General features: G+C 53.0%; 73 protein-coding genes, 1 pseudogene and 2 other annotated features. Of the genes and pseudogenes, 51 read left to right on the forward strand and 23 right to left on the reverse strand.

Features of this window, described 5'->3' with window-relative positions; all coding sequences use genetic code 11:
- Positions 1-421: 421 nt before the first annotated feature.
- Together J2Z70_RS26795 and J2Z70_RS26800 are read right to left on the reverse strand one after the other, a co-directional pair.
- Complete coding sequence (locus tag J2Z70_RS26795) at positions 422-2,038, reverse strand: helix-turn-helix domain-containing protein (protein ID WP_209878233.1); 1,617 nt, start codon at positions 2,036-2,038, stop codon at positions 422-424.
- Positions 2,025-3,830: a sensor histidine kinase gene (locus tag J2Z70_RS26800; RefSeq protein ID WP_209878235.1), complete on the reverse strand. Its 1,806-nt coding sequence runs from the start codon at positions 3,828-3,830 to the stop codon at positions 2,025-2,027. The genes J2Z70_RS26795 and J2Z70_RS26800 overlap by 14 nt, the downstream gene beginning before the upstream one ends.
- A 222-nt stretch (positions 3,831-4,052) precedes the next feature.
- Here J2Z70_RS26800 and J2Z70_RS26805 point away from each other — a divergent pair, with 222 nt between their 5' ends.
- The 4 genes from J2Z70_RS26805 (at position 4,053) to J2Z70_RS26820 (ending at position 9,758) form a co-directional block, all read left to right on the forward strand.
- Positions 4,053-5,624: an extracellular solute-binding protein gene (locus J2Z70_RS26805; RefSeq protein ID WP_209878237.1), complete on the forward strand. Its 1,572-nt coding sequence runs from the start codon at positions 4,053-4,055 to the stop codon at positions 5,622-5,624.
- 78 nt (positions 5,625-5,702) lie between these two features.
- On the forward strand, positions 5,703-6,611 hold the full coding sequence (locus J2Z70_RS26810) for an ABC transporter permease (protein ID WP_036723142.1): 909 nt from the start codon (positions 5,703-5,705) through the stop codon (positions 6,609-6,611).
- A 24-nt stretch (positions 6,612-6,635) separates the two neighbouring features.
- Positions 6,636-7,505, forward strand: a complete 870-nt coding sequence (locus J2Z70_RS26815; RefSeq protein ID WP_076081038.1) for a carbohydrate ABC transporter permease — start codon at positions 6,636-6,638, stop codon at positions 7,503-7,505.
- A 48-nt stretch (positions 7,506-7,553) separates the two neighbouring features.
- A complete protein-coding gene (locus J2Z70_RS26820) occupies positions 7,554-9,758 on the forward strand; it encodes an alginate lyase family protein (protein ID WP_209878238.1) in 2,205 nt (734 codons plus the stop codon).
- Positions 9,759-9,806: 48 nt separating this feature from the next.
- On the opposite strand, the gene J2Z70_RS26825 is transcribed toward J2Z70_RS26820, so the two are convergent.
- From J2Z70_RS26825 to J2Z70_RS26845, 5 genes are all read right to left on the reverse strand, one after another.
- A complete protein-coding gene (locus J2Z70_RS26825) occupies positions 9,807-10,598 on the reverse strand; it encodes a hypothetical protein (protein ID WP_209878239.1) in 792 nt (263 codons plus the stop codon).
- Complete coding sequence (locus J2Z70_RS26830) at positions 10,595-11,596, reverse strand: ABC transporter substrate-binding protein (RefSeq protein ID WP_209878240.1); 1,002 nt, start codon at positions 11,594-11,596, stop codon at positions 10,595-10,597. Before J2Z70_RS26830 ends, J2Z70_RS26825 begins: the two co-directional genes overlap by 4 nt.
- Positions 11,597-11,677: 81 nt before the next feature.
- Complete coding sequence (locus J2Z70_RS26835; RefSeq protein ID WP_209878241.1) at positions 11,678-13,315, reverse strand: AraC family transcriptional regulator; 1,638 nt, start codon at positions 13,313-13,315, stop codon at positions 11,678-11,680.
- Between the two features lie 124 nt (positions 13,316-13,439).
- The gene (locus tag J2Z70_RS26840; RefSeq protein ID WP_209878242.1) at positions 13,440-14,462 is read right to left on the reverse strand and encodes a substrate-binding domain-containing protein; all 1,023 of its coding nucleotides are present in this window, start codon (positions 14,460-14,462) and stop codon (positions 13,440-13,442) included.
- A 117-nt stretch (positions 14,463-14,579) separates the two neighbouring features.
- Positions 14,580-15,356 carry a polysaccharide deacetylase family protein gene (locus J2Z70_RS26845; protein WP_076081055.1) on the reverse strand — a complete coding sequence of 259 codons (777 nt, stop codon included), beginning with the start codon at positions 15,354-15,356 and terminating at the stop codon, positions 14,580-14,582.
- Between the two features lie 192 nt (positions 15,357-15,548).
- Between J2Z70_RS26845 and J2Z70_RS26850 the strand changes: the two genes are divergently transcribed.
- Positions 15,549-16,958, forward strand: coding sequence for a deoxyguanosinetriphosphate triphosphohydrolase family protein (locus J2Z70_RS26850; RefSeq protein WP_209878243.1), 1,410 nt, complete (start codon positions 15,549-15,551; stop codon positions 16,956-16,958).
- A 229-nt stretch (positions 16,959-17,187) separates the two neighbouring features.
- Positions 17,188-18,972: a methyl-accepting chemotaxis protein gene (locus tag J2Z70_RS26855; RefSeq protein WP_209878244.1), complete on the forward strand. Its 1,785-nt coding sequence runs from the start codon at positions 17,188-17,190 to the stop codon at positions 18,970-18,972.
- Between the two features lie 880 nt (positions 18,973-19,852).
- Here the strand turns inward: J2Z70_RS26855 and J2Z70_RS26860 are convergent.
- A complete protein-coding gene (locus J2Z70_RS26860; protein WP_209878245.1) occupies positions 19,853-20,809 on the reverse strand; it encodes a D-2-hydroxyacid dehydrogenase in 957 nt (318 codons plus the stop codon).
- A gap of 90 nt (positions 20,810-20,899) precedes the next feature.
- On the opposite strand from J2Z70_RS26860, the gene thpR reads away from it, so the two are divergent.
- Together thpR and J2Z70_RS26870 are read left to right on the forward strand one after the other, a co-directional pair.
- Positions 20,900-21,505 (forward strand): RNA 2',3'-cyclic phosphodiesterase, encoded by a 606-nt coding sequence (gene thpR / locus J2Z70_RS26865; RefSeq protein WP_209878246.1) that lies wholly within the window; start codon positions 20,900-20,902, stop codon positions 21,503-21,505.
- Positions 21,506-21,588: 83 nt separating this feature from the next.
- Positions 21,589-22,491: a cell wall hydrolase gene (locus J2Z70_RS26870; RefSeq protein WP_209878247.1), complete on the forward strand. Its 903-nt coding sequence runs from the start codon at positions 21,589-21,591 to the stop codon at positions 22,489-22,491.
- 224 nt (positions 22,492-22,715) lie between these two features.
- Here J2Z70_RS26870 and J2Z70_RS26875 read toward each other — a convergent pair whose 3' ends face one another.
- Positions 22,716-23,912: a UDP-N-acetylglucosamine--LPS N-acetylglucosamine transferase gene (locus J2Z70_RS26875; protein WP_036723158.1), complete on the reverse strand. Its 1,197-nt coding sequence runs from the start codon at positions 23,910-23,912 to the stop codon at positions 22,716-22,718.
- A 300-nt stretch (positions 23,913-24,212) separates the two neighbouring features.
- Here J2Z70_RS26875 and J2Z70_RS26880 point away from each other — a divergent pair, with 300 nt between their 5' ends.
- The 5 genes from J2Z70_RS26880 to J2Z70_RS26900 all read left to right on the forward strand — a co-directional run bounded on the left by J2Z70_RS26880 (position 24,213) and on the right by J2Z70_RS26900 (position 34,953).
- The gene (locus J2Z70_RS26880) at positions 24,213-24,788 is read left to right on the forward strand and encodes a TetR/AcrR family transcriptional regulator (RefSeq protein WP_076081070.1); all 576 of its coding nucleotides are present in this window, start codon (positions 24,213-24,215) and stop codon (positions 24,786-24,788) included.
- Positions 24,789-25,034: 246 nt separating this feature from the next.
- Positions 25,035-27,389, forward strand: coding sequence for a YhgE/Pip domain-containing protein (locus J2Z70_RS26885; RefSeq protein ID WP_209878248.1), 2,355 nt, complete (start codon positions 25,035-25,037; stop codon positions 27,387-27,389).
- A 375-nt stretch (positions 27,390-27,764) separates the two neighbouring features.
- Positions 27,765-32,360, forward strand: coding sequence for a glutamate synthase large subunit (gene gltB / locus J2Z70_RS26890; RefSeq protein WP_209878249.1), 4,596 nt, complete (start codon positions 27,765-27,767; stop codon positions 32,358-32,360).
- Positions 32,361-33,245: 885 nt separating this feature from the next.
- A complete protein-coding gene (locus J2Z70_RS26895) occupies positions 33,246-34,172 on the forward strand; it encodes an ABC transporter ATP-binding protein (RefSeq protein WP_036723164.1) in 927 nt (308 codons plus the stop codon).
- On the forward strand, positions 34,165-34,953 hold the full coding sequence (locus tag J2Z70_RS26900; RefSeq protein ID WP_209878251.1) for an ABC transporter permease: 789 nt from the start codon (positions 34,165-34,167) through the stop codon (positions 34,951-34,953). The genes J2Z70_RS26895 and J2Z70_RS26900 overlap by 8 nt, the downstream gene beginning before the upstream one ends.
- 51 nt (positions 34,954-35,004) lie before the next feature.
- Here J2Z70_RS26900 and J2Z70_RS26905 read toward each other — a convergent pair whose 3' ends face one another.
- Both J2Z70_RS26905 and J2Z70_RS26910 read right to left on the reverse strand, forming a co-directional pair.
- Positions 35,005-35,454: a bactofilin family protein gene (locus J2Z70_RS26905; RefSeq protein ID WP_209878253.1), complete on the reverse strand. Its 450-nt coding sequence runs from the start codon at positions 35,452-35,454 to the stop codon at positions 35,005-35,007.
- 28 nt (positions 35,455-35,482) lie between these two features.
- Positions 35,483-36,760, reverse strand: a complete 1,278-nt coding sequence (locus J2Z70_RS26910; protein WP_209878255.1) for a M23 family metallopeptidase — start codon at positions 36,758-36,760, stop codon at positions 35,483-35,485.
- A gap of 277 nt (positions 36,761-37,037) precedes the next feature.
- On the opposite strand from J2Z70_RS26910, the gene cls reads away from it, so the two are divergent.
- A complete protein-coding gene (cls, locus tag J2Z70_RS26915) occupies positions 37,038-38,468 on the forward strand; it encodes a cardiolipin synthase (RefSeq protein WP_209878257.1) in 1,431 nt (476 codons plus the stop codon).
- A 167-nt stretch (positions 38,469-38,635) separates the two neighbouring features.
- Positions 38,636-39,544, forward strand: a complete 909-nt coding sequence (locus J2Z70_RS26920) for a YitT family protein (RefSeq protein ID WP_076081086.1) — start codon at positions 38,636-38,638, stop codon at positions 39,542-39,544.
- Between the two features lie 175 nt (positions 39,545-39,719).
- On the opposite strand, the gene ligD is transcribed toward J2Z70_RS26920, so the two are convergent.
- The gene (gene ligD, locus J2Z70_RS26925) at positions 39,720-40,616 is read right to left on the reverse strand and encodes a non-homologous end-joining DNA ligase (protein WP_209878259.1); all 897 of its coding nucleotides are present in this window, start codon (positions 40,614-40,616) and stop codon (positions 39,720-39,722) included.
- A 186-nt stretch (positions 40,617-40,802) separates the two neighbouring features.
- Between ligD and J2Z70_RS26930 the strand changes: the two genes are divergently transcribed.
- On the forward strand, positions 40,803-41,378 hold the full coding sequence (locus tag J2Z70_RS26930; protein ID WP_209878327.1) for an RNA polymerase sigma factor: 576 nt from the start codon (positions 40,803-40,805) through the stop codon (positions 41,376-41,378).
- Positions 41,342-42,538: a hypothetical protein gene (locus J2Z70_RS26935; RefSeq protein WP_209878261.1), complete on the forward strand. Its 1,197-nt coding sequence runs from the start codon at positions 41,342-41,344 to the stop codon at positions 42,536-42,538. The genes J2Z70_RS26930 and J2Z70_RS26935 overlap by 37 nt, the downstream gene beginning before the upstream one ends.
- Positions 42,539-42,731: 193 nt before the next feature.
- Here J2Z70_RS26935 and J2Z70_RS26940 read toward each other — a convergent pair whose 3' ends face one another.
- Together J2Z70_RS26940 and ku are read right to left on the reverse strand one after the other, a co-directional pair.
- Complete coding sequence (locus tag J2Z70_RS26940) at positions 42,732-43,775, reverse strand: ATP-dependent DNA ligase (protein ID WP_342593065.1); 1,044 nt, start codon at positions 43,773-43,775, stop codon at positions 42,732-42,734.
- The gene (gene ku / locus J2Z70_RS26945) at positions 43,723-44,703 is read right to left on the reverse strand and encodes a non-homologous end joining protein Ku (RefSeq protein WP_209878263.1); all 981 of its coding nucleotides are present in this window, start codon (positions 44,701-44,703) and stop codon (positions 43,723-43,725) included. Before ku ends, J2Z70_RS26940 begins: the two co-directional genes overlap by 53 nt.
- Before the next feature lie 142 nt (positions 44,704-44,845).
- Between ku and J2Z70_RS26950 the strand changes: the two genes are divergently transcribed.
- From J2Z70_RS26950 to J2Z70_RS26985, 8 genes are all read left to right on the forward strand, one after another.
- Positions 44,846-45,025 (forward strand): hypothetical protein, encoded by a 180-nt coding sequence (locus J2Z70_RS26950; RefSeq protein WP_209878265.1) that lies wholly within the window; start codon positions 44,846-44,848, stop codon positions 45,023-45,025.
- 14 nt (positions 45,026-45,039) lie between these two features.
- Positions 45,040-45,225, forward strand: a complete 186-nt coding sequence (locus J2Z70_RS26955) for an H-type small acid-soluble spore protein (RefSeq protein ID WP_036723178.1) — start codon at positions 45,040-45,042, stop codon at positions 45,223-45,225.
- Positions 45,226-45,468: 243 nt separating this feature from the next.
- Complete coding sequence (locus J2Z70_RS26960; RefSeq protein WP_209878267.1) at positions 45,469-46,443, forward strand: DMT family transporter; 975 nt, start codon at positions 45,469-45,471, stop codon at positions 46,441-46,443.
- Positions 46,444-46,531: 88 nt separating this feature from the next.
- Positions 46,532-47,023 carry a tRNA (adenosine(37)-N6)-threonylcarbamoyltransferase complex ATPase subunit type 1 TsaE gene (gene tsaE, locus J2Z70_RS26965; RefSeq protein WP_209878269.1) on the forward strand — a complete coding sequence of 164 codons (492 nt, stop codon included), beginning with the start codon at positions 46,532-46,534 and terminating at the stop codon, positions 47,021-47,023.
- Entirely contained in the window at positions 47,020-47,847 is an 828-nt protein-coding gene (gene tsaB / locus J2Z70_RS26970) for a tRNA (adenosine(37)-N6)-threonylcarbamoyltransferase complex dimerization subunit type 1 TsaB (RefSeq protein WP_209878271.1), read from the forward strand. The genes tsaE and tsaB overlap by 4 nt, the downstream gene beginning before the upstream one ends.
- On the forward strand, positions 47,844-48,368 hold the full coding sequence (rimI, locus tag J2Z70_RS26975; RefSeq protein ID WP_209878273.1) for a ribosomal protein S18-alanine N-acetyltransferase: 525 nt from the start codon (positions 47,844-47,846) through the stop codon (positions 48,366-48,368). Before tsaB ends, rimI begins: the two co-directional genes overlap by 4 nt.
- On the forward strand, positions 48,365-49,414 hold the full coding sequence (gene tsaD, locus J2Z70_RS26980; RefSeq protein ID WP_209878275.1) for a tRNA (adenosine(37)-N6)-threonylcarbamoyltransferase complex transferase subunit TsaD: 1,050 nt from the start codon (positions 48,365-48,367) through the stop codon (positions 49,412-49,414). Before rimI ends, tsaD begins: the two co-directional genes overlap by 4 nt.
- Before the next feature lie 54 nt (positions 49,415-49,468).
- Positions 49,469-49,811 (forward strand) — a binding site (T-box leader).
- A gap of 51 nt (positions 49,812-49,862) precedes the next feature.
- Positions 49,863-50,152: a binding site (T-box leader), on the forward strand.
- A gap of 75 nt (positions 50,153-50,227) precedes the next feature.
- The gene (locus J2Z70_RS26985; RefSeq protein ID WP_209878277.1) at positions 50,228-51,790 is read left to right on the forward strand and encodes a 2-isopropylmalate synthase; all 1,563 of its coding nucleotides are present in this window, start codon (positions 50,228-50,230) and stop codon (positions 51,788-51,790) included.
- A gap of 928 nt (positions 51,791-52,718) precedes the next feature.
- Here the strand turns inward: J2Z70_RS26985 and J2Z70_RS26990 are convergent.
- Positions 52,719-54,674: an ABC-F family ATP-binding cassette domain-containing protein gene (locus J2Z70_RS26990; RefSeq protein WP_209878280.1), complete on the reverse strand. Its 1,956-nt coding sequence runs from the start codon at positions 54,672-54,674 to the stop codon at positions 52,719-52,721.
- Positions 54,675-54,890: 216 nt separating this feature from the next.
- Between J2Z70_RS26990 and J2Z70_RS26995 the strand changes: the two genes are divergently transcribed.
- The 7 genes from J2Z70_RS26995 to groL all read left to right on the forward strand — a co-directional run bounded on the left by J2Z70_RS26995 (position 54,891) and on the right by groL (position 60,147).
- Positions 54,891-55,553 carry a 5-formyltetrahydrofolate cyclo-ligase gene (locus tag J2Z70_RS26995; protein WP_209878282.1) on the forward strand — a complete coding sequence of 221 codons (663 nt, stop codon included), beginning with the start codon at positions 54,891-54,893 and terminating at the stop codon, positions 55,551-55,553.
- Complete coding sequence (moaC, locus tag J2Z70_RS27000; protein WP_036723188.1) at positions 55,544-56,020, forward strand: cyclic pyranopterin monophosphate synthase MoaC; 477 nt, start codon at positions 55,544-55,546, stop codon at positions 56,018-56,020. The genes J2Z70_RS26995 and moaC overlap by 10 nt, the downstream gene beginning before the upstream one ends.
- A 91-nt stretch (positions 56,021-56,111) precedes the next feature.
- A complete protein-coding gene (locus J2Z70_RS27005) occupies positions 56,112-56,597 on the forward strand; it encodes a MogA/MoaB family molybdenum cofactor biosynthesis protein (RefSeq protein WP_036693720.1) in 486 nt (161 codons plus the stop codon).
- A 131-nt stretch (positions 56,598-56,728) separates the two neighbouring features.
- Positions 56,729-56,971: a twin-arginine translocase TatA/TatE family subunit gene (gene tatA / locus J2Z70_RS27010; protein ID WP_036723189.1), complete on the forward strand. Its 243-nt coding sequence runs from the start codon at positions 56,729-56,731 to the stop codon at positions 56,969-56,971.
- A gap of 102 nt (positions 56,972-57,073) precedes the next feature.
- Positions 57,074-57,838 (forward strand): twin-arginine translocase subunit TatC, encoded by a 765-nt coding sequence (tatC, locus tag J2Z70_RS27015; RefSeq protein ID WP_209878331.1) that lies wholly within the window; start codon positions 57,074-57,076, stop codon positions 57,836-57,838.
- Between the two features lie 324 nt (positions 57,839-58,162).
- Positions 58,163-58,444: a co-chaperone GroES gene (gene groES, locus J2Z70_RS27020; RefSeq protein ID WP_036723192.1), complete on the forward strand. Its 282-nt coding sequence runs from the start codon at positions 58,163-58,165 to the stop codon at positions 58,442-58,444.
- A gap of 68 nt (positions 58,445-58,512) precedes the next feature.
- Positions 58,513-60,147: a chaperonin GroEL gene (gene groL / locus J2Z70_RS27025; RefSeq protein ID WP_036723193.1), complete on the forward strand. Its 1,635-nt coding sequence runs from the start codon at positions 58,513-58,515 to the stop codon at positions 60,145-60,147.
- Between the two features lie 143 nt (positions 60,148-60,290).
- Here groL and J2Z70_RS27030 read toward each other — a convergent pair whose 3' ends face one another.
- On the reverse strand, positions 60,291-61,268 hold the full coding sequence (locus tag J2Z70_RS27030; protein ID WP_036723195.1) for a tRNA dihydrouridine synthase: 978 nt from the start codon (positions 61,266-61,268) through the stop codon (positions 60,291-60,293).
- A 252-nt stretch (positions 61,269-61,520) separates the two neighbouring features.
- Between J2Z70_RS27030 and J2Z70_RS27035 the strand changes: the two genes are divergently transcribed.
- The 10 genes from J2Z70_RS27035 (at position 61,521) to J2Z70_RS27080 (ending at position 95,736) form a co-directional block, all read left to right on the forward strand.
- On the forward strand, positions 61,521-63,173 hold the full coding sequence (locus tag J2Z70_RS27035) for a clostripain-related cysteine peptidase (RefSeq protein ID WP_209878284.1): 1,653 nt from the start codon (positions 61,521-61,523) through the stop codon (positions 63,171-63,173).
- A 53-nt stretch (positions 63,174-63,226) separates the two neighbouring features.
- The gene (locus J2Z70_RS27040; RefSeq protein ID WP_209878286.1) at positions 63,227-70,045 is read left to right on the forward strand and encodes a hypothetical protein; all 6,819 of its coding nucleotides are present in this window, start codon (positions 63,227-63,229) and stop codon (positions 70,043-70,045) included.
- A gap of 3 nt (positions 70,046-70,048) precedes the next feature.
- The gene (locus tag J2Z70_RS27045; RefSeq protein WP_209878288.1) at positions 70,049-75,739 is read left to right on the forward strand and encodes a hypothetical protein; all 5,691 of its coding nucleotides are present in this window, start codon (positions 70,049-70,051) and stop codon (positions 75,737-75,739) included.
- Positions 75,736-77,349 (forward strand): S-layer homology domain-containing protein, encoded by a 1,614-nt coding sequence (locus J2Z70_RS27050; protein WP_209878290.1) that lies wholly within the window; start codon positions 75,736-75,738, stop codon positions 77,347-77,349. The genes J2Z70_RS27045 and J2Z70_RS27050 overlap by 4 nt, the downstream gene beginning before the upstream one ends.
- Positions 77,350-77,569: 220 nt before the next feature.
- Complete coding sequence (locus J2Z70_RS27055) at positions 77,570-91,651, forward strand: S-layer homology domain-containing protein (protein WP_209878292.1); 14,082 nt, start codon at positions 77,570-77,572, stop codon at positions 91,649-91,651.
- A gap of 142 nt (positions 91,652-91,793) precedes the next feature.
- Complete coding sequence (locus tag J2Z70_RS27060; RefSeq protein WP_209878294.1) at positions 91,794-93,569, forward strand: sensor histidine kinase; 1,776 nt, start codon at positions 91,794-91,796, stop codon at positions 93,567-93,569.
- 26 nt (positions 93,570-93,595) lie between these two features.
- Positions 93,596-94,753, forward strand: a complete 1,158-nt coding sequence (locus J2Z70_RS27065) for a response regulator (RefSeq protein ID WP_209878296.1) — start codon at positions 93,596-93,598, stop codon at positions 94,751-94,753.
- Positions 94,754-94,959: 206 nt separating this feature from the next.
- Positions 94,960-95,214 (forward strand): hypothetical protein, encoded by a 255-nt coding sequence (locus J2Z70_RS27070; RefSeq protein ID WP_036723207.1) that lies wholly within the window; start codon positions 94,960-94,962, stop codon positions 95,212-95,214.
- Positions 95,211-95,387, forward strand: a complete 177-nt coding sequence (locus J2Z70_RS27075; protein ID WP_155991288.1) for a hypothetical protein — start codon at positions 95,211-95,213, stop codon at positions 95,385-95,387. Before J2Z70_RS27070 ends, J2Z70_RS27075 begins: the two co-directional genes overlap by 4 nt.
- Positions 95,374-95,736, forward strand: a complete 363-nt coding sequence (locus J2Z70_RS27080) for a hypothetical protein (protein ID WP_209878298.1) — start codon at positions 95,374-95,376, stop codon at positions 95,734-95,736. The genes J2Z70_RS27075 and J2Z70_RS27080 overlap by 14 nt, the downstream gene beginning before the upstream one ends.
- 16 nt (positions 95,737-95,752) lie before the next feature.
- Here the strand turns inward: J2Z70_RS27080 and J2Z70_RS27085 are convergent, their stop codons facing one another.
- Both J2Z70_RS27085 and J2Z70_RS27090 read right to left on the reverse strand, forming a co-directional pair.
- A complete protein-coding gene (locus J2Z70_RS27085) occupies positions 95,753-97,069 on the reverse strand; it encodes an ATP-binding protein (RefSeq protein ID WP_209878299.1) in 1,317 nt (438 codons plus the stop codon).
- Positions 97,066-97,845 carry a LytR/AlgR family response regulator transcription factor gene (locus tag J2Z70_RS27090; protein WP_209878301.1) on the reverse strand — a complete coding sequence of 260 codons (780 nt, stop codon included), beginning with the start codon at positions 97,843-97,845 and terminating at the stop codon, positions 97,066-97,068. The genes J2Z70_RS27085 and J2Z70_RS27090 overlap by 4 nt, the downstream gene beginning before the upstream one ends.
- Before the next feature lie 111 nt (positions 97,846-97,956).
- Here J2Z70_RS27090 and J2Z70_RS27095 point away from each other — a divergent pair, with 111 nt between their 5' ends.
- From J2Z70_RS27095 to J2Z70_RS27115, 5 genes are all read left to right on the forward strand, one after another.
- Positions 97,957-98,880, forward strand: coding sequence for an ABC transporter ATP-binding protein (locus J2Z70_RS27095; RefSeq protein WP_209878303.1), 924 nt, complete (start codon positions 97,957-97,959; stop codon positions 98,878-98,880).
- A gap of 29 nt (positions 98,881-98,909) precedes the next feature.
- Positions 98,910-99,674 (forward strand): ABC transporter permease, encoded by a 765-nt coding sequence (locus tag J2Z70_RS27100; RefSeq protein WP_209878305.1) that lies wholly within the window; start codon positions 98,910-98,912, stop codon positions 99,672-99,674.
- A 31-nt stretch (positions 99,675-99,705) separates the two neighbouring features.
- Entirely contained in the window at positions 99,706-100,662 is a 957-nt protein-coding gene (msrA, locus tag J2Z70_RS27105) for a peptide-methionine (S)-S-oxide reductase MsrA (RefSeq protein WP_281068273.1), read from the forward strand.
- A 74-nt stretch (positions 100,663-100,736) separates the two neighbouring features.
- Complete coding sequence (locus J2Z70_RS27110) at positions 100,737-101,468, forward strand: ZIP family metal transporter (RefSeq protein ID WP_209878307.1); 732 nt, start codon at positions 100,737-100,739, stop codon at positions 101,466-101,468.
- Positions 101,469-101,562: 94 nt separating this feature from the next.
- Positions 101,563-101,862, forward strand: a complete 300-nt coding sequence (locus tag J2Z70_RS27115; protein WP_209878309.1) for a hypothetical protein — start codon at positions 101,563-101,565, stop codon at positions 101,860-101,862.
- Positions 101,863-102,182: 320 nt separating this feature from the next.
- On the opposite strand, the gene J2Z70_RS27120 is transcribed toward J2Z70_RS27115, so the two are convergent.
- The 4 genes from J2Z70_RS27120 to J2Z70_RS27135 form a co-directional block, all read right to left on the reverse strand.
- On the reverse strand, positions 102,183-103,091 hold the full coding sequence (locus J2Z70_RS27120; RefSeq protein WP_209878311.1) for an aldo/keto reductase: 909 nt from the start codon (positions 103,089-103,091) through the stop codon (positions 102,183-102,185).
- Between the two features lie 217 nt (positions 103,092-103,308).
- The gene (locus J2Z70_RS27125; protein WP_209878313.1) at positions 103,309-104,298 is read right to left on the reverse strand and encodes an aldo/keto reductase; all 990 of its coding nucleotides are present in this window, start codon (positions 104,296-104,298) and stop codon (positions 103,309-103,311) included.
- Positions 104,299-104,393: 95 nt separating this feature from the next.
- Positions 104,394-105,236 (reverse strand): AraC family transcriptional regulator, encoded by an 843-nt coding sequence (locus J2Z70_RS27130; protein ID WP_036723222.1) that lies wholly within the window; start codon positions 105,234-105,236, stop codon positions 104,394-104,396.
- A gap of 161 nt (positions 105,237-105,397) precedes the next feature.
- A complete protein-coding gene (locus tag J2Z70_RS27135; RefSeq protein WP_209878315.1) occupies positions 105,398-105,709 on the reverse strand; it encodes a (2Fe-2S) ferredoxin domain-containing protein in 312 nt (103 codons plus the stop codon).
- Between the two features lie 341 nt (positions 105,710-106,050).
- Here J2Z70_RS27135 and J2Z70_RS33485 point away from each other — a divergent pair.
- Positions 106,051-106,545 (forward strand): annotated as a pseudogene (locus J2Z70_RS33485) (general stress protein); the annotation flags it as partial.
- Positions 106,546-107,111: 566 nt separating this feature from the next.
- Positions 107,112-107,711, forward strand: coding sequence for a hypothetical protein (locus tag J2Z70_RS27145; protein WP_209878319.1), 600 nt, complete (start codon positions 107,112-107,114; stop codon positions 107,709-107,711).
- 96 nt (positions 107,712-107,807) lie between these two features.
- Here the strand turns inward: J2Z70_RS27145 and J2Z70_RS27150 are convergent, their stop codons facing one another.
- Positions 107,808-108,758, reverse strand: coding sequence for a DMT family transporter (locus J2Z70_RS27150; protein ID WP_209878321.1), 951 nt, complete (start codon positions 108,756-108,758; stop codon positions 107,808-107,810).
- Positions 108,759-109,019: 261 nt separating this feature from the next.
- Between J2Z70_RS27150 and J2Z70_RS27155 the strand changes: the two genes are divergently transcribed.
- The gene (locus J2Z70_RS27155) at positions 109,020-110,444 is read left to right on the forward strand and encodes an aminotransferase-like domain-containing protein (protein WP_209878323.1); all 1,425 of its coding nucleotides are present in this window, start codon (positions 109,020-109,022) and stop codon (positions 110,442-110,444) included.
- Between the two features lie 65 nt (positions 110,445-110,509).
- Positions 110,510-111,226 carry a hypothetical protein gene (locus J2Z70_RS27160; RefSeq protein ID WP_209878325.1) on the forward strand — a complete coding sequence of 239 codons (717 nt, stop codon included), beginning with the start codon at positions 110,510-110,512 and terminating at the stop codon, positions 111,224-111,226.
- Positions 111,227-111,357: the final 131 nt, after the last annotated feature.

Here is a 111,357-nt window from a genome sequence, read left to right on the forward strand (position 1 = left end):
ATCGAAAAACCGACCACATTCGGCGTTGCGCGGGCGCGTGGAGCAAATGTAATCGAAAAACCGACCATAATGTGCGTTGCGGAGGCACGTGGGCCAAATGTAATCGAAAAACCGACCACATTGGGCGTGACGGAGGCGCGTGGAGCAATGTAATCGAAAAACCGACCACATTCGGCGTTGCGCGGGCGCGTGGAGCAAATGTAATCGAAAAACCGACCATAATGTGCGTTGCGGAGGCACGTGGGCCCAATGTAATCGAAAAACCGACCACAATGGGACCGGGGGCGGCACGTAGGCTAAAAGTAATCGAAAAACCGACCACATTGGGCGTGACGGAGGCGCGTGGATCAAATGTAATCGAAAAACCGACCACAATCGGCTGAAGAGTATCCATGCTGTTCTCGCGGTTTAGTTCCTGTATCTATATACTTTGAGTTCCCTGCCGGCGGTAATCCGAGGGGGAGACGCCGGTCTCCTTCTTGAAGATCCGGTTGAAGGACCGGTAATTCTCGAAGCCGATGGATTCGGAGATTTCGAAGGTTTTGTGGTCGGTGGTGAGCAGCAGCAGCTTGGCCTGTTCGATCCGCAGGCGGGTCAGGTATTGGACAAAGCTCTCGCCGACGGCCTTCTTGAACATGGAGCTGAAGTAGGGCACGCTGTAATTGATCGAAGCGGCCAGCTCCTCCAGCTTGTAGGGATAGCTGAGATCTTCGCGCATCTGTTGAATGATACGTGTGATGGAGGCATCGATCTTCCGGCCGCCCTCCTGAAGCTGCTGAAGCTTGCGGAAATGATCGCAGGTGATCTCATGTACAGCGTTGAATGTCTGGCACAGCTCGATTTGTACACGCAGCTCTGCTTCGAGATCCGCCCCGCCTTCCGCCCCAATAACGTTATGGCTCATATCCAGAAAGACTCGCAGATATAGGGACTTGATCTGCTCCGGGTCCCAGGCTTGCTCCATCGCCTGACGGTGCAGGGATTGGCGCTCCTGCTCCAGAGCTGCCGTGCTGAGATGCGGCTCCAGCAGCGCTTTCTTCAGCACCTTGCTCCAGAAGCGGCTCTGCGGCTCAGGAATCCGCTGGAAGCTGGAGAGTTGCCCCCACTCCCCAATGCCGATAAGCTCATTGCAGCGGTAAAAGAACGGATACGGCGCTGAAGCCAGCCGCTTCAGCACCTCCGGCCGCTCCTCCAGTCCCTGGTCGAAGCTGCACAGCAGGGCGATGCAGCTCATCCGGAGATTCGCGGCCAGGGACTCCAGCACCTGCTCCAGGAAGCGGGGTCTCTCCGTCTTCAAGCTGTCGGTATACAGGGCAAGGAACCGCCCTTTGTCGAGGGCGATAACCTTATGCGGGCCTATGCTGCCGAGCAGCTCCTTCAGCACGTTCACCCCTGCGAATTGCCACAGCTTCAGCTCCTCCAGCTGGTCGATCGGGAAGCGCAGGGAGTTGCGGTCCAGCTCCAGCAGCAGGGTCATGAAGCCCTGGCCGTGAAGCGGGAGCTGCGAGTCCGCAAGACTGCGCAGCCATTTGGCTTCAGCCGCCGGGCTGCGCAGCATGTCGAGGAACAGGCTCTGCTCGATCTCGACTTCGCTCAGGCGGACCTGCTGCTCCAGCTGCAGATAATTGTCCCTCGTCTCGCCGCGTGAATCCGCCAGAACCGCCAGCTCCTCCATCGTCCGGGTCAACAGGCCCGGATCGGAGAGACAGTCATCCTTAATCAGATAGGAAGCCGCCTTCAGATGAATGGCCTGCTGGGCATAGTGGAAATCCTGATGACAGGTCAGGATAATGATCTGCGGGGCAGGTGCCCCGCTCCGTTCGATCTCGCGCAGCATCTCCAGCCCGTTCATGCCCGGCATTGTAATGTCGGTAACAATCAGCTCCGGCTTATGCTTCAGGAACAGCTCCAGCCCGTCCCGGCCATCCTCAGCTTCGCCGACAAGGGTGAACAGGTCAGCGCGCTCTTCAATGAAATGCCGGAAGACCGTTCTTGCCGGAATCTCGTCCTCCACAAGGACAACTCTATAGTGATTCATGATGTTCCTCCTTAATCAGAACGTTCCCGGACGGCAGCAGCATGCGGATGGTCAAGCCTTCGCCCGGAGCGCTGGTGAGCAGGATCTGTGTCTCCGCCCCGAACAGCAGCTTCATACGCATCCATACATTCTGCAGTCCGATGTTCTCGGCAGACTCTTCCTGCTGGAGATGGAGCTGCAGCTTCCTCAGCTCAGCCTCTTCCAGACCGTTCCCGTCGTCCTCGACTTGTACAATAATATGGCTCCCGCCGGGACTTCTGTATACGCGCACACGGATATGCCCTTCCGGTGCCTTGCGCGGGAGAATGCCGTGGAACACGGAGTTCTCAATCAGCGGCTGCAGACCCAGCTTCGGAATCATCATGCCCCGCAGCGGCTCCTCAATCTCAGCCTCCAGATGAATCTGGCATTTGTAGCGCATATTCAGCAGCCCGACATAATCCGCCAGATAATCAAGCTCCTGCTGGAGCTGCACCGTCTGCTCGAAATTCTCCATCGAATACCGCAGCAAGGCCACCAGCCTTCCCATCAGGGAGTTGATCTTCTCATAATCCTTCATCATGGCGAACATACGGATCGTATTGAGGGTATTGTACATGAAATGGGGGTTGATCTGCGACTGCAGCGCCCGAATCTCCAGCTTGCGCTTCAGATCCTCCGAATCATGCAGGTCTGCCAGCAGATCCTGTATGCGGACAGCCATGGTATTGAGCATCCGGCCCAGATCCCCGATTTCATTATTGGCGAAATGGGTGACCCTGGCATCGAAATTCCCTTTTTTCAGAGCATCGACCTGCCGCTTCACAGCCTGTAGAGGCCGGTAGAGCTGATACCCGAAGCCGACCACACAGAGCGCCCCCAGACAAGCCAGAATGAGCAGAAAATAAGTGACCGTCCGGCGGATAATCTCGGCGCTGGCCGTCAGCTCCTTGGACGGAATCTCTGAGAGCACGATCCACTTGTCGTAGGTGGAGGTCTGCTTGACAGAGACAATAGAGGAGCCTGCCGCGAACTGATCCGGGCGCTTCAGCTCCTTCCAGCGCCCCAGAATCTCCTGAACCCGCTGCTTATCCGCCTGCTTATCCAGCTTGCTGGTCGTGGCAATGGTCAGGCCGTCTTCCGTCAGCAGGGAGATAGAGCCCTCGCTCCCAAGCTGAATATTCTCAATCTGCTGCTGGTATTGGCTGTTATTCATGGAGATCAGCAGCACGCCCTTCAGGTCCTTATATAAGTCGAAGGGAACGCGTGAGATATAATAGGTAGACGAATTCAGAATAGCCAGCTCAGGCAGCGAATGCTTGTCCAGAAAAAGATTCGGCCGTCCCGAAGCCAGATACGCTTCAATCAGCGGCCGGTACGGGGACTCCTCCAGCATGGCCGGGGCTTCCGTGGAGGAGAGAACCTCTCCTGTAACGGCGGAATAGACCTGTAGGCCCTCCACATTCCCGATGATGGCGGACGCGCCGCTGAGCACGGAGATCAGATCCTTTTTGCGGACCACCTCTTCAAAATATTGGGCAGAAGGCGATACCAGCGCGCTCTGAATGGACGAGATCCGCGAATATTGCTCGCTGAGCTCCCGCAGCCGGGTCATGGTTAATTCAATCCGGTCCACGACCTGATTGACGAGCTGGGCATTCAGGCGGTTCACCTGCTGCTCCACGGTCGTGCTGGATACGCTTACAGAAATAAAGGACAGCACAATCAGCGGAACCACCGAGATGGCGAACATGACGACAATCATCTTAATATAGAAGCTCCGCCGCAAAAAGCTGAAAAAGGGTGAATTCATAGCGTCACATCCGTTAAGGGTTTTGGACTACGGATACCGGGCAGGCTATCCTAAACAGATTATAGTACATTGGCGGACATGGAGATACCTGCGGCCCGGCAAATCTTAAAAATGGTGACACTTTGGCTGGAATCCGGCATGTTCTTAAGCTCCGGCGTCTTCTATAATCCAAAGTGTAAGCACGATGTAAACGCAATCAATACAAGCAAACGGGGGATGACAATGAATATTACAAAAAAGCTTGTACCGCTTGTAGCTTCGGCGGCGTTGATGGTAACTGCACTGGCGGGCTGCGGCGGCGGTAATAATTCAGCGGCAGGCAGCACAGCGGCACCGGAAGGCAGTACACCAAGCGGTGCGGCTAGCAAGCCGGCCAGCATCAAGGCCATGACCATTCTTTTCGGCAATCCGCCGGAGATGACGAACAACAAGGCGCTGGAGGATCTGGAGAAGCGCGGCAATGTAGATCTGAACGTAACCTTCGTGCCATCCGAAGCCTATACGGACAAGCTCTCTGTGGCGGTATCGGCCGGAGATTCCTATGATCTGCTGCTGATGGATGGCGGCAAGGACGATAAATTCAACAACCTGGTGAAAATGGGCGCTTTTCATGACCTGACCCCTTACCTTGCGAAGACCAAGAATATCAGCCAGATTGATGAGGTGGTCTGGAATGGTGCCAAGATTGACGGCAAATCGTACGGGATTCCCCGGCCACGCGGTCTGTACGGCGGAGGCGAAGCCAATATTCTGATCCGCAAGGACTGGCTGGATAAATATAATCTGCCGGTTCCAAAGACCATGGATGAGCTGACGAATGCGCTTGCGGTGTTCAAGGAGAAGGACCCGGCAGGCGGCGGCAAAACCATCCCGTTCACGATCTACGGTTCAGACGGTGTGAACAGCCCCGGGCCGTTCTCGGGTGTCCTCCCGATCCAGTATGCCTTTGGCATTCCTAATGTGTGGAAGCTGGACGGCGACAACGTGGTCCGTGATTTCCAGACGCCTGAATACAAGGCATTCCTGGAGTGGCTGAGAGATTCGTGGAGCAAGGGCCTGATCGACAAGGATGCGCCGGTATTGAAGAACCAGGGGCAGGCGCGGAGTAAGTTCCTTGCGGGCACAGCGGGTGCTTTTGTCGGGAATGTCAGTGATATTGTAGAGACCAACGTAGAAAAGCTGAAACAGACGGACCCGAAGGCCGAAATCGCGATTGTCGATGTGCTTGAAGGCGCGAACGGACAGAAGGGTGCTTCTGTACTCTCCGGGTACTACGGACTGTGGGCGGTTCCAAGCTCCGTGCCGGAGGATAAGGTGCAGCAGATTGTAGACTTCCTTGACTTCACGGCCTCTGAAGAGAATGTAGCGTTCTCCAAAGCGGGAGTCACCGGCATCCATTCCAGCGATTTCAAGAATGGGGTTGCGGTGCAGACCGAGGAGCAGAAGAAGCAGTATGAGCTGGATAAGCCGAACAATTTCATCCTGGAGAACCGCGCAGATCCATATGTATACGCCAACTCCAAGGAGCCGGACATCCTGGCGCTGCAAAAGACAACTCTCGATACGATCAGCAAGATCGGGGTGGAGAATCCGTTCCTCAGCTACAACTCACAGTACGCCAGCAAGAATCCGGACAGCTATAAGAAAATGAGTGCGGTAATGACGAAGTATGTGCTGGGCGAGGGAGCCTGGGAGGATGTGCAGAAGGAGATTGATACCTGGACGGAGGGTCCGGGCGTGCAGATCACCAAGGAACTGCAGGACCAGTATAACGCAGAGCATTCCGCGAAGTAATACAACAACACTATATACAGAGGCAAAGGAGGGGGCTTTCCCCTTTCTTTTGCCCATTTGGATAAGGAGGTTTAGCCTGTGCAGAGAGCTTTACGACCCAAACGGTTTCATCAGCTATGGCCTTTTTACTTACTGGCAGCACCGGGTATTCTCTACTTTCTCACCTTTCATTACATTCCGATGACAGGACTCATTCTGGCCTTCAAGGAATACAGCCCGTTTAAGGGCATGATGGACAGTCCCTGGGTGGGGCTGGATAATTTCAGACAGTTTTTCGGAACCTCCGATTTCTATATGTTGCTGAAAAATACGCTGCTGATCAGTCTGCTGAATCTGATCATTTATTTTCCCTTCACGATCCTCCTGTCGCTGCTTCTGAATGAAGTGCGGCTTAAGGTGTTCAAGCGTGTCTCGCAGACCATCGTATATCTGCCCCATTTTCTCTCCTGGGTCGTGATTTACGGGATTACGATTTCCTTCTTCGGGCCTTCGGGCGTCATTAACCATTACCTCGGCCAATGGTTCGACGGCAGCGCTAACTTCCTGGTCAGCAACGAATGGTTCCGTCCGCTGGTCATCTTCCAGTCGATCTGGAAGGATGCGGGCTGGGGCACGATTATCTTCCTGGCGGCACTGGCGGGGATTAACCCTGAGCAGTATGAAGCAGCCAAGGTGGATGGAGCAAGCCGATTGCAGAGCATCTGGCATATCACCCTCCCCGGCATCAAAGGGACCATCGTGATTCTGCTGTTGCTCCGTCTGGGCTCCTCGATGGACTCCAACTTCATGCAGATCTTCCTGATGACCAATAGCCTTAACCTGGATGTCTCCAATGTCTTCGATCTGTTCGTCTACCATGTCGGTCTGGAGCAATTCAATTACAGCTTCGCGATTACCGTAGGCATGTTCAAATCCGTTGCCAGTCTGATCCTGGTCCTCGGGGCCAATTATGCGGCGAAGCTGCTGGGTGAGGAAGGCATATTCTAGAACAAGAACAGGAGTGGAGAGGTTATGAAGCTTAAGGCAACCTGGTTTGACACCATTATTGTAGTCATGATTTGCTTAATCAGCTTGCTGGTTATTCTGCCTTTTCTATATATTATCGCGGTCTCGTTCAGTCCGCCGGGAGATTCGATGGCCGGGAATTTCTTCATCTGGCCCAAGCACTGGACACTGGACGCCTACAGCTATCTGCTGAATGCGAATACGTTCCTGACCTCCGTCAAGAACTCTGTCATTATCACGGCGATGGGCACGGTGCTCAGCTTGTTTGTCTCGATTACACTGGCTTATGCCCTGTCGAAGAAATTTCTGCCCGGCCGCCGGATCATGCTGCTGGTTATTTTCTTCACGATGATCTTTCACGGGGGCATGATTCCGAACTATCTGGTCGTCAAAAATCTGGGTCTGATCGATTCTTACTGGGCGGTAGTGCTTCCGGCAGCCTCCAGTGCTTTCAATATCATGGTCATCCGCTCGTTCTTCCAGAGCCTGCCTGAGAGTCTGGACGAAGCGGCAAGAATAGACGGGGCGGGGGAATTCAGGATTCTCTACTCGATCGTGCTGCCGCTGTCCAAGCCGATTATCGCCACGTTCACCCTGTTCTTCATGGTGCAGTTCTGGAATGAATTCTTCTCGGCGGTTATCTATCTGAATGATACCTCGCGCTGGCCGATTCAACCGCTCTTGCGGCAGATGGTGGCAATCAGCGCCTCCAATATCTCGGCAGAGGCAGCGGTAGATGCCTCGCTTGCGGCCAACCTTGGACCCAATGTCCAGAATGCGGCCATTCTGCTGGCGATGCTGCCTATAGTAATCGTGTACCCGTTCCTGCAGAAGTATTTTGCCAAGGGAGCCATGCTTGGTTCGATTAAGGAATAGACTCAGGCGGAGAGATCCGCGAATATAAAGGTGATGATAGAATTGACTATGGGGTATAAAGATCTGCGGCACAATCCCGCATATACGAAGCCGCAGCTGGCTGCCGGGGAGTTCTTAAGCACAATGCTGGATTTGACCAGACCGGAGCTTGCTGAGGTAGCTGCGAAGCTGGACGTAGGCGATGTCCCCGGTGCACGGGATGCTTATCTAGATGTCATTACATCGGGTAACAACGGGAGATACTACTTTGATGTGAAGGATGTTCCTAAGCTGAAGGCGTACGCCGCCAGCCATTACAGCGGAGAGGAGGAGGCGCAGCAGGATATTGCCGAGGCGGACCGGATTGTGGAGGGAGATATCCCCCTGTTCAAAGGGAAAAGAGTGCTCTTCCGGAACGGAAGCTACGACTGGAACAGCTGGCTGTTCGACAGCTCGCAGTATCAGCTGCATCTGACCCGGTTCGTCTATGTGAAGCGTCTGTCCAGAGCCTACGCGCTGACCGGGGATGATAAATACGCCAAATGCTTCAATGATATGATCAGTCATTTCATTGACGATAACCCTATGCCGGTGGATGGTACGTTCCGGGCGGAGCATTGTAGCTGGGACCCCCTCTCGGCCGGTGTGCGGATGTTCATGCTGCCGGAAGCCTTCATTACCTTCTTCGGCTCTCCGGCCTTCGAGCCTGAGGTGAAGCTGAAGCTGATTCAGTCCTTCCAGCAGCATGGCGAATATGTGCGCAAATACCATGCCAGCGGCGGCAATCATGTCTGCATGCAGCTCCGGGGGCTGACTCAGACGGCGCTGCTTCTGCCGGAGCTGAAGGATTCCGCCGAATGGCTGGAATACGCCGGGCGTAAGCTGCCGGGATACATCCTTGAGAACGTCTACCCCGACGGGGTACAGTTCGAGGGCAGCCCGAATTACCACCTGATCGTCATGCGCGAGCTGTATGAACTGGTGGTTCTGTACCAGAAGCTCGGCATTGATGCCGGAGAATACCGGGAGACGCTGGAGAAGATGTATGTCGTTACGATGCATCTGCTGGCCCCGGACGGACAGCTGGTTAAGTTCGGCGATACCGATGTTCAGGTGCTCAGCGAGCTGCGTAATGTCATGAGCTTGGGCGCTTACCTGTATCAGCGGGGGGACTTCAAGGCGCTGGGGCATGAGCGGCTGCCGTTCTCCCTGCTGTGGAGAATCGGGCCGGAGGCTGCGGCGGAGTATGCTCAGCTGAAGGCTGCAGAGCCTGCGGAGACGGCGGCCTGCTTCCCGGCAGGCGGTTATGTAACCTCGCGCCAGGGCTGGAGTCCTGACGATATGTACATGGCGATGCGGGCAGGTGTCGGGATCGGCGGGCATGCGCATTCCGATGCGCTCAGCCTGGTGCTTTACGCCGGAGGGCGCGAGCTGCTGGCGGATTCAGGTATGGGCTTGTTCGAGTGGAACAAAGAACGTAAATATACAGTCTCGACCCGTGCCCATAACACTGTAGTTGTCGACGGTCAGGACCAGCATGTCCGCAGCTTCCACTGGAATACGCCGCCTACGGCGAGCTGCAGAATCTGGGACACGCAATTTAGTGAAGTCTATGATTATGCTTTTGCAAGCCAGTACGGATATACCCGGTACGAAGATCCGGTGGTTCACTCCCGTAAGGTGCTGTTCGTCAAGAACAGCTATTGGCTGATCGTGGACCTGTTCCAAGCAGAAGGGCAGCACCGCTATGAGCAGTATTTCCACCTGCCGCCGGGTGCAGCAGCCTACGACTCTCTCAGCGGGGAAGTTATCTCGCAGCTGGAGGGGGCCAATCTGCTGCTGAAGCCGCTCCTCTCCGGGCTGGCGGAGGACCGGCTGACGCTGGAGCAGGGCCTGATCTTTAAGCAGGGCCACTACAGCGGGAATCCTGTAATGAAGCGTTCCCTTACCTTGACGGGGAGTGCAGCCATCGTTACCCTGGCCGTTCCGTTCGGAACAGCGAAGCCGCAGGTGAGTGTAGAACGGCTGCCGGTACGGCAGCATGGGGAACTACTCTCCGTACAGGAGGCCACCTCGCTGCGTATCGTCATGGAAGACCGGGTGGATGACATCTGCCTCTATCATAAGAGTGTCGATGTCACCAGCTACCTCGACCATACCGGCAATATAATCTCCGAAGCGCTGCTGCCCCGCAAGACGGAGCCGGAAGGCATCGCGTTTGCCGGAGGCAGCTATAACCGGGATGTTATTGTCAATCGTAGCCTCAAAGAATAGCACAACAGAAAAAAGCAACGCCCATCCCGAACCGGGGATGGGCGTTGCTTAGGTATCCAGTATGCGCCAGCGCTCTTCCGGGGATAGCTTGGGGCAAGTGCTGCAATACTCTCCGGCATCAGGCCCAATCCTGATCCGGTAGGCCAGACAGCAATGCCTGCGCAGATATAAAGAACGGCCGCTTAGCTTTGGATGCTCAACCTTGCGGAACCGCATGGATAATTCATCCGGCTTCTCCGGCTGAAGCAGGGCAGTATAATCCTGGCTGATGATCCGGCCCCGATCCTCAGAGTCCCAGAGTCCCTTGTCCGTATGCAGCCGTCCATACAGGTTATGCAAATTATGTGTAATCAGCGACCACATGACCTTCTCCTTAGCTCCCGTATACCCTGATACAGCCTGGAGCACCTGCCGTAAATGTGTCAGCAGGCAATCCATATAGTCGGCAAGGCAGGCTTGACGGACATCCGAAGAGTTATCAGGCCATTTGTCCGTGGCTGCCGTCTCCGCTTCATACTGCATCATTCCTGCATCCGTTAGCTTGAACCGTAAAGCGCCGGGCAACAGAGAGAGCGGGGTATCGAAGAGAGTGATGGAGGCGGCCAGTCCCATAATCAACACCGAGTACCTTTTGGCAAACAAAGTTCCTACTACAATTCCCGGAGGCTGCCCAAGCTGGAGTGATTGCTGCCCGATAATTAGCTGAAGCTTCGCTTCATCCAATAGATCTTCTGTACTGAACGGAAAAGAATTACTCCGGTTCTCCGTGACCGTCAAGGCAAAATGCTGCTGCATAAAACCTTGTATCCACTGGCTTCCAAAAGGTTCAGCGCTGCTCATGGCTCCATCCATGCCATTATTTCATCAATAATCTCGCCCCGGCCGATCACTCCCCAGCCCTTGAAAAGCCAGAAGGAATCGGTCTCATGAACCTTTCCTCCCTGTACGGCAGGGATGTTCTTCCAGAGTGCGCTCTTCTGCATGTTGTCCAGGAAATCGCGGGCATTCGGGTCCATCTCAAGGACGATGAAATCTGCTCCCAGCTCCGGCGTTTTCTCCAAGGATAAATCCTCTCTCTGCTCTGACGGCGTAAGTGCGGCGGGTTCAAATCCGAGATCCTGGTAAAGGAGTGCATTGGTTGGATGACCTTGCTGTGCGTACACTTGGAGTGTCTTCTCCCGTACACGGAGGTAGGCAAGTTTTTTGTTGTCCAGCACTTTGATTTTCTCGCTGGCCTGGACCGTTTTCTGTTCCAGTTCAGCAATTTTTTCCTTCGCCAGGTCCGTCTTGTCATACATCTCCGCAATGGTTAGCAGATCCTTGGTCCAAAAGGAAGTATCGTCGCCATAATCAAGCCATTCATTTCCAAGAACGATGGTAGGGGCGATTTTGTTCAGTTGCTCATACTTATTCTCGGCCGTCCGGCTCTCAATAAGAATCACATCCGGATCAAGCAAGGTAATGGCCTCAAGGTTGGGATTATCCGCCGAACCTAAGGTTTGTACCCCCTGCAGCTTGTCAGCCAGATAGGGAAGATACTCTCCTCCGTACCGGACCTCAGTGTTCACACCGGAGGGCTTCTCTCCGATAGTCAACAGATGATCTATGTACTCTGCCGAGAGAACAACGATTTTTTCGATTTTGGCCGGAATCACAGCTTCTCCCTTAAGGTGGGCAATCGTGCGTGTGCCCGGTTCCGCAGCCCTCTGATCGCTGGTTTGGGAAGCGGAGGGACTCTGTTCTTCGGAGGCCGGTTGTCCCGCTGTATTGCTGCAAGCGGCCAGTATCAGCAGCAGAACGGCAAGGAGCATGAGCTGGAGGGATTTCAATCGCTTCATTTATTTCTAGTCTCCTTTATGCAATAGATAATAATAATCATTATCATTATGATAGGAGAAAGATACATACTTTTCAATGGATTATAACCCTGTGTTGGCGTGGATAATTCTATCGGCCGGCCTGCTAATCCGGGATGCAACATACGACATGGCCCACTTTCTGCCTGAGGGTCCGAGTGTTTTGAACAACAGATCTCCGGCATCGAATACCCGGGACTGCTTCACTGCATCCAGTGAAGACCATTCTTTGGACGAGAGTAGTGCTTCCAGCCGTTGTCTCGATTCCAGGGTAGGGTCCGCAGCTAAAAAGATGGTTCCCGGGTTATACCGGGGAAGCTCATGAATCTCAAAATCCACTGCTCCCGTCTGCTCACGGGTTGAGGGGGGCGGGCGTAGTCCAAGATCTTGGTATAGGAGAGTTCCTGTCTGATTGGAGGCACCGTACAGGCGGTAGAATTCAGAGCTGACTCTGATAAAAGAAACCGTGGGCAGTACATTCTGGGCTTCCAGCCGTGATCTAAGGAGGTGCTTCTGCTCTGCGTAGCGGTTCATCCAGTCGTCAGCCTGCTGCTCTCTGCCCAGAATACGGGACAACCGGGACAACTGCTGCTCCACATGATCGGTATGCTTAAGGACAACCGTGGGTGCGATGGATTCCAGCAACTCGCCTGGTAACAGGCGGTCACTCCCAATAATCAGATCAGGCTTCACCCGTGCCAGCTCATCATAATTCAACTTGGAACCGTTCAGGCGGACAATTTCCTGCTCCGGCACACCGGGGTGGGGGAGACTATAATTGCTGGATACCCGCTCGCGGTAAGACAGTGCAGCCACCGGCGTCAGTCCAAGTGTCATCAGGTAATCATCCAGACCATAGTAGAGAACAGCAATACGGATATGATTGTTTTTGAGGTAGCTGGCCGGTGCTACACCTTCCGATTTCTTGAATACCCGGCTGAAATAATGCTCGTCCTTATAGCCCACTTCCTTGGCAATCTGCTTGACCCGTTCGGAAGAGAAGAGCAGCTGCTTAGCTCTTTTTATCCGTTCCTCCTGCAAATAGGCCATAGGTGTCTTGTCTGTAAGCTGCTTGAACGCTCTGATGAAATGATTGGTGCTTAAGCCTGCCATTAGAGCCAGTTGCCCAACTTTAAGCTCTTGGTTGTAGTTGTTCTTCATGTGGGCAAGCACAATATCCATCCCTACAGCCTTGTCCTGATCAATACGCTTACTTGGTTGAAGTATCAACGCGAGCAGCTGTTGCAGCCGGTGCTTGGCGTGCATGATTTCCTCCAGGTTACGGGTACGGTGAAAGGAGGTCATTTGCCGGTTGATCTCTGCAGCCTGCGGATGGCCAGATGCTTCAAGCTTCCCGCTAGTTGGAAATTCCGGAGGGTGGAGCTTCTGTTGCCTGTGATTTTTACTAAGCTGGATACAAGAGAAGAAAATGATCATATAACGTAGCGGTTCTGCCGTCAGCGCTTTGCCTTCCACTGAAGTTTCGGGCAACAACAAAAAGAAGTCTCCTTTATTCGCCGAAAGCAGCCTCCCATTTAGGATAATCTGCCCTTTACCTTCTGTAACATAACACAAGGCATGGTGGTGAAGGGTCCTTCGGGGCAAAGCTTCCCCTTCTGCCAATCTTCCGTAATAGCTGTGTACGCTTGAAAAAAACAAGCGCTCCAGTCTGAACGCTGCCTGCGGTATTGTGGATAACATGCGTTCCTCCTCGTTCGGCCGGAAAAATAGCAACTGCTAGATTCGGCAGCAAGATAGCAGCCCAAGAGACTACCGGATGGCAAGGCTCGCAACCGGACATCCCTTGGGCTGGTTTCTATTGGTCTCAAGTCTCGTAAATAATATTGCCCGTCTCACTCAGATCATAGCTGTGAATCGAGCTTAGCTCACTGCGGAAGGCCTCCGAGCGCAGAATATCCAGAATGGCGTTAATCCAGGCTTCATTCTCCGGCTTCTTCACCATGACCAGATCGTAGCGCTCGCGGATCAGCGGAATGAAGTCGATGCCGTCAATGATTTTGGCCGCTTTCTCGGTGCCGATGCCCACATCCGCCCCGCCTCTCGCGACCAGGCTGGCTACTGCCAGATGACTGTTCTCTTCATTAGAGTATCCGTTCAGGCGGGATGACGGAATTCCATGCAGGCGCAGCTGCTCATCCAGCAGCACCCGGGCGCCGGAGCCGCGCTCACGATTGATCAGCGTCACTCCGTCCTGCCGGAGGTCCCCCCAGCTGCGGATGCCCAGCGGATTGCCCTTCTGCACATAGAAGCCTGCGCTGCGTGTTAGCAGATGCACTACAATATAGGAGAAGCCTACGAGCAGCTTGCGGATATAAGGCAGGTTATATTCGCCGCTATCGCCATCCAGCAGATGGGTACTGACAATATCTGATTCGCCCTGATACATGGCGATGAGGCTGTCCAGACTGCCCGCATAGGAACGGAGCGGGCGGGTGGAGGGCAGGGTCCGCTCCAGATGGGTCGCCAGAATATCGAGCGACATATCCTGGCCGGTGATGACTACGTTTATACCGCTGCTCTTCATGCTGTGCGGCGGCGGGGAAGCGAAGGCCTGATAAGGCGCGGCGAACGGGGCCGTCTGCTGCGAGGGCTGTGCCTGCGGCAGTGCAGCTTCGCTCAGCCCGCCCCCGGGCAGCGGATGCGCAGAAGGCCCGCTGTTGCGGGAATTCTGCTTGTACCTCTCCAGATCAGAGAGGTCAACCCGCATCTGTTTGCCGACACGGTAAGAGGGGAGCTCGCCCTTTTTAATGAGATCATAGACCTTGAGCTTGGAGATTTTGAGCAGCCGGGCGATTTCCTCGGTTGTATAGGAAGTATTCTCGGTCATGTATTGTACCCTCCTGGGGGATGGACATCGGCAGATTCACAAATAGCCATATTAGGATAGCCTTATAATGCTCAAGACTACCTTATTTTGTGAACCTGTGCAATCCGGGCAGGCCCCCTAATAGGTCATATGCCGGTCTGTCTTCGCCTGCTGCACATCGGATAGCTGAATCAGCTCCGAGACGGTCACGAACCGGAAGCCCTGCTTCTTCAGCTCAGGCAGAATGATTTTCAATGCTTCCTTCGTCTGCGACGGCCCGTGGACATGGTCGTGGAACAGGACAATATCGCCGCTCTTGGCATTGCGGATCACCCGGCTTGAGATGTTCCAGACGCCTGGGCGGTTCCAGTCGCGGGTGTCCTGATGCCAGGACCACAGAACGGGCTTAAGGCCCATGCTGTTGGACACATCGATCAGCGTCTCGTCATACATGCCGCCCGGCGGTCTGAACAGGCTGCTGTGTCTGCCGGATATCTTCATAATTTCCTTCTCCGTCAGCGCAAGCTCCTCCTGAATCTGCTCCCCGGAGATTGGCCTTTTGAAATAGACATGATTATAGGTATGGTTCGCCAGCTCATGTCCTTCATTAATCACGCGTCTGGCGACATCGGGATAAGCGGCGATCCGCTTGCCAATCGCAAAAAATGTGCATTTCGCTTGATACTCATGCAGCACCTCCAGAATGCCGTCCGTCTCCAGGGGGTCCGGGCCGTCATCGAAGGTCAATGCAATCACCTTCTGGCTGGTGCGCACTTCCCAGATCATATCGCCGCGCTCCTCATAGTAGTAGCGGTTTTTTGCCTTGTTCGGACTGCCCAGGGCCAGATCGGAAGGGCTGTGCATCAGCGCCAGTGCGGCAAGAACTGCGGCGGTCAATCGGGTGGCTGTTCTCATGGCTCTCAAATTCACTCCACACTTGTTTTTATAAGCGGTTCTTGCTGCTTAAGTCTTAGAATGCTCTATCCCCCTTGGTTGCTATGCATTTATAGCAGCCCGCAGGGCGATTTGCATTTTAGAGTGAAAGTTCCGGCAGAAATGACTTATAATAAGTTACTAAATACAGATCAAGGAATAGGGGCGGCGGAGATGACACTGATTGAACAAAGAGAGCATAGACAATATCCCGAAATCACGAAGCTGGAGACCTCCAGAGCCGCATATGAACGCGACTATTCGCGTCTGATCCATTCGCCGACCTTCCGGCGGCTGCAGGGCAAATCGCAGGTGTTCGGGGCCGGAACCGGGGATTACTACCGGACGCGCCTGACCCACTCGCTGGAGGTGGCGCAGATTGCCCGCGAAGCGGCCAAGAGTCTGCTGCGTTCTTACCCGGAAGTAGAGACAGGAGCGGCGGAGAATCCGGGCCTGGTCATTGATCCCGAGGTAGTGGAATGTGCGGCAATCGCCCATGACTTCGGACATCCCCCATTTGGGCATAAGGGAGAAGAGGTGCTGGACAGCCTGCTGGAGAAGCTGGTGACCCGCAAGACGGTGGAGGCAGTGGCCAAGTCAGGGGCAGGTCCGGTTCAGCAGCAGACGATTCATGAGAGCATGAAGCGCAAATATGAGCATTTTGAAGGGAACGCCCATAACTTCCGCCTGATTATGTTCCTGGAGAAGCGCGAGAATATCGACGGTCTGAACCTCTCGGACGCGGTGCTGCTAGGCATTAACAAATATCCTTTTCCCGGGACGGTGCTGAAGAAGGGGATGTATCTGCACGAATGGGAGTATATCCATGAGATCCGCACCCAGTGGGGAATTCCGGCAGGCAAAAAGACGCTGGAAGCGCAGCTGATGGACCTGTGTGACGATATTGCTTATTCGGCGCATGATCTGGAGGACGGCATCAAGGCCGGTAAGATTGAGGTACATGAGCATTTCCTGCATGACGACTATATCCAGCGGCTGATTGTGGAGAAGATCACTACGCTTGAGGATGCCTTCTGGTCCGGCTGGAACAAGTCGGCGATCCGCTTCAAGGTGGAGGAGGTGCTGAGTTCATTCCTGCGGGTCTGGAAGGAGAAGATGCCTACCTGTGAGAATGACTATTCCCGCACCCGCCGTGAAGTCAAGGCCTATTGGGTCAGTACCTTTGTCGCCAGCCTTGGCGTGATCGGGGACGGGGACTGGAAGAAGGTTACCTTCATTAAGGAAGGCAAGGAGGATGAGGATATGCTGCGGACCGTCAGTGTGCTCAAAAGCTTCGCCTGGGTAACGATGATCCGCGATTTGCGCGTACAGCGTCTGCAGAAACGGAGCGAGTGGATACTGCGGCGGCTGTGGGAGGCATTCCTTGATCCCGAGACCTCCCGGAGCATTATCCCTTCGGACTGGCTGCAGCGGTTCGAGAAGGATCAGAAGTCGGCCAAGCCGATCTGGACCTGGGAGCATATGGTGACCGATTATATCGCCGGAATGACCGATGCTTTTGCCGAGAAAATCTACAATGAGCTGTACGGGCTGAAGGTCGGTTCGATATACGATCTGGATTAGACCTATACTGGATTAGACCTATATTAGACCTATATATGTAGAGCCTTTACCTGTCCGCCGTTTGGGCTGGCAGGTAAAACCTTACATCGAGAGAAACATGTAAATTTTTAACCGACTGTTGCCGACATAGTAAATGTAACCTATTTTTTTTTGCTTTTTTTATGAAAATAAATGAAATCAGATGGAAAATGGTGTAAACATCCAGATATTATCAAGGGGGCACACAGGTGTGGGTATAGGTCAGCGACTGAAGGATCTGTTAGGAAAAGGGAGGAAAGGAGCAGACAAGGAGCAGCAGGCAAGTCTGTTCCGGGGCAGAAAAAGCATCGGCTCCAAGATAGCCTACGGTTATGCGGCTCTGGCTGTATTCGTTATCATCAGCGGCGTGGTTTCGCTCTATCAAATGAACAATATGCAGAAGAACACCGGGAACATCATTAAAAATATCATTCCCGAGCTGAACAAAATTCACAATGTCAATTACCTTACAGAGCATGTTATGGCTCTTAGCTTGCAGCATATCCTGAGCACTGATAACGCGGACAAAAACGCGCTTGCGGAAGAACGGTCCAAATTCATCGGCATAGTAGCGGATACTTTTAAGGAATATAAAGCCAATCTGAAAGGAGAGCAGGAGCTGAAGCAATTACAGTCGCTCGTCGGGAAATGGGGCGAGTTCCTGACTGTCAACAATCAGGCGATCCTGCTCAGCAGCTCGAATGACGAGAAATTAGCCCTGGAGGTATCGCGGAAAGGGATTGACGCTTTTAATTCCATGCAGGTAGATCTGGATGCACTGGTGGCGCACAGCCAGAAGGATGCTGAGGATGAGGGCAAAACTTCTGCGAGTATTTTCAATACCGCCGGGAGAATGAATATTGCGACTGTGCTGATTGTCCTGATCGTTATCGGTCTGGTGAACATGTTCGTCCGCAGAACGATCATCAATCCGCTGAAGAAAGTAACAGCGCAGCTGCAGCAGATCTCGAGCGGGGATCTGACGGCGGAAGAGACGCTGATCCGCAACAAGGACGAGATTGGCCTGCTGGCCAAGACCGTGAATGAAACGAACCGCACGCTGCTGGAAATGGTCAGCCGGATCAGAAATGTATCCAGGGTCATTACGGAGCAGGGTGATGAGCTGATGCATACAATTGCTGAAACCAAGGAAGGCAGCAGCCAGATTGCGCTGACGATGGAAGAGCTGGCCACAGCCTCTGGAAGCCAGGCCGAAGCAGCGGTGGATGCCTCCAAGGCGGTGGAGGAGCTGAACACGTTAATTGAGAATTTTGCCGCCAGAGGTACGGATCTCTCCAATCATTCAGAGCAGGTACGGCAAAAGGGTGAAAAGGGCCGGGCGCTCATGGAAAGCTCCGTGGCGCAGATGAACGAGATTGCCGATACGGTCTCGCAGTCTATGGACACCGTAGAAGAGCTGAACCGCAAGAATGAAGGTATCTTCCATCTGGTGGGGGCCATACGAAGCATCTCGGAGCAGACCCATCTGCTGGCGATCAATGCCGCTATTGAAGCCGCACGGGCGGGTGACAGCGGACGCGGCTTCGCCGTTGTCGCACAGGAGGTGCGGAAGCTGTCAGAGGATGTGCAGCAGACGGTCTCGGAGATTACAGAGATTACGCAGGGTATCCAGCTCGACTCCAGAACCATGGTAGAGCAGCTGCGCGGCGGAGTAGCCAAGACGGAGCAAGGCAGCCGGCAGATTGTCGAGACCGGTGATGCGCTGGCTGAGATCAACGGCTCGGTCCGCATGATGGCGGTGACTATCGACGAGATGAGCCAGGATCTGCAGCAAATGACCGGTGCCAGCGAGACCATGAACGAGTTCAGCCAGCATATCTCGGCACTCTCCCAGCAAGCGGCGGCAGGTGTCGAAGAGACCTCTGCTTCTGCGCATGAGCAGCTCAGCTCAACCACCGCTGTGGCTAACGGCATCGCGGAGCTGAAGCTGCTGCTTGCGGAGCTCCGGGAGTCGGTGACCCGCTTTAAGGTGTGAGGGGGATAGATTGAACTTAAAGGCTTCTGGGCGGCGATGCCGGCCGTAACTGCGGTGATATTTGGTCTTACGGCCGCTGTTGTTCCCGGATTTCTTGGATTGAACCGCAGTAGCGGTTGAAATCCGGGAACAAAGGCGGACGCTATCGCTCCTACAGTTCCAAATATCCCCTCCGTTACTCTCATCTAGCTCTGGTTACTTCAAGTTCAATCGATTTAGTGATTGAAGTAAATAAAGAGCCTCTGCTTAGTTCAGCAGAGGCTCTTTATTGTGCTTGAATTCGTGAATTCGTGAATCACTGAATGAACTGAATTGCTGAAATTAGTTGAAAGAGTTGAACGAGCTGGGCATTTATCGACATGTGGGTGCTGGTGATGCTAATACTGATGTTGGTGCTAATGCTAATGAGTTCGCTTAGAATCCTGCACAATTTGCAACATTTACCTGATCAATATGAGGTGAATGAGGGATTGTTGCACAAATGTCAGTAATTCTTGTCCAGTTGCCCGATGAAGGGAACAATTCCTGCATTTCATGCAACAATCCTCACGAATAGCCCAAATTGGCGGTACACGAGTTGCAATATGTGCAACATTTGGCGGAGGGGACCGTTAGAACTCTAAACTGTGAGTCTGCGAGTTAACAAACTTGCCATTACGCAACCCACCCACTAGCTCGCCAACGTGCTAAGCTACGGTCTGCCTGCCAACCCACTAGCTCGCCAACCCACCAACGCATCAAGCTACGGTCTGCCAACCCACCCACTAGCTCGCCAACATGCCAAGCTACGGTCTGCTAACCAACCATAGCTCGTCCACCACCAACACACAGCCTGCCAACCAAATAGTCCGCCACTCGCCAGCTCAACCGCCCAAGCCCCCTAATACTGGCGGCTATAATCCACCAGATTGCGCGAAGGCTTGCCGGATTCCAGGTAGGCCTTCATGTTCTCCACGAAGATGTCAACCACCCGGTCGGCATAGCGGTCGGTTACCCCGGCACAGTGAGGGGTGATGATGACCTGCTCCATGCCCCAGAGCGGGTGGTCCTCCGGCAGCGGCTCGGTCTCGAAGACATCGAGGCCCGCACCGGCCAACTGGCCGCTGTTCAGTGCAGCGATCAGGTCCTCCGTATGCGTGGTGACGCCGCGGCCAATATTAATATAGTAGGCCCCCTGCTTGCAGGCGGAGAAGACCTCAGCATCGAACAGCCCGCGCGTTTCGTCGGTGAGCGGCAGCGTGTTGACTACGAAGTCTGCTTCGCGAACGGAGTCCTTCAGCTCCCTGGTGGTGAAGATCTGGTCGAAGCCGTCCACCGGTCGCCCGGAGCGGCTGACTCCGATCGTCTTCATATGGAAGGCTTGGGCGATTCTGGCGGTCTCGCTGCCGATTGCGCCAGTTCCGGCGATGACGATCGTCTTGCCGGTCAGCTCGCTCTCCTGTCCGTTCGAGCGCCAGCGGCGGTTCTGCTGGTTACGGATGGCTGTGTGCATATTCCGCGTGAACATCAGCATGAAGCTGAGGATGACAGCAGTAATCGGCTGCGCATGCACGCCGCTGGCGTTCGTCAGCTGAATTTCGCGTTCCTTCAAGGCATCCAGCGGAAGCTTCTCTACTCCGGCGGACCAGGCTTGTACCCAGCGGAGCGGTGAGCCCTGGCGCAGCACAGTGTCCCGGATGCCTTTGCCCCAGCCGATAATAATCTCTGCGCCGGAGAGCAGCTCCAGATCAGGGTTCCTGGAATCTCCAAGGGTAAGGGTGTACTCTGGTGCAGCGGCGCGGATCAGTTCCTGTTGAGCAGAGGACAGCTGCTGCATACAAACGATGGATTTAGTCATGATGGTTCCCTCCTGTTCTACATTTCAGTAGAGAAATAGACGATAAGTATAGATAAGCATAACAAATCTGTCTGGAAAGGTGAAATTCGCATGAGCCATTTGGACCCGGAGCAAGAAGTGGAGCGTCTGTTCGTTGCGGTGCCGTTGCCTGATACGCTGCTTGAATATCTGAAGAATGAGTCTGCCCGTGTGTCGTCCGGACTTAAATTTGCCAGATGGACACATTTCAAAGATTTCCATATTACGCTTCAATTTCTTGGAGATACCCCCAGGGAAAATATTCCACCTCTCTATGAGGCGCTCCGGAAGGTTGCGCGTTCAAGTAAAGGCTTTCAGCTGAAGCTCGGCGAATGGGGCACCTTCGGTCTTCCAGACTCGCCAAGAGTGCTCTGGGCCGGGATTTCCGGCGAATTGGAGCCACTGAAGGAGCTGCAGCAAAAGGTAGTTTCAGCGACCCTTCCCCTAGGCTATACCCCAGAGATGCGAACGTACAATCCCCATTTGACAGTAGCCCGCAAATACCGAGGAGAAGATCCGTTTACGCTGGAGCAGCTGGAAAATTTACGGATAGAGAATCAGCCCCCGGGCGAATTACTTCCAGACATAGGCTGGACGGTAGAGGGTTTTGTGGTGTATGCTACCAGGATGCATGCCATTCCTATGTATGAAATGACTGAAAAATTTACATTTTTCTGAATATAAAATCGACAAGAAAGTTTTCAAAGCTTCCATTTTCGGTTACATACAATAGGAATGTGCCGTAAAATAGGAGGTAAAACATGTTGATTTTCAAACAGAGCCGCTATATTGCGCTGCTGGTTGGTGTAATCCTAGTGTCTTTCTCAGCGATAAGTTTGATGAACCCCGAAGGAACTGCTGCTACCGGGGAGAATGTAATAGAAATGGGTAAGCTGAAGTCTGCAAGCCATCAATCGGTTGAGCAGCTTATTCCGCAAGCCGCATCGGTCCTGCACAGGACAAGCCATTCAGCCGGAATCATTACACCCATGCTCTACACCACAGCTGCCAAACCGGTTCATACCTGGACCCGCACGGTGAGTGCAGGATGGTTAAGTCCCGAGAAGCTGCAGCGCAAGGACGCTGTCAAGCCGGCTTCCATTGTGACTAAGCCTAAGGTAACTGTGGTGAAAGCATCGCCGCCAGTGGCGCAAGCGCTGAGGATCGCGGCAACGGGGACGAAGAGTGTGAAATCAAGCAAGGCTGTAACTCAGCAACATCCCCCCGCAACATTGTTCTTCTCCCGGACCAAGCTACTACCCAAGGAGCAGCAAGCTGAAGCTACCTGGAGCTACGCCGTATCCGGAGAAGACCTGCATCTGCTGCAAAAAATCGTCATGGCAGAGGCAGAAGGCGAACCGTACAAGGGCAAGGTGGCAGTTGCCAACGTTGTTCTAAACCGGCTGCGGTCAGCCAATTATCCCGACACTATTAGAGAAGTTATTTATCAGAAAAGGCAGTTCAGTCCTGTGGCTAACGGGCGTCTTAAACGCGTGAAGCCAAATGCGGACAGTATTAAGGCTGTGAATGCAGCGCTTATGGGGGTCAAAGAGGTTACGGATGATACCTATTTCTTCCTGTCACTGACGCTGGCACAGGATCTGACCGTGCATCATTCACGGACATTCGCCAAGACCATCGGCAATCATACCTTTTATAAATAAAAGACTCGCTACACTTCAGACGCTATACGTCTATTCTGAAATATAAGGATTTATATGTTGCACACGATAACTTATCCTTCTATTTCTCGCTGAAACGGTACCATCCTTTAAAAGGACGGCAAAACCGTTTCAACTTGTTACGGCCTTATGTAATGCAAAAACCTCCAGCCCGCAGGATCTATGGGCTGGAGGTTCTTTGTGTTTGGGGGAATCAGGATAAGGGCTTAAGGTGTGACATAGACGGCTTCTTCGCTCCGTACTTTGGGCGGAGGGGCGCTCCACGCCTCGGAGAAGACCGCTTCCGCAGCTGGCTTGCCCAGCATCTTAAGAATGGTGGCGGCGCAGTGCTGCGGCTGCTGGAGGTCCGGAGAGGCCTTGCGCTTCTGCGGTCCCCCGAATCCGGCATATTCGCTTAGCAGCATGGAGAACCATTTGTCCACGACGCCCGGATTCAGCATCTCGGCCAGCCCCAGCTCGACGAAATACTGGCTGTTCTTCTCTTCCTGGCCGGGGATGGCGTTATAGAACAGCATCGGAATGCCTTTGGCCTGACCTTCAGTGCAGGTCATTCCGCCGGGCTTCGTGATCAGCAGATCCGAGGCATCCATCAGCTTGTTGATCTCACTGCTGTAACCGAGAATCCTTACATTGGGATGGTTCAGCAGGGGGTTGGCCTGCATTTTGGCTATAGCCTTGTCGTTGCTGCCCATACAGAAGATAAGCTGGATCTCATTGATCCGGGCGGTGAGCGAGTTCATAATATCCTTGCCGAACATCAGGCCCCAGCCGCCGCCCATAATAAGCGCAGTCGGGATGTCGGCAAGCCCCAGCTCTTTGCGCAGCTTAGTCTTGCCCTGGGACTCCCAGAATTTCGGATGCACGGGAATCCCGGTCACTGTCACCAGCTCGGAGGGGACGCCGCGCCCCGTAAGAATGGATTTGACCCTTGAGGTCGATACCAGATATCGGTTGGCTTCCGCATTCACCCAGCTGCCGTGGGCATCATAATCTGTAATCAGCGTATAGAACGGTACATCAAGCCCCTGGTGCTTCAGCCTGGAGATGACCGCAGCGGGAATCGGATGCGTGCAGATAATCAGATCCGGCCGCAGCTGTTCAATGACCTGAGAGGCATGGGTATAAAAAATCCGGTGAAGGGCCAGCTTGGTCAACCGGTTCAGTGATTTATGATATTGGGTCTTATACATCATGCCGACCAGCTTCGGCTGGCTGCTGACAGTTTTGCGGTAAGCGGAAAGAATCCAAGGAGCGACCGTAGGATTCAGGAATTTTCCGAGCTCGAAGACCCGGCACTGAACATCGGGATTCAGCAGTCGTATTCCTTCAGCCAGAGCATAGGCTGCCCCTGTATGGCCCGTGCCGAAGCCTTCCGAAAACAGCAGTACTCTTTTCTTTCGCATAAGTTCACCTGCAACTTTCCATTATAGATAGGTTTGTTAGATAGCTTCATTAGTAGTCCGTTTGCGGTTACCGCGTACATGCTTCTCCTAATATTATACTAGGGATTTTGCTTCTTTTCTCACATTATACAAATAAGACGTAAATAGAAAGTTAAAACACTGCAATAAAATAAAAAAATTTAGCAAAAGTATTGCAAAGGCATAGGCAAAGTGGTAAAGTTGGTCTTGACCGAGTGACCGGATCAGTAAATTGGTCAAAACGGAAGTGGCAGACGATCCTTCAGGAAAGGGAGTGTATGAATGGCTGTGGTAGATCGAAGGCAGCAGGTGCTGCAGGCGGCGACGAAGTCTTTTTCATTATTCGGATATAAGGCAACAACGATGGACCAGGTCGCCAAGATTGCCAATGTCGGCAAAGGGACGATTTACACCTTTTTTACGAACAAGGAACAGTTATTTGATGAAATCCTGCGCGATGTTATCCTCGAGATGAAAATGATCGCCGAGCGGGAGATTAGGCGCGATAAGCCGTTTTTTGATAATCTGCACCGTGTGCTGGATGCCCTGCTGGAATTTCGGAGCGAACACGAGCTATTCATCAAGCTCTCCCAGGAGAGTCTGGACTTCGGAACGCCGCAGGCTGGTGAAGGACTCGACAAGATCGAGAGTGTGGTGCTTGAATATCTGGAACGGGAGGTGGAGCAGGCCATTCGTCAAGGGGAAATCAAACCCTGCGATCCCCAGATTGTGTCGGTGGTAATGTTCAGGCTATATATCGCGCTTACTGCTGAGCTGAGCAAGGTACATGTGCCGTTGACCAAAGAACAGATCAAGTATTACTTTCATCTGTTTTTGGCAGAGGGGCTGTCACAGTAGAAGTTAAGTCCGGTATAGGGATGGCGTTTCGTACAGCTGCGCTTTCCCTGATAGGAATTGACGGGCTGAGGCGGATGGTGCTGAGTTGGATCGTACTGAACAGGATAGACCCATTTTTTTTGCCTTTGAATGACCGAATGGGGAAAACAGTCATCCAGTGTTACTGTAATATTCACGAAACTATCATTTCACAGCAAGACATCGTATTTTCAAGAGAGAGCATATGATCATAAGGAGAGAACCAGAATGAAATCTTTATCCGTGTTTATGAAGGATCTTGGCGCGGTATTCAAGAATCCCAAGATGCGTATTTCCATGTTCGCCATTCTATTTATTCCTGTTCTGTACAGCGGATTGTTCCTGAAAGCATTCTGGGACCCTTACGGTAAAATGAACGAGCTTCCGGTAGCGGTTGTCAATCAGGATAAGGGTGCTGATTATGAAGGCACCAAGCTGACCGCCGGAGAAGATCTGGTCACGGAGCTGAAGAAGACGGACGGGTTCAAGTGGAATTTCGTCAGCCGGGAGCAGGCGGAAGCCGGGCTTGCGGACAATACCTATTATATGGCGATTGTGGTTCCGGAAGACTTCTCGGCCAAGGCAACTACACTGCTGGATGCAGATCCGCAGCCGGCCAAGATCATCTACGAGCCGAATGAAGGCTACAACTTCCTGGCAGGCCAGATTGGCGGCACGGCAGTGAAGGATATCAAGAGCAAGGTATCCGCCAAGATTACGGAAGCTTATACCAGTTCTGTGTTTGATAAAATCACCAAAATCGCAGGCGGTCTGGGCGAAGCCGGAGACGGTGCGACCAAGATTGCAGACGGCGCCACCAAGCTGGATGACGGCGCGCTGAAGCTGAAGGACAATCTGGTTGTCCTCACCGAAGGCACCGGCAAGCTGCTGGATGGTGTAGCGCCGCTTACGCAGGGCGTGAGTGATCTGAATAACGGTGCAGCCGCACTCAAAACCGGCAGCAGCACGCTGGCCGGAGGACTGCAGCAGTTATCCGCAGCGCATAAGCAGCTGCAGGATGGGGTGACGCAGTCGGCAGCGGGCAGCAAGCAGCTGAATGCCGGGCTGCAGAAGACGGCAGCCGGAACAGCTTCGTTACAGGCTGGAACACAGTCGGCTGTCGTCGGCACCGAGAAGCTGCAGACAGGCACGAAGGCAGTTGTGGATGGCAGCGCGAAGCTAGCGGCCGGATTATCATCCTCCGCCGAGGGCAGTGCGAAGCTTGAAGCCGGACTTACGGCTTCGAAGGACGGAAGTGCCAAGACAGCAGCCGGAGCTAAGGCTGTGTCTGACGGTCTGCAGGCGCTGGCGAAGTCGAATCCTCAGCTGGCAGCAAGCCCTGAGGTGCAGAAGCTGGTGGCAGCAAGCGCAGCAGTAGCTGCGGGCGCGGCGCAGCTGGACCAGGGTCAGCAGCAGCTCCTTGACGGAGCTGCGGCCCTGAACAGCGGCCAGGAGCAGCTGCTCCAGGGAGCGAATCAGCTGCACAGCGGTTCACAGCAGCTGGATGCAGGTGTGGGTCAGCTGCATGAGGGAGCGCAGAAGCTCTACGCAGGCAGCACACAGCTGCTGGATGGCCAGAATCAGCTGGCCGCCGGAGCAGGCGCACTGGAGAACGGCGGCGTGAAGCTGGCCGCAGGCATGAAGCAGTTCGGCGCGAAGCTGGACGAAGCTGCAGCGGGCGGCGTGAAGCTGGCAGACGGCGGCAAGGCGCTGGAAGCCGGCACCACGAAGCTGCTGGCTGGCGCAGGCAAGCTGGGCACCGGCCTCAGCTCGGTAGCCGATGGCTCGAAGAAGCTAAGTGACGGAGCGGGGCAGCTGAAGGATGGCCTGGATGAGCTGAAGACCGGCTCCGGTGAGCTGGCAAGCAAGCTGGGCGATGCGGCTTCACAGACCAAATCGGTGAACAAGACCGATGGACTGGTATCGATGTTCGCCCAGCCGGTACAGATCGAAGAAGTGAAGGTTAACAAGGTGCCTAACTACGGCACAGGATTCGCTCCTTACTTCCTGTCCCTCGGATTGTTCGTAGGTGCTCTGATCTGTACGATTGTTATCCCTATGCGTGATTCCGAAGTCATTGGAGCCAGCCGGTTCAACCGGTTCATGAGCCGTACACTTACATTCTCCATGATGAGTGTGCTTCAGGCTCTGCTGGCTGTCCTGATTGTCTTGTATGGTCTGGGACTTGAAGTACAGAATGTACCCTTGTTCTACGCCTTCTCGTTCATTACCAGCCTGGCCTTCATGTGGATGATTCAAGCGATTGTTACTTGGTTGGATCAGCCTGGCCGCTTCGTAGTCATTCTGATTCTGATCTTCCAGTTGACTACAAGCGCAGGAACCTTCCCGTTGGAGCTGATTCCTAACTGGATGAAGATCTTCAATCCGCTGCTGCCGATGACTTACAGTGTCAAAGGCTTCAAGGCAGTAATCTCTACGGGAGACTTCGGCTCCATGTGGGCCGATGCAGGAACGCTTGGCGCTTATGGGGTAATCTTCCTGGCTCTTACCTTTACCTACTTCATGACCCGCGACCGCGGCAATGAAGCGGTACTGAAAAGTGAACAAGTTTTGACTGTATAAATCAACAACATTCTTTGTAAAACATACGAACCAAAAGCGCCCCTTTACGGGGCGCTTTTGGTTTATTCATAAATATAAATAGCTAAAGGAAGTGCTGTTTTCAGGCCGGGAAAATGATTGAAACGCTTTCAGCGCATAAGCGCTTATTCGTCATTTATGCATAATTATACATTCGACAGTTTTTTTACGCTTTTATTCGCTAAAGCTGCAATGCAAAAGCAAATGTTAATCAAGCTCATAAAAAAGTTTAAATTGCGCTCATGTCAGCTCGATGATAAAATAATAACACCAATTCTGCCTGAATAATTATTAAGATTTTCCGCTGAAAAATTTTCCTGGAATTCCGTCTACTTTATAATAGAGAGGTTGCATGTGATGAGACACACTGAACTGCCCGGCAAACAGGGCCTTTATGATCCCCAGTTCGAAAAAGACGCTTGCGGCATGGGATTTGTCGCGCATATAAAAGGCAAGCCGTCCCATGATATTGTCAGTAATGCACTGACTATGCTCTTCAATATGGAGCATCGGGGAGGCCAGGGAAGCGAGCCGAACTCTGGAGACGGAGCCGGCATTATGCTGCAGATTCCCCACCGTTTCTTTGCCGGCGAAGCTGCGAAGCTGGGCTTTGAGCTTCCGGAGCCGGGCCATTATGGCGTGGGCATGATCTTTCTGTCTCATAACGAGGAGATCCGCGCCCGCCACGAGGCGCTCCTGAGCGAGATTATCGCGGAAGAGGGGCAGCAGGTACTCGGTTACCGCGATGTCCCAACCTTTGACGAAATGCTCGGCAAGACGGCCAAGGCTGCTAAGCCTTATGTACGCCAGGTATTTATCGGCCGCTCGGAGGGAATCAAGGATGACCTGTCCTTCGAACGCAAGCTGTATGTGATCCGCAAACGGGCAGAGCTGGCGATCCGCTACGGCGGGGCAGAAGAGGGCGAATCCTTCTATGTGCCGAGTCTTTCCTGTAAGAAGATCGTATACAAAGGCATGCTCACTACCGTACAGGTAGGACAATTCTATCTGGACCTCCAGGAGGAGACGCTGGAATCAGCGATTGCGCTGGTCCACTCCCGCTTCAGCACCAACACCTTCCCGAGCTGGGAACGTGCCCACCCTTACCGCTTCATGATCCACAACGGTGAAATTAACACCCTTCGCGGCAATGTGAACTGGATGCATGCCCGCCAGTCGCTGTTCAAGAGCGAGAAGTTCGGAGAAGACATCAGCAAAGTTAAGCCGGTGGTGAATCCGGACGGCTCCGATACGGCCATGTTCGATAATACCTTTGAATTCCTCTACCTGAGCGGACGCTCCCTGCCCCATGTGGCGATGATGATGGTTCCTGAGCCTTGGAGCAATCATGACAGCATGGACGAGAAGAAGAAAGCCTTCTATGAATACCACAGCACCCTGATGGAACCGTGGGACGGGCCTGCCGCAATGGGCTTTACCGACGGTGTACAGATCGGGGCTATCCTCGACCGTAACGGCCTGCGTCCTGCGCGTTACTATGTCACCAAAGATGATCTGATTATTCTTTCCTCTGAAGCGGGTGTCCTCGACATTCCGGCAGAAGATGTTCTATACAAAGACCGGCTGAGACCGGGCCGCATGCTGCTCGTGGATACGAAGCAGGGCCGGATTATCTCGGACGAAGAGGTCAAAGCCGAGATCGCCTCCGAGCAGCCTTATCAAGAGTGGCTGGATGAGCATCTGATCGGTCTCGATCAGCTCCCGGATGCACCGGAGCTGCCGAATCCGAAGCATGATAATGTGCAGCAGCTGCAGCAGTCCTTCGGATATACTTTCGAGGATCTGCGCAAGGTGCTGGAGCCTATGGCCTCCACAGGCGCCGAAGCTGTCGGCTCCATGGGTTACGATTCGCCGCTGGCCGTGTTATCAGACCGTCCACAGCGCCTGTACAATTACTTTAAGCAGATGTTCGCCCAGGTCACCAACCCGCCGATTGACGCCATCCGTGAAGAACTGGTAACGTCCACAGCGACTACGATCGGACCTGAACGCAACCTGCTGAAGGCAGAACCGGAGAGCTGCCGGCAGATCTCGCTGGATTCTCCGATTCTCTCGAACGAGGATTTCGCCAAAATCCGTCATGTCCGCCGTGCGGGCTTCAAGTCGATGTCCATTCCGATTCTCTTCCCGGCCGAGTTGGGGGCAGAGGGTCTCAGAATTGCGCTTGACCGGATGAATGAGGCGGCAGACCGCGTCATGGGCAAGGGACATAATATCCTTATTCTGTCCGACCGGGGTGTAGACCGCGAGAATGCGGCAATTCCGGCGCTCCTGGCAGTCTCCAGCCTGCATCACCATCTGATCCGCTCGGGAACCCGTACCAAGGTCAGCATCCTGCTGGAATCCGGCGAACCGCGTGAAGTTCATCATTATGCGCTTCTGCTGGGTTATGGTGTAAGTGCGGTCAATCCTTACCTGGCCTTCGAGAGTCTCGATGACATGATCAGCCAAGGCCTGCTCCGCGGAATCTCGCATGAGAAGGCTGTGAAGAACTATATCAAGGCAGCTACGAAGAGCGTGGTCAAAATTCTGTCCAAAATGGGAATCTCCACGATTCAGTCCTATCGGGGGGCACAGATCTTTGAAGCGGTCGGTCTGAATTCCGAGTTCGTAGACCGTTACTTCACTTGGACACCTTCGCGTATCGGCGGAATTGGCCTGGAGGAAGTGGCGCAAGAAGCACTTGCCAGCCATAACCGCGCCTTCACCGACAAAGACGGCAACGATATGGTGCTGGATTCCGGCGGTGAATACCAGTGGCGCAGTGACGGGGAAGAGCATCTGTTCAACCCGCAGACCATTCATCTGCTTCAGCACTCCGTGCGCAGCGGTGATTATGAGATGTATAAGAAGTATGCAGCGCTCGTTCAGGGCGAAAGCGAGAAGCACCAGACGCTGCGCTCGATGCTGCAGTTCAAGAGCGTAGGTGCTCCGGTATCACTGGATGAGGTAGAATCGGCTGAATCGATCATGAAACGCTTCAAGACCGGTGCCATGTCCTTCGGCTCGATCAGCAAGGAAGCACATGAGACGCTGGCTATTGCCATGAACCGTATCGGCGGCAAGAGCAACACCGGGGAAGGCGGAGAAGATCCGGCGCGCTTCCTTACGGACGCTAACGGCGATTCCCGCCGCAGTGCGATCAAGCAGGTCGCTTCTGGACGGTTCGGCGTTACCTCCAACTATCTGGTGAACGCCGACGAGATTCAGATCAAGATGGCGCAGGGCGCGAAGCCGGGTGAAGGCGGACAGCTTCCGGGCCGCAAGGTGTACCCTTGGGTGGCAGAGGTCCGCGGTTCAACGGCAGGTGTGGGATTGATCTCGCCGCCGCCGCATCATGATATCTATTCGATTGAGGATCTGGCCGAGCTGATCTATGATCTGAAGAATGCCAATCCGCGTGCCAGCATTAACGTGAAGCTCGTTTCTGAGGTTGGCGTAGGCACCATTGCCGCAGGTGTGGCGAAGGGCCGCGCTGATATTATCCTGATCAGCGGTTATGATGGGGGGACCGGCGCTTCGCCGATGAACTCCATCCGTCATGCCGGACTGCCTTGGGAGCTGGGCCTGGCGGAGACCCACCAGACGCTGATGCTGAACAATCTGCGCGACCGTGTCGTGCTGGAGACTGACGGCAAGATGCTCAGCGGGCGCGACCTCGCGGTAGCCGTTCTGCTGGGTGCTGAAGAATACGGCTTCGCTACTGCACCTCTGGTAGCCGTAGGCTGTATCATGATGCGTGTATGCCAGATGGACACCTGTCCGGTGGGCGTAGCGACCCAGAACCCTGAGCTTCGCAAGAACTTCATGGGTGATCCGCAGCATGTAGTGAACTTCATGACCTTCGTGGCACAGGATCTGCGCGAGATTATGGCAGAGCTGGGCTTCCGGACGATTGAAGAGATGGTCGGCCGTACCGATTGTCTGGATGCGGTTAAGGCATCCACGCACTGGAAGAAGAAGGGCGTCGATCTGAGCAGCCTGCTGCACATTCCGGCTATGCCGGAAGGAAGCACACGCTTCCGCAGCAAGTTCCAGAACCACGGTCTGGAAGAGACTCTGGATATGACGCATCTGCTCGATATTGCTGCACCTGCGCTGGAATCCGGCACGGCAGTGGAAGCTTCCCTGCCGATCACGAACGTGAACCGTGCCGTGGGTACGATTCTCGGCAGTGAGCTGACACGCAAATACGGCGCAGCCGGATTGCCGGACGATACGATCCGCCTGCACTTTACCGGATCTGCGGGACAGAGTCTGGGCGCCTTCGTGCCGAAGGGCGTCACCATTACCGTTGAAGGCGACTCGAATGACTATGTCGGCAAAGGGCTGTCCGGAGGCAAGCTGATTATCCGGCCTTCGCGCAAGGCTACCTTCGCGGCAGAAGAGAATATCATCATCGGAAATACGGCGCTGTACGGAGCAACCGGCGGCGAAGCTTATGTGAGCGGTATTGCCGGTGAACGGTTCGCCGTCCGCAACTCCGGGGCGAATGTAGTCGTTGAAGGCGTAGGCGACCACGGCTGCGAATACATGACCGGCGGCCGTGTGGTTGTACTGGGTACAACAGGCCGTAACTTTGCAGCAGGGATGTCGGGCGGTATCGCTTATGTATATGATCCTGACAACACCTTCATCAAACGCTGTAACCTGGAGATGGTGCTGCTGGAGCGTGTAGAGGAAGCGGACGAAATCGCTGAACTGCATGCTATGATCAGCCGCCATACCCAGCATACAGACAGTAATGCGGGCCGGGCGATTCTGGATTCATGGGATGAGGCCCTGCCGAGATTTGCCCGTGTCATTCCGAAGGATTACAAACGGATGCTGGAGCAGATCCGCAAGGTGGAGAGCAGCGGTTTGACCGGTGAAGCTGCACTGATGGCTGCTTTTGAAGCGAATATGCGTGAGCTTGCGCGTGTTGGCGGTTAAGATTTTACACTTCATAAATGATGTGCTTCAGCATTGACGGAGCGCATCGTAATAAGAGGCCCTATCCTTCCATTGCGGAAGGATAGGGCTTTTTTGTGGTCGCAAGCACGTGCATGACCCAAATGTAAGTGAAAAATAACATACATTGGCTGACGCGCAGGCGCATGGGCCGAATGTATGTCAAAAACAGCATTGGGTTACCACGCAGGCGCATGGCCCAAATGTATGTCAAAAACAGCATACATTGTGCTCGCACGCACGCGCATGGGCCGAATGTATGTCAAAAACAACATACATTGGCTGACGCGCAGGCACATGGCCCAAATGTATGTCAAAAACAGCATACATTGGGTTATCACGCAGGCGCATGGTCCAAATGTATGTCAAAAACAGCATACATCGGGTTACCCCGCAGGCGTGTAGATCAAATGTAGGCGAAAAATAGGCATGACAAGACAGAGGCCTTGTCACCCCCAGGAATGAAAATAAGTCGGGTGCATCAGTCGCATCCCGACTTTTATTTTCGTATTAAACCAAATTCATAAATTGTTCTGGCTTAATTTTGCTGGCTTACAGGTTTACCATTCATCCGGCAGGATGATTTTGTTTCCTTTCTATCCTTTCACTGCATTTCTTTCCTAATTTCAGGGAAAGGGGGGGTGTGGTAAAATATATAAATGGTTGAAAATGGGTTGCTGATGCACTGATAAGGTTAATAATAGCTTGAACTGAAAAAGACAATAATAAGATGGGGTAATTGAAGTCCAAACGTTCTCCGCAGTTACGGCTACATCTAGATTAGAGTCTCTTCAGTGCTGCTATGAAAGCGTCTTATCCGAAAGCGCATGCCTTTTTCACACCAAACCGACGAAAGGAAGTGAAGTTATGCCGAATACGGCAGAAGTGGTGAAGCCTGTAGCCAGCCTGATGGGGGTTACCAAAAGAATAGGCTCCAAAACGCTGATCAGCGACTTGACACTCGACATTCCACCCGGGCAAATCTTCGGATTCCTCGGGCCGAACGGAGCCGGTAAAACCACTACCATCCGTATGATGGTAGGACTGATCTCCATTAGCCGCGGGGATATCCTGATCTGCGGACGAAGCATCAAAGACCATTTTGAAGAGGCTATAGCTAATGTGGGGGCCATCGTAGAGAATCCTGAAATGTACAAGTTCCTAACCGGATACCAGAATCTTCGCCAGTATGCCCGCATGGTGCCAGGCGTGACCAAAGAGCGCATCAATGAAGTAGTTGAGCTGGTTGGCCTCAGTCAGCGGATCAATGACCGGGTCAAGACCTATTCCTTAGGGATGCGCCAGCGGCTGGGGGTGGCCCAGGCTCTGCTGCATCGGCCGAAGCTGCTGATTCTGGATGAGCCGACCAACGGACTGGACCCGCAGGGTATCCGCGAGCTGCGTGATTATCTGCGCAAGCTGTGTCAGACTGAGGGGACAACCGTGTTTGTCTCCAGTCACCTGCTGTCGGAGATGGAGCTGATGTGCGATAGTGTGGCGATTATCCAGAACGGCCGGCTGATCGATGTGAAGCAGCTTAAGACGGTCGGGGATGCAGCGGTACCGGTAAGCCAGACGTTCTTCGAGGTAGATAACCCTGAGGCTGCACTGGCGCAGATCGGCCAAGGTGTAATCATGGAAGGCGGATTAGCAGTAGATGCGGTGCGGGAGGAGATTGCTGAGCTGAATGCCAAGCTGGTAGCTGCCGGGATTAAGGTCTACAGCATCAAGGCGATGTCCCGTTCGCTTGAAGATCAATTCTTGGAAATTACAGGAGGTGAAGGCATTGGGTGAGTTCGCTTCTCTCATACATAATGAGAATATCAAAATATTCAGACGTCTGCGGACATGGATTATGCTGGTTCTTCTGGCACTGATGAGTGCGCTGTTTCCGGCGCTAATTCATTTCACCACGAACGGAAGTAATGTAGTCGGGCTGTGGGACAGCTTCCGGACCACCGTAACCATCGCATTTTTCCTGAATACCATCTTCACTGCCTTAGTGGCTGCCGACTCCGTAGCGGGCGAATTCACCTGGGGAACGATTAAGCTGCTGCTGATCCGCCCTTGGAGCCGCTCCAAGATTCTGCTCTCGAAGTATATTTCGCTGGTTATCTTCAGTCTTGTCAGCACGGGTGTACTGATCCTGTTTGGCTATGGCTCCGCCTTCATTTTCTCTTCCGGGGCTGCAGGGATTTCGGGGGACATGGTGATGGGCTGGGGGCAAGGGGAATATGTCTTCATGCTGATTCTGTGCAGCTACATTGAGCTGTTCCTGACAGCAGCCATTGCCTTCATGATCTCCAGCGTATTCCGTTCCAGCGGCCTGGCGATTGTGCTGTCGCTGTCGATCATGTTCACCAAGGATATCTTTATCGCCATCTTCAACCCCGACCGGTATGAGTGGGCGAACTATCTGATTTTTGCCCATATGAATCTTAGTAATTATGTGGTGTCGGATACCGGTCCCGGGGGAGCGACGCTGGGGTTCGCGATTGCCGTCCTGGCTGTGTATTATGTGGTATTCATGGCGGTATCATGGATTGTGTTCCGTAAAAGGGATGTAGCAGCGTAAGTAGCAGGATAGGGCTGGCTAGTGTAACCGTACAGGCTGAGAGCTTACGGCTCATGCGCCCTCCAGCTTACTCTGCTTGCTCTCTCTGCGCTTGCCTGCAGTCTTCTTGGTATTGACCGTATGCAGCCCGCCCGCTGTCTCAGGGGCGGGCTGTTCGGTCATGGCCACAGCCCCGTTCAGCAGGCTGCCTTCCGCAATGCTCAGGGAACCGGCGGCAATGTTACCATGCAGTTGTCCTGTTCCGGTGAGAATGAGCTTCCGCTGGGCGGTTACGTCTCCATAGACCTTGCCGGCGATAATGATCTCCTGCGCCTCAATGCTGGAGTGGACGGTGCCTTGTTCACCAACCGTCACTGTACCCTCACACAGAATCTCCCCGCTGAAATTCCCTTCAATCCGCAGGTTCGTATCGCAATGCACTTTCCCTTCGAGCGTGCCGCCATGGCCGATCAGCGAGTCGGTTGACTTGGGTGAAGCACCCGGTCCACGTCTATTCCACATTCCCGCATTCCTCCTTATATTCTTAATATTATGAAGGCTTAACATAATTGAGCGGATTCACCGGCTTGTTCTGCTTCACGACCTGAAAATGCAGATGGGGGCCCGTGCTGCGCCCGGTGCTGCCCAGCATGCCGATCTGCTCCCCTTTGCCGACCCGCTCACCGGGGGTGACTATCATCTGGTTCAAATGCATGTACCAGGTCTCCAGTCCATTGTCATGCTTGATGATGATGTATTTGCCCCGGGCTCCCATTTGTTCTGCAGAGGTAACTACGCCGCCCAGTGCTGCGTATACTGCATCTCCGATATTTCCGGCAATATCAATCCCGGAATGATAAGCAGAGACGCCCTTGAAAGGATCGGAGCGGTAACCGAAGCTGGAGGTAATGACCTTCGAGCCGGTAGGCCACATCACGGCCCGTGCCAGCCGGGCTTGCTTCTCCTGGGCTTGTTTTGCCTGAAACTCCGCTCTTGTCTTGTGTGCCTTCTCGGCCTGTGTAATCGTGCTTGAGATACTGCTGATCATCTCATCCATGATGCTGTGGATCTCCTCGAAGTCGTCCTTTGTCTCCTCAACCAGCCGCTGCGGATCATTCTCATAGACGGCGACATATTCACCGCCGACCTGCGGATTGGCAGTCGGGTTCAGTGCTGTAGCAGCAGCCCTGATCCGGAAGTTGACGGCAGGCGATACGGCGGCAGAGAGAGCTTCCGGCTGTTCCCGGATGAACGGGCCGGCGCTTAACCGGCTGACCTTGCCATAGCTTCCGGCGGCTGCGGTTCCTGCTCCGGTATCAGGCAAATCTGCCACTACCGGCTGGCTGCCTTTGAAGGAAGTTGCTGAGGTTGACGTATCCGCGCTGTAGGTCTTGGAGCCAGCATTTTCAGTGCGGATAGCCGCACTAGAACCGCTACCGGCAGCAGAAGAGGTGGTTTCTTTGTTGATCAGTGATTGCAGTTGCTCTTCCAGCTCAGTCACACTCTTCAGCTTGTCTTTAATGCTCTCCGCTTCCTCCGAGAGCTCGCTGACCTGGCCGCGCAGCTGCTGTAGCGCCTGATCCTTATCGGCAACCTTCAGCTCCATGCGGATATTGGTCAGCGATAAGGCGGCCGCTTCGGCCTCCAGCTCTGCGATGGACCGGGAGGCATGGATATGCATGGAGGTGACCAGACTGGAGAGGGACAGCGCGGCCGCGGCAGGCAGCGCCAGAGCGAAGGGCTTTGACATTTGCAGCTGCTTCACAGGCCGTCCGGCCTCACGCATAACGAGCAGCGTAATCTTTTCCTGACTTGGCTGACTCTTCATAACGTCTCCTTACTGCGGCCATGGCAGCCGCTGGGTATGAACTGACTGAAATCATCTGTCGGGGTGCAGGGGGCTTATCCGATTCGTCCTACTACTCTATGTATTCCATAACTAAGGTGAACATGACAACGGTTTACTTGAATAAAGAAGGAGAGTTAAGGCAAAACCTGTAGTAAGCGCAGGCTTCTGCCGCCGCAGATTCCTCATGAAAGTTAGCAGGCGCTGTCTATGCCCGCAGAGATAGTAATAGTTCATTCAGTTGATCAGGAGGCCCGGAATGAGGATATTTGCCGTGATCTTATGTCTTTTTATTGTGCAGCTTGCCATTATTACCGCTTCCGAATTCCGCCGTCCGCAGCGGGCGCTTGCCTGGATATGTATTACCTTCTGCTGCCCGCCGCTGGGTCTGCTGTTCTACTATTTCCTGGGGCGCGATTACTGGCAGAGCCGCAAGCTCGTGAACCGGTGCGTCTCCCTGCTGCGGGAAATCCGTATTCATGTTGCCGGCAAGATTCATAAGGTCAAGCAGGCGGAGGATACCGGCAACCCCGGATTTGAACACCGCTCTGAGCTGCTGCATCTGTTCTCTGAACTGGCGGACAGTCCGGTTACAAGCCACAACCGGTGTGAAGTGCTGTCCAGCGCACAGGCAGCGTATAAGTCCATGCTGGAGGTGATGGAAGGTGCGCAGGAGCATATCCACATGGAATTTTATATTTTCCGGGAGGACGGGATCGGCCGGCAGTTCCAGGAGCTGATGATCCGCAAGGTACGCCAGGGGGTGAGGGTGCGCCTGCTGTGCGATGGCCTGGGCAGCCATAAACTTAGCCGGGGCTTTGTGAATACACTGAAGAACGCGGGAGTGCAGGTTTATTTTTTTCTGCCGCCGCTGACTGCACTGCCGGACCGCCGGTTCAACTACCGCAATCACCGGAAGATCCTGGTGGTGGACGGACTGACCGGATTCACTGGAGGCATGAACATCGGCGATGATTATCTGGGCAAAAATCCGGAAATGGGCTACTGGCGGGATACACATCTGCGGCTTGAAGGGGATGCCGTCTATCATCTGCAGTATGTGTTTCTCAAGGACTGGCGGCTGGCGGCCGGTGAAGCTCTCAGCCATCCGCGCTTCTTTCCGGATCATGACTGTAGCGGAAGGGAAGCCGTGCAGATTGTCGCCAGCGGTCCCGATGCGGGCATAGATGCCACCCAGGAGATGTATTTTGCTTCCATCTGTGCCGCGAGGCAACGTATCTGGATGACCTCACCATACTTCATCCCCGACCCCGCGATTTGCAGGGCGCTGAAGAATGCAGTCCTTAGCGGTGTGGACGTAAGGATTATTATCCCGGCGAAGCCGGATAACAAGCTGGTCTATTATGCCACGCTGGCGTATCTGGAGAATCTGCAGGACGCCGGCGTGAAATTTTACCGTTATACCAGAGGGTTCATGCATGCCAAGGTAATGATTATCGACAGCCTGCTGGCCACCGTCGGCAGTGCCAATCTGGACATGCGCAGCTTCTATTCCAACTTCGAGCTGACGGCGGTGCTGTTCCGTCCGGAGACAATTACAGAGCTGGCTGAGGACTTCAGCAGAGATCTGGAGCAGAGTGAATTCATTGATCCGAAAAAGTTCCGGGAGCGCAGCCGTAATGTCAAACGCATAGAAAGTCTGTGTCAGCTCTTATCTCCGCTATTATGACAGAAAAGATGGCCGAATCATCGATTATCGAAGGTTATATCAATTTACATGCGTTATTTGACTTTCTTTTATGATATAATGGAAATATAAGAAGAACAGGGGAGAAGGCACGACTGTACGTTCGCTTTCGTAAGCTTCTTAGATATACTATTTATAGGGGGAGTTCTATGACTGTAAGCCAACATATCTTTACGAGTGAAGAACAGAAGAAGCCGGAGAAGTCTGGAGTGTTCAAGACGGCAAGACTGGCCCAGCGGATTGTGATGATTGTCATCGGAGCGGCCATGATGTCTGTTGCCCTTGAAATTTTTCTTGTTCCCAATAAGTTGATTGATGGCGGAATCACCGGTATTTCCATTATGTTGTCCCATATTTTCAATATACCGCTCGGTATTCTATTGACCCTGCTTAACCTGCCGTTCCTGGTTATCGGGTATAAGCAGATCGGTAAGACATTTGCCTTATCTACTCTATTTGCTGTAATTGTAATGTCCATCGGTACCCAGTTGCTCCATCCTGTTCATCCCATTACGGTTGAGCCGCTGCTCGCAGCAGTATTCGGAGGGGTAATTCTCGGCGTTGGGGTCGGGCTCGTTGTCCGTTACGGCGGATCGCTCGATGGTACTGAGATTGTAGCCATTCTTGTATCCAAGAGGCTTCCGTTCTCTGTAGGGGAAGTCGTTATGTTCTTCAACCTGTTCATCCTGTCCGGCGCAGGCTTTGTGTTCGGCTGGAATAATGCGATGTTCTCGCTCATTGCGTATTACATTGCTTTCAAACTGATCGATATTACACTTGAAGGTCTGGACCAGTCCAAGTCGGTATGGATTATCAGTGATAAATTCCGTGATATCGGCGAAGCTCTGACGGAGCGTCTGGGACGCGGAGTGACTTATCTTGATGGTGAGGGCGGATTCTCCGGCGATAACAAGAAAGTGATTTTTGTTGTCATTACCCGTCTGGAAGAAGCGAAGCTGAAGTCTATCGTAGAAGATTGGGATTCTGACGCGTTCATCGCGATCGGCAATATCCATGATGTTAAGGGCGGCCGCTTCAAGAAAAAAGCAATTCATTAGCATTAGCGTAACCGGTTCAGCCGGAACGCTTCGAAGGAAGGTATATTTACGAACGACAGAGTAACCCATACGGCGGTCCTGACTTGTTGCGCCGTATGCCCATATATAATAATACCTTCCGTCCTGATTCTGGACGCAAGAATAAGCCCGCAGCCTGAGAAAGGCATTTGCGGGCTTATTGCTGTCCTGAGGGCAGCTTGGCAATAATCGCTTCGACCGGCTGAGGAGGAACCTTGGCAATCAGATCTCCTAACCGGCCGAGACGCTCTTCTATATTCAGCAGGTTGAAATCTGTAGGCTTGACGCCCCGTTCAACCTCCTCCCACAGGAGGGGAGTGGAGACAGTAGCCAGCGGCCGGGCGCGCGGGGTGTACGGGGCAGCGAGTGTTTTGCCGCCGTAATGCTGGAGATAATCGAAATATATTTTATCCCCGCGATGCTTCTTCAGACGCTCCAGGGTGAAGAGATCGGGCCGCTTCTCGGTGACATAACGGCCTACGAAATGCCCGATCCGGCGCAGTTCATCGAAGGTCACCCCCGGCTTAACCGGAACAATGATCTGCACTCCGGTGGCTCCCGAGGTTTTGGGAACGGAGTCCAGTCCGAGCGATCTCAGCACCTCCCCTACCACAGCAGCAGCTTCCATAATCCGTGGTTCGACCTCAAGCGAAGGGTCCAGATCAATCATCCATTCGCAGGGCAGTGTATTGCCGGCATAATGGAGGGAGGGATGGAATTCGAGCGCAGCCAGATTGCCCAGCCAGAGCAGCTCCGGCAGGCCCTGCAGCACAATGTAGGTGATATTGTCCTGCACCGCCGTGCGGACGAATTCCGGCAGCGGCTCCGGGGCGTTCTTCTGATAGAAGGACATCCCCGGAACGCCATGGGGATAGCGGATCACCGTGAGCAGCCTGTCCTTGCAATAGCGCAGCAGGTAGGGCGAGAGAGCCGCCAGCTTTTGCAGATAGATCTGCTTGGTGATGCCCATCTCGGGCCAGAGCGGTTTGTCGGGATTGGTGATGCTGATTTGCTGCCCGTCTACGGTAATGGTTCCTTTGGTGGCCGCTGGCATGGGACATCCCTCCTTAGGCTTGTGTATGTCTGCCTAGTATTTGCCGTGCTGCCGGTTTTCAGTCGGGATTCCGGTCCGGGATAAGGGCAGTTCACACTTTTTTGCGCAAAATGTCCCTTTTGGCCCGGGCAGGTGCTTATAAGGGTGTTAGCTAGAAGAGAGGAGCGTTTTACGATTTTGGATGAAATGGAACACCTCGTTGTTAAGGTTCAAAACGGCGACGTGGAGCAGTACGGGCGGATCGTTGAAGCTGTTCAGCAGCCGATGTACCGTTATTGCAGCCGTCTGCTAGGCAGCGGGGCAGAGGCGGAGGATGCCGTGCAGGAGATTCTGGTCAAAGCCTATCAAAATATCGGCAAGTACCGTCCGCTGGTCAGCTTCTCTTCATGGCTGTATAAAATCGCTTATCATCATTGCCTGGCGGTTATCCGCCAGCGCCAGCGGCAGAGCCGGGTGATGCTGCTGCTGCGGCCGCAGAAATACGCGGAAAGCCCGGAGCAGCAGATGGACCGCTTCCTGTTCGATGAACCGCTCGCTGTAGCGCTTTCCCGGCTGAAGGTGGAGGAGCGGAACCTGCTTTTGCTGAGGGTTTTTGAAGAGCAGAGCTTTGCCGAAATCGCCGTGATTCTGGGCAAGAATCAGGATGCGGTCAAAAAAAGATATCAGCGCACGATTATTAAACTCACCAACCTGCTGAAATCGCAAAGAGAAGGGGACGAACCACAATGGACGAGCACTTCGCTGCTGAAGAAAAAAGGATAAGACGAATGGGCGCAGGTGAGGCAGCGGGCAGCATTGATGTTAAGTCATCCGTTATGGAGCGGGTACGGGTCATCCATGCACAGCGGCTTGCATCAGAGGGCGGAGGAACGCCAGCTTCACCGGGGCAAGCGGTGCCTGAAATGGTTAGGCAAGGGCCTGTGATGACCAGGCAGCCGATACCTTCGCTGCGTCCTGCGGTACAGCGGGGCAGAAGGCTGGCCGCCGGACTCTGTGCGGTTGCGCTGCTGGGGCTGGCTGGGTTCAGCGTTCTCCGCCATGGAACAGACCAGGAAACTACGGGGAAGGCGCTGCACCCGGACTTTGCGGTCATCCGGCAGACGGAGGGGCAGCCTCTGTTCTTGAAGGACAGCGGCGGCAGAGTTGTGGCGCAGCTTAGGTACGCTGAATCGAAGGTCTACACGCCTTACATTGGCTCTAGCTCCGCCCGGGAACGTTACTTTAAGCTAAGGGAGCAATATGAACAACAGGCGCAAGCGGATTTACAGCCGGGAGAGACAGCAGCTTATTATGTCAATGACAGTGAATTGATTGCATTGATGAACGGGCTGGGGTATGGAAAACCGCTATTTTTCACCAGCAGAACGGTTACGTATACCAGCTACGCGAAGCTGTCAGCCGCCCGGGAGCAAACGGGCAAGTGGAGCTTTGCACTGCCGCCTGAGCGAATAGGCGGGTTACAGTTTGCGGAGGGCCGGCTGTTCGCCAAAACCCCCTCTGCGTTTGAGCCGGAGTATAGGCTGGCACTGGAGGCATTGAAGGCCAAAACGGAAGCTGCTCCGGACGGGAATCCGCTGGCTGCAACTTTATGGCCCTTGGAGAATATCGCAAGCGCCGAGGTGATCTATCGGGATGGCAGCCAGCAGCTGAAGCTTCAGTTATTCTGGAATAACGCAGCAACAACCGGTCCTTCGCAAATTCACGTATCCCCCGGCCAAACGGCTGAACTATGGACCTACGAGGATAAGGAGCTGCTGTTCATTCCGGGGGCAGGCGCTGGAGAAGAGAACGGAAGTTCAGTAAGCAGACTGTATTGGTATGATAACGCCTATGGAGGGCTTGCTTTGATGACGGACCCGCCGGATAAGCGGTTGACCCGGGAGCAATGGGAGAGCCTTGCCGCCGGGATGGTTCAGCGTTGAAGAGATAAGGCGTTGAGTGAGGGTGTTCCAGAAGCCGGCATAGGCAGGGACACCTTCTTTGTATGCGAAAAACCGACCATAATGAGCAGTGCGGACGGCAGCAGAGAGTACACATTAACGGATACCCGGAACACTGTGCAGAGTAAGGCTGAACTGCTGAAACTTGCCGGAAGCCTTACTCCCCAATAGGCAGCTAGAACCCTCTCTGGCTTAAAGAACAGTAATGGGCGGGCAGATCGACCTGAGCCTGAATCACAGGCTGGCGGAAGGTGCCGGAGGGATTCCATTCCAGAAAATGCAGCTTAAACACCAGCTCAGGCTTAATCCAAACGGAGCCTGAGCTTCGCTGCGGGAGTGCGGCAAACGGCATATGCTCTGTGACAAGTCCCGGAATCCGTCCGGTCAGTGTCCGCCAGTCCTGGACGGTCATTCTGCCTGCTCCGGCATGTCCGATATAATGCAGCCTGCCGGCATCATCATACAGGCCGAACAGCAGCGCATTCACGATGCCGTCCCGGAAGGTGACGCCCCCGGCGACAGCGGTGACATCGGAGATGATCTTGAGCTTCTGCCAGCGCTTGTCCTTGCCGCCCGGCGCATAAGCGCTGTCCAGATCCTTGCAGACGATCCCCTCCAGACTGCCCTGCCGCGCCGCAGCGAGCAACTGGACGGGATCGGGGTAGCTCGGCACCTGCTGCACATGGGGATGGGGCAGCAGCATCTCCTTCAGCAGCTCCTGCCGCCGGGACAGCGGTTCATCCAGCAGCCAGATGCCGTCACAATACAGCATATCAAAAACCATATACAGCACCGGAACCTGCGGCTGCACTGCCCGGATCGCCGCCTCGTTCTTCAGGCTGTCCCGCCGCATGACCTCATGGAAGGAGGGCTTGCCGTCGCTGAGTGCAATGATCTCGCCATCCAGAATGAAGGAGCCTGCCCGGCAATAGCTTCCTGGTTCGGCCAGCTCAGGATATTGGAGCGTGCGCCGATTGCCACGGCGGTTAATCAGTTCAGCATGGCTCCCGTCGTAATAGGAGATCATCCGCACGCCGTCCCATTTGATCTGGGCGATCCACTGTTCTCCGCTAGGAAGCACAGAGGCCAGTACAGGCTCAAACGGAGTGATGGTCTTAAGCTGAAGGGAGCTGTCCAGCCTGGCGGCGGGTGCAGACGCCCGGCCTCTAGGCACCGGTTCCCTTGCTCTTCGCGCTCCGGCGCTTCGGCTTCGGGGCAATCACCGGAATTGGTCCGGTAGCTTCATCTACAACCGGAGCGGCGGCTGTATCGGTTGAAGTCCCTGCGGCAGTGGCCTTGGCCGGACGTTTCTTCGCACCGGCGGCTGTCCTTGGCTTAGCCCCGCTGCCTCCCTTAGCCGGTCCGGGATCGGAAGGAATATGCTGCACAGCCTCGATACTGGCCTGCAGGGCAGCCATCAGATCGATAACATTGTTCTCCTGGCGGGCCGGAGCAATATGGAACTCTTCGCCTGCAATCTTATGTGTAATCAGATCAAGCATCCGCTGGCGGTAATCATCGGTGTATTTGGCAGGCTCGAACGGGGTGGACAGCTGTGAGATCAGCAGCTTGGCCATATCCAGCTCTTTGTCGTTCACGCTGCCCGGCTCCGGCAGGCCGGGAACCTGCGATACCGGACGGACCTCGTCCGGGTAATAGATCGTTTCAATCGCCAAGCAGTCCGCCAGGACGCGGATGGCGGCCAGACTGCTTTTGGAGCGGATGGAGATCTTGGCAATACCGATCTTCCCGGTCTGACGCATCGCCTCCATCAGCAAACGGTAAGCATTGGCGCCTGCCTGGTCTGGCGATAAATAGTAGGTCTTCTGGAAATAAATCGGGTCAATCTCCGTCAAATCCACGAAATCCAGTATGGTGATGCTCTTACTGCTCTCCTCGCTTAGCTGATCCAGCTCCTCCTTGTCGAACAAAACAAACTTGCCCTTCTCATATTCGTACCCCTTGCCGATCTCCTCCCAGGTGACTTCCTTGTCACAGACAGGACATTTACGTACATAAGACAGCGGACTGCCGCATTCTTTGTGGATGTAGCGCAGCGAGATGTCTTTATCCTCCGTAGCGGAGAACATCTTGACCGGAACATGCACAAGCCCGAAGCTGATGGCTCCTTTCCAAACGGTATGCATGAGAATCGCCTCCTGATGGGATGTGGTATGGCTTAGTATGGGGAGGAAGGGCTTTTTCTAGCCGGATGCATGTTTTGAGAGTCATGGGAAAAAATAAATGCTGCTCAGCTTGCACAGACCCAAAGCGAGAAGAGGAGGCATTATGGACAAGGAGCACTATCACTGGAGCGATGCGTTATCCGAGCAGGATATTCCGGCTGAGGCGGTCAATTGGGACAATATTATTGCCGATCCGAAGGATGCCGGACTGGACGAGGACGCAGTACTGCTGGATGCTGATGCAACAATCGGGGAGCTTCCGGTGGAAGATGAAGAGGAATAGGGGGCAAGAAAAGAATGGATATAACACGGGCGCAGGATATTTACGCTTCCAAGGACAAGATTGCGGTGCATCTCGACGGTGAGCCGGTCTGGATTGAGCATGTAGATTCGGATAACGGTATGGCAACGGTTCAGGTAGGCTCCCGGCCGACGAATACACAGACTGTTGGTGTTGAGCGGCTGGAGGAACAGAGGAAGTAGCGGGTCAGCACAATAAGTCCTGGTAGGTATCCAGGTAAAATACTAATTAGAGCAGGCGTTCTCTTGGCGGTGACACCATCGCGGGAGTCTCCTGCTTTTTGTGTGGCCTGACCTCCTACACACGTTATGCTCAGGGCCGGGCGTGGAGCCGTAGCCTCTAATAATAGCTGACACAGATATTGACGCCGGGCGTGGTGAGCCCTATATTTGGGAGAAGAATTTTGACGAAAAGAGATGATGGAAGTGCGTCCGATATTGCTGGGTGTGTGCTCGGCGCTGTTTTTTGCGGTGACGTTTGTGCTGAACCGGAGGATGGAGCTTGCGGGAGGAAGCTGGGCGTGGAGCGCCTCGCTGCGGTACTTGTTCACGCTCCCGCTGCTGCTGGCGATTGTGGCCGGAAGAGGGAGGCTGAAGCCGCTGCTGGCTGCGATGAGAGAACGGCCTGGAGCCTGGCTGCTGTGGGGAACTGTCGGGTTCGGCTTGTTCTACGCGCCCATCTGCTTCGCCGCTGCCTATGCACCGGGCTGGCTGACGGCTGGAACGTGGCAGATCACGATTATCTCCGGTTCGCTGCTGGCTCCGTTCTTCGGAGAATGGGTCAGCGGACCGGGAGGACAAGTATACATAAGAGGTAAAATCCCGCTGCGCGGGCTGCTCCTCTCCCTGATTATTCTCGCCGGAGTAGCGCTGCTGCAAGTGGAGCAGGCGCGGCAGCTTGCCCCATCCCAGGTCCTGCTCGGCATTGTCCCGGTACTTATCGCTTCCTTCGCTTATCCGCTCGGCAACCGTAAGATGATGGAGCTGTGCGGCGGCCAGCTGGATGTGTTCCAGCGGATTCTTGGCATGACGCTTGCCAGCCTGCCCTTCTGGCTGGCTGTCGCTCTGTATGGTATGACAGATACAGGCCTGCCCTCCTCCCCGCAAATAGGACAATCAGTCATTGTTGCACTCAGTTCGGGAATTGTGGCTACGGTGTTGTTTTTCCGGGCTACCGATCTGGTCCGGGATAGCATGAGCAGTCTGGCAGCCGTGGAAGCGACCCAGTCACTGGAGGTGCTGTTCGCCTTGCTGGGGGAGATGCTCCTGCTGGCCTCGCCGCTGCCATCCCTCCTGTCATGGGCGGGGATTGCGGTCATTATTGGTGGTATGGTGCTGCATAGCCTGTTCTCCCGGCATCCGGGGAAGCCTGCGGCGGCTCCGGCGTTCTCAACGGACTGACAGGCTGTTGCGGTGCAAGTAGCATACCGATATAATTAAAAGTATTGTTAACTGTTAAGGGATCTTCAAAAAGGTGGTAGTTGCAGCTTTGGACAATAATACACAAACGGTGTTTACAACCCGTTCATTCAGCCTTCAGGATACGGAGGCACTTGCCGCCGCCATTGCTGCCGCGTCATCGGCGGGGATGGTTATCGGACTTGACGGGGATCTAGGTGCGGGCAAAACAGCGTTCTCGCAGTGCTATGCACGCCATTTGGGTGTGGAAGGTATTGTAAATAGTCCTACTTTTACCATTATCAAAGAGTATGAAGGACGTCTGCCGCTGTATCATATGGATGTATACCGGATATCGCTGCAGGAAGCGGACGAGCTGGGACTGGAAGAGTATTTCTACGGTCAGGGTGTGTGTCTGGTGGAATGGAGCCGAATCATTGCTGATCTGATGCCGCCGCGGCATCTCCATATAGAGCTGAAGACCGCCGGCCCGGATGAACGGGAGATTACGGTGACCGGAATCGGAGAGCCTTACGGCGAAGTGTGCCGGATGCTGATCCAGAAGTGGGGTAAAGAAACATGACGAACTCGAATAATGAGCCGCGTAAGCGGTTTTTGGCGCTGGATACATCAACGGCAGTTCTGGGAGTGGCCGTGACTGGCGGCGGGGAGCTGTTGCATGAGATTAATGCTTCCGGGGAGCGGAACCATTCGGTTCATCTGCTGCCTATTATTGAGCAGGCACTTCAGGCGTCTGCCACTACGGCCGAAAGAATCGGCGGAATCTCGGTCGGGATCGGCCCGGGCTCCTATACCGGAACACGGATCGCTGTGACTGCAGCCAAGACGCTGGCCTGGGCCTGGAACGTACCGGTTACCGGTGTATCCAGCCTGCATGCGCTGGCCTGGGGCGGATACCATGCGGCTTCTGCGCAGCAGAAGCAAGGCTCCATAACGTCCCCGAACGGCACGGCAGGAACAGACTGGATCATTCCGCTGATCGATGCCCGGCGGGGACAGGCATACACCGCTGTATTCGCCGCGGACGGGGACAAGCCTCCCCGGCGGCTGGCGCCGGATGCCATCAGGCTGATGGCCGACTGGGTGCAGGAGCTGGCGGTACGGCTGAAGGAAGCCGCAGCTGAGGGCAATCTGCCGGACACACTGTGGTTCGTAGGCGAGACGGCGCTGCACGGAAGTGTGGACATGCTGGCTCCGCTGATGGAAGCTGCCAACGTCCAGGCAGTGCCTTATGAGCTGGAAGGACGCTGGACTGGATTTCTGGCGGAAGCGGGTCTCTACGAAGAGAGTGGAGATTTGCATACGCTGATTCCCAATTATACGCAGCTGTCAGAGGCGGAGGCGAATTTGCGCCGCAGCAGCGAAGGGAGCCTGAATACACGATGATCGAACCGGAACGTAGACCAGCTCAGGAGACTGAGCTTGTTTTTCGCCTGATGCGGCTGGAGGATGTGCCTGCGATTCTTGTGATTGAACGGGAGGCCTTCACCATGCCTTGGACAGAGGAAGCCTTCCGCAACGAGCTGACCCACAATCATTTTGCAAAATATATGGTAATGGAGCTGGCAGGGCATATTATCGGCTACGCGGGAATGTGGGCGATTGTTGATGAGGCGCATGTTACCAATATTGCACTGCTGGAGGCATACCGGGGACGTAAATGGGGCGAGCGGCTCCTAGACGAGCTGATGAAGACGGCGGCTTATCTCGGCATGCAGTCGATCACGCTTGAAGTACGGGTCTCCAATGAGGTGGCCCAGAATTTATACCGCAAAAAAGGCTTCAAGCCTGCGGGTACCCGCAAGGGCTATTATTCGGACAACCGCGAGGATGCGCTCATCATGTGGGCCGATCTGCCGGAGTACGGGGAGCAAGCTGTAACGGAAGGAAGCGTGGACTTGAAATGAAGACAGACACGGGCGCAAGGGAGCCTGTATTGATTCTGGCGATTGAAACCAGCTGTGACGAGACCTCTGTAGCTGTAGTGAAGGATGGCTGTGAGGTGTTGTCCAACATCATCTCCAGCCAGATTGAGACCCATCGGGCATTCGGAGGTGTGGTGCCTGAAGTGGCCTCCCGCAAGCATGTCGAAGTGATTACGCTGGTTATTGAAGAAGCCTTAAGCGCGGCAGGCGTACGTCCGCAGGAGCTGACGGCAGTGGCGGTAACGCAGGGTCCGGGACTGGTGGGGGCGCTGCTGGTCGGAGTCGTGGCTGCCAAAAGCCTGGCGCTGGCCTGGGGCAAGCCGCTCATCGGCACGCATCATATTGCCGGTCATATCTATGCTAACCGGCTGGTCAAGGAATTGAAGTATCCGGGCATGACGCTGGTGGTGTCAGGGGGGCATACGGAGCTGGTGCATATGGAGCGGGAAGGAGCTTTCCGGATCATCGGGCGCACCCGTGACGATGCCGTCGGCGAAGCGTACGACAAAGTGGCGCGGGCCCTGGGCTTCCCTTATCCGGGAGGGCCGCATGTGGACAAGCTGGCGCATGAAGCGGAGGAAGCCTTCGCTCTGCCGCGTGTGTGGCTGGAGCCGGGCTCGTATGACTTCAGCTTCAGCGGTCTGAAGTCTGCGGTGCTGAACGCGGTGAATCAGAGTAAGATGAAGGGGCTTGTGCCGGATGTCGCGGGCATTGCGCGCGGCTTCCAGGAATCCGTAGTTGAAGTGCTGGTCGAGAAGGCGATCCGTGCCGTCCGTGAATACCACGCGGAGCAGCTTCTGCTCTGCGGAGGGGTAGCGGCGAACAAGGGGCTGCGCGAAGCCCTGATCCGGCGCTGCGGAATAGAGGGGATTGAGCTGGTTATCCCTCCTCCCGTGTATTGCACGGATAATGCGGCGATGATTGGTGCCGCAGCTTACGTGAAATGGAGACATGAAGGCGGGATTCCGCTGGATATGGTCGCCGACCCCGGCTATTCGCTGGAGAAATGGTCGGTATCTGCCTATTGACTTTTGCAGATGCCGCCGGGTATAATCATTTCAATTCAATCATCTTATATTTGAACAAACGCAATGATCGGAAGCAGTAAGGTCACTCCGGGATAAGAGAGCTGCGGGAAGGTGCGACGCAGTCGATGGAGACCTGAACTCGTCCGGGAGCGGAGCGGTGGAAGCAGGGAGCTCTTTGAACAGGAGCGCTGGCCGGTACAGGATGTAATCCGGCAACCTTAGGTACACCGTTACGGTTAACCTCCGTGAGAGGGTGGTCAGTCAAGGCTTGGCGGAGTGGGAACATTCCGGGAACCTTGCAGACATGGAGTGGGTATCGCAGAACAGCTGGAAGGTTAGCGGTTTCGGATATCAACAAGAGTGGTACCGCGACAGTGAACAGCCTGTCGTCTCTTGAATGAGACGGCAGGCTTTTTTTGTGCACATTTTGTGAGAAGTTATATAGGAATGACACGCAAGGATCGGGAGCAGTAGACGGCTAAGGTGAACAGAGAGCTGCGGGGAGGTGCGACGCAGACACCAGAGACCGGCGAATCTCGCCCGTGAGCGGAGCGGCGGAAAGAGCTACAGGTACGCTGCTACGGATGTCCCCGTTACCGGACCCTTCAGATCTTTATAGCTTCCGCTATCGGAGCTGGGAGATCTGATCTAAGCTGGACGCAGCCGGGACTTCTGACATCAGGGAGCCTATGCGTCAAAAAGAGTGGTACCGCGGAGGGCTGACCCCCCGTCTCTTTATAAGAGACGGGGGGTCTTTGTGCTTTTTAGGAGGCAGCCCTCCATTAGATAAACCTAATTTGAGGAGGAATTACAATGATTATTCCGGTAAAGAAACGAATTCAGATTTTTGACACGACGCTGCGTGACGGGGAGCAGGCCCCGGGAGCCAGTCTTACCCCTGAGCAAAAGATTATTCTGGCCGGCAAGCTGGCGGACCTGAGAGTGGATGTCATGGAGCCGGGATTCCCTGTATCCAGTCCGGGGGATTTCGCTGCGGTGGAGACGATCTCCCGTAACATTCAGGGCGTGGAGATCTGCGGCTTCGCACGTGCAGTCAAGGGGGATATCGATGCTGCTGTACGGGCCACCCGGGATGCCGCGCGGCGGCGGATTCATCTGTTCATCTCCTCCTCCGACATCCATCTGCGACATCAGCTGCGCATGAGCCGCCCTGAGGTTGTAGCGGTTGCCAGAGAGATGACGGCTTATGCCCGCCAGTTCTGCGATGTGGTAGAGTTCACTGCAATGGACGCTGCGCGGACGGGCATCGACGATCTGATCGAGATGGTCGAGGCGGTGATTGAAGAGGGCGCTTCGATTATCAATCTGCCGGATACGGTAGGTTATGCGCTGCCTCAGGAATACGGAGAGATGTTCCGGCGTGTGCGGCTTGGGGCCAGGGGCGGAGACAAGGTCATCTACAGCGCCCACTGCCACAACGATCTGGGCCTCGCCGTAGCGAACAGCCTGGCGGCCATTGAAGGCGGCGCCACACAGATTGAGGTTACGGTCAACGGAGTGGGCGAGCGGACCGGCAACTGTGCGCTGGAGGAGCTGGTCATGGCGCTGGAGACACGCGGAGACTCTATCGGCGCCGAGACTGGAATCGTGCTGGATAAGCTGTATGACACCTCACGGATGATCAGCGGGGCGATGCATTTCCCGATTGCCTTCAACAAGCCGGTGGTCGGGCGCAATGCCTTCCAGCATGAATCCGGCATCCATCAGGACGGCCTGCTGAAGGACCGCAGCACCTACGAGATTATGGACCCGGAGCGGCTGGGCATCCCGCGCAGCATGATTATCCTCGGCAAGCATTCCGGCAGGCATGCGCTGAAGGACCGCGCTGCGAAGTACGGCATTGCCCTGGATTCGGCGGAGCTGGACGCGCTCTACGAATCCTTCAAGGAGACGGCTGACCGCCAGAAGGCTGTCAGCGATGATGAGCTGCTGCGGATGGTCAGCAGCACCACAGGACAGCAGGCGCAGATCTATGCGCTCGGCGAGGTCCAGGTCCTGGCCGGCAGCGCGCCGCGCCGCGTGGCCGCAGTGACAGTGCGCCATCTGCAGAGCGGCGCAGAGACGACCCAGACCAGCACCGGAGACGGTCCGCTGGAAGCAATCATTGCCGCTATAGGGCAAGGGATTGCCGAGGATATCCGCTTCGACGGGCTGGAGCTGCATTCCCTCGGCAGCGGCGGGAATGCCCAGGCCGAGGCCGCCGTCATGGTGGAGTGGAAGGACACCAAGTTCCGGGGCACGGCCATCCATCACGATATCGTGATGGCCGCAGGCATTGCTTACATCGCCGCTTGTAATGCGGCACTGCTGTCGGAATCGGAGATGCCCTCTCCCGGCTCGGCGGTGAATAGCTAAAAAGCTAGAGACCCAAGAACAGAGCGAAGTTACCGGCGCGGGTTCAACGCTTTTCAAGGACCGGATGCCTCTGCCATGTCACCGACATCGGCAGGGGCATTTTTGCTGTCAGGGGTGGCAAAGCGGCGTATGGCCGATTGTAGTCGAAAAACCGAACACATTATATGCCGCGACGGCTTCCGAGCCCATTGTAGTCGAAAAACCGACCACAATGCGCCGGATGAGGGTACGCGAGCCAAATGTGGTCGAAAAACCGACCACAATACACCGGATGAGGGTACGCGAACCAAATGTAGTCGAAAAACCGACCACAATGCGCCGGATGAGGGTGCGCGAGCCAAATGTAGTCGAAAAACCGACCACAATGCGCCGGATGAGGGTACGCGAGCCAATTGTAGTCGAAAAACCGACCACAATACACCGGATGAGGGTACGCGAACCAAATGTAGTCGAAAAACCGGCCACAATGCGCCGAATGAGGGTACGCGAGCCAAATGTAGTCGAAAAACCGACCACATTCGGCGTTGCCTGGGAGCGTGGGCCGGATGGCGCACAAGTGAACGTACACATCGCCTAAACCTAACATGATTTTTGCCACTTGCGGCATTTGTCAACCTGTGGACAACGTTATCCACATATTCCGCACGAGTTGTGTAAAAACCGTGTAAAATCAGCAATAACGCCTTTTTTGCGAGCACCATAAACAGGAGGTTATGCTATGAAACAAAATTGTGAGAATTGTGGATAATGTGGATAATTCGGTGGATAAAAAGTCCTTGACAAGCAAAGTAGCCATTTTACGCATGAAAAAAGCCCCGAAGGGCTAATTTTAGACGATAGTTATGCACGGAAACTGTGGATGAGCCTGTGGATAACTAGATTTGAACAAATTGGAAACTGTTAAAATTTTTTTTGATGCGCCTTTACATTATTCCTCAGCCAGTTTCTCCCATTCGCTAAATAAATCTCCCAGCTCGCGTTTTTTGTCCTTAAGCTCACTTTCCTGCTCCTGAAGCGCCATATAATCCTGATACACCTCAGGCTTAGTCATTTCATGCTCAATCCCTGCGATGGCTTCCTCCAGCTTCGCGATATTCTCCTCCAGTTCGGAGATGCGGCGCTGGCGGTTCCGCTCCTCGCGTTTGGCCTGCTTCTCCGCCTCATAGGAGAGGGAGCTTCCTTTCTCGGCGGATACCGCTTCGTTGTCGGCACTGCGGGAGGACTTGGCGGCGGCAAGCTCGGCTTCCTCTTCGGCAATCGCCTTGAGCTCGAGCTTTTTCTCGATATAGTCGTCATAATTGCCCAAATACTGATCAATTCCGTCCGGGTGCAGCTCCAGTACCCGTTCAGCCATCTTGTTGAGGAAATAACGGTCATGGGAAATGAACAGCAGGGTGCCTTCAAAATCGATCAGGGCCGATTCGAGCACCTCACGGCTGACGAGATCCAAATGGTTGGTAGGCTCATCGAGAATCAGCATATTGGCTCCGCGAAGCATTAGCTTGGACAGGGCCACCCGGGCCTTCTCGCCGCCGCTCAGCGCAGCTACCTTCTTAAGCACATCCTCGCCGCTGAACAAGAAGTTGCCGAGAATCGTACGGATTCTGGCTTCCTCCAGCATCGGATATTCACTCCACAGCTCCTCCAGCACAGTATTGCGCGGATTCAGCCGGGTCTGCTCCTGGTCGTAGTAGGCGATCTTCACCTTGGTTCCCCAGTTCACGGTTCCGCGGGAAGGCTCGCGGGTGCCAGTCATGCATTGCAGCAGTGTGGACTTCCCGATCCCGTTTGGTCCGATCAGCGCCGCTGTCTCGCCGCGCCGCAGCTCGAAGGAGGCATTGCGGAAGAGCGGTGCAGCCTCAGGACTGAAAGAGACTGCGACCTCCCGGACCTGCAGCACTTCCTTGCCGGACATGAAGTCAGGCTCGAAGGAGAAGCTGGCCTTCTTCAGGTCGCCCAGTGGCTTGTCGATGCGCTCCATTTTGTCGAGCGCCTTGCGGCGGCTCTGTGCCCGCTTGGTGGTGGAGGCCCGGACAATGTTGCGCTGCACGAAATCCTCCATCCGCGAAATTTCGTCCTGCTGCTTCTCATACTGCTTCATACGAATCTCGTATTCCGCAGCCTTCAGCTCCATATAACGGCTGTAGTTACCTGTGTATCTGCGCGATTGGTGCCGCTCAATCTCCACAATGGTCGTCACCAGGCGGTCGAGGAAATACCGGTCATGGGATACGACCAGAATACCGCCTGCGTAGCCGCGCAAATAATCCTCCAGCCAGGTGAGCGTCTCAATGTCCAGATGGTTGGTCGGCTCATCGAGCATGAGCAGATCAGGGGCTTGAAGCAGAATGCGGGCCAGTGCCAGACGTGTCTTCTGGCCTCCGCTTAACGTTGAGATCGGAGTATCCGGTGCGAACTCTCCGAAGCCCATCCCATGCAGCACGCTGCGGATACGCGTATTGATCTCATAGCCGCCGTGATCCTTGAACCAGTCGGAGCGTCTGGCATAGCGCTCCAGCAGATCCTCATAACGCTTCGGATCTTCGGCAAGTGCCGGATCGGCGATATCCGTCTCCAGCTGCCGCAGCTCGGCCTCTGCCTCCAGCAGCGGCGCAAATACCGCGAGCATCTCTTCCTGTATGGTGTTATCCGACTGCAGGCCGCTGTTCTGGGCCAGATAGCCAATCGTAGTCTCTTTAGACTTATGAATTTGTCCGCTGTCATAAGACATCTCACCCGCGAGAATCTGCAGAAAGGTCGATTTGCCTGCCCCGTTGACGCCAACCAGCCCGACTCTCTCCCTCTCGTTCACCATTAGGCTAATGCCGTCCAGCACGCTTTGTATACCGTATGATTTCGTAATTCCTGTCGCTTGAAGAAGCATTCTGATGAAACCTCCGCCCTTGCAAATTGGCCCCGGCGGCTTGCGCCCAGGCGATTGTCTAATCTTATTCTCCAGTTTACATGAAAAAGGTGGGGCGTGCGAGGTTCATTCTTCTAACAAGGGGAATGAATCAACCTTGGCGAACCGGTGAGAAGAGTGGTAAACTGAGCTTACAAACTATGATAAGCTAGGAACAAGTGAAGGAGGAGGCTGCCTATGCAGGAGCACAGCATGCAGCTTGCCGGGCGGAAGCGCGAGCTTCGCACCGGGAATACCGCGCTCCGCGATGCCTTGCCCGTGGAGCAGCGGGAGCTGTTATCCGCCCGGGTGTGCGCCCATGCCTGGAGCTGGTTCTCACAGGAAGGCGCAGCTTCACTGCTTGCGTATGCGCCGTTTCGCTCCGAGTTGGACTGCCGTCCGCTTCTTACGGCGGCATGGGCGGAAGGGCATAAGGTGCTGCTTCCCCGCGTTAACCGGGAGAGCGGGGACTTAAGCCTTCACCAGGTAAGCTCCTGGGATGAGCTTGTCCCTGGAACCTACGGGATCATGGAGCCGCCAGCCGGGAGTGCTGCTCTTGCCGGAGCCCTCGCGCAAGCAGGACGTGGAACCGGCTGCCCGGAGGTCATCTTCGTGCCCGGACTGGCCTTTGACCGGCGGGGCGGCCGCCTCGGCTACGGACGCGGTTATTATGACCGCTTGCGCACTGCCCTGGAGGCCGGAGTCCCCGGTACGGCTGCCAAGCCTATGTGGATTGGTCTGGCCTACGGCCTCCAGCTGGTACCGGAAGTACCGCTTGAGGAGCATGATGCCTTAATGGATCTGCTGATTACGGAGAACGGCATCATGGATTGCCGGAAGGAGAGGGCTGCATGGAATTAACTCATTTCAACGAGCAGGGCAGAGCCCGCATGGTGGATGTGAGCGACAAGGAAGTTACCAGGCGGACAGCGGCAGCCAGAAGCCAGGTGCATATGGCCCCGGAGACGCTGAGCGCCATTAAGGCGGGAACGGTCCGCAAGGGCGATGTGCTAGCGGTAGCTCAGGTTGCAGGAATCATGGCGGCGAAGCAGACCGCAAGCTGGATTCCCATGTGCCACCCGCTGCCGCTTACCGGAGTGGATATCCGCTTCATGGATAACAACAAAGATGAACTATATATAGAAGCAACCGTCAGCACTACCGGCAAGACCGGGGTGGAGATGGAGGCGCTGACTGCCGTATCGGCAGCGGCGCTGACCGTATATGATATGTGCAAGGCGCTGCAGAAGGACATGATTATCGGACCTACGATGCTGGTGTCCAAGAGCGGCGGCAAGAATGGGGATTACGCGCTGGAAGCAGAATAGAGCAGCAGCAGGGAATGATACAGCCGAAGGCGCAGCGGCAGCTGCTTCAGCAGCCGGATATACATAGTACATAGAGAGGGAGGGACAACCTATGGCGTGGAAAACAGCAATCCTGACGGCCAGCGATAAAGGGGCCAGGGGCGAACGGGAAGACACGAGCGCCCAGGTGATTCGGGAGCTGGTGGAGGAGGAGCTGGGCGGCGAGATCATTGAATACCGGATCGTGCCTGATGAGCAGGATGAGATTATTGCTGCATTGATTGAGCTTACGGATTATTTCCAGGCGGATCTGGTGCTGACAACCGGCGGAACCGATCTGGCCATCCGCGATGTTACGCCGGAAGCGACGCGGCGGGTCATTGAACGCGAAGTGCCCGGACTCTCCGAGGCGATGCGCAGTACGGTGATGCAGAAGAACCGCGCAGCTATGCTGTTCCGGGGAATCTGCGGCATCCGCGGAAGAACTCTGATTGTCAATCTGCCCGGTACCCCGAAGGGGGTACATGAGAATCTGGCGGCGATTATGGATCAGCTTCCGGAAGCTCTGCTAATGGTTACGGGACAATACCGTCAGTAATCGGACTCTGCTCTCTTCACTTTTGTCTAAATCGTTCAGGATACACAATGGATGTGTGATATAAGTTATGGTATTATTATTTTATCGTTAACTATTGTCATGAACGGACAGAAGGATGGGAGGAAACCGGTATGTTAGGTGGTATTGGCACACCCGGAATTATCTTGTTGGTTATCTTGGCATTGCTGCTCTTCGGTCCCAATAAGCTTCCTGAGCTGGGGCGGGCAGTCGGGCGTACCTTCCGTGAATTCAAGGACGGTGCTCGGGAGATTGTGAACGAGCCGGAAGCGGCCAAGCGGAGCGAGACTGTTGCCCCTGCGGCTGCGCAGACGGCAGCAGCAGAACTTCCGCAGGACCGCCGTCTGCCGGAATAATTTTAAGGTTCCCACGCAGGGCGTCTTTCCCAGGTCTGCTTTAGACCGGGGCGGCGCCCTTTTTTTGAAGATGAAAAAATGTCAATCCGGGTGGTGTCAGTCATGTCTCTGGAAGCGGAAGAAATGTCCCTCGTCGATCATCTGACGGAGCTGCGCAGACGTCTTATCTACGTGCTGATCGTGTTCGTAGCAGGACTTGTGCTCGGCTTATTCGTCGCCAAGCCAATCTATCTGTACCTGATCAGCGCCGATGCTGCGCAGGGCTTCGTCCTGCATGCGTTCTCCTTCTGGGATGGAATCGGGATGTATATGAAGATCGCTATGGCGGTTTCGCTGGTCTTCTCCGTGCCGTTTATCGTCTTCCAGCTATGGGCGTTCATCAGCCCCGGCCTGCGGCCTGTGGAGCGGAGCGCTGCCCTGCGTTATGTGCCTTATGTGTTTGTGTTGTTTATTGCCGGTATTGCTTTTGCCTATTACATAGTGTTCCCTATGGCCTTATCCTTCACCATCTCGATTACGCGGAGCATGGGGCTTGAGGAGACCTACGGCATCGCTGAATACTTCAACTTCCTGTTCAGCCTGGTGATTCCGCTGGCCCTGCTCTTCGAGCTGCCGCTGATTGTCATGTTCCTGACCAAGCTTAGAGTGCTGAATCCGTTGCGTCTGCGCAAGATGCGCCGGTATGCTTATTTTGCGCTGGTGTTCATTGCCGTGGTCATTACACCGCCTGATTTCATCTCGGACTTTCTGGTGACGATTCCGCTGCTGGTGCTGTATGAATTCAGTGTGTTTCTGTCCGCATTCGTCTACCGCAGGCAATTGGCTGAGGACGCTAAGCGGGAGTCGCGGTATGTGAAGGCAGATTAGTGGGAAGGGGGCATAATATGCCCCTTGCTGGATAGAATGTAGGAGAGTGTGTGCCGGACAAGCGCTGAAACCATAATTTTGGCAAAAACAAATACGATTTTACGTAAAAGGACTTGAAATTCGCCTTCAAGTTGAGTATCATAAAAATTGTTGTTAGCACTACAGAGGGTTGAGTGCTAACGCTGCGAAAAAACCGGGAATAGCCGGAGCAACATCCCTTATCAAGATGCTGATCCGCTATATTGCCGCCCTGACGGCAGATCCCCGCAGCTTAATCTATGTTTTCAAGGCAAATCACATAATTTCAAAGGAGGCTATTTTTTCATGATTAAACCACTAGGTGAACGCGTATTGGTAGAACCAAGCGAGCAACAGGAAACCACTTCTTTCGGGATCGTGCTTCCGGACTCTTCCAAAGAGAAGCCGCAAGAAGGTACTATTATCGCTGTAGGCAGCGGAGCTTTGAAAGACGGAGTCCGTGTAGCGCTGGAAGTGAAAGAAGGCGACCGTGTGCTTTTCTCGAAATATGCCGGAACTGAAATCAAATACGAAGGCAAAGAATATCTGATTATGAAAGAAAGCGACATTCACGCTATTCTTGACTAGTCTTAAGCGTCTCTCATAATTCAGATTCAGAATACATTCACAAATTATATTAGGAGGTTAACTATACAATGGCAAAAGAAATTAAGTTCAGTGAAGATGCTCGCCGTGCAATGCTGCGCGGGGTTGACGCTTTGGCAAATGCAGTAAAAGTTACACTGGGTCCAAAAGGCCGCAACGTGGTACTGGAGAAGAAATTCGGCAGCCCGCTGATCACGAATGACGGTGTAACCATCGCCAAGGAAATCGAACTCGAAGATGCCTTCGAGAACATGGGCGCACAGCTCGTTAAAGAAGTAGCTACCAAGACTAACGATGTGGCTGGTGACGGTACTACAACTGCAACGGTTCTGGCTCAGGCTATGATCCGCGAAGGTCTGAAGAACGTAACTGCAGGCGCTAACCCGATGGTTATGCGTAAAGGGATCGACAAAGCAGTGAAGGCTGCTGTCGCTGAACTGCAGAATATCGCTAAGCCGATTGTGGATTCCCAAGCGATCGCACAAGTAGCTGCAATCTCCGCTGCTGACGAAGAAGTGGGCCAACTGATTGCTGAAGCTATGGAAAAAGTGGGCAAGGACGGCGTTATCACCGTTGAAGAATCCCGCGGATTCCTGACAGAGCTTGAAGTGGTTGAAGGTATGCAGTTCGACCGTGGTTACATCTCCCCGTACATGATCACCGATACGGACAAGATGGAAGCCGTTCTGGAGAACCCGTACATCCTGATTACAGACAAGAAAATCAGCAGCACTCAAGAAATTCTTCCACTCTTGGAGAAGATCGTTCAACAGGCGCGTCCGCTGGTAATCATCGCTGAAGACATCGAAGGCGAAGCTCAGGCGATGCTGATCGTGAACAAGCTGCGCGGAACGTTCAATGCAGTAGCGGTTAAGGCTCCTGGATTCGGCGACCGCCGTGAAGCTATGCTGCAGGATATCGCTGCTCTGACAGGCGGCCAAGTGATCACTGAGAAGCTTGGACTGGATCTCAAGAGCACTTCTATCGAGCAACTGGGTAACGCCCGTCAAGTGCGCGTAACCAAAGAAAACACTACAATTGTAGACGGAAGCGGCGACAAAGCGGACATCAATGCACGCGTTAGCCAAATCCGTTCCCAGCTGGAAGAAACCACTTCCGAGTTCGACAAAGAAAAACTGCAGGAGCGTCTGGCTAAATTGGCTGGCGGCGTAGCCGTTGTCAAAGTCGGTGCTGCTACTGAAACTGAACTGAAAGAGCGCAAGCTCCGCATCGAAGATGCCTTGAACGCAACCCGCGCTGCGGTTGAAGAAGGTATCGTATCCGGTGGGGGTACAGCTCTTGTGAACGTATATGCTGCTGTAGCTGCTGTTGTAGCTGAAGGCGACGAAAGAACTGGTGTGAACCTCGTGCTGCGCGCACTGGAAGAGCCTGTTCGTACCATCGCTGCTAACGCAGGCCAGGAAGGTTCCGTTATCGTGGACCGTCTGAAAAAAGAAGCGATCGGCATCGGCTACAACGCTGCTACCGATGAGTGGGTTAACATGTTCGAAGCAGGGATCGTTGACCCAGCTAAGGTAACCCGTTATGCTCTGCAGAACGCGGCTTCCGTAGCTGCTATGTTCCTGACCACTGAAGCGGTTATCGCTGACAAGCCAGAACCAGCCGCTGCTGGTGGCGGAATGCCAGATATGGGCGGCATGGGCGGTATGGGCGGCATGATGTAATAAGGGTGACAAACCCTTATGCATCAAGGGTTTCCTGAGAAGGAAACACCGTTTGAGCACATGATGCAAAAATAAGAGACTTCCTATGAGTTCATTGAACTTGTGGGAAGTCTCTTTTTCGTAGCTCATATCTTTAATATTCTTCAATCTAATTCTTGATCTAAAAGAGGTTTTACTAAACGACGCACTTCGTCTGTTGAAGTGGTTTCCATTAATTGGTCTCTTAGTTCGCCTGCGCCACTAAATCCACGAACATAGATTTTGAAATAGCGAAGAAGGGGTCTAAATGAACGTGGCAGGGTTTCTGTTGAATATTTATCGTGAAGATCCAACTGTAAAAGAAGTAAATTGAGAAAATCCTTCGCGCTATGTTCTTTAGAGTCTTTCTCAAAAGCAAATGGATTAGTGAAAATGCCGCGGCCAATCATGATACCATCAACGCCGTATTGTTCAACTATTTTTAATCCTGTTGCGCGGTCCGGAATATCTCCATTAATGGTTAACAACGTATTTGGGGCAATTTCATCGCGCAATTTTTTTATTTCAGGAATTAGTTCCCAGTGTGCAGCTACTTTACTCTTTTCTTTTTTGGTACGAAGGTGAATGGAAAGATTCGCAATATCTTGTTTCAATATATGTCCTAACCAATCGCGCCACTCATCAATTTTAGAGTAACCTAATCTTGTTTTAACACTAACCGGCAATCCACCTGCTTTTGCTGCTTGAATAATTTCTGCTGCAACTTCAGGATGGCGTATTAATCCGGCCCCTTTTCCACTGGCTGCGGCGTTTTGTGCTGGGCACCCCATGTTTATATCGATACCACGAAAACCAAGTTTTTTCATATCAATACTCATCTGTTCAAAAAGTGCAGGTTTATTGCCCCAAATATGAGCGACAATCGGCTGCTCATCAGCTGTGAACATTAACCGGCCACCTACATTTTCTTTTCCAACAGGGTGACAATAATTTTCTGCGCTTGTGAATTCTGTGAAAAACACGTCAGGCTTTGCAGCTTCACTAATGACGTGACGAAATACTATATCTGTGACGTCTTCCATTGGAGCTAATATAAAAAACGGTTTCGGTAAATCCAGCCAAAAGTTTGGTTCGTTACGCATATTATCTTCTCCTGTTGCAACATATAAAAACGATATAGTCTATAGCAAAGTTTTTTACCCATCATACATAGTATCATTATTTTTCGTTTGATGCACAGAATCAATGGTGTGAGCGACGGACACATTTGTGGTGTCTGCCAAAGTCGAGCGGCAAGTGAGAACTTAAAGATTTCTTTAACTTTCACACAGGGGTTAATCCGCCATGATAGAGTAATAGCTTGATAGGATTTCAAATTGAAAGGCCGGAACTTGATGGGGAAAATCCGAGGTTTTATCATTTTTTTAATCTTTCTTCTCGCAACAACTCCATCAGCATCAGCAGCGGCACAAAGCTCCAACTATGCAGAAGGACTTAATCGCTTGGGATTGTTCAGTGGAACGGAGCATGGATATGAACTGTCGCGGGTGCCTACCCGGGCAGAATCCCTTGTAATGATGCTGCGTCTGTGGGGGAAGGAGAAAGAGGTCCTGGAAAGCACCTACAAAAATCCATTCACTGATACTGGGTGGGAAGGCCGCTACGTGTCGTATGCCTATACCAAGGGTGTAGTTAATGGAATTGATGAGTTTCGTTTTGGCGGTGACCGGCCCATCTCTCTTAACCAATATTGTTCAATGGTATTAAGGGTGTTGGGATATTCAGAAACCAAGGGCGACTTCACCTATGAAACTGCGGTTTCTTTCGCCTCCATAGTTCTAGGAATAGACCTTACCAAAGAACGCGAATTCAATCGGGGAACTCTTGCAAAAATAAGCAGTTATGTTCTAAATACAAGATCCAAAAACCAACTTGCCACGCTAGGTCAAACCCTTAGTGCAACAGATGTCTTCACCACGCAACAATTAAAAGAGGCAAGGGCACTTTGGGAGCAGGATAAAAATCTGGATGGAGCGACGATTTTAATCTATGCGGTTGGTTCTGATCTTGAATCTCAGCAAGGCCGGCTAACCGATGATTTGGAAGAAATTTTACGTGGTCAGCCAAACCAAAATACGAAAATCCTGATTCAAACAGGCGGAACGCTCAACTATCACAACAAATATATGGCTGATGGAGCAGCGGAACGCTTTCAGGTTAGCCATGGACAACTTCAAAAGCACGAAAGTCATATCCAAACTGCCGCATCAGACCCTAAAACACTAAGGGATTTTCTTGTTTGGGGTAAAACCGTTGCACCAAGTGAGCGTTATATCCTGATTCTATGGGACCATGGGTATGGAACAATGGGCGGATTTGGCGCAGACGAGTTAAACGAACGGAAAACGATGAAGGTTTCGGAGCTTTCCAAAGCAATCGGTTCATCAGATCTGTATTTCGACTTAATCGTCTTTGATGCATGTCTTATGGGCACCGTTGAAACTGCCTATGCTCTTAGAGATCAGGGCAAATATCTCATAGCTTCTGAAGATTCAACCCCCGCAGCAGGCTTGTATTATACCACATGGATAGGTGCGCTAGAGCGAAACCCGCAGATCAGCACGGAAAGAATAGGGCGGTTAATTTTAGATTCTTTTACCCTTCATTCGGGGATGGAAGCTAAGATGCAAACAACCATGTCCATGATGAAGCTGTCTCAGGCTGAATCCTTGGTTAAGGCCATAGAACACGCAGAGTTTGACCGCCCACTAACAGACCTTGCAAAACGATCAGAGCTGTTAGGCAAAAACGAAGGGATATTGGATCAATACGATCTTATAGAGATCATGGGCCAATCATCAGAAGTCACCGCTGCCGCCCAAGCACTTTCCTTCGAAGTAAGAAATTCAGCAGGCTATAACCACCGCAACGGTGTAGCTGTATATGTCCCTAACCAAAAAATCGAACTCACCCATCAAATGAAACAAGAGCTACAAGCCATTGGTCTTAGCTCAAAATACATAGAAATTATTTGCAGCGGAAATTAGCTGTAAAGGCTGATCGTTGTCCAGAATGTGGTCTTATAACGAGGAGGTATTTTATGAAGAAGATTTTAAGCTTGATGCTGGTACTATCGCTTCTCGCATCAGTAACGCCTGTTTATGCGAATGTAGCAACAGAGTACAATTATGAGTTTGGTGTGAAAACAGGAGGAAACGATGACGGCGGAACAGGTGATGATATTTACATGGGCGTGAGTACCTATGAATCTGGACCAGCCTCTGATTATGCAGCAAATTTTGGCGGAGCTCCCGCTTGGTCTGATATAAGACATACCTTTAAAATGGAAAATATTCCACCATGGAGAATGAATGAGCTCGTTTTTTGGCTGGTGGGCAGTGATGACTGGTACGGTAAATCTGTGGATTTGTATCTTCCCTATCTTGAGGGGAATACCAATCCGGCTAAGGTACAGACCATTAAAATAGATTCCTGGACAAGAGACCAGGGCAGACTTTACCGTGACATTTCGGACGTAACCAAAAGAAAATTCACCGATATAGGCTATGTTGATGAGCTCGGCGGGGAGTTCTACCTGGATGCGAATTCGGCAGGCTCAGAACATGCAGAGTGGAACAAATATGTCAGAGATCAATATGGTTACTATGACATCATGCAATATGAGGATGCTCCTGTATTCAGCTATTCTGTTTCGGATGACGCTGTAGGCAGGGATTGGTTAACATTTGAGGAGCCTACAAAAACAAAAACGTTTCAGCTCAATATTGACCGCAAGAAGCTTCACGATCAAATGGTTGCACAGAACAAAGCAGAGATTTCGCTAACCTACAGGGTGGCGCTGCTTGCCCAGTCTACCAATGCTGAAAGCCTCGGGGGGACCTTTGCCCATACAAGCTCAGGCGATCCCGAGGTTAAAACCTATTTAACAACAAAGATAGGGCAAGAGAATTACTATTATAAAGATGTAACTTATACGTTCTATCGTAGTATATATAACCTCGGCAACCCCGATATCAATCAGACGGTTACCTATTCGCCGAGCCAGGACAACCGGTATCTGAATCGTAAATTTACAGATGTTAACATCACAGTTGAAGCGGTTTCCATTCATAAAAAAGCTATGACGCAAGAAATTAAAACGGAGCTCATCACAAACTTTCAGGCAACGCCTGTGTTATATCTTGGCAACAGTACGGAAACACCGCTTGCCGACCTTACCATGACCAAACTGCAGGGCAATGACGGCAAACCAAACGGCAAACTTCAGTTTACCGGACAAGTGCCGCTGGATGTTAGCGCAGTTGAAAGCGAGGGCATAAGGCTTCAGCTTAACAACGTATCTACCTATCTTATGAAAAAGGGGCGCGCTCAGGCCTATTATTTAGAGAATCCAACTCCAGAATCACCGACATCACAAAGCTTTTATTTCTCAACTCATAAAGTGGACACAAAAACACCAACTGTAAGAGTGACCGATAAAAATGGAAATGACCTGGTGGGGGAAAATTCCATTCAAAACAACATCAAAAAGCTGCATGAATTTTATATGGTTGCCAGCGAAACACTCTATCCAGAGGGAAATGTCGCCCACAACGAGTCGAATCAAAACTATTTGAATTATGAGCTGTACAAGAAAACCGGCGATTCCTATGAACCGGCCGTGACAAGAATAACAAACTTTGACGGTACAGGAAACAGAACAAGAGTTACTGCACCTATTAACACGCAGGTTATCAATGGCGTCAGCATAAAGCTAAGTCCAATCGACCCTACGGAAGGCGAATTTAAGCTTCGTCTGTATGGATGGGATCAAGCTGACAATCCGCTGGGCGGAGATGCCGGATATGCAGAAATTGAAAATATCAAAATCGACAACCTGGCTCCGCGGGTGACCGTACATGAAACTGTACATCCGCAAGATGCGCAGCTTCGCAAAAGAAATGAATACCGCTTTGAAATGAACGACCTTGAGCAAAGCAACAACGGCTGGTCAAGGACTTATTATACCTTTGTAGACGGAATTGCGGCGCCGCCTGACACGCCAATAGATCAAATTAAACCTGCCTCCAAAGAAATTGCTTCAACTCAAGGGCTGTGGGCATTTGTAGATTCAGAAGGTGATAGCACGACTGCTATTCTATCCATTCCAAAAGGAGACAACTTTGAGGGAACGCTCTATTATTTCACAGTAGACTCACTGGGGAACGATTCTAGAAACGAGCAAGCCTCCAGATACTATAAAAAATCTGTGAGTATTTTCAATGGAAATGTTGCCGACACCCTCCATACGGAGGATTCCAGTCTTCCAAAGCCGTATTTTGACATTAGCTTTGACGTAAGCAATCCAAACTTTGAAACGAGTTACCGGTGGATTTCTGATCCTGGCAATGACAAAAGCTTTACGCAAAAATTTAGAGTATACGAATCAAGCGATGATGTGGGTGCAGCTGAAAAATCGAATCTTAGCGGAACCAAAGTTTTGATGGACGGGAAATATATACTGGAATATCGTGTGAAAAATAAACAGTCTGGTAACACAGTTGAATTTTCACAAGTCTACACGTATGACGCCTATTCCCCGGAGATTCAATATACCGCAATAAGTCAGCACGATCATTTCAAATCATCACAACAGTTTAACTTGAAAGTGACAGATCGCAGTGGAATTGCCAGTGCATATTACTATTTATCTAAGCCAGACTCAGAGATCAGAATTGAAGCTATGCCCAACTATCCGCTGACTCTGACGCTGGACAGTGACAATATAGCACAGGTTAATCAGACCTTGACTCTAACAGGACTCCCAACAGGTGCGTACAGCATTGTTGTTGTGGCACAAGATCCGCATGGACGAGAGAGCAAGAAGGTTTCCCCCTACTTTGGCATGAGGTCAGAAGCTGCGATCATTGACACATTGAAATTTACGGAGTCAAAGACTGTAAACGGAATGGGTACAACAACGGATGGAACCTATAGTGTCTATGCTGTTTTGAATGAACCGCATGCAGCATGGACTTCTGATAGCGCATTGAAATATCAAAACCCGGTATATTATGCAACAACGGACGGCATGCCAACAGATAACGGCGCTTTAGTTCCTGAGTTTACAGCGAGCAACCATTCCGGCGGGAATTATGCATTTACACTCGACACACCGGTTCCGCTTCAAGAAGGTGTCAACACGATCTATTTCCAGTTTGGACTCATCAATGCTCCTGCGGACGACAAACCTGAATTTTTAACAGAAGCAAAGCCGCTCACCATTCTTTATGATAGCCAGGCACCAACCTTTGAATTGCCAGACTATAGTACCATTCAGCCAACCAACGCCTCCGTGACAGCAACAATCATCGCAAGTGATGCTGGGACAGGGATTAGCAAACTGACAGTTGCACCAGAGGATGCAGACAAAATCACGGTTTCTCCATATACAGACGGTGCATTCACAGTAACGGTAAGCGAAAATATATCAACAAACCTGACCCTGTCTGACGAGCTTGGAAATCATGTTTTGGTTCCTATTTCCGTATCTAACATTGACCGGTCAGCTCCCTCTGCACTTGCTTCAAGTAACATCGTGACCAAAGGAGCAAGACAAGATGGTGTGATTACCGTTGAAGTGTCAGACAAGAACGATACAACCGTTTCATTCGCGCTTATTCAAGACCCGGCAGACAACCATATTCTAACCGAAGCGGACTATGCGTTGTTTCAATCAAGCCCATCCGTGGAAATGCAGAGTAGTCCGGTAATCATTAATGGCGCAGGCAACAAACAGAGAACCTACTCCATTGAGTTGAAGGGGCTTAGTGGAAGCTATGCCATTGGGGTCAAAGCTGTAGACACAGCAGGAAATGTGACTGAAAAAGTGTTCTTTGACTCAAAACTGGACCTGGTTGACGCGGAGGCAGCAATTGTAAGTGTCAGCGCAAACCCTGCAACCACAAAAACCACCGCAACGGTGAGTGTTTATTTTAACGTTCCAGTCACCGTGATGCCTAACGCACCTGTAGAGGGTGATGTTGTGGGTGAAATGGCAAGGTCGAACCTTCTGTATACAGGACTTCTAACAACATCCGCTGACTACGTAATGGACTACGAGGTTGTGATTCAAAACAATAATACAATCAGCCTCTATATTCAGGATGAAGTTGGAAGGGATAGCGTTCTAGAATTCACGCCTGATGTTAATTTCGTTACAGGCTTTGATATTTCAGGTCATGTAGAGAAAAATGGTCAAACGATCCAAAACGGCGGGTTTATATCCTATAACCAGGGCGATAAGCTGTATTATGTTGTCGTTCCGGATCCAAAGTATTCCGGACAATATTTCTTTGTTGAAAATGCTGTGTTATCCGGATTAGAACTGAGTACAGAGCTAAGTGTTCCTGACCCTTCATTTACAGAAGAAGAAGGAAGAACAGCTTATTCAAAGCTGGTATTCGAAGCGCTAAGAGACGGCAAAACAACAAAATCAGCTTATTTCGAGTCATACACGGCAGAAGGTATGGAAGCTGACCGGATGGAAGCTGAATATGTTGCCATTACTGTGGTTGATGAAACTGCACCTGTTGCCAAGGTGGACTATTCAAGCACAGAGCCAACCAACCAAAATGTTACCGCAACACTGTCTGTCTATGACCCGGAAAGCGGGATATTGAAACTGGAACGTTCGTATGACGGCATAAGCTTCAGCCCCATTGACTCTGTTGTTTCGCATACCGAAACCTTCGAGCAGAATGCAACGGTATATTTCAAAGTGACAAACAAAGCCGGAATAGCAACGGTACTGCCGGTCACCGTCTTGAATATTGATAAAACGCCAATTACGCAAGACAAGCACTACACGGTGGAATACAGCTACGAGAACTATCTTGGGAACTGGGTTCCAATCACAGAAGGAAAAGCCTATAGAAGGGTTATGGCAACGCTCAAGTTTACCGGAGGCGGAAAAACTCTTTCGATGACAAACAACAACGCAGCCTTCTCAAGGACTCTAACTGAGGATAATAACACCTTCACATTTGAGTTTAGGGATCAATCGGGCAACACAGGTTCTCATACGGTTAGCTATAACCAGTTTGACAACACCATTGGACAAACATCCTATGTGTTATCGAATATGGCCAAGACCAACAAAAATATCTTTGCAACGATCACTTTAACGGATGATTCAGGTGAAATCGCATTCGCAGAGGTGAAGAAAGGCGATGTGGTGTATCCCTTCAAAGGGGAGCCGCTTGAGAATGAATATGTCGTTGAACTGGACAGCTCAGGAATTTACAATGTGACAGCCTATGACTACGCTGGAAACCGTTGGACGACTCCGATCACCGTCTCAAACATTAACAAGGTAGCGCCTACTGCAATCGCAAGGACTTACAGCACGCCTCCAGCCACCATTACTGCACAAAGCGTGAATGTGGAGTTGACCCAGTTCAGCAAGGATATCAAAACGATTACAGTCACTGGTGTAGAACCTGCCGGAAGCCTAACTGCGGGCGATATCGTACATATCCCCGGCACAAAAGCTGTTCGCTTTAGAAAAAATGGTACAGTGTCCATGTTCTTTGTTGACGACTATGGCAACGAAGGACAGGAAGTGATTACCATATCGAATATTGTGTCCACACCGCCGCAAATCAAAGCCACTGCCACATTAGCTGAAGATAAGCTGAGCGTGAATGTAACCTTTGACCAAATCCGTGACAGTGACGGCGTTCCGCTGGACATTCTTAGAAAACTAACAGAGCTTACCGTTTCTTATCGTGGATATGAACATGCACTTCTGACTGAAGTGAAGGACGAGTCCGGCGATGCCCTGTCCTATAAAGAGGCAGTAATCAACGTTAAAACTAACGGGGAGCACGTCTTTCAAGTTAGGGACCAAACAGGCATCACGCAAAAAATTCTCGTAACGGTTGAAGGCATTGAAGTGGGCGGCCCAAGGGTTAAGGAAGTCCGCTGGACATACAAATATCTCGAAAAGAACCAAAGCGGCGAATGGGTGGAAAAGGATCATCAAAACAAGATTGTTGTTGGTGTGGACACCTCTGGAAAAGAAGAAGGATATGTTGTGGGAATCGACAAGAACCCGGCAACAAACCAGAATGTGAATGTCACGGTAATCACGGATAAAGATGCTAAACTCGTGGGCGGAAACGATCCTTGGGAACAAGAGAAGTCAATGAACTATAGAGAAAATGGACTATACAATTTCAACCTTGAAGGAAGAACAGGGACCTATACCTCGTATGGTGTCGACATTGGTCTAATCGATAAAACACCCCCAGAGCTAAAACTTAAAAATGGGGAAGAGCTAATCTTCATCGAAGGCATGACGCCTAAAAAAGATGCCTCCATTGCCTATGACAAGTCCAAGCTTCTAGACTTCGAAGCATGGGATATGGTTGCGGGTAAAAAGGTGGACCTGACGAACCGGGTCACCATAAGCTATGGATCAGGCGGACGGGTGTTTAACCCTGACAACATCTCGGCAAATGAATTTGTCCGCTCGAACCCGTACTATATCGACTATACGGTAAGAGATGATGCAGGGAATCAGACCACTATTCGCCGAACCGTTCGCCTGGTAGGTCTGTATGACACCATAGCCCTTGTGAACGGCGTGATGCCAGACAGTTCCAATGCTGCGTCGGTTCTTGGCAACAAAGTTGAAATCTCATTGAAAAATTTTTCCGGGATCTCGTATGCACGTTATGAAAAAGGTGTCTTAACACAAGGTCAGATGAAAACAAAAGGTACGGTCCTTCGGGAGAAAAGCGGAGTGTATACCCTCGATAATGTTACGAGCGGCTGGTACACCGTATATATCCAAACGGATAAACGCGACTATTTCAACATTCATGTATATGTCTCAAATCAAGGAGGGAAATAGGCAATGACGTTCTATAGAACAATGAAACGCAGCATCGCTGCAGCTATTATTCTATCCATGCTTTTCACTTTTGCCAGTTTCCCTGTTCATGCTGACGCTAGCAATGCGGATTATTCCATTGCGAACGAATTTATGAAATATTCAATCAATTCAAAAACGGGTGGTTTCTCCATCGAAACCATTGACGGTCATCCGCAAAAAGCGTTTGACAACAACCTTCCGCTTCTTTATAAGGAAGATGCGGCAAGGAGCAATGGAACATCTTTCACAACCGTTCGTATCGACGGAAAGGATTTTGTTTTCGGTCAGGAGTATGGCTGGTTTGGAATCGATACAAAGCTTCATGAACCTGTCGTTTCAGAGCAAAACAGACTTTTAACCATTGCATGGGACATTAAGGGCTATACCATCACACAAAAGGTGTCCATTTCGGTAGACCCAAACAACTCAAGGACTGGCAACATTGGTATTTCATATGATGTAAAAAATAACAATGCCACAGCCGGAACGGTGGGGATTCGGCTTCTTTTAGACAACGCGCTTAGTTCAGAAATTGACGCACCTTATGTGTTGGTTGACCCGTCGCAACCGACAATCATTGAAACCGAATATAGCGGTGACAGCCTTCCGCAGCAAATTAGATATGTTGATTCGCTTTCAGCTTCGAACAAGACGGCTTATGCCCTCTTGTCCGGCTGGAGCGGCAACAAGGATGTGAACGTTGATAAGGTGATTGTCGGGCACTGGATTAATCTTGCAAACACCAGATACGATTATACACCAAACCCTAGTGTTGACTTTACTAATTACTCCAACCAATACTTAGTTCCTGACACTGCAACGGCTTATTATTGGAATGAAAAAACCATTGAGCCGGGTCAAGTCAGAATTTCTGAAATGCTCTATGGTATCGGCAACTTTGCTGATCAAACCAAAAAAGAGCATGTTTCAATAGGTATCCACACCGGAAATGTATACTTGGCTAACGACAAAAAAGGATATGAAAACAACGGTGTTTTTAAAGCGAAGGTAACCATTGACAACAGTGTCTCAGGAGCAAAAGAACTTATAGAACCCATTGTGAAGCTTAGCCTCGAAGAGGGACTTGTGTTTGCAGCCACGAATACACGGGAATACACGGTGAAGATTTCGGGCGGTCTTAACATTGGAACGGTGTTTGATATTCCGGATGTTGACATTATTGCAGAGACACAGTCTATGATCACATCAAAACGTCTGGTCGTTTCATTAAACGCAACAGAAATTATTGATGCTAGCACCAATAAAGTGGTTGACTATAGTGCAAACACGAACATTTTGATTCCAGCAGTGGAAGGAAAGCTCCCGGAAGTTTCAATGAAGCATGTTTTCCCGGCGGCAGTTTATTATGAAGGCGACAAAAATATCACCGTTTCCGGCGATATGAAGGTTCTGATGGAGGCCCTTTCGGGAAGTGACGGATGGAGTCTGTACCTTGTTCCAGCATCCGGCGCTGAGGCTGTTCTGATTGACAAAAGAAAAATAAGTTTTGTTGAGGAAGGTCAAACTCTTGCCTTCTCAACGAATCAGACGTTGGCGGTTGGAAAGTATGACATTGAATTTAGATTTACGAATCAACAGCTGATCGATGCCTTCGGTACCAAAATTAAAGCAACAACTACAGTAGATGTCACCAATAATTTAGCGGATAAAAGTGCAAGCTACGGTATTGTTTCGCTAGTCCGGTTCACAGACGCTGCAAACAACAGACAGTTATATGATTATATTAGCTTTACAAACGAAGATGTAATGAAGAAATTTATATCCGGCGGCGTGAAAAAAGATGGCATTCTTCACAAAGAAATAGCATTTGAAGAAAATAAAACAGAAATTCTGTTGACCCTTCGCGGAAAAATCAGGCTTATGGATACGGGTAAAGAAAAATATTACTCTGCCAGCAGAGCCGATGGCGATATTACCATCAACAGCATCCTGACCTATGACAGCAACGAAGCTCTTAAGATGACCGTTGACAACAAGGGTGCAAAGCTGGAAGGCGATGGTACCGTCAAAGTGATCAACTCGATTAATATTTGGCATAATAAGTGGCATTTTGAAGCCAATAATGGAACCAAATATACTCTGAATCGGGAGGCTGTTGCCGAGAAGACTGCTCAAGCATTTGAACTTCAGCTCGGAGATGCCGGTTCTATGATGCAAAATATTGCCGGTTTTTTGATCAATATTAAATATGGTGTGATGACCCGGGACGATGATGATTTCGGAATTAGCTTCGGCGGAAGAATTTCAATGCCGTTAAAAGCTGCTGATCCATCGAAGGGTGAGGAGCATTATGATTATAAAGGCTCGCTAACAGCTAACGTTCAAGATGTTCTCTATGGAAGTAAAGACAGCAAAATTGGTTTTGTTGGCATTAACACAACACTGTCTGTAGCCCTGCCCAAAGATATATTAGGCCCGTTAGTAGGAAACGAAGCCGGTGTTAAGGCGGATATAACCATTAATACCATTGATGATATTTATAGCATTGATGCCGGTGTTTCCGTTACCATGCTGGAAGTAGAAGGGTCACTGGCACTGAAGAAGGTTCCTATTAACGAAGTTCCCAAGATGATGCTTGATAAACTCACCTTCTTTTTAGCGCCAACTACAATGAAGGTTCCTGTGGTTGCACCTTATGTATTTATCACAGGCCTTGGCGGAGGGATTTCGAACCTTGCAGACACCGTTGCCGGAGAACCGGCAGGCGAGCTTCCACCCCTTACCATTCATCTTCAAACGAGGCTTTTAATTAATGCGATTATTGTAGGTGACTTTAAGCTGGATGCGAAACTATCCGGTCTTGCCATTGAAGGTACTGGCCGGTTAGAAAAAGACGAAGAAGGAAGACTTCTTAATATTCAAGCGGGAATGAATGTTCAATGGATCTCGCCGTTTCAGCTTAATGCCTTCGGCAGCATCAGTATTCATGCCGGAGCCATTCGTGGCGGGATAACGATTAAAATTACGGAAGATTATTTCTACGGTTATGTTTATGCAGGGCTGTTCATTCCAGACTCCATCCCACTATTGGGGGGCAAGGAGATCGCAGGAGTTGAGGCAGCCGTCTCATCTGACTTTGTGGGTGCAAACTTTAAGGTCATTGGGGTGAAGCTGGGCTTTATCTATTATTGGAATGGTGACCTAAGCTTTGGCGGGTCCATCGACCTCTCTTCAAGAGGAGACGCCGTTCACTATGTCCACTCGGAAGCGCTGGACGAGAGCGGCAACCTTGTGCCAACCACCATGATCTATGGAACGAATATGAGAAGACTGAGTACGGAGGCCATCGCTAAGACAAGGGCCGGGAATGGGGTTACAAAAGAGATTAACCCGGCAACAAAGGATGCACTTCTCTTTGAAATTCCACTTCGTGGTTTAATCAAGCCTTCTGCATCAGAAATTAATATTACCAATCCAAATGGAAAAAGATTGACCATGGTTGAAGACGATAATAAGGGCAACGGAAACTATCTTGTTCAATCTTTAGATGGCACTAATTATTTGTACATTTCAGTCACTGATCCCTCTCTGATTGTTGGGGGGAACTGGTCCATTTCAGTTTCAACACCTGACGTTTATATAGACAACTTTGCAGTAAACAGTGTTGACTATATGCCAGAGCTTACAGGAGTTAGTGCTTCTACTAGCACAAATACAAGCCGTGAACTTAACGTTTCTTGGACAACGGACAAGCAAGGCCAATATTCGGGTGCACTTAATGTCTATGTCACGAAAGACCCGTCAATCATGAAAACCATCGAATCCTCTAACATTCAAGATACTTCATCCTTAATTAGTATCGGCAACCTGGAGTTAGATGAAATTGAATCAGGTTCTCATGTATTCACGCTTCCTGAGTCCTTCCCTGAAGGGAAATATCATGTGGTTGCAATGCTTGTTAACCATCAAGGCGGAATGAGCAAGAAAATCACTGCTTCAACATTCACTTTCACAAATCCATTGCTCCCTCGAAACCCTAAATCTGTGTCTGCGGTCTACAGCGGTGACGGTTATGTGAAGGTTGGCATAACGGGAAGCGACGACACTGCAACCCATTATCTTGTGGCGATCCAAGACGAAGATGGAGTTGAGGTCGAGAATTCCTTCGGTCAATTTAAAGTGGGCAGTGACATCATTCTAAAACCATTAGAAAGCCAAACCAACCGGCCTCTACTGCAGGAAGGCAAGACTTACTTTGTTAAAGTGCAGGCGGTTAGAATTGTGGAGTCTCCTCTTAAACAGGCGGAATACTATCGTTCAACCGAATTTGCATCATCGCCAGGCTTTGTTATGCCTTCAACGGATAAACCTCAGCTTGTAAGCGTTGAGACAAACATTGACAGATCCAAAGACCGGTATTACTTAAACACTGACCAAGTAAAGGCAACGTACACCTTCGACAGACCTGTTAAAATGACATTCAATCTTAATACCGAAGATAAAAACACGCCTCAAGAGTATAAGAAGGTCTGGTCATTTGAAGAAAGTGTTGAAGACGGCCAGCAATTGATTGACTTTGTAGCGGTAGCTGAAAACCGTGACACCCTCCAAGGCAGCAGGTCATCAGGGGCTATTGGATTTACTGTTGACACAAAAGCACCTGCGTTACTCCTTGATGAAGATGTTCAAACCAGCCTTGACGGGGAAAACGTTGATAACACCGTCAGCAATCAAGTTGTTTTTGTTGGCGCAGACTCAAGCTACAGCTTCCGTGGTCTAACAGATCCATCCGCAACATTAACGTTAGACGGCAGCTCAGACGGAATTGTTATCAGTCCGGACGGAACCTTCGTTGTCAATCGTAAGGCCTCGAGTGAGGACCCGAACCAAACCCTGATGCTTAAAGCGGTTGATGATGCCGGTAACGAAACGGCTGTTCCAGTGTATCTTGTGAATCGTGTTTTGTCAGAGTATGAAAGTATTAAACTAATCTCTGACCTGGAAGGCTCCGAGGATCAGCCTGATTCGATCGAGCTTGGCATAGGCGGGACAACGGCGCTGTCTGTGAAAGCTCTCCGCACAGTTAAAGGCACCGTTCTAAAAGCAGAAGACGTTGTGTGGGACGTTCTTTATAATCAGAACATCATCAGACTTTCGCAAGATGGGACCATTGAAGCATTAGCTCCAGGCGAAACGGCCATCAAGGTTAGTTATAGACTGTCTGCCTTTGAAGGCCAGGACGGGAAGACGGTCTATAAAGAACTGTCAGACGTTATCAAAATCAAAGTAAAAGATTATGGTTACCGTTATGAAGTTCGTCAGACACAAGGGTTCTCGTTGTACACCATATACACTGAAATGAACATGGGCAAGGCAACGGTTGTGATTGGAGGCAACAAACAAACTCTGTTATATGACAATCTTAAGAAAGCATATATTGGTGCTTCAAAGGAACTTGTCACAGGCGAGCAATTAACAGCCAAGCTTGGTTTTGAACCAACGGTGAAATCTCCTGTTCTTCTGCGTGGAGACACCGATGGCAGTGGTGCTATTGATAAAGTCGACGTTTTGGCAACATTGAATGCTATTTTAGACAATGTTTACAACGGCTTTAGTTCTGTAGAAAATTGGATGAGAGCTGATACAAACGGTGACGGCATTGTTGATATTGTAGATGCGCAGCTCACACTAATGGAGGCACTTAAAAGATGATCAAATACTTAAAAATCATTTTGTGCATCATGCTTCTAGGGGCTGCCCTACCCTCATATGCCTATGGCGCAAATGATGCTGCAGACCTTAGTTATCGTGTGGACATCACAGTAACGGACAGCTCAGGTTCCTTAAAATCATCATTTGGAGTTGGAGAAAAAATATTTGTTAAGCTAAGTCTTTCCTATACGGGCGCCGGAAGGGCGCCTGTATATGGCTTTCAAGGAAAGCTGCAGTTTGATTCTTATGTACTGGAAAATACCGGTGTGAATGTGGAAAAGGACATTTCAATGAAATATTCCGATGGTGCCATCAACTATGTCTATCTGGATATGACCGTCAAGGGAAAAGAGGATTCCATACTGAAAAATATTGGAACGGCTGTATTTCAAGCTAAGAACAGCGGCACGTTCAGCATCTCTTCAAGCGGCTTCATTCTAACGAACAAAGATGCGACACACCGGTACATTGAACCGGTTGAAGATGTGCAAATTATGGTGGGCGATGGAGTAAAGGACCCCTCAAAATCTCTATTATATGAAGACATTGTTGCTGCAAAAGCTTTACTTGCTTCAGTTACTATTGCGGATAATCCCAAAAACATCTACTATCCGGATCATTGGTATCCGACAAAATCCGCTCAAAAACTGAGAGAGGTGATTGCCGGGGCTGAGGCTGTTTTTAATAACAAGGATGCGCTGGCGTCGGAAATCACTGAAGCTATTGAAAAGCTTAGCATGGGTGTTTCCGATTTCGAGAACTCCAAAATTGTCGGCCCGAAACGTTGGGCTGCTCCCGCCGACAATACCACAGTCAGTAACACCGCAGTTGATCTGTACTATTCCGTTAAAGCTTCTGTTAAAGGCGGAAATGGCAAAATTGCCGAGGGCTTTGAAGCTCAGACCATTCGTGCAACAACCTCTGCCACCATCCGAATGATTCCGGATGAAGGGTTTGAGACCGAATATATCTTTGTCAACGGTGACAAATTTATAGGCCATGACATTTACACCATTCCAGAGGTTAGCCGTGACACCATTGTGGTTGTAACCTTTGCTAAGAAGACTCCTTTTACAGATATAGCACATGACGATTGGTTCTATCCTTCTGTAAGGTATGTGTACAACAAAGGACTATTCACGGGAACCTCTGAAACGGAATTCTCACCCTCCGGGAAAATGAGCCGTGCCATGCTGGCCACTGTAATCTATCGTATGGAAAATAAACCGAATGTTACATTTGCTAATGTATTCTCTGATGTTCAAAGTGGCCGTTGGTATTCAGATCCGGTGATTTGGGCAAATCAAAGTAACATTGTTAACGGGTATGATAAGGGTAAATTCGCTCCCAATGATGCCATCACCCGTGAGCAAATTGCTGTTATGCTGCATAGATACGCAAAGGTTAAAGGTGTTGACCTTCAAGCTAAAACTGCAAGCCTGAGCTTCAAAGATGCAAATCAAATTTCAGGCTATGCCAAAGAGTCCATTACTTGGGCTGTGTCTAAGGGCATTATGAAGGGCAACACGGATTTGACTATAAATCCTTCGGGTCCTGCAACCAGAGCAGAGGTTGCCACTATGCTCGAAAGGTTTAGTGAGTTGAACTGAATTTCAAATAAATACAAACCGCCCCGAAATATTTATCTCATTAAATAAAAAACCGCGAAGCCTTGCTGCTTCGCGGTTTTTCTATGTTTGCTCTCCAAAGCTTTCATTATTCTTTTATTTCCTTCCTGTAGACTCAAATATACAAGATATGATTCTGTCTATGAGAAAAATCTCATAGATTGTCGAAAAACAAGGGTGCTGTGATGAAGGGGGAATTGGCGTGAAGAACCACCGGGCAAAACAGAGAATAAGGCTCTTGCTCCATTGGCTGTTGATTGTCAGTCTAATTGCGGGGCTGTGGAGTCCCGGACTTTGGCAGACAGGCCAGGCAGAGGCTGCGGCTGTGAACGGGACAGCCTCTGCTGCGAGCGATATTAACGGTCATTGGGCGAAGCCGCAACTAAGCGATTGGATAGGAGGGGGGTATATCAAAGGCTTCCAGGATGGAAGCTTCCGGCCTGATCAGACTATCTCACGTATAGAGTTTGTGGCGTTAGTGAACCGCTTGTTTGCTTACCAGGGAACGGGAAAGATCAGTTTCAAGGATGTTCCCTCTGCGGCCTGGTTCGTCTCACAGGTGCAGGCAGCGGTCCAGGCCGGATATGTGACGGGATTTCCTGACGGGACCTTCCAGCCGGACAAGCCGTTGGCACGGGTGGAGGCGGCCGTAATGCTCGCCAAGCTTACGCCTGTGCTGATGAAGGACGGCGAAGATCCGCTGAAGGTATTCAAGGATGCCGGCAGTATTCCGGGCTATGGCCGTGATGCGCTGGGTGCTGTGCTAAGTGCCGGTTACATGAAGGGGTTCCCGGATGGAACGATTGCAGCTTCACGGCAGCTTACACGGGCCGAAGCCGTTGTGCTGCTGGATCGTCTGAAGCAGCAGTCCGGCAGCCATGCAGAGGGAGGGATCATTGCTCCAGCGAAGACTCTGGAGACGGGCGGCACTTATGGTCCTGCTACAGGCTCGTTCACCGTTGCCGGTGATCTTACCCTTAATTCGCCGGGCATAACGCTGCGCAACGTTCAGATTCAAGGAAATCTGCTCATCGGCTCCAAGGTTGGAGACGGAGAGATCTACCTTGAACAGGTGACGGTACAGGGCAGCACAGATATTCAAGGCGGCGGTGCCCATAGTGTACATATCAATCATTCGCAGCTCGGTGTTGTAACCGTGGATCGGGCGGACGGTCTGGTACGGGTTGTGGTCGGCGGGACAACGATCATCAGGCAGTTGAATGTCCAGTCCGATGCTAAGCTTGAGTCAGAGCAGAGCGGGACAGCTTCCGGCGGTATTGATGGGGTTGTTATTTCAGGAGCGGGTGAAGTCACCCTGAGCGGAGACTTCAGCTCGGTGGAGATTAAGAGCAACGTCAAGGTTGTGGTCACCTCGGGGACCATAGGCCGCTTAAGCGTTGCCGGGGGAGTCAGCGCTTCGTCCATTACGCTGAACGAAGGCGTGAAGGTAAGTGATCTGGAGCTGCATGGTACAGCAAGTGTATCAGGCGCGGGAGAAATCGTGAAGGCACTGGTAGATGCTCCAAAAGTAGTGTTTGAACGTTCCCCCGGCAGCGTGGAAACTACGACACGCGGAGAGTATACGGTTACTGCTCCGGCTGCAAGCACGGCTCCTGCCGGAGCAGGTGGAGCGGGTGGAACTGGCGGAGGAAGTGGTGGTGGCGGTGGCGGCGGTGGCGGAAGCAACCCGACGCACCCGCCATCTCCAACATCTACTCCGTCCCCAACACCTCAGCCAACCCTGCCGCCTGCAGAGCAGCCGCTTGAGGTGGCAGTTACTGCTGCGCTCGGTACTCCGAGCGGCTTCATGCTCAGCTTCAGCAAGCCTGTTGCGAACCTGACAGCAGCAGAGCTCTCGCTGAAGGATGCAGCGGGACAGGCCATAGAGATATCCTTCATTGGCTCACTGAACGGGGGAAGCTCTTACCGGGTTGCCGCAGTCTTAAAAGAGGGGGAGACCTACTCCATTACACTCTCTAAGGTAGGTTATGCCTTCGGCGCCCCGGTAACCTTAGTTATTCCGGTGACTACACCGGAGGATATTCGGGTGGCCACGGCGGTGCAGAATATCAGCGTAGCGGGCTTGGAGGTCCAGTTCGATCAGCCGGTAGCCGATTTGCCGCTGTCTGGCTTCACCCTGAAGCGCAGCGGGACGGGCGAAGCTGTCGCTATTCAAGAGGCTGCTGCCCATAACGGCGGAAGCTCTTACCAGCTGACAGCTGCCTTGCAGGAAGGGGCTACCTACTTGTTAAGCGTGACGAAGGCGGGCTACCACTTCGGCGGGGTTGTGTCCGTATTCGTTCCGGTCACGGACCCGGTAGTGATCCCGGTATCTGCTGAGGTCTACGGCATCACGGAGACGGGCTTCGAGGTATCCTTGAATCCACCGGTTGCGGGATTAACCCCAGCTCATTTCGCTTTGACAGCGGGGGATGGCAGCAGCATTCCGGTGGACGGAGCGGCCTCCGCAGAGGATGGCGGTGTATACACGATTACTGCAGGACTTGTCCCGGGCAGCACCTACACGCTTAGTATGGAACGGAGCGGCTATAGCTTCGGGACAGCGCTTGAAGTGACTGTACCAGCCGTAGGCAAGGTGAAGGTTGAACCTTCGATTGGCACCGTGCGTACTTACGGCTTTGTCCTGTCTATGGATAAGACAGTGCCGGAGATAGATTCTCTGAGCCTGGTGCTGGAGAACGCGGCGGGCGGGCAGGTCAGTATCGATATGCTCAGTACAGTGGTTCCCGGCCAGCAATATGAGGTGTGGGCCAGCCTGGACCCGAAGGATTCGTATACCCTTTCGCTTGATATGGACGGGTATGAGTTCACGGAACCGGCGGCTCTGGCGGTCCGGGCAGAGGAAGTTCCCTCTTCGGCAGGCTGGGTGACGCATAGCGGATTTGAGCTGCAGTTTGCGCAAGGTACGCCAGACTTCTCGGCAGGCGATATGACTCTGCAGGCTCCGGGCGGCGGGGCCGTAGCCGTGGATGAAGTCCAGCTTGGTCTGGACAGAAAATCTGCAGTGATAGCTGCGGATTTGCCCGCAGCAGGAAGTTATGCTTACCATGTCAATCTCTATGACGGACGGTTCATACAAGGGACCGTTGTTGTTCCTGAGACCGTGGAAATCAGTAAGTATACGACCTTCGACGGGTATCCCGGTGCTTATAGCGGCCTTACGGTTCACTTCGGGCGGGCGGTACCGGGGTTGACAGTCTCAGCCTTTGAGCTTAAGAATAGCAACGGCGGGGCGGTTGTATTGGACTCGGCGGGCTCCAGTGACGGAGGCCGTACCTACAAGCTGCTCACCACGCAGATTAATGCCGGAGGCCCATTTGTACTTGGCATTACGGCTCCGGGCTACAGCTTCGGGAAGCCGGCTCTGCTGGTGAACGCGACTCTGAATGTGTGGGGCGCGGGGCGGAAGCCGACCCAATTCATGGCAGGACTGAATCCGCGCGTGCCGGATTTGACCGCTGAACATTTCAGGGCCACGGATCTGGCAGGCCATGAGGTTGCGATTACAGGTGTCACTTGGGATAATCAGCAGCGGATCTATATAGTGGCTTTTGACGGAGAGGGCGGTCAGAGTTATTACGTATCGGTTCAGGCGGACGGGTATGACTTCGGCGCGCCGAAGAAAATTTATGTGTATGCCCAGAACACGGCAGTAGATCCGACATACGGCGGCTTCACGCTTGTGATGTCACCTGCGATGAAGATCAATATGCAATACGGCTTTAAGTTAACCCGGGCCTTTGAAGGCACGGAGGTTCCTATCCAGAAGGTCGTCATGAATGACCCGGAAGGCGGAAGCTATCAGTTCTCAGCCGCCTTGACCCCGGGCTACTATAGTCTCGCGCTGGATGCAGATGTGGACCCGAATGTGGTCTCCTTTGCGGTTCCGCTAATTGCTACAGTCTCTGTCGATGAGATTGAGAACAGTGGGCTGCTTGCGAAGCTCGATTATGCCGTGGATGGGCTGGATGCAGGGAATTTCGTAATGTTGAACAACGATACAGGAGATCCCGTAGTGATATCCTCAGCAACAACGGCGGACCAGGGCGCAAGCTACCGGCTGTCGGCCCACCTGGCGGGAGGCAGCTATACTCTGAAGCTGACCGGGCATCTACCGGAAGCAGGGGTGAATTTCAAGGTTGCAGCGACCACAGACGCAGGGACAACCAGTGTATCGAAGATCACGAGTGCGGGCTTCGAGCTTTCTTTTGCCAACCCGGTGCCGGGCCTGCTGCCTGGTGACCTTACGATCACGGATGCGCAGAATAACAAGCTGAACGGAGTTACGTTAACCACGAGTGATAATGGCGGGACCTATCATGTGCGGGTAACGCTTGCGGAGAATGCGGACTACACGATTGTGCTGAAGAAAGGGTATATCCTCTTCGACTCGCCGGTCACGTTCCATGTGAATAAGTGGATTGCCGCCAGCATAGCGGATGTAACGAAGGACGGGCAGTTCACCTTGAAGTTCGCTCCCGCGTTCCCGGAGATTGAGAATTATCTGGGGCTGTCGTTAACGGATGAAGCCGGCACGCTCTATTATCCGAATCTGTTTGAGTCGGCAGACGGCGGGGCGAGCTACCAGCTTCGAGTGCCGGGCAATCAGTTGAAGCCGGGTATGGCCTACATGGTCAAGCTGGACAAGGATGAATTCTCAATGAATCCAGTCTCCTTCCGGCTGCCGCCAACGCTGACAGTTATGGAGGCGACAACAGCAGGTGTGAAGGTGCAGCTGGATGCGCCGGTTCCGGGGCTGGCCCAGCGGCATTTTGTAATCCGAAATGCCGCTGGTGACAGCATTGCACTGACTTCAGCGGCAACAGCGGATGCAGGCGCTCACTACACCCTTGCCGGTACCTTTGCCGGAGGGCAAACGTATACGGTACAGTACAAGCCGGATGTAACTTATCAGGTGAATGAACCCGTAGCTTTTCCAATATCGAAAATCATTACGGCTGCGCTCAGCAATATAACGGTACTGGGGTTCAAGCTTCAATTCAGCTCCAAGGTTGCCGGATTGACCCCGCAGCAAGTGATCCTCCGTGATCCGAGCGGGAATCCAATCCCTGTGAATGAGTATTCACTCAAGACAACGGATCAGGGCCTAAGCTACCAGGTGACGCTGAATGCGGTGGCAGCGGGAAAGGGGTACACTCTGGATCTGGCGCGAGAGGACTTCCGGCTGGCTTCTCCGGTCTCCTTCGATATCTCGGCGTCGGCTGCCCTCCGGCTGGTGGGCACGGTGCTGAACAAGATTGTGGTGTCTGTCTCTCCGAATCTGCCGGATATGACCGAAGAGCATTTCGCGTTGTATGACAGCAAAGGCCGCAAGATTGCGATTACGGTGACTTCTCAAGGTCCGGCAAGCGCAATGTACAATATTGAAGGGAAATTCGACGCCTTCGAGACATATACCCTGCAAGCCAAGTATCCCGGCTATCTGTTCGGGGCTCCGCTTACGGTGGGCTTCCAAGTAGGGGTATATGCAATCATTCACGGCCAGTCGCGGAGCGGCTTCAAGCTTGTTTTGAGCTCGGAGGTGCCCGGTCTAAGCGCTGCGGATATTACCGTCACTGATAAAGAGGGAAATATCGCTGCGGTACAATCCCTCCAGGCTTCCACTGCTCCAGGGAGCTATAACGTGCTTGTTCCGCTGGCCGGAGGCAAGACGTACACGGTGAAGATTGCTGCGAAGGCGCCGTATGTTTTTGACAGCATTGACCCGTTCACCTTGAATGCGGCTTCGGCCACGGTGGATCAGTTGTCTGTGACCGGCTTCAAGCTGAGCCTGTCCTCACCGCTCAGTCTGGACCCCGGAAATGTCAGCCTGACGGATGACCAAGGCCAAACCGTCAACTTAAGATCGGTCATTACCCGGGATGCGGGCCGGTCTTATGAGATTAGTGTCTATCTGAAGGCGGGTGTGCAGTACAAGCTGGGCCTGCATGTGGCGGGATACGACCTGGGTACGGAGCTGCCGTTGTCCATCCAGGCTGTAGCGGCTGCGTTCGAGGGGATGGAGACCGGGAACAATCAGGCGTTCACTGTACGCTTCGATCAGGCGATGCCAAGCCTGCTGCCGGGTGATTTGAACATCAAGCAAGGAGACAACGCTACAGTCTACCATCCTATGAAAATATCGACAGCGGACGGGGGATTCACTTATAAGGTAGAAGCGAGCTTCTGGGGAACAGAGCGTTACTCGCTGCGTATTGTCAAGCACGGGTATGACTTCGGTACCCCGATCTTCATTGACGTTCCGGCTATGATAAGCGCAGCTGTGCTGCGGGCAGGAGCGGACTACGTGGAGATCGGACTGAATCCCGGTGTCTTTGGAATGAGTGCCGCTGATTTCACGGTGAAGGATAGCACAGGGCAAGTGTTGCCTGTGTCCTCTGCGGTGACGGACGACCATGGCTTGACTTACCGCCTGAAGGCAGCATTTGCCGGAGGCCAGACCTATACGATTGCGCTGCAACAGACGGGTCATGACTTCGGGGAAGTCTTGTCGGCTACGCTGCCTAGTGTGATTGCAAGTGAGGTTGGTCCTGTTAACGGGCAAGGGGTGAGTGTTCTCCTGAACCCGGCTGTTGGCGGGCTTAAGGCTGGCAGCTTCAAGCTGGTTAATGCTTCCGGGCAGTCCACTCCGGTTACAGCCGTTAAGGAGCTGAACGGGGGGGCCGGTTATGTATTGTCTGCTAATCTTGCAGATGGAGCGGTCTATACGCTGACTGTGGCCGGGACAGGCTATGACTTTGGGGCAGCTCTTACGGTGAAGGTGCCGGTACAAGTTGCACTCAGCTATGACAAAATTCAGAATGACGGGCTGACGGTGAAGCTGGACCCGGCTATTCCGGGACTTAGCGCAGCCAGCTTCATCTTGAAGGATGCGGAGGGCAATCAGAGTGTTGTGTCTACGGCAACCACGGCAGACGGAGGCGCAACGTATGACGTACGGGCGGCGCTGCAAGACAGGGCCACCTACAGTCTGAATATAGCGGCAGCCGGTTATGATTTCGGCGCGGTGCTGCCGTTCACGGTACTGCAGCCTGTCGCCAAGTCCATCGAGGCGCTGTCCAAGAACGGGTTCACCCTGCGGCTGCAAGCCGCAGTCCCTAATTTGAAAGTCAGCCACATGATATTGAAGGACAGTAACGGAGAAGCCGTAGCGCTAGATTCCCTGGTGACGGCGGACGGCGGGCTGACGTATCAAGCGGCAGCGAAGCTGACGGAAGGGGCGGCGTACCGGCTGGCGCTGACAGCTCAGGGGTATGATTTTGGACCGTCGGTTCATCTGGATGTCCTTCCGATGTTGCAATTGACAGCGAGTAACATTACCGCCGCCGGGTTCAGTCTGAATCTGAGCAAGGCTGTGCCTAATCTGAGTCTGTCCTCCGTTCGCCTGAGCGGACCGGGCGGGCAGAATATTACCCTCACCGCAAGCTCATTCTATGATGCTAATCCGGGTACAGCCGATGCGGGCAAAATCTATCTGGTGCGTGTGCCTATAGCCGCCGGTCAAACGTATATGCTGATGGTGCAAGATCCGTCCCACCCGGTAGAAGGGCCGCTCGAAGTGGTGCTGCCAGTTGAGGTTACGAGCCAGGTCACCCGTGCGGATGCCGGCGGAATAAGTGTGCTGCTGGGCCGCAAGGGAATTGATGTGCAGCCTGAGGATGTGGAGCTTCTTACGGCGGCAGGCGATAGGATCAAGGTGACGGGGATCGCTGCGGGAACTGACGCAGGTACCTACATCATTCAAACCCAGCTTGCCGAAGGCAGTACGTATTCGCTGACTCTGAAGAAGGCGGGGTATGATTTTGGGGCAGCAGTTAAGGTGTATGTGGCTTACCATGTTACCTCAAGTCTCACCGGTGTGAATGAGAATGGCTTCATTATAAGCTTCAGTACACCGGTTCAAGGTGTACAGTTCAGCTTGCAGGATGCCGGCAACAACCCGGTAACACTGGGTCCGGTATCCACTGCAGACTTCGGACAGACGTACAAGGTGGCAGCGAACCTGGCTTACAATAAGGAATTCAAGCTGCGGCTGGATGCAGCGGGGTATGATCTCGGTGCAGAGCTGACGGTGAATAATGTAAGCACGCCGCCGCTCCTGATGGATGCGACCTCTTCGGAGAATGGGACCCAGGTTATCCTTACGTTTGACAAGCAGCTGGCCAGCGTGATTTCAAGCGGGTCCTTCTCCGTCAAGATCGATGGTCAATGGCAAAGCTCCGTGACTGCGGCACTCGGGGCAGATCCGGCGCAGATCCTCTTGAGCTGGAACAGCAGCGGCCGGGTAATTGGTTCAGCCTCCACGGTATCGGTGGCTTACACAGGGGTGAACCGGGTGAAAGCGGTCAATCAGACGTTCCTGGCTGTCTTTGACGAATTGCCGGTGGCTAATGTGGCGACCCTGCTCGGGTTCGTCTCCAGCTATGCCTATAAGAACGATGCAGCCTACCCGGCTCAAATACTTCACAAGCAATACGGCAAGACGGCGCTGGAGACGGCGGAGCTTCTGCGGGACGGCGGCTTCAAGGCAGCGAATCTCTACCGTGCGGTGCTGATCGAGTATGGGATGATCCGCTCAGAACTGACGCCGATCCTGTATGCAATGAACGCGGATGCGTCAGCGCTCTATGATGCTTACAATTCGCTTAAGCCGGCTACGGCTGCGTATGATGGATTGATTACAGGAGAGCTTCTCTCGGCAGGGTATTCGGCCAGTGAGATCGGTCCGGTCCTTCAGAGATTCGATCTGTCCAGCAAAGGCATCCTGGGATATCTGAAGCGCTACAATGTATCCGTTACAGAAGCGGCGAAGGTCCTAAAGGGTAACTGGAATGAAACAAGCGGCAATACCGTACAGTTACTCCGGTTGACAGGTTATGACAGCCTCGGGATTGCCGGAGCTGTCCAGAGTGCATATGGTCTGAGCCATGCACAGGCCGTGTCCGCCATGGCCGAAGGCAAGCAACCGGCAACGGAATCGGCAGCGGTCATCAAGGAGCTGTACTCGGGCGATGCCGTTACCAGTGCGACATGGCTGTCCCAAGCGGGATATTCGGCGGCGGATGTGAGCAAGGCGATTGCAGAGCAATACAGCTTTGCTGGCGCGGCAGAAATGCTGCGGGCCTTCATGGGCGCCGGCTTCCCGGCGGCGTATACGTATTCTCTGCTGCGCCGGGAATATTCGCAGCAGGATGCGGCGACAGAGCTGCTGAACGCCAAGGTGTCTGCCCGGGAAGTGGCTGAAGCGGTGAAAGCCGCTGGTGACGGAGCCTCTGTGATCATTAGCGCCTTAATGGCCAAGCACTATGAGGTGCAGGAAATTGCCATCATCGTGAATGATTTATGGGTGTCGGCAGGTGTCACGTTAAGCGAGGTACTCGCTCAATTCTCCGCCAGCGGGTATCAGGCTTCAGCACAGGCCGCGCTGTTGCGTGAACAGTTCGGTGCAGAACTCCCGGCAGCGATTGCGGCTCTCTCTCCAGGGCTTACCCAATCCCAGCGGGAGCATATCCTGAAATATCTTCTGGACGGGGGATATGATCCGGTTCAGCTGGCGGACTATTATCTGAAGCAGGGCAGCCATCCTTATGAACTGTTCAGACAGTTCAGGCTGGCGGGCAAAACGCCGGTACAATCGCTGCAGACTATGTATGATGCTTACAGACAAGCGGGAACAGCGCTCACGCTGAGCGGTGCAATGGATCTGTTCTACCATGATTACAACAACCGTTATGAAGCAGCCGATGTTCTGACGGCGCTGCGTACCGTGTTCTCTCAGGATGCAGATGAGGAGGCGGATGCTACCGCGATAGCGGCAGCCATGAGTAATTCCAGGCTGTGGGATAAGGTTGAGATTGCAGGGCCGCTTATCCGGCAGATGGGCCTCACGATGCAGGATTGGGTGGAGCTGGAGCGCACCGAGGCCTTTTCCCGATTTGGCTGCGCCTGTGATGTGCGGACGGTGGTGAAGGATACCCAGTATTTATTCGCTGGTGCGACGCTGCCGGATATCACTGTTGCCATGAGCTTATCCAGCCGGTATACCTTGAATATGATCGTGGAAGGAACGATTAATCTCTACCCTACAGGGGGTGTCAGAGCGAAAGGAATGCCTTACCTGATCTCTGCGCTGAAAAATGCGGGGTATTCCTTCGAAGAGGTCGCTGCTGAATTCGACAGTCAGGGGTGGAGTGAATGGGTGGCCGCTTTCAGCACCTACGGAATTGCAGCAAATGATGTGACTGCTTATCTGGTTACAAAAGGTCTTACCATGAGCCAGGTCATTGACCGGCTGGCTCCGTATCCGCTGAAGGACCGGGCGCTGGTGCTGCGTGAAGCCTACGGGCTGGATAGCGCTGCTGCGATGGCACTGCTGCTCCAGCAGACTGACGAGGATCAGGAGGATATCGGCCGGGCGGCGGCCTGGGCCTACGGCAGCGATCCAATCTCGCTGTGGATTCAGACCCTGCGGGCGCAAGGCGCTACGGCGGCATCTGTCATCAATACCCTCGCCGCGCGTTACCCTGCCTACTGGCAGTCGGACAAGGTGGGTCCGGCCCTGATTCAGGGCGGATTCAGCCAGGACGAGGTCATGCGGGGGCTGCTGATCCATGCCGGAGTGCGGGGCAACCTGCAGGCGACGCTTGCGCTGCTGCAGTCGCTCTATAGCCAGCAGCAGATTACCATTGCCCAGCTCCTGAGCGCTGCCAAGCTCGTATCGCCGGAGGACGGGCTGGAATTTCTGCAGAAGGGCGGCTACAAGCTGCCGGATATGGCCCGCGCACTCAAGGATTATTACGGGCTTACGGCCGGAGAAGCCGCCAAGCTGCTTACCGCCGCTTATCCGAATGATCAGAGTCTTATTCTATCCGGGCTTGCTTCCGTATACGGACAGACGCTCGGAAGTACGATAGCAGAAGCACTGCAGGAGCAGGGAATTACTGAAGTAAGCGCAGCTGTTGAATATCTGTGGAATGCGGGATTTGCGCCTAGAGATATTGCCAGCTCAGCCAAAGACGCCTTCCACCAGGACGCAGGTCAGACGGCGCTGCTCTTCGTGCAGAAGAATATTCTGGCTGACAGGAATGTGCTGGTAACGACCCTTGCCGCAGTCTACGGACAATCTGTTGAACAAGTGATTCATGCACTGCTTGTCCGGCAGGGAACCCCCTCCTTCGAGGAAGCCATTGCCTTTGTGTTCCAGGCCCGGTTCAGTCTGGCGAACAGCATCAGGCTGGCCAAGACAGAATACGGATTATCTGCGGGAACAGCCTTGCAGCTGCTCACAGATTCCCGGCTATACCGCCAGGAGGATATCCTTGCGGGAGTGACGGATATCTACCGGACCTCGCAGCGTGAGAGTATCGTGGATTCACTGGCAGCCAGCGGGCTGGTCACCTTGGAATCTGCTGTATCCTTCCTGCGCAACATGAAGTTCGATCTGAACGGGATCGTCCGGGTGGGCAAGGAGCATTACCGTTTAACGGCCGGAGAGACTGCCGCCGCTCTGACCGTCGAGGGATCTTATGGTGATGAGGACATACAGAATTCGGTGTCCTATGTATACGGGCAGAATCTGACGCAGACCCGGCTGGATACGCTGAATGCGCTGGGGATCACCGTGTTCGCCGATGCTGTGCCGGAGCTGAGAAGCGCCGGATTTGCACTCGCCGACCTAGTCCTAGCAGGCAAGACGCACTACAAGCTCAGCGCCGGAGAGACGACTTACAGCCTGCTGCAATCCGGTGGCTATCCGGTGGCTGACATTCTGGCTGCTGTGGCGGAATACTACGGCAAACCGGTGAATGAGAGCGTGGAGGAGCTGCTGAACCGCAGCGGCATTGCCTCCATCCAGGATGCAGCGCCATATCTTCGTTCGCTCGGCTACACGCTGCAGGATGTGATCGAAGTATCCAAGAGCTATTATGGAAATTCGCTACAGGCTACTCGGGATGCTTTGCTGTCGCTCCAATTGGAAGACGCCAGCATTATAGAATGGACGGTGCGGCAGGTCTACGGCACAGCTGTGGAGGAAGGCAATACGGCTGCAACGCCTCAATCTATCCTGCAGGAAGCCGGAATTACAGGAGAGCCAGCGGCCATTGCCTATCTATGGACTGCGGGCTACCCGCTCCAGGATATTGTCAAAATGCTCAAAGAGTATAACGGCCAATCAGCGGCGGCTGCCGCAGCACTGCTGATTGCAGACGGATCGTTCAGTGCTTCAGCAGTTCTGAGCAGCATCAGCGCCATTTATGGGACCACGTATGATGCCGCCACAATGGAGTTTTTCAGAGCGCAGGATATTTTCACAGATGCCCCGCAAGCGGCTCAGGTCTTAAGCACAAGCGGCTACCGGATGGCGTATATCGCGGAACTTTTGAAGAAGAGCTATGGCAAGACAGAGGCGGAGGCGAAGGTCCTCCTGAACGGACTGGGCATTTACACAGCGGATGCGGTACAGAAGACAGTGGCTGAGGTGTATTTTGCAGTGGGCACATCCTCTGGAACTCTTCAGCAATTGCTTGATCTGTATGGAATCACGGGTGCAGAAGCTGCTGTAAGCCTGCTCTATAAGCAAGGTACAGCGATACAGGATATCCTCCAGTATTTGAAGGATGCTTATAACTTGGGTGCCGATGAAGCAACCGCCCTGCTGGCCGTGCATGTCAAGGGACCAGAGCTTGGGTTGGCCGTCACTACGGTGTATTACAGCAGCACGAATATCGGCTACCTCGCGAAGCTGATTCCGGCAACCTCTATGGGCAGCCCGGGAACGGTGGCGAACTATATGAAGGCGAAATTCAGTGATACCGATATCGTGCTAGCGCTGAAGGTGATGTTCAATCTGGACGCTCTGGGAGTGCTGGATGCAATCACTAATGCGGTGATGCCTGCAGAGCGTGTCCGGGCAGCGGTGACCGAAGTATTCGGAGCTGATCCGCTCTATGCTTATCTGAAGCGTATGAAGAGCCGTGCCGCGAGTGCCAATGATGTGGCCGCCGAGCTGTATCTGCGGGGTCTGCTTGAGCTGGCACCGTCCAGCTACCTGGTGGATACGCTGCGGAGCCTGGGGTACGACAACGCCAGCATTCTGAAGATGCGCTACAATTACTTCAACGAGGCGCGCAAGAATGCAGGCACGGAAGAGGAGCAGGGAACACAGCTAGTGCAGCTCGGTGTGAATACGCCAGCCGCTATCGTTCAATATTTGCGGAAGTGGAGTCTGGCCCCTTACAAGGTGCTTAAGATCGTAAGAGCAGGATTGCCGAATGCGCCAATCGCGGAGATTGCCCTTGCCATGCGTGAACAGGGCTACGATGGTGAAGCTATCATGGGAGGCCTTGATATCATTGGAGAAGGCGGGGACAGCATTGCTGCGATTCTCAGGAAGCTTGGGCTTCCGGTGGTACGGGCACTGGTCTTCCTGGGCAAAAGCTGGTCCGTGGACGAGCAACTGCAATGGCTGATCCGCAATGGCTATACGCCAAGCGAATACATTGCTTACCGGAATGTGCAGACCGATAATACCATTGCGATTCTGCGGCAGCAGCTCGGCTTGTCCGCAATTGATGTTGCCAAGCTGCTGAACAAGTATAAGGGCAGTATGAGCCACTACTCCTTAGCCAAAGCGCTGTATGACGGAGGATTTACACAGGTCAGTGAGGTTGCGGGTGCTCTGATCTCGATCAATTATCAGCCGGTCTGGCTGCTGGGATTGCTGGTGGGAATTGGCGGCTGGACAATGGATGACATCGCCCAGGGAATGCTGGATTCCGGTCTGATCTCACTCGTGGATCTGGGCACTGCGATTCAGATGGCCACGGGCGGCGTGCTCAAGGAGACCTACCGAATTCTCAAAAAGGTATCCACCGCCAAACAGCGGGAATTCTATGACAGTCTCGATTCCCTGGAACGCAAATTGCTGGACAACAATGAAATCGCCATGATTGTTGTCGTATCCGCCATGCGCAACGGAAGGATTAGTATCTCCGATGCCACCAATCAGCTGAAGGTGACGGAAGGGATTGAACCGGAGGATGCACTGAAGGTGCTGATTGTATCCGGAGCCAACGTGCTGGATTCGGCAGGAGCCGTATGGGATGTCTACCGCGATTATATCGGGGCGAAGATTGTCCTGAAGATGTTCGAAAAGGCGGCAGGCCAGTATATTAGTGACTTCAAAAATTACTACACGCTGGTCATGACGTTATCCAAGATTATCTACAAAGTATCCAAGTAAGAAATGAGGCTGCAGCAAAGGCCGGTCCGTATAAGGACTGGCCTTTGCCGGTAACCTGTTATGGAAAATCATGGCGTGGACACCCCGACCCGGAAGGTGCTATCCTAACTTAATAGAATTTGTTATTAAGGGAGACGCAGCCGTGGAAAGTAGGCACTGGATGTCGATTATGCTTTTTATTGCAGCAGCACTGATGCTGTTTGTGTCGTTCCTGTCGTACCAGAAAAGGCATCTGCCTGTTGCCAGAACGATGATTCTGATTATGCTGACAGCAGCCTTCTACGCCTTCGGCTATGGTCTTGAGCTGCTTAGCGGGAACTTAAGCCAGGTGAAGCTGGCGCTGCACATTCAATATCTGGGTATTCCTTTTGTCTCCACCTTATGGCTGGTACAAGCGATTCAATTCACCGGAGCCGCTGCGCGCTTCCGCAAGCGACTGATCGCCCTGCTGTTCCTGATCCCCGCCGTCATCTTCATCCTGCAGCTCACCAATGACTGGCATCATCTAATCTACCGGGATTTTCTGCTGAATACGGACCCTTCGGTCTCCTTGTATTACACCGTCAAGGGGCTGTGGTATAACATCCATGCTGCGTATAATTATCTGGTGCTGCTTGGCGGGATTGCGCTGTTCATATCCATGTTTGTGCGGGCGCTGCCGATTGTACGCAAACAGATTGCTGTTCTGCTTCTGGGTGCGGTTGCGCCTATGCTGCTCAATCTGTTCCTGTGGACCGGAACCCGGATTGATCTCACACCGTTCGGATTTGCAGTGTCGGGCATCGCCTACGCCTGGGGTATCCTCAGATTCAACCTGCTCCGCCTGACTCCGCTGGCGATGGCGCAGGTGTTCGAGACGATCCGGGACGGTGTCCTTCTGTTCGATTATGAGAACCAGATCGTCAGCTACAACCGTGCCGCAGAGAAGATGTTTCCCGAGCTTGGGAGCAGGCGGCGCTACCCGGCGGATATGACGGAGGTGCTTGCCGGCAGCGGGGAGCTGCTTGAACGTCTCAGGGGCTTAAGCGATGAGGACGAGCGGTTTGCCTACGAGCGGCTCCAGGCTGGCAGGCGTCTGTACTATAATTGCAGTCTGTCCTTCATTCATGATACAGGCAACACCCCTATCGGTAAAATCCTCTTGTTCAGCGACATTACGGAGCTGAAGGAGAGCGAGGTCCGGCTGCGCGAGAATGCCCGGCAGCTATCCGAGCTGAATGCCTTCAAGGACAAGCTGTTCACCATTGTGGCCCATGATATCCGCGATCCGGTAGCATTGCTGGTCAGCCTGACAGAGCTGCTGGGCGACGAGCTGACGGCTGCGGATGCTGAGCACGCGGAGGTGGTGCGGGAGATCAAAGGGCAGGTCCGTAATACATTCCAGCTCGTTGATAATCTGCTGGACTGGTACCGCAGCCAGAAGGGAAAGGTCTCCTTCCATCCGCAGGCCTGGAGTGTACAGCAGGTGGTCCGGCAGGCCCTGATGCTGGCGGGTACCAAGGCCGGGATGAAACAGATCCGCCTGACGGAGCGTATCGGCAGCGAACTGACCGTCCGGGCGGATAAAGAGATGCTGGATCTGATCCTGCGTAATCTGCTCTCTAACGCAATCAAATTCACGGGAATAGGCGGCTCTATTGAGGTTGATGCCGTGCTTGAAGAGGAGAAGGTTATCTTGTCTGTGCGCGATGACGGGATTGGTATTGATGAAGCGACCGCAGACATGCTGCGCCTGGAGGAGCCGATTCTGAAGGCGCCGCTGGGGGAGGAGGCAGGAGATGCCCGCTTCGGCCTGGCGCTCGCGCGTGAATTCGTGCGCATCCATGGCGGGAGCCTGTGGTTTGAGAGCAAGCCGGGAAGTGGAACGATCTTCTACTTCACGTTGCCGGGATCGGCAGGAGGAGAACGGATGGAGTAACGGGCAGCGGGAGGGAGGATATATAAATGAAGGTTATACTGGTCGATGATGAACGGATGATGCATCTGATTCTTAGCACTATGCTGCTTAAGCTGCCTGAAGTCGAGCTTGCGGGTACGTTCACAGATACGAAGCCGGCTGCTGCCTTTCTGGAGGAACACCCGGATGTGGAGCTTGCCTTCGTGGACCTCTCTATGCCGGGAGAGGGCGGCATGGCCTTTGCAGCCAGGCTGGCGGCTGCCGGTTCTCCAGTGCAAATTGTGTTCGTGACCTCTCATAAGGAATTTGCCCTGGAGGCTTACGACTTGTCCGTGCTGGACTATCTGGTCAAGCCGGTCTCCCAGGAGCGGCTTGCGCGTACGGTGAATCGGGTGCTTACCCAGCGGCGGGCTGCTCCGGCACGGCTCTCCCCTCTGCCGGAGGTGCAGGCTCCGGCCGGTTCCGGGCGGGTAAGGCTCACGATGCTCGGGGATGTTGCCGTGAGCAGCGGGGCAGGCCGGGTCAAATGGACCTCCCGTAAATGTGCTGAGCTGTTTGCCTATCTGCTGCTGCTCCGGGGAAAGCGCGCCCCCCGTTCCAGGCTGGTTGCGGATATCTTCGGCGGCATGCATAAGGCCAATGCGGAGAGCTATCTTAACACTACCGTCTATCAACTGCGCAAATCTCTGGAGCCGCTGGGCCTGCGTGAAGCGATCCGCTCGGAGAACGACGGGTACGCGCTTGAGCTTCAGGCGCCGGTTATCGACTATCTGGAATTTGAACAGGAGGCTGCAGCCTTGCACACTATAGAACCCCCGGATATAGAGCGGGCTATGCGTATCGAGCAGCTCTATACAGGGGAGCTGTTCGGCGACAAGGCTTATGTGTGGGTCATCCATGAAACGGAGCGTTATGCGGAATTGTATGCCTCCTTCGTCAAACGGCTGGCCGCAGCGCTCATTGCCAGCCGGGATTCCGCTGCGGCCTCCAAGCTGCTGCTGAAGCTGAACAAGCGGAATCCGCTCGATGAATCGGTGATCCGCCAGCTGATGGCCGTGCACGAGCTGGCCGGAGACAAAAAAGGCCTCAATGCCGTCTACACAGACTACGTGCGGCTGCTAAGCCGCGAGCTTGGCATCAAGCCCTCCGGCGACCTGATCTATCTGTATGATTCCCTGGTCCGGCGGATCTCGGAACTCAAATAATCTCTGTTTCAGCCTTCTCCGGAGGGCCCGGATTACGGGTCCTCCGGTTTTTTTTTGCTGCTCAACCCAATCAGAATGGCAATTGCTAGAGTAGATTAGCTTGAGGGTGATTCTGTTAGAGTGGCGGCAAGGAATTTCGCCAAAAATGTGGACAGGGGTAAAGGCGCGAATCCGTTCCGATTACATTAGGAAATGGGGGGATACAGATGGATTTCAGTGCATTGACTGGCCTTTTCGTAGATAACAACGGTTCAGTCGTGCTGAATGTTCTGTTATCTACTGCCTTGATCTGGAGTGTTAAGCAAATTGCGAATAAAGAGAAAGTAATCCAGAACTATCAGAAACGCGATGAGGAGAATGAGAAGCAGCTTAGCGAATATAACCGTACGCTCGTGAAGCTGCTGATTGAGAGAGGAACCGCAGAGAGAAAACCTAATGATGAGGAGGTCGTCAACAAGTGAAGCTCCTCGATATCTTTCGCAAGCACGAGCTGAAGCCCAGCCGGGTCAAACGGGAAATTGAGACCCTGGGCCAAATTCAGGAGGCGTATGAATCCAATGATCTAGAGAGGCTTATTGATCTGCACCGTACCGGCTTAGGCAGAAGGGGAGATGATCTGCATGGACATTATTGACTTGATCCTGATTACACTGGAACTGATAGCCTTGATCGCTTTTACCGCGTATGTTATCCGTTACAGCAAATATTTCATCGGACGGGGGCCTATGCGCACCTATAATTTGTACCTCCGCAGTGTGTGGGTAACTTATGGGGCAGTAGCGCTTCTGTGTCTCAATCTGCTGTGGGGAAGGCTGAACATTATTCTCGGGCTGAACCTGTCCGGCAGCTTATCCGATATCCTGCGGGAGTATGTGCTTGTGCTGACGCTTGTCATGCTTGTATTCTCGGGCTTGATGCACAAGGAGTTATGGGACAGCAACCATAGGCACAAGCCCCGCCGTGAGCGCAAGAAACTGAAATAGCAGGCCCCATTCCCCATCATTCCCCCTCGGACACCTGCCCTCCGCCACGTTGATCTCTCTCAATATGAAAAAGCACCAGCTCCAGCTGAAATAGCTGGCCGCTGTAAGCAAGCTGAAACAGCCCGCCGGCCCGCTCCATCGTCTGGCGGATATTCCGCAGTCCGATCCCATGGGAGCGCTTATCGCTTTTGGTGGTCAGCAGCTCGCCGCCTGGGCCTTGGAGGACAGAACCGGAGTAGGGATTCTGAATCCGTATAAATAAGCTGGCATTCAGGTAATGCATATGTACCGCGATGTATCGTTCTGTTCCCTGTTCCTTGGGGATCAGGCTGACTGCTTCCAGGGCGTTATCAAGAGCATTGCCCAGAATAACGCTGATGACAGCGGTATCCAGCATCATCCGGGGTGGAAGGCTCAACTCCAGACGGAGATCAATCTCTGTTGCGGATGCCTCCTGCCGTTTGTAATCCAGGATGGAGTCAATAACCGGGTTGCCCGTGTTGCAGTAAGCTTGGGCTTGTCCAGTCGAGCCAAGCAGAGCGTCCAGCTCGGCTGTAGAGGCGGCTTCTTCTCCGCTGAGAATTCTGGAGCGCAGGCCCAGCAGAATATGGTTGAAGTCATGGCGGAACCGGAGGGCTTCCTCCTGAAATTCCCGGTTCCGGTGGTACTGGTTCAAATAATAGCTGTTCTGCTGCTCCAGCAGCAGGCGCTGGCTGCGTTCAGACTGTGCGCTCAGCACACGGTCAATCAGCAGGAATACCAGAAGATTAATAGCGAGCAGCAAGGCGGGAACGACAGGGAATAACTGCGGATATAGCTGGAAGAAGGGACTGCCGGATAACTGCAGTAATACCGCAATGCTAAGACAAGGACAGAGCAAGACAACAGACCCTAACCACCCGGTTGGCTGGCCCCGGCCCTCGTCTTTCACCAGCCTGCGCAGCAGCAGAACGAGCAATAGCTTCAGCAGCTTCGAGAGCAGCAGGCCGAGCCTGTAACCGAAGTTAGTATGTGGCAGTGGAACCGCCGCATCGCTGAGGATAATCACAGCAGAGATAAACACCGCAGCGTATAACCGCCAAGCAAGGCTGCCCTTGTAGAGCAGGGACAGACCCAGGATCAGTCCGATATTGCCAGCCATCAGCGGGAGAGCGGACAGGGAGCTGTGATGGAGCAGAGCATGAACACCTATGTACAGAATGTAAAATGCGGTCAGCCGCAGCCGTGATTCCACACGACAGGGGAAGAAGCGGCTGAAGAAGAGATGCAGTATGACTGACAGGAGCGGTAGTACAGCGAGATAAATGATTTCATCGAGGAGTACGGAATTCATACCAGCTCCCCCCTGAAATGAAGATAGGCCCTGCGCACAGCGGGGCTATATTTGCTGCTGACCGGCAGTTCACAGCCGGTGGTAAGAATGATTTTTTTGGCGCTAATGGCCTGGATTGAATAGAAGTTCACAATATAGGACTGGTGAATCCGTACGAAATGGCTGGCCGTCAGCTTCTGCTCCTCCTCTACCAGCTTCCCGTAGTATTGTAGTGTCCTATCCTGAGTAACCAGTGTAATCTGCCTGATGCTGCTCTCCAGATAATGAATCTCCAGGTGGGGAATCCTTAATTCCTGGTTCTTCAGCTGTACCGCAAGGAAGTTCGTCCGGCCCTGCTGCCGGAGGCGGGTGGCCTTATGTATAGCTCCGGCCAGCTTCTGCTTGAAGCTCTCCGGCACCACAGGTTTCTTAATGAACCCTGACGGACGCAGGTCAAACAGCTGCATATGGTATTCTTCATGGCTGGAAATATAGATAAGCTGCACCGGATCATTGCCGTCATCCTCCCTCAGGAGCTGTCCCGCCGCAATGCCGTCCAGACCGCCCAGCTCAATGTCCATTAAGATAATATCGAACTGGCTTCCGTCCCGGAGGGCCCGGGCGAAGCTTTCACCAGAATAATATAGGGAAATCTCAATAGGTTCGTCCAAGTCTTCTCCGGTTTCCAGAATCAGGCGCTCGGCCTCTCCGGCTGCGCAGGGCTCATCGTCACACACAGCAATATGAATCATCGGCTTCTCCACCTTTGCATTAATCCCTACATTATACATTTTCATCCTCAAAAACGACATGATCTCGCGTGAATATGACACCTGCGTTAGCGGAGCGGACACCGGATGGTATCGTTATGCCATCAACAGATTTGAGAGGAAAAAGGAGTGTTTGCTTTGACGGCAACAGTATTTGAGGCTGAGGGCTTATCCAAGGAGTACCCTTCAGGGGTTGCGCTGGATCAGCTCTGCATGAGCATTGAGGCTGGGGATGTGTATGGATTCGTAGGGGAGAACGGGGCGGGTAAAACAACGCTGATGAGAATCATCGGCGGTCTGGTGCATCCGACAGCCGGAAGGATGGCCTTGTTCGGAGAACAGAGCAAGGAGAGGCTGGCCAGCGCCAGACGCCGTATCGGCTTCCTGATCGAACGGCCTTCGCTCTATCCGCATATGAATGCGATGGAGAATCTGGGCTTTTACTGCCGGATCTTCGGAATTAGGGATAGGGGCAGGGGCGCTGAAGTGCTGAAGCTTGTAGGTCTGGATGAGGCGGGTCCGAAGAAGACGGGCGAATATTCGCTTGGCATGCGCCAGCGGCTGGGGATTGCCGTCGCCCTGCTGAACCGGCCGGAGTTCCTGGTGCTGGATGAGCCGGTGAATGGACTGGACCCTGCGGGAATTGTGGAGGTTAGACATATCCTGGAGCATCTGTCCCATGAACAAGGCGTGACCCTTCTAATCTCCAGCCATATTCTGAGTGAGCTGCAGCTGCTGGCCGGCAAATACGGCTTCATTCATCAAGGCCGGTTGATTCAGGAGATTTCGGCTGCTGAATTGCAGCAGACTGCACAGGTGATGATCTGTATTAGCACATCTTCTCCGGCAGCAGCCGTAGCTGAGATGCTGAGGCAGGAGCTTAGGCGCGGGGATATCCGGATCAAGCAGACCGGAGAGATCGAGCTTCCCCGAAGCGGGGTGGATCTGGAGCGCCTGATGTCTCTACTCGTGCAGCGGGAGATCCCGGTTGACGGCTTTCAGCTGACTGCGCCTAATCTGGAGCAGTATTATATGGATTTGATCGGGGGCGGCGGAAGATGAGGAACCTTTGGCAGGCTGAAATCTATTATTTGCGTAAAGATTTGGCCTTTAAAAGCGTCACCGCAGTCTTCGCCTTAGCCAGCCTCGCACTTGTTCTAATTCTGGGCAGCAAAGGTGGTTATTCTTTAAGCAGTTATGCAGAGCCGCTCCAGACGGCTGCTTCGTTCTCCATTCTGTTCTATCTGGTTATTCCGCTGCATGCCTGCTTCTTCGCAACGGAGGGCTTCGAGCATGGCTCGGTGCAGAATATTATTGCTGCCGGGCATAGCAAGGCGAAATACTTCACCGGTAAATATGTGCTGGAGCTGCTTGCCGTTCTGGGATGGCTGCTGGAGTTCTACGGTTTATTCTATCTGTTCTCTCTTGCGGCAGCGCTGATCACAGGAGCGCCGGTAGGACATGCCGGATATACAGAGGATCTGGCGGCTGGTCTGACAGCCTTGGGACTGAACCTGCTCTATCTGGCAGCTTATTGTGCAGCAATCATGATGCTGGGGATGCTGATCCGCAAACCGGCTTCGGCGGTGGTGGCCGCATTCTTCTTCATCTTCGGTAACCTGCTGCTCAGCGGGTATCTCAAGGACGCCTCCTCTGCTGTTCTTCGCGCAATTTCTGAGCATTCCCTGATGACGCAGATTTTCAAATTCTCGGGGATATACGTGGAGAACTCACAGCTGATTCTGCTCTCGGGGACGGGGGATTATATCCGCGCGTTGTGGATTCCTGCAGCTTGGATCTTGCTGTCTCTAAGCATCACCCTGACCGTTTTGGAGAAGCGGGATATTCAGATATAATAGGGGAAAAGCATGCAGGGAGGCGGTCTGTTTGACTTCGAATGATACGCTGCAGCTGGCGACCTTCGCCGGCGGCTGCTTCTGGTGTATGGTCAAGCCGTTCGACGAGCTGCCGGGCATCGTCTCGGTGGTGTCGGGTTATACAGGAGGGCATACGGAGAATCCGACCTATGAAGAGGTAGGATCGGAAACTACCGGACACCGGGAGGCGGTGCAGATTGTCTATGATCCGGAGCTGTTCCCGTATGAACGGCTGCTGGACATCTATTGGCAGCTGATCGATCCGACGGATGACGGCGGGCAGTTCATGGACCGGGGGCATTCTTACACTCCGGCAATCTTCATTCATAATGAAGAGCAGCGGAAGCAGGCGGAGCTGTCGAAGGAGAGGCTGAAGGCCAGCAAGCGCTTCAAGGCGCCAATTGTGACGCCCATCCTGCCGGCTGCGCCGTTCTATCCGGCGGAAGCGGAGCATCAGCACTATTACCGGACCCATCCGCTGGATTATAAGCTATATCAGAAGGGCTCGGGCCGTGACGACTTCACAGCGCTGCACTGGAACAGCCGTGAGGATAAGAAGCGGCTGCGGGGGAAGCTTACAGAGCTGCAATATGAGGTCACCCAGAACAAAGGCGCGGAGCCTGCCTACCAGAATGCGTATTGGGACCACTTCGAGGAGGGCCTCTACACGGATGTGATCAGCGGTGATCCGCTGTTCAGCTCGGCAGCCAAATTCGATTCCGGCACAGGCTGGCCCAGCTTCACGGGTCCGGTGGAAGAGGGGATAATCCGGCGGGAAGCCGATTATAGCGGCGGACAGGTGCGGACCGTGCTGCGCAGCAGGTTAAGCGGAGCTTATCTGGGGTATCTAACCTTTGACGGACCGGAGCCGGCGAAGCAGCATTATCATATCTATTCTGCCGCCCTTCTGTTCGTCCCGAAGGCAGAGCTTGAAGACCGGGGGCTGGGACGGTATGTGAGACTCTGAAGCTTAGGTCATATTTATAGCTGCCTTGAGCATATGCTTGATCTATAGTCCTGTCCACAAAAGGGGTTGAAGATTTGGCGGGTGCACTTTTAGGCAGCTTTTTGTCTGCAATGGCAACGGTGCTGGGCGTTATTCCTATTCTGTTCGTAAGGCGGCTGTCCGAGCTGTGGAAGGATGTGCTGGTGGCCTTCACCGCCGGGATCATGGTCTCTGCAAGCACCTTCGGGCTGATGCCGCAAGCCATTAAGGAAGCGGGTATTACCGCGCTGACTCTAGGGCTGATTACCGGCGTATTGCTGCTCGATCTGATCGAGAGTCATATTCCGCATATCGATGTGGAGAATAAGCCCGGCCTCAGCAATCTGGATTCCAAAGCGCTGCTCGTCATGATTGCGCTGTTCATTCATAACATCCCTGAAGGGCTCAGCACAGGCTTCAGCTATGCCAGCGAGCAGACAAGCCTTGGCCCGATGGTGGCGATTGCGATCGGCGCGCAGAATATGCCGGAAGGGCTGATTCTGGCGATCTTCCTCATGAATGCCCGCGCCAGCCGGCGCAAAGCCCTAATCATAGCCGCACTGACCGGACTGATGGAGATGGTGTCGGCTGTGATCGGGTATTTTACAGCCAGCTATGTACAGAATGTGGTTGGATACGGGCTGGCATTTGCTGCCGGGGCAATGCTCTTCATCGTGTATAAGGAGCTGATCCCGGAGAGTCACGGCCACGGCTTTGAACGGCCCTCGACGTATTCGTTTATCTTCGGGCTGCTGGCGATGGTCTATATTACGCAGTTTTTTGGCTAGGCTGCTTCAGCGGCAGTGTCATTTGCATCTGCCTGCCGCAGCCGCTATACTATAACGCAATCCCCGGTTCCTATGGAGAAGGAGTGATGACAGGATGGTTAGACTGGAATGGGAAGCTGTATTATCCTTCGTATTATTGATTGCTTCATACCTGTGCTTATACGCGGCTATTCAGAAGCGGACGAATTTCGCCCGCTACAGCATGACGGTTCTCCTGATAGCCAGCGGAGCGCCGCTCGCCGTGATGCTGATTCTGGAGAGCAGAAGGGAAGCGCTGGATGCCAATATCGGGCTGGGCATGGCGTTCATGCTGACCTGGCTCATTACCGCAGTTGTATTTGTGGCTGCATTAATTACGTGGATAGTTAAGGCAAGGAATCGCGCTCATAGGTAGACAATAAGAAGCTATATAAATTGAACTAATGTTTTTATGTTTTGGAATTAACCGTGACTCCAGAGAAGTTTTGGACTTCCGGCCGCTGTTGTCTACAGATTTCATGATTTTTTACCGTTTTTAACGGTTGAAATCCGTAGACAAAGGCGGTCGCTACCGCTCCTCCAGTTCCAAAATTCCCCTCCGCCACTTTTCCTTTAACTTGAATTTTTAGTTCAATCTATATAAGAAAAAAATAAGAAGCTGTCCAGAGACTGTAATGCCTACAGTTTCCGGACAGCTTCTTCTGTTAGCCGTAAGGCGGCTCTCGTAAGGCGGATCTATACGTGCAGGGTATACCGTCCTGCCTTGCTGAAATCCCGTACAGCTTCAAGCTCCAGTACAGAGAGTGGCTGCGAGCGGGCAGCCGCAATATTCTGCCGCAGCTGTTCCAGGCTGCTGGCCCCCGGGATCACGGCGGCAACCGCCGGATCGGCCAGCGGATATTGCAGCGCGGTCTGCGTCAGCGTCCGGGTAAGGGTAGTCTGGCTCATCAGTTGATCATGCAGCTCCGTAAGCTCTGCCTCCGTGTAGTCGAGATACGCCCGCTGTGCCTTGCTGCGGCCATGATCGGTCAGAATGCCGCTAGCCAGCGGCCCCCGTGCAATCAGGCTGATGCCCGCGCGGTCCAGCAGCGGAAGAATGCTCTCCTCCGGGCGTCTGTCGAGAATGCTATACTGGCTCATCACGCTGACGATGCCCGAGCGCTGCACATATTCCCGGATCACATTTGGCCGGATGGAGGAGATGCCGTAATGCCGGATAACCCCTTCCCGCTTCAGCTCCTCGAAGGCTTCAATCGTCTCATCGATATCATCCTCCAGCGTTCCTCCGTGCAGCTGATACAGGTCAATATAATCGGTCTGCAGCCTGCGCAGGCTCTCCTTCACAGCGGAGCGGATATAGGCCTTGGAGGCATCCCAGCTCCAGCCTTCCTTGCCGGGAATTCTGCGGTTGCCCACCTTGGTCGCCAGGATCACATCGGCGCGGCGGTGCCGGATGGCCTGACCGACAATCTCCTCATTGCGGCCCTCATCGTAGAGGTCGGCGGTATCCAGGAAGTTAATTCCGCGGTCGAGTGCTTCAAGGATAATGGCGGTGGCCTGCGCATCCTCGGTCCCCAGCGACATACAGCCAAGCCCCATGGCACTTACATGTAAATCGGATTGCCCCAATCGGTTAGTCTTCATCGGATGTCCTTTCGTTACGCAGTGATGGTTATGAATGAGTTCATTATAGCATTCAGGCACACCGTAAGCACTCGGGAGGGACTGCTTCAAGGTTCAATGGGTTAGGGAGATCTGCACAAAAAAAGAATCCTGCACCACCGCGAGCGGTGGGCAGGATTGCCGTCATAATCTATGATCTGTGATCTGTAGGTTCGGCAGGTGCAGTATCCGCCCCGGCTTATCCGCGCAGAATCGTCTCAATCTGCTCCAGCTCTTCCGCGCTTAGCTCAGGCGCATTCAGTGAAGCTACGGCATCCTCGATCTGGCTGATCTTGCTTGCGCCGATCAGGGCAGAGGTGACCTTGCCGCCGCGCAGTACCCAGGATAAGGCGAGCTGGGACATCTTCTGTCCGCGTGCAGCCGCAATCTCGTTCAGCTTACCAACCTTGGCCAGCACCTCAGGCGTGAGCTCCTTCTCGGAGAGGAAGACACTCGGTCCGGCTGCGCGGGAATCGGCTGCGATGCCGTTCAGGTAGCGGTCCGTCAGAATCCCTTTTTGCAGCGGGGAGAAGGCGATGGTGCCGATGCCCTCTTCCTCCAGCACATCCTGCAGGCCGTCCTCGATCCAGCGCGACATCATCGAATAGTTCGGCTGATGGATCAGGCAAGGCGTGCCCAGGCGGCGGAGAATCTGCGCGGCTTCACGCGCTTCCTCCGGTCTATAGTTCGAGAGGCCCACATACAGCGCCTTGCCCTGGCGTACCAGCAGGTCGAGGGCGGACATGGTTTCTTCCAGCGGCGTATTCGGGTCTGGACGATGGTGGTAGTAGATGTCTACATAATCCAGCCCCATCCGCTTCAGGCTCTGATCCAGACTGGAGACGAGATACTTCTTGGAGCCCCATTCACCGTAAGGGCCGGGCCACATATAGTATCCTGCTTTGCTGGAGATGATCAGCTCATCGCGGTAAGGGGCAAGGTCCTTCTTCAGCATCTGCCCGAAGCTCTCTTCAGCAGAGCCGGCGGGCGGACCGTAGTTATTAGCGAGGTCGAAGTGGGTGATTCCTAAGTCAAACGCCCGGCGGACCATAGCGCGGCCGTTCTCGAAGACATCATTGCCGCCGAAATTATGCCACAGCCCGAGAGAGATGGCCGGGAGCAGCAGGCCGCTGCGTCCGGTGCGGTTAAATTTCATCGTGTCATAACGTTCAGGATTGGCGGTATACATATTGGATTCCTCCTAAATTTAAGTTGTGCGGGACTTCATACCTCCCTAATTGTAGCGGATAAACGCTTTCAATCGTATGTCAGCAAGGATGATTTTTATAGCACAATGTCCGTATCTGCATGGCGGAGCCGGTATTCTTTGGGCGAGCAGCCCTTCACCTTCTTGAACATCCGGGAAAAGAGCAAAGCATCCTGATACCCCACGGATTGCGAGATCTCCCCGATGGTGCAGCCTGTCTCTGTCAGCAGCTCGCAGGCTTTGGACATACGGAATTGGAGTAGATATTGCTGCGGCGGCAAGCCGACCGTCCGCTTGAATAGCGCCGACATATATTTGCGGTCCAGCTTCAGGGAAGCGGACAGACTCTCCATCGTCACATTCTCGGCGTAGTGGGCTTGGAGGTAATGCAGGCACTGCTCGACATAGACACTTCTGCTGCGCGGAGCTGGGCTGTCGGCAGCCGGGACCGTGCGCAGCAGCAGGGCGAAGAACTCATAGAGCATCACCTTCAGCGGCAGGTCCAGCAGCTCCCCGCTGCTTCCCGTCTCAGATAACCTTGCAGACAGCGAGGGCATCAGCACCTGATCCATCGGGAACACCGGTTGCTCCGGGGTAAGGGAAGTCCGTCCCAGCAGATAACTTGCCTCCTCCCCCGTAAAAGCAATCCAGGAATACAGCCAAGGATCATCCTGATCTGCGGCATAATGCGTGACCACATGCGGATAAGTGAGGAAGGCCTGCCCTGCGTTCAATGTATGGGTGGCTTCACCGACGGTTACCTTGCCGGTTCCGGCGTGAATGAAGTGGACTTTGTACAGGTTGCGTACTCCGGGTCCGAATGAATGACCGGGTGCGCACTGCTCCTGGCCCCAGTAATGCAGGTATAAGTCAGGATTGGCCCGGTGAGGGCGATGGGCGTTATATTTGAATACAGTCATGCTTGCAGCCTCATTTCCTAAAAGGATGATGACACTCCTAATGAACATATACCTCTAGTATACCTCAGAAGGAGGAGGACAGGACAACCGCAAATAGTCCCAGCCCGGGGAGGGGAGGGACTAGGAGTATGAGGCTGAAGGCAGGCTGGGGCTGCTGGGAATCAGGCTTCCATTTTGAGCATAACCAGCTCTTCTACCGGCTGTCCGTTCACCAGATGCTCCTCCACGATACGGGCCACATTCTCCGTCGTTACATTGTAATACCAGACCCCGTCCGGATACACGATGACAAAAGGGCCGTTGCCGCATAGGCCGAGACAGCTGGTTTTGTTGATTTTGACCGTCTTGTTGATCCCTTGCTCCACTAGTTGCTCTTTGAATTCCTGCATGACATCCAGGACATCCTGGTTATTGCAGTGCTCACTGCAGCAGAAGAGCAGATGTTTCTTGAGTAACTTCAGACGCATATTCATCGCGGTTTCCCCCTGGATTCTATAAGAGTAGCTTACCTGTTATACGAGGAGTATAGTCTCTTTTGGCCGCGCTGTAAGGAGATTGGAGCATTGTTCCCAAAGGCTTAATAACTGTCATCAATTGGAGAATTCAGTGTGATCTAAGCTGACTTCAAATCACTGAATTTGTGGAAAATGTGTCCGGCGGGCAATTTCCTGTTTCATAAATTTTTTTGCGGAACCCGGCTCAAGATCGAAAGTTACCAGTTTCGCGGAGAAGGGTTTGGTTAAGTAAGGGATGTGAAAGTAAAGCGAGAGTCAAACCATTAACAATCTAAATCAGCTACCAGGAGGGAATCGTTATGAATAAGAAAATTGTAGGTGTGTTCCATACAGAGCATGAAGCTTCACGGGCTATTGAAGACTTGAAGGCGCACGGCTTTCTGACAGAGGATATCTCAGTGATAGCGAGAAATAAACGCGATGTGGAAGCGATCAATGATGAGACCGGGACGAAGGTGCCGGAGGGTATGGCATCCGGGGCGGCGACCGGTGGTATCCTTGGTGGTGTGACCGGACTGCTGGCAGGCATCGGCGCTCTGGCGATTCCGGGAATCGGGCCGATTATCGCAGCGGGGCCGATTGCAGCCACCTTAACAGGCGTTGCGGTAGGGGCTGGAACGGGTGGTCTGGTCGGCGGGCTGATCGGATTAGGCATTCCGGAGGATGAAGCTGCGAGCTATGACAACTATGTGGACGAAGGCCGCATTTTGGTCATGGTGGATGCAGATATCTCCCGCGAAAAGGACGTATACACTGTATTCCGCAACTATAATTCGGCGAATGCTGACCGCTATATGAGGGATGCCGGCACTGCCGGTACGGCTACGGATGCGGATGTGAATGCTCCACGGGACTCCGTAACAGACGCGGTGGATGCCGCGTTCAATGGCTCAGGTCTCGAAGGCAGACATGATACGGGGCTGGACACGATGAATTCAGCCACGGAGCATGATCTCCCGGAGCGAAGCGCAGTGGAGGATATGAAACGGCCGGGAATGACAGGAGATCTGTATTCCGGCACGCGTAACGGCATCGATAAGATCCCGGATCATACCGCGGAACGCAGGCTCGCCGATCGGGAGGAACAGCAGGCCCCGGAAGCCGCCAGACAGGAAGAAGCCCGGCCCGGCAGCTTTGTTGATGAAAAGGCGAAGGATAACAGCGAGCTGCTCCGAAATCACGGGCGCATTCGCTAAGCGGCGCAAGAGCATGGTATGACGCAATGTGCATGGGATCATAAAAGACAAGGGGTTCCTGAAGTCCTGCCGGACTTTTAGGGAGGCCCTTGTTTTGTGATGTGGATCGTAACTTCAATATTTGTTATTTTATAGAAGGGGAAAGGCGGAGGAGGTAGGTTCATTTGAGACGATCATACTTTTTGCTCATCTGTGGAATAGTGGTTCTTTCCTTATTAACGGCGGGCTGCAGCAAGGATACACCCCAATATAACGAGCTGTTCACACAGGTAGAGAAGCACCGGGCCGTATTCAAGCAACCGCTTGAAGAAGGGCTTACTACTCTGGGAATGAAGGATGCTGCTCAAGCGTACGATACAACCTTGGGTACACTGATGCTGGACGAAAAACTGACCGTCAATCAAAAAGAATTCATCCAGCAGATGACAGCAGATGTCACAAACGGTAAGATTACCGGTTACCGGATCGGGACGGTTTTTCCCAGATCGGACAGCGGGTATGAGGATGCGAGAGAGCTGGTACGTGCATTCCTGGAGCATTATAAGCCTGCGGATAATGCAGAGGAGGATAAAGTGGAGCAATCCATACAGTCAATTGACGGGATGACCTTTCCGTTGAAGCCGCTGACAGGGGCAGTAGAAGAGTCCTGGACGCACGGCGAGGGTGAGAATAAGCTATTCATCACCTACAGAATGGTCAATAGCTCCGAGAGCGATAAGGAATTGCCGCTGAATTTGTATTTCAGTTCAGAAGAGCAGCCGTAGACGCCCATTGGCGTGAAGCCCGTGAAAATAACAGAACAGCCTGCATCCCTTTAAGTCAGGGTGCAGGCTGTTTGTGTTCGGGGAGAAGCGCAGCAGTTACTCCTGAACCAGGGGTTCAACGCTTGCTTTTGGCAGAACGGGTATTATCGGTTTAGGCTTGAAGAAGAGCTGCTTCAGTGCGCCGGCATTCACAAGGATGGTTCCTAATATAATCGTGAACACGCCAAGCAGTGTTATCCAGGTCACCGCTTCGTTATAGAACAGGAAGCCTACCCCGACGGCAATCGGCGGAGAGATATACAGCCAGGTGGATGGAAAAACCGGATTCGTCTTGGAGACAAGCCAGTAGAACAGTGTATGTCCAACCATCGAGCCGACAACGGTCAGGTAGAGCAGGGAGCCTGCGGTCTTGAACGACAACAGGAAGGACGGGTGCAGCGGCTCAGTGAACAGGGAGATGATGAACAGCAGCGCCCCGCCGTACATCATCTGGGCAGCGTTCAGAGCCACGGGGGACTCGGCGGAGAAGGTGGTGATTACTTTTTTGGAATAGATCGCCCCCGCCGCGTAGCAGAGTTCCCCCATCAGCACCACCACACAGCCGATCAGCCAGAGCGGAGTGACGTCAGCCGCCAGGCTGGGCAGCACCAGCAGCAGGACTCCGGTGAACCCGATGATACAGCCGATGAGCGAATAGGCAGGCGCTTTTTGCCGCAGAACAGCCGTCTGCATCAGCAGAATCATCATCGGTCCGGTGGCTGACAATACGGCAGCAAGCCCGGAGGATACATATTGTTCCGCCCAGTAGAGCGCGGCGAAGGTGCCGAAGGTTAGGGCTGCTCCTGTGAGCAGCATTTCCTTGCGCAGCAGCAGGGAGAAGCGGGCTTTGCCCCGCAGGACCATGAACAGGAACAGCACCGCACCCGCCACGAAAAAACGCAGACCCGCAGAGAAGAAGGGCGGCGCTCCTGCGTCTACGCCGATTTTGATGGCCAGGAAGGTAGTGCCGAAGATCAGACAGACAAGTGAATAAGCTAACAGAATCATGGTTCAGTTCCCCTTTGCGGTGGTAATGTGCCACCCTCTTACAAGATTTCAGTTAATCATAGCCTCATAGGCACAGAACAGATTGGAGATAGTAGAACAGTTGCGGGAGGGAATACTGTACAATAGGGCAAAGAGAAGTTAGCGGCTGGGTGTGCGCGGATGTGTAGAAGTCAGCAAGCGTCATAGGGAGCTGTGTCGAGTGAAGATTGAGCGATGGAGCGGGGGCGACCCCGGTATATGTTGCAGAAAGGCGGCAGGTTGATGAAAAAAATAGCGGGTGCCGAGCAGAATAATCCCTTATTCCGCCAAGTCTATGAGTTCATGCTGAACCGGATGGAGCGCGGGGAGTGGAAGACCGGTGATAAGCTGCCGTCAATCCGGCTGCTGGCGGAGGAGCTGGGGGTTCACCGGCTGACAGTGTTCAAGGCCTATCGTGCGCTGACCGAGAGCGGCAAGCTGTATGTTAAAGACAAATCCGGTTATTATGTGGCCCCGGGCAGCAGGCTGGACCCTACGGTGGACGAAGGGGCGGCAGTACCGGGGTATATGGTCAGGAGCCCGATGTCGGATATTCAGCGGATGCCGGTCACGTATCAGTTCTCTCAGGCCTTGATTGATCCGGGGCTGCTGCCGAACCTGTTCCTGTCCGATTATGTCAAAAAAGTATTCGATCTCTACCCGAAGGTCATGGGCACCTACTCCTCCGTGGAAGGGGATGAAGAGCTGCGTGTTACGCTGAGCAGCCATTTCGAGGAGCGGTATAAGCTCCAGCTGTCGGCCCGCGAGCTGCTGATTACTTCAGGTGCACAACAGGCCATCAATCTGATTGCCGGGATCATGCTCGGTCCGATGGATGCGGTGCTGGTGGAGCGGCCTACGTATAGTGTGGCGCTGGATATTTTTCGGCGGGCAGGGGCGCGGCTGGTAGCTGTGGATATCTCGCCGCAGGGCTATGATCTGGCGGCGGTGGAGGAGCTGATGCGTAAGAATAAGCCGCGGATGTTCTATATCAACCCGACCCATCATAACCCGACGGGGTATACGATTCCGGCGAAGCAGCGCAAGCTGCTGGTGGAGCTTGCAGAGCGCTACCGCTGTCTGCTCGTGGAGGATGATCCGTTCCGTGACATGTACTTCCTAGAGGAGCCGCCCCCGCCGTTCTTCGCTTATGATACAGAGGGCTGGGTCATGTATATCAGCAGCTTCAGCAAATATGTGGCCCCCGGCCTACGGATCTGTGCGGTGGCCTGCCGTTATCCGTTCATGGAGCGGCTGATCGCCGCCAAGTCCTTGGCGGATAACGGGACGCCCCTGCTGAACCAGAAGATTTTCCTGCATTATTACACCTCCCCGCGCTTACAGCAGCATCTCGGCAAGCTGCGGATTGCCCTTCAGGTGCACAAGGAGATTATGGAGGAGGAGCTTGCGGCCACCGGCTGGGAATGGACCACCCCGCAGGGCGGGCTTAATCTGTGGGTCAGGCTGCCGGACAGTATTCCGGTAGCTAAGCTGCTGGCCCGTTGCCTGGAGCAGTCCATCTCCTTCGTTCCCGGTGAGCTCTGTGATCCGCTGGGGGAGATGAAATCCTGGCTGCGCCTCAGCTACTCGTTCGCCAGTGAAGCCTTGCTGCGCGAGGGAATGCGGCGGCTCACTGCCATTGCGCGGGAGATTGAGGCGGGGGAATAGATGGTGGGCGTGTGTAACCTTTCCCTGGAAATTTCCGTCTGAGGGTTATGAGGAGCGTGATATTGATGGTAACGAGAAGGAAAATACGGAGCGCCTGTCTGATGACTCTCTGTACGCTGATTGTCTTCATGACACTGCTGACTGTACGCCCGCAGGTAACCTATGCCTGTTCTTGCGTAGTGTCTCCTTCACCGCTGGAAGCAATGGAGAAGAGTGCAGCTGTTTTTGAGGGAGCAGTAGTCTCGATAAAAGAGGAAGTTAAGCCGATGCAGTCCAGTATGGACCCGGTGTCAGTAACCTTTCAAGTAGGTTCCCGCTGGAAGGGTGAAGTGGGGGAGAAGGTTACTGTCACTACGGCATTGTCGGGGGCGAGCTGCGGGTTCGAGTTCACCAAGGGGGAACGCTACATCGTATATGCAGGCGGAGAGGAAGGAGAAGGTAAGGGAGGGACAACTAAACTTACAGTCAGCTTGTGCAGCCGGACCGCATTATTCTCTGGTGCCCAGGAGGATCTGAATGAGCTTGGCGCAGGGATGTCAGGGGGATCGCCCACGGAGCCACCCGGGATCGCTGATGATCCAGGGGCAGTCTCTGGTAACAACCCAACCTCAGCAAACCCTCCAGTTTCTGAAAATAACCCAATAACTGAAAATAATCCAACGGCCGTGCCTGAAACAAACTCTGCATCTTGGCTGATTTACGCTGGAGCAGGTATCGGTATAGTAGTCCTTGGAGCCGCCGCAGTGATTCTCCTGCGCCGCCAATCTAACTCGCGCAAATAATCTGGAGTGGATTTATAAGACGGAACTACCTACACTATTGTATTCGGTTTAATACGAAAATAAAAGTACCGGAAAACGCGCCGCAGACTGGGTTTTGACAAAAAAAGACCCACCGCCCCCAAAAAACGTTT

Source organism: Paenibacillus silagei (genome assembly GCF_017874735.1).
GTDB lineage: Bacteria > Bacillota > Bacilli > Paenibacillales > Paenibacillaceae > Paenibacillus_AQ > Paenibacillus_AQ silagei.

Bases quoted from the DNA above. Each gene is read 5' to 3' on its own strand.
- tatC (WP_209878331.1), top strand. From the start codon at position 57,074: ATGTCTCTGGAAGCGGAAGAAATGTCCCTCGTCGATCATCTGACGGAG.
- J2Z70_RS26895 (WP_036723164.1), top strand. From the start codon at position 33,246: ATGCCGAATACGGCAGAAGTGGTGAAGCCTGTAGCCAGCCTGATGGGG.
- J2Z70_RS26950 (WP_209878265.1), top strand. From the start codon at position 44,846: ATGGACAAGGAGCACTATCACTGGAGCGATGCGTTATCCGAGCAGGAT.
- tsaB (WP_209878271.1), top strand. From the start codon at position 47,020: ATGACGAACTCGAATAATGAGCCGCGTAAGCGGTTTTTGGCGCTGGAT.
- J2Z70_RS26995 (WP_209878282.1), top strand. From the start codon at position 54,891: ATGCAGGAGCACAGCATGCAGCTTGCCGGGCGGAAGCGCGAGCTTCGC.
- cls (WP_209878257.1), top strand. From the start codon at position 37,038: ATGAGGATATTTGCCGTGATCTTATGTCTTTTTATTGTGCAGCTTGCC.
- J2Z70_RS26805 (WP_209878237.1), top strand. From the start codon at position 4,053: ATGAATATTACAAAAAAGCTTGTACCGCTTGTAGCTTCGGCGGCGTTG.
- J2Z70_RS27160 (WP_209878325.1), top strand. From the start codon at position 110,510: ATGGTAACGAGAAGGAAAATACGGAGCGCCTGTCTGATGACTCTCTGT.
- groL (WP_036723193.1), top strand. From the start codon at position 58,513: ATGGCAAAAGAAATTAAGTTCAGTGAAGATGCTCGCCGTGCAATGCTG.
- J2Z70_RS27050 (WP_209878290.1), top strand. From the start codon at position 75,736: ATGATCAAATACTTAAAAATCATTTTGTGCATCATGCTTCTAGGGGCT.
- J2Z70_RS26850 (WP_209878243.1), top strand. From the start codon at position 15,549: ATGACACTGATTGAACAAAGAGAGCATAGACAATATCCCGAAATCACG.
- J2Z70_RS26920 (WP_076081086.1), top strand. From the start codon at position 38,636: ATGACTGTAAGCCAACATATCTTTACGAGTGAAGAACAGAAGAAGCCG.
- J2Z70_RS27135 (WP_209878315.1), bottom strand. From the start codon at position 105,709: ATGAATATGCGTCTGAAGTTACTCAAGAAACATCTGCTCTTCTGCTGC.
- J2Z70_RS26955 (WP_036723178.1), top strand. From the start codon at position 45,040: ATGGATATAACACGGGCGCAGGATATTTACGCTTCCAAGGACAAGATT.
- J2Z70_RS26870 (WP_209878247.1), top strand. From the start codon at position 21,589: ATGTTGATTTTCAAACAGAGCCGCTATATTGCGCTGCTGGTTGGTGTA.
- J2Z70_RS26935 (WP_209878261.1), top strand. From the start codon at position 41,342: ATGGACGAGCACTTCGCTGCTGAAGAAAAAAGGATAAGACGAATGGGC.
- J2Z70_RS26800 (WP_209878235.1), bottom strand. From the start codon at position 3,830: ATGAATTCACCCTTTTTCAGCTTTTTGCGGCGGAGCTTCTATATTAAG.
- J2Z70_RS27120 (WP_209878311.1), bottom strand. From the start codon at position 103,091: ATGAAGACTAACCGATTGGGGCAATCCGATTTACATGTAAGTGCCATG.
- J2Z70_RS27035 (WP_209878284.1), top strand. From the start codon at position 61,521: ATGGGGAAAATCCGAGGTTTTATCATTTTTTTAATCTTTCTTCTCGCA.
- J2Z70_RS27125 (WP_209878313.1), bottom strand. From the start codon at position 104,298: ATGTATACCGCCAATCCTGAACGTTATGACACGATGAAATTTAACCGC.
- ligD (WP_209878259.1), bottom strand. From the start codon at position 40,616: ATGCCAGCGGCCACCAAAGGAACCATTACCGTAGACGGGCAGCAAATC.
- J2Z70_RS27030 (WP_036723195.1), bottom strand. From the start codon at position 61,268: ATGCGTAACGAACCAAACTTTTGGCTGGATTTACCGAAACCGTTTTTT.
- J2Z70_RS27090 (WP_209878301.1), bottom strand. From the start codon at position 97,845: ATGAAAATGTATAATGTAGGGATTAATGCAAAGGTGGAGAAGCCGATG.
- moaC (WP_036723188.1), top strand. From the start codon at position 55,544: ATGGAATTAACTCATTTCAACGAGCAGGGCAGAGCCCGCATGGTGGAT.
- J2Z70_RS26985 (WP_209878277.1), top strand. From the start codon at position 50,228: ATGATTATTCCGGTAAAGAAACGAATTCAGATTTTTGACACGACGCTG.
- J2Z70_RS27065 (WP_209878296.1), top strand. From the start codon at position 93,596: ATGAAGGTTATACTGGTCGATGATGAACGGATGATGCATCTGATTCTT.
- tsaD (WP_209878275.1), top strand. From the start codon at position 48,365: ATGAAGACAGACACGGGCGCAAGGGAGCCTGTATTGATTCTGGCGATT.
- J2Z70_RS27045 (WP_209878288.1), top strand. From the start codon at position 70,049: ATGACGTTCTATAGAACAATGAAACGCAGCATCGCTGCAGCTATTATT.
- J2Z70_RS27150 (WP_209878321.1), bottom strand. From the start codon at position 108,758: ATGATTCTGTTAGCTTATTCACTTGTCTGTCTGATCTTCGGCACTACC.
- J2Z70_RS26830 (WP_209878240.1), bottom strand. From the start codon at position 11,596: ATGAAGCGATTGAAATCCCTCCAGCTCATGCTCCTTGCCGTTCTGCTG.
- J2Z70_RS27115 (WP_209878309.1), top strand. From the start codon at position 101,563: ATGGTTAGACTGGAATGGGAAGCTGTATTATCCTTCGTATTATTGATT.
- J2Z70_RS26930 (WP_209878327.1), top strand. From the start codon at position 40,803: ATGGAACACCTCGTTGTTAAGGTTCAAAACGGCGACGTGGAGCAGTAC.
- J2Z70_RS26820 (WP_209878238.1), top strand. From the start codon at position 7,554: ATGGGGTATAAAGATCTGCGGCACAATCCCGCATATACGAAGCCGCAG.
- J2Z70_RS26875 (WP_036723158.1), bottom strand. From the start codon at position 23,912: ATGCGAAAGAAAAGAGTACTGCTGTTTTCGGAAGGCTTCGGCACGGGC.
- J2Z70_RS26795 (WP_209878233.1), bottom strand. From the start codon at position 2,038: ATGAATCACTATAGAGTTGTCCTTGTGGAGGACGAGATTCCGGCAAGA.
- J2Z70_RS26825 (WP_209878239.1), bottom strand. From the start codon at position 10,598: ATGAGCAGCGCTGAACCTTTTGGAAGCCAGTGGATACAAGGTTTTATG.
- J2Z70_RS26885 (WP_209878248.1), top strand. From the start codon at position 25,035: ATGAAATCTTTATCCGTGTTTATGAAGGATCTTGGCGCGGTATTCAAG.
- J2Z70_RS26815 (WP_076081038.1), top strand. From the start codon at position 6,636: ATGAAGCTTAAGGCAACCTGGTTTGACACCATTATTGTAGTCATGATT.
- J2Z70_RS26845 (WP_076081055.1), bottom strand. From the start codon at position 15,356: ATGAGAACAGCCACCCGATTGACCGCCGCAGTTCTTGCCGCACTGGCG.
- tatA (WP_036723189.1), top strand. From the start codon at position 56,729: ATGTTAGGTGGTATTGGCACACCCGGAATTATCTTGTTGGTTATCTTG.
- ku (WP_209878263.1), bottom strand. From the start codon at position 44,703: ATGCATACCGTTTGGAAAGGAGCCATCAGCTTCGGGCTTGTGCATGTT.
- J2Z70_RS26905 (WP_209878253.1), bottom strand. From the start codon at position 35,454: ATGTGGAATAGACGTGGACCGGGTGCTTCACCCAAGTCAACCGACTCG.
- J2Z70_RS27005 (WP_036693720.1), top strand. From the start codon at position 56,112: ATGGCGTGGAAAACAGCAATCCTGACGGCCAGCGATAAAGGGGCCAGG.
- thpR (WP_209878246.1), top strand. From the start codon at position 20,900: ATGAGCCATTTGGACCCGGAGCAAGAAGTGGAGCGTCTGTTCGTTGCG.
- J2Z70_RS27040 (WP_209878286.1), top strand. From the start codon at position 63,227: ATGAAGAAGATTTTAAGCTTGATGCTGGTACTATCGCTTCTCGCATCA.
- J2Z70_RS27155 (WP_209878323.1), top strand. From the start codon at position 109,020: ATGAAAAAAATAGCGGGTGCCGAGCAGAATAATCCCTTATTCCGCCAA.
- groES (WP_036723192.1), top strand. From the start codon at position 58,163: ATGATTAAACCACTAGGTGAACGCGTATTGGTAGAACCAAGCGAGCAA.
- J2Z70_RS26990 (WP_209878280.1), bottom strand. From the start codon at position 54,674: ATGCTTCTTCAAGCGACAGGAATTACGAAATCATACGGTATACAAAGC.
- J2Z70_RS26840 (WP_209878242.1), bottom strand. From the start codon at position 14,462: ATGACCGAGAATACTTCCTATACAACCGAGGAAATCGCCCGGCTGCTC.
- J2Z70_RS27070 (WP_036723207.1), top strand. From the start codon at position 94,960: ATGGATTTCAGTGCATTGACTGGCCTTTTCGTAGATAACAACGGTTCA.
- J2Z70_RS26910 (WP_209878255.1), bottom strand. From the start codon at position 36,760: ATGAAGAGTCAGCCAAGTCAGGAAAAGATTACGCTGCTCGTTATGCGT.
- J2Z70_RS26835 (WP_209878241.1), bottom strand. From the start codon at position 13,315: ATGTTATCCACAATACCGCAGGCAGCGTTCAGACTGGAGCGCTTGTTT.
- J2Z70_RS26880 (WP_076081070.1), top strand. From the start codon at position 24,213: ATGGCTGTGGTAGATCGAAGGCAGCAGGTGCTGCAGGCGGCGACGAAG.
- J2Z70_RS27085 (WP_209878299.1), bottom strand. From the start codon at position 97,069: ATGAATTCCGTACTCCTCGATGAAATCATTTATCTCGCTGTACTACCG.
- J2Z70_RS26860 (WP_209878245.1), bottom strand. From the start codon at position 20,809: ATGACTAAATCCATCGTTTGTATGCAGCAGCTGTCCTCTGCTCAACAG.
- gltB (WP_209878249.1), top strand. From the start codon at position 27,765: ATGAGACACACTGAACTGCCCGGCAAACAGGGCCTTTATGATCCCCAG.
- J2Z70_RS27130 (WP_036723222.1), bottom strand. From the start codon at position 105,236: ATGACTGTATTCAAATATAACGCCCATCGCCCTCACCGGGCCAATCCT.
- rimI (WP_209878273.1), top strand. From the start codon at position 47,844: ATGATCGAACCGGAACGTAGACCAGCTCAGGAGACTGAGCTTGTTTTT.
- J2Z70_RS27080 (WP_209878298.1), top strand. From the start codon at position 95,374: ATGGACATTATTGACTTGATCCTGATTACACTGGAACTGATAGCCTTG.